This is a genomic window from Rhizobium sp. YJ-22, from assembly GCF_029601685.1.
Lineage (GTDB): Bacteria > Pseudomonadota > Alphaproteobacteria > Rhizobiales > Rhizobiaceae > Metarhizobium.
In genome coordinates this window covers 123,944-208,880 of sequence record NZ_JARRIR010000007.1, presented here as the reverse complement: position 1 = coordinate 208,880, position 84,937 = coordinate 123,944, and the positions used below count along the sequence as shown (strand labels likewise).

79 protein-coding genes and 2 pseudogenes are annotated in these 84,937 nt (G+C 65.1%); 53 read left to right on the top strand and 28 right to left on the bottom strand.

Annotation, left to right across the window (positions count from 1 at the left end; all coding sequences use genetic code 11):
• Both P7F60_RS17635 and P7F60_RS17630 read right to left on the bottom strand, forming a co-directional pair.
• Window positions 1-156: pseudogene (locus tag P7F60_RS17635) on the bottom strand (plasmid partitioning protein RepA); the annotation flags it as partial.
• Window positions 157-319: 163 nt separating this feature from the next.
• Window positions 320-1,192, bottom strand: a complete 873-nt coding sequence (locus P7F60_RS17630; RefSeq protein ID WP_277919053.1) for an AraC family transcriptional regulator — start codon at window positions 1,190-1,192, stop codon at window positions 320-322.
• Window positions 1,193-1,226: 34 nt separating this feature from the next.
• Between P7F60_RS17630 and P7F60_RS17625 the strand changes: the two genes are divergently transcribed.
• Window positions 1,227-1,634, top strand: coding sequence for a DUF2000 family protein (locus P7F60_RS17625; RefSeq protein WP_277919052.1), 408 nt, complete (start codon window positions 1,227-1,229; stop codon window positions 1,632-1,634).
• Window positions 1,635-1,811: 177 nt separating this feature from the next.
• Window positions 1,812-4,610 carry a DNA translocase FtsK gene (locus P7F60_RS17620; protein WP_277919051.1) on the top strand — a complete coding sequence of 933 codons (2,799 nt, stop codon included), beginning with the start codon at window positions 1,812-1,814 and terminating at the stop codon, window positions 4,608-4,610.
• A gap of 61 nt (window positions 4,611-4,671) precedes the next feature.
• Here the strand turns inward: P7F60_RS17620 and P7F60_RS17615 are convergent, their stop codons facing one another.
• The 3 genes from P7F60_RS17615 to P7F60_RS17605 all read right to left on the bottom strand — a co-directional run bounded on the left by P7F60_RS17615 (window position 4,672) and on the right by P7F60_RS17605 (window position 6,195).
• Window positions 4,672-4,848 carry a hypothetical protein gene (locus tag P7F60_RS17615; RefSeq protein WP_277919050.1) on the bottom strand — a complete coding sequence of 59 codons (177 nt, stop codon included), beginning with the start codon at window positions 4,846-4,848 and terminating at the stop codon, window positions 4,672-4,674.
• Window positions 4,849-4,953: 105 nt separating this feature from the next.
• Window positions 4,954-5,271, bottom strand: coding sequence for a chaperone modulator CbpM (locus P7F60_RS17610; RefSeq protein ID WP_277919049.1), 318 nt, complete (start codon window positions 5,269-5,271; stop codon window positions 4,954-4,956).
• A 3-nt stretch (window positions 5,272-5,274) separates the two neighbouring features.
• Window positions 5,275-6,195, bottom strand: coding sequence for a J domain-containing protein (locus P7F60_RS17605; protein WP_277919048.1), 921 nt, complete (start codon window positions 6,193-6,195; stop codon window positions 5,275-5,277).
• A 245-nt stretch (window positions 6,196-6,440) separates the two neighbouring features.
• Between P7F60_RS17605 and P7F60_RS17600 the strand changes: the two genes are divergently transcribed.
• Window positions 6,441-6,875 carry a DUF1810 domain-containing protein gene (locus P7F60_RS17600; protein ID WP_277919047.1) on the top strand — a complete coding sequence of 145 codons (435 nt, stop codon included), beginning with the start codon at window positions 6,441-6,443 and terminating at the stop codon, window positions 6,873-6,875.
• Between the two features lie 3 nt (window positions 6,876-6,878).
• On the opposite strand, the gene P7F60_RS17595 is transcribed toward P7F60_RS17600, so the two are convergent.
• From P7F60_RS17595 to P7F60_RS17580, 4 genes are all read right to left on the bottom strand, one after another.
• Complete coding sequence (locus tag P7F60_RS17595) at window positions 6,879-9,107, bottom strand: methyl-accepting chemotaxis protein (RefSeq protein ID WP_277919046.1); 2,229 nt, start codon at window positions 9,105-9,107, stop codon at window positions 6,879-6,881.
• A gap of 238 nt (window positions 9,108-9,345) precedes the next feature.
• Window positions 9,346-9,978: a TetR/AcrR family transcriptional regulator gene (locus P7F60_RS17590; protein ID WP_277919045.1), complete on the bottom strand. Its 633-nt coding sequence runs from the start codon at window positions 9,976-9,978 to the stop codon at window positions 9,346-9,348.
• Between the two features lie 47 nt (window positions 9,979-10,025).
• The gene (locus tag P7F60_RS17585) at window positions 10,026-11,000 is read right to left on the bottom strand and encodes a nitronate monooxygenase family protein (protein WP_277919044.1); all 975 of its coding nucleotides are present in this window, start codon (window positions 10,998-11,000) and stop codon (window positions 10,026-10,028) included.
• A 139-nt stretch (window positions 11,001-11,139) separates the two neighbouring features.
• A complete protein-coding gene (locus tag P7F60_RS17580; protein ID WP_277919043.1) occupies window positions 11,140-11,694 on the bottom strand; it encodes a threonine transporter in 555 nt (184 codons plus the stop codon).
• 307 nt (window positions 11,695-12,001) lie between these two features.
• Here P7F60_RS17580 and P7F60_RS17575 point away from each other — a divergent pair, with 307 nt between their 5' ends.
• Window positions 12,002-13,105, top strand: a complete 1,104-nt coding sequence (locus tag P7F60_RS17575; protein WP_277919042.1) for an ABC transporter substrate-binding protein — start codon at window positions 12,002-12,004, stop codon at window positions 13,103-13,105.
• 168 nt (window positions 13,106-13,273) lie between these two features.
• Here the strand turns inward: P7F60_RS17575 and P7F60_RS17570 are convergent, their stop codons facing one another.
• Window positions 13,274-13,960 (bottom strand): FCD domain-containing protein, encoded by a 687-nt coding sequence (locus P7F60_RS17570; protein ID WP_277919041.1) that lies wholly within the window; start codon window positions 13,958-13,960, stop codon window positions 13,274-13,276.
• 137 nt (window positions 13,961-14,097) lie between these two features.
• On the opposite strand from P7F60_RS17570, the gene P7F60_RS17565 reads away from it, so the two are divergent.
• The 10 genes from P7F60_RS17565 (at window position 14,098) to P7F60_RS17520 (ending at window position 24,944) form a co-directional block, all read left to right on the top strand.
• A complete protein-coding gene (locus tag P7F60_RS17565) occupies window positions 14,098-15,219 on the top strand; it encodes a cupin domain-containing protein (protein WP_277919040.1) in 1,122 nt (373 codons plus the stop codon).
• 12 nt (window positions 15,220-15,231) lie between these two features.
• Window positions 15,232-16,152, top strand: coding sequence for a fumarylacetoacetate hydrolase family protein (locus P7F60_RS17560; RefSeq protein ID WP_277919039.1), 921 nt, complete (start codon window positions 15,232-15,234; stop codon window positions 16,150-16,152).
• 91 nt (window positions 16,153-16,243) lie between these two features.
• Entirely contained in the window at window positions 16,244-16,882 is a 639-nt protein-coding gene (locus tag P7F60_RS17555; protein WP_277919038.1) for a flavin reductase family protein, read from the top strand.
• A gap of 233 nt (window positions 16,883-17,115) precedes the next feature.
• The gene (locus tag P7F60_RS17550; RefSeq protein ID WP_277919037.1) at window positions 17,116-18,168 is read left to right on the top strand and encodes a peptidase M29; all 1,053 of its coding nucleotides are present in this window, start codon (window positions 17,116-17,118) and stop codon (window positions 18,166-18,168) included.
• 24 nt (window positions 18,169-18,192) lie between these two features.
• On the top strand, window positions 18,193-19,503 hold the full coding sequence (locus tag P7F60_RS17545; protein ID WP_277919036.1) for an acyl-CoA dehydrogenase family protein: 1,311 nt from the start codon (window positions 18,193-18,195) through the stop codon (window positions 19,501-19,503).
• 34 nt (window positions 19,504-19,537) lie between these two features.
• Complete coding sequence (locus P7F60_RS17540; protein ID WP_277919035.1) at window positions 19,538-20,803, top strand: alpha/beta fold hydrolase; 1,266 nt, start codon at window positions 19,538-19,540, stop codon at window positions 20,801-20,803.
• Window positions 20,800-21,495: a TetR/AcrR family transcriptional regulator gene (locus tag P7F60_RS17535; protein ID WP_277919034.1), complete on the top strand. Its 696-nt coding sequence runs from the start codon at window positions 20,800-20,802 to the stop codon at window positions 21,493-21,495. The genes P7F60_RS17540 and P7F60_RS17535 overlap by 4 nt, the downstream gene beginning before the upstream one ends.
• On the top strand, window positions 21,492-22,832 hold the full coding sequence (locus P7F60_RS17530) for a glutamine synthetase family protein (RefSeq protein WP_277919033.1): 1,341 nt from the start codon (window positions 21,492-21,494) through the stop codon (window positions 22,830-22,832). Before P7F60_RS17535 ends, P7F60_RS17530 begins: the two co-directional genes overlap by 4 nt.
• A gap of 5 nt (window positions 22,833-22,837) precedes the next feature.
• On the top strand, window positions 22,838-23,359 hold the full coding sequence (locus tag P7F60_RS17525; protein WP_277919032.1) for a flavin reductase family protein: 522 nt from the start codon (window positions 22,838-22,840) through the stop codon (window positions 23,357-23,359).
• A gap of 142 nt (window positions 23,360-23,501) precedes the next feature.
• The gene (locus P7F60_RS17520; RefSeq protein ID WP_277919031.1) at window positions 23,502-24,944 is read left to right on the top strand and encodes an APC family permease; all 1,443 of its coding nucleotides are present in this window, start codon (window positions 23,502-23,504) and stop codon (window positions 24,942-24,944) included.
• Between the two features lie 64 nt (window positions 24,945-25,008).
• Here the strand turns inward: P7F60_RS17520 and P7F60_RS17515 are convergent, their stop codons facing one another.
• The 4 genes from P7F60_RS17515 to P7F60_RS17500 all read right to left on the bottom strand — a co-directional run bounded on the left by P7F60_RS17515 (window position 25,009) and on the right by P7F60_RS17500 (window position 30,098).
• Window positions 25,009-26,079, bottom strand: a complete 1,071-nt coding sequence (locus tag P7F60_RS17515; protein ID WP_277919030.1) for a porin — start codon at window positions 26,077-26,079, stop codon at window positions 25,009-25,011.
• A 326-nt stretch (window positions 26,080-26,405) separates the two neighbouring features.
• The gene (locus P7F60_RS17510) at window positions 26,406-27,185 is read right to left on the bottom strand and encodes a glycosyltransferase family 25 protein (RefSeq protein ID WP_277919029.1); all 780 of its coding nucleotides are present in this window, start codon (window positions 27,183-27,185) and stop codon (window positions 26,406-26,408) included.
• 78 nt (window positions 27,186-27,263) lie between these two features.
• Window positions 27,264-29,015, bottom strand: a complete 1,752-nt coding sequence (locus tag P7F60_RS17505) for an ABC transporter ATP-binding protein (RefSeq protein ID WP_277919028.1) — start codon at window positions 29,013-29,015, stop codon at window positions 27,264-27,266.
• Window positions 29,016-29,204: 189 nt separating this feature from the next.
• Entirely contained in the window at window positions 29,205-30,098 is an 894-nt protein-coding gene (locus P7F60_RS17500; protein WP_277919193.1) for a LysR substrate-binding domain-containing protein, read from the bottom strand.
• Window positions 30,099-30,198: 100 nt separating this feature from the next.
• On the opposite strand from P7F60_RS17500, the gene P7F60_RS17495 reads away from it, so the two are divergent.
• The 9 genes from P7F60_RS17495 to purU all read left to right on the top strand — a co-directional run bounded on the left by P7F60_RS17495 (window position 30,199) and on the right by purU (window position 40,038).
• On the top strand, window positions 30,199-31,650 hold the full coding sequence (locus P7F60_RS17495) for an aldehyde dehydrogenase family protein (protein WP_277919027.1): 1,452 nt from the start codon (window positions 30,199-30,201) through the stop codon (window positions 31,648-31,650).
• A gap of 5 nt (window positions 31,651-31,655) precedes the next feature.
• On the top strand, window positions 31,656-32,651 hold the full coding sequence (locus P7F60_RS17490; protein ID WP_277919026.1) for a membrane dipeptidase: 996 nt from the start codon (window positions 31,656-31,658) through the stop codon (window positions 32,649-32,651).
• Window positions 32,648-34,339, top strand: a complete 1,692-nt coding sequence (locus P7F60_RS17485) for a hypothetical protein (RefSeq protein ID WP_277919025.1) — start codon at window positions 32,648-32,650, stop codon at window positions 34,337-34,339. Before P7F60_RS17490 ends, P7F60_RS17485 begins: the two co-directional genes overlap by 4 nt.
• Entirely contained in the window at window positions 34,336-34,905 is a 570-nt protein-coding gene (locus P7F60_RS17480; protein WP_277919024.1) for a DUF3726 domain-containing protein, read from the top strand. Before P7F60_RS17485 ends, P7F60_RS17480 begins: the two co-directional genes overlap by 4 nt.
• 7 nt (window positions 34,906-34,912) lie before the next feature.
• Window positions 34,913-35,920: an Ldh family oxidoreductase gene (locus P7F60_RS17475; RefSeq protein ID WP_277919023.1), complete on the top strand. Its 1,008-nt coding sequence runs from the start codon at window positions 34,913-34,915 to the stop codon at window positions 35,918-35,920.
• Window positions 35,921-36,021: 101 nt separating this feature from the next.
• Window positions 36,022-37,029, top strand: a complete 1,008-nt coding sequence (locus tag P7F60_RS17470) for a glycine betaine ABC transporter substrate-binding protein (RefSeq protein WP_277919022.1) — start codon at window positions 36,022-36,024, stop codon at window positions 37,027-37,029.
• Between the two features lie 72 nt (window positions 37,030-37,101).
• On the top strand, window positions 37,102-37,974 hold the full coding sequence (locus P7F60_RS17465) for a proline/glycine betaine ABC transporter permease (protein ID WP_277919021.1): 873 nt from the start codon (window positions 37,102-37,104) through the stop codon (window positions 37,972-37,974).
• Window positions 37,975-37,978: 4 nt separating this feature from the next.
• Complete coding sequence (locus P7F60_RS17460) at window positions 37,979-39,124, top strand: betaine/proline/choline family ABC transporter ATP-binding protein (RefSeq protein ID WP_277919020.1); 1,146 nt, start codon at window positions 37,979-37,981, stop codon at window positions 39,122-39,124.
• 29 nt (window positions 39,125-39,153) lie between these two features.
• Window positions 39,154-40,038 (top strand): formyltetrahydrofolate deformylase, encoded by an 885-nt coding sequence (gene purU, locus P7F60_RS17455; RefSeq protein ID WP_277919019.1) that lies wholly within the window; start codon window positions 39,154-39,156, stop codon window positions 40,036-40,038.
• Window positions 40,039-40,072: 34 nt separating this feature from the next.
• Here purU and P7F60_RS17450 read toward each other — a convergent pair whose 3' ends face one another.
• Window positions 40,073-40,417 (bottom strand): DUF488 domain-containing protein, encoded by a 345-nt coding sequence (locus P7F60_RS17450; RefSeq protein ID WP_277919018.1) that lies wholly within the window; start codon window positions 40,415-40,417, stop codon window positions 40,073-40,075.
• A gap of 176 nt (window positions 40,418-40,593) precedes the next feature.
• On the opposite strand from P7F60_RS17450, the gene P7F60_RS17445 reads away from it, so the two are divergent.
• Both P7F60_RS17445 and P7F60_RS17440 read left to right on the top strand, forming a co-directional pair.
• On the top strand, window positions 40,594-41,571 hold the full coding sequence (locus P7F60_RS17445) for a sugar-binding transcriptional regulator (RefSeq protein WP_277919017.1): 978 nt from the start codon (window positions 40,594-40,596) through the stop codon (window positions 41,569-41,571).
• Window positions 41,572-41,632: 61 nt separating this feature from the next.
• A complete protein-coding gene (locus P7F60_RS17440) occupies window positions 41,633-43,687 on the top strand; it encodes a bifunctional aldolase/short-chain dehydrogenase (RefSeq protein WP_277919016.1) in 2,055 nt (684 codons plus the stop codon).
• 241 nt (window positions 43,688-43,928) lie between these two features.
• On the opposite strand, the gene P7F60_RS17435 is transcribed toward P7F60_RS17440, so the two are convergent.
• The 4 genes from P7F60_RS17435 to P7F60_RS17420 all read right to left on the bottom strand — a co-directional run bounded on the left by P7F60_RS17435 (window position 43,929) and on the right by P7F60_RS17420 (window position 47,922).
• The gene (locus P7F60_RS17435) at window positions 43,929-44,126 is read right to left on the bottom strand and encodes a hypothetical protein (RefSeq protein ID WP_277919198.1); all 198 of its coding nucleotides are present in this window, start codon (window positions 44,124-44,126) and stop codon (window positions 43,929-43,931) included.
• A 124-nt stretch (window positions 44,127-44,250) separates the two neighbouring features.
• The gene (locus tag P7F60_RS17430; RefSeq protein ID WP_277919015.1) at window positions 44,251-45,294 is read right to left on the bottom strand and encodes a substrate-binding domain-containing protein; all 1,044 of its coding nucleotides are present in this window, start codon (window positions 45,292-45,294) and stop codon (window positions 44,251-44,253) included.
• 55 nt (window positions 45,295-45,349) lie between these two features.
• Window positions 45,350-46,408: an ABC transporter permease gene (locus P7F60_RS17425; RefSeq protein ID WP_277919014.1), complete on the bottom strand. Its 1,059-nt coding sequence runs from the start codon at window positions 46,406-46,408 to the stop codon at window positions 45,350-45,352.
• On the bottom strand, window positions 46,405-47,922 hold the full coding sequence (locus tag P7F60_RS17420) for a sugar ABC transporter ATP-binding protein (RefSeq protein ID WP_277919013.1): 1,518 nt from the start codon (window positions 47,920-47,922) through the stop codon (window positions 46,405-46,407). The genes P7F60_RS17425 and P7F60_RS17420 overlap by 4 nt, the downstream gene beginning before the upstream one ends.
• A gap of 149 nt (window positions 47,923-48,071) precedes the next feature.
• Between P7F60_RS17420 and mtnK the strand changes: the two genes are divergently transcribed.
• The 10 genes from mtnK to P7F60_RS17370 all read left to right on the top strand — a co-directional run bounded on the left by mtnK (window position 48,072) and on the right by P7F60_RS17370 (window position 59,315).
• Entirely contained in the window at window positions 48,072-49,343 is a 1,272-nt protein-coding gene (mtnK, locus tag P7F60_RS17415) for an S-methyl-5-thioribose kinase (protein ID WP_277919012.1), read from the top strand.
• The gene (gene mtnA, locus P7F60_RS17410; protein ID WP_277919011.1) at window positions 49,340-50,434 is read left to right on the top strand and encodes an S-methyl-5-thioribose-1-phosphate isomerase; all 1,095 of its coding nucleotides are present in this window, start codon (window positions 49,340-49,342) and stop codon (window positions 50,432-50,434) included. Before mtnK ends, mtnA begins: the two co-directional genes overlap by 4 nt.
• Window positions 50,435-50,439: 5 nt before the next feature.
• On the top strand, window positions 50,440-51,378 hold the full coding sequence (locus P7F60_RS17405; RefSeq protein WP_277919010.1) for a 1-deoxy-D-xylulose-5-phosphate synthase N-terminal domain-containing protein: 939 nt from the start codon (window positions 50,440-50,442) through the stop codon (window positions 51,376-51,378).
• Between the two features lie 2 nt (window positions 51,379-51,380).
• A complete protein-coding gene (locus tag P7F60_RS17400; RefSeq protein WP_277919009.1) occupies window positions 51,381-52,382 on the top strand; it encodes a transketolase C-terminal domain-containing protein in 1,002 nt (333 codons plus the stop codon).
• Window positions 52,382-53,497: a RuBisCO large subunit C-terminal-like domain-containing protein gene (locus tag P7F60_RS17395; protein WP_277919008.1), complete on the top strand. Its 1,116-nt coding sequence runs from the start codon at window positions 52,382-52,384 to the stop codon at window positions 53,495-53,497. Before P7F60_RS17400 ends, P7F60_RS17395 begins: the two co-directional genes overlap by 1 nt.
• 133 nt (window positions 53,498-53,630) lie before the next feature.
• On the top strand, window positions 53,631-54,728 hold the full coding sequence (locus P7F60_RS17390; RefSeq protein WP_277919192.1) for a branched-chain amino acid aminotransferase: 1,098 nt from the start codon (window positions 53,631-53,633) through the stop codon (window positions 54,726-54,728).
• A 351-nt stretch (window positions 54,729-55,079) separates the two neighbouring features.
• Window positions 55,080-56,834, top strand: a complete 1,755-nt coding sequence (locus tag P7F60_RS17385) for an alkaline phosphatase (protein WP_277919007.1) — start codon at window positions 55,080-55,082, stop codon at window positions 56,832-56,834.
• A gap of 65 nt (window positions 56,835-56,899) precedes the next feature.
• Window positions 56,900-57,364: a hypothetical protein gene (locus P7F60_RS17380; protein WP_277919006.1), complete on the top strand. Its 465-nt coding sequence runs from the start codon at window positions 56,900-56,902 to the stop codon at window positions 57,362-57,364.
• Complete coding sequence (locus P7F60_RS17375) at window positions 57,364-58,050, top strand: ATP-binding cassette domain-containing protein (protein WP_277919005.1); 687 nt, start codon at window positions 57,364-57,366, stop codon at window positions 58,048-58,050. Before P7F60_RS17380 ends, P7F60_RS17375 begins: the two co-directional genes overlap by 1 nt.
• Entirely contained in the window at window positions 58,047-59,315 is a 1,269-nt protein-coding gene (locus P7F60_RS17370) for an FtsX-like permease family protein (RefSeq protein ID WP_277919004.1), read from the top strand. The genes P7F60_RS17375 and P7F60_RS17370 overlap by 4 nt, the downstream gene beginning before the upstream one ends.
• 14 nt (window positions 59,316-59,329) lie before the next feature.
• Here P7F60_RS17370 and P7F60_RS17365 read toward each other — a convergent pair whose 3' ends face one another.
• Window positions 59,330-60,214, bottom strand: a complete 885-nt coding sequence (locus P7F60_RS17365; protein ID WP_277919191.1) for a DMT family transporter — start codon at window positions 60,212-60,214, stop codon at window positions 59,330-59,332.
• A 376-nt stretch (window positions 60,215-60,590) separates the two neighbouring features.
• Here P7F60_RS17365 and P7F60_RS17360 point away from each other — a divergent pair, with 376 nt between their 5' ends.
• Window positions 60,591-60,887: a DUF6074 family protein gene (locus tag P7F60_RS17360; protein ID WP_277919003.1), complete on the top strand. Its 297-nt coding sequence runs from the start codon at window positions 60,591-60,593 to the stop codon at window positions 60,885-60,887.
• Here P7F60_RS17360 and P7F60_RS17355 read toward each other — a convergent pair.
• On the bottom strand, window positions 60,884-61,402 hold the full coding sequence (locus P7F60_RS17355; RefSeq protein ID WP_277919002.1) for a DUF4269 domain-containing protein: 519 nt from the start codon (window positions 61,400-61,402) through the stop codon (window positions 60,884-60,886). The genes P7F60_RS17360 and P7F60_RS17355 overlap by 4 nt on opposite strands.
• A 195-nt stretch (window positions 61,403-61,597) precedes the next feature.
• Between P7F60_RS17355 and P7F60_RS17350 the strand changes: the two genes are divergently transcribed.
• Window positions 61,598-61,768: a hypothetical protein gene (locus P7F60_RS17350; RefSeq protein WP_277919001.1), complete on the top strand. Its 171-nt coding sequence runs from the start codon at window positions 61,598-61,600 to the stop codon at window positions 61,766-61,768.
• A gap of 7 nt (window positions 61,769-61,775) precedes the next feature.
• Here the strand turns inward: P7F60_RS17350 and P7F60_RS17345 are convergent, their stop codons facing one another.
• Window positions 61,776-63,743: a response regulator gene (locus P7F60_RS17345; RefSeq protein ID WP_277919190.1), complete on the bottom strand. Its 1,968-nt coding sequence runs from the start codon at window positions 63,741-63,743 to the stop codon at window positions 61,776-61,778.
• A 6-nt stretch (window positions 63,744-63,749) separates the two neighbouring features.
• Window positions 63,750-65,462: pseudogene (locus P7F60_RS17340) on the bottom strand (PAS domain-containing protein); the annotation flags it as partial.
• Window positions 65,463-65,720: 258 nt separating this feature from the next.
• Between P7F60_RS17340 and P7F60_RS17335 the strand changes: the two are divergent.
• From P7F60_RS17335 to P7F60_RS17325, 3 genes are read left to right on the top strand one after another with little or no spacing between them, the layout of a single operon-like run.
• Complete coding sequence (locus P7F60_RS17335; protein ID WP_277919000.1) at window positions 65,721-65,918, top strand: hypothetical protein; 198 nt, start codon at window positions 65,721-65,723, stop codon at window positions 65,916-65,918.
• A 28-nt stretch (window positions 65,919-65,946) separates the two neighbouring features.
• Window positions 65,947-66,351 (top strand): CBS domain-containing protein, encoded by a 405-nt coding sequence (locus P7F60_RS17330; RefSeq protein ID WP_277918999.1) that lies wholly within the window; start codon window positions 65,947-65,949, stop codon window positions 66,349-66,351.
• Window positions 66,348-66,596: a DUF982 domain-containing protein gene (locus tag P7F60_RS17325; RefSeq protein WP_277918998.1), complete on the top strand. Its 249-nt coding sequence runs from the start codon at window positions 66,348-66,350 to the stop codon at window positions 66,594-66,596. Before P7F60_RS17330 ends, P7F60_RS17325 begins: the two co-directional genes overlap by 4 nt.
• A gap of 34 nt (window positions 66,597-66,630) precedes the next feature.
• On the opposite strand, the gene P7F60_RS17320 is transcribed toward P7F60_RS17325, so the two are convergent.
• Window positions 66,631-67,674 (bottom strand): DNA topoisomerase IB, encoded by a 1,044-nt coding sequence (locus P7F60_RS17320; RefSeq protein WP_277918997.1) that lies wholly within the window; start codon window positions 67,672-67,674, stop codon window positions 66,631-66,633.
• Between the two features lie 187 nt (window positions 67,675-67,861).
• Between P7F60_RS17320 and P7F60_RS17315 the strand changes: the two genes are divergently transcribed.
• Window positions 67,862-69,373 (top strand): phospholipase D-like domain-containing protein, encoded by a 1,512-nt coding sequence (locus P7F60_RS17315; protein ID WP_277918996.1) that lies wholly within the window; start codon window positions 67,862-67,864, stop codon window positions 69,371-69,373.
• Here the strand turns inward: P7F60_RS17315 and P7F60_RS17310 are convergent.
• On the bottom strand, window positions 69,304-70,263 hold the full coding sequence (locus tag P7F60_RS17310) for a lysylphosphatidylglycerol synthase domain-containing protein (RefSeq protein ID WP_277918995.1): 960 nt from the start codon (window positions 70,261-70,263) through the stop codon (window positions 69,304-69,306). The genes P7F60_RS17315 and P7F60_RS17310 overlap by 70 nt on opposite strands.
• Window positions 70,264-70,326: 63 nt before the next feature.
• Here P7F60_RS17310 and P7F60_RS17305 point away from each other — a divergent pair, with 63 nt between their 5' ends.
• The 3 genes from P7F60_RS17305 (at window position 70,327) to treY (ending at window position 74,201) form a co-directional block, all read left to right on the top strand.
• Window positions 70,327-71,112, top strand: a complete 786-nt coding sequence (locus tag P7F60_RS17305) for an endonuclease/exonuclease/phosphatase family protein (protein ID WP_277918994.1) — start codon at window positions 70,327-70,329, stop codon at window positions 71,110-71,112.
• 32 nt (window positions 71,113-71,144) lie between these two features.
• Window positions 71,145-71,465, top strand: a complete 321-nt coding sequence (locus P7F60_RS17300) for a hypothetical protein (protein ID WP_277918993.1) — start codon at window positions 71,145-71,147, stop codon at window positions 71,463-71,465.
• Between the two features lie 72 nt (window positions 71,466-71,537).
• The gene (treY, locus tag P7F60_RS17295; RefSeq protein ID WP_277918992.1) at window positions 71,538-74,201 is read left to right on the top strand and encodes a malto-oligosyltrehalose synthase; all 2,664 of its coding nucleotides are present in this window, start codon (window positions 71,538-71,540) and stop codon (window positions 74,199-74,201) included.
• A 7-nt stretch (window positions 74,202-74,208) separates the two neighbouring features.
• On the opposite strand, the gene aroQ is transcribed toward treY, so the two are convergent.
• Complete coding sequence (aroQ, locus tag P7F60_RS17290; RefSeq protein ID WP_277918991.1) at window positions 74,209-74,655, bottom strand: type II 3-dehydroquinate dehydratase; 447 nt, start codon at window positions 74,653-74,655, stop codon at window positions 74,209-74,211.
• Window positions 74,656-74,798: 143 nt separating this feature from the next.
• Between aroQ and P7F60_RS17285 the strand changes: the two genes are divergently transcribed.
• The 6 genes from P7F60_RS17285 (at window position 74,799) to P7F60_RS17260 (ending at window position 80,536) form a co-directional block, all read left to right on the top strand.
• Window positions 74,799-76,118: a glucoamylase family protein gene (locus tag P7F60_RS17285; RefSeq protein WP_277918990.1), complete on the top strand. Its 1,320-nt coding sequence runs from the start codon at window positions 74,799-74,801 to the stop codon at window positions 76,116-76,118.
• A 27-nt stretch (window positions 76,119-76,145) separates the two neighbouring features.
• The gene (locus P7F60_RS17280; RefSeq protein WP_277918989.1) at window positions 76,146-76,691 is read left to right on the top strand and encodes a glutathione peroxidase; all 546 of its coding nucleotides are present in this window, start codon (window positions 76,146-76,148) and stop codon (window positions 76,689-76,691) included.
• A gap of 142 nt (window positions 76,692-76,833) precedes the next feature.
• Window positions 76,834-77,634 (top strand): molybdate ABC transporter substrate-binding protein, encoded by an 801-nt coding sequence (gene modA, locus P7F60_RS17275; protein WP_277918988.1) that lies wholly within the window; start codon window positions 76,834-76,836, stop codon window positions 77,632-77,634.
• Window positions 77,635-77,702: 68 nt separating this feature from the next.
• On the top strand, window positions 77,703-78,410 hold the full coding sequence (gene modB / locus P7F60_RS17270) for a molybdate ABC transporter permease subunit (RefSeq protein WP_277918987.1): 708 nt from the start codon (window positions 77,703-77,705) through the stop codon (window positions 78,408-78,410).
• On the top strand, window positions 78,407-79,480 hold the full coding sequence (modC, locus tag P7F60_RS17265) for a molybdenum ABC transporter ATP-binding protein (protein ID WP_277918986.1): 1,074 nt from the start codon (window positions 78,407-78,409) through the stop codon (window positions 79,478-79,480). The genes modB and modC overlap by 4 nt, the downstream gene beginning before the upstream one ends.
• A gap of 327 nt (window positions 79,481-79,807) precedes the next feature.
• Window positions 79,808-80,536, top strand: a complete 729-nt coding sequence (locus tag P7F60_RS17260; protein WP_277918985.1) for an SIS domain-containing protein — start codon at window positions 79,808-79,810, stop codon at window positions 80,534-80,536.
• A 31-nt stretch (window positions 80,537-80,567) separates the two neighbouring features.
• Here the strand turns inward: P7F60_RS17260 and P7F60_RS17255 are convergent, their stop codons facing one another.
• Both P7F60_RS17255 and P7F60_RS17250 read right to left on the bottom strand, forming a co-directional pair.
• On the bottom strand, window positions 80,568-80,915 hold the full coding sequence (locus P7F60_RS17255; RefSeq protein WP_277918984.1) for a PepSY domain-containing protein: 348 nt from the start codon (window positions 80,913-80,915) through the stop codon (window positions 80,568-80,570).
• A 198-nt stretch (window positions 80,916-81,113) separates the two neighbouring features.
• Window positions 81,114-81,872, bottom strand: coding sequence for a sulfite exporter TauE/SafE family protein (locus P7F60_RS17250; protein ID WP_277918983.1), 759 nt, complete (start codon window positions 81,870-81,872; stop codon window positions 81,114-81,116).
• 128 nt (window positions 81,873-82,000) lie between these two features.
• On the opposite strand from P7F60_RS17250, the gene pepT reads away from it, so the two are divergent.
• The 3 genes from pepT (at window position 82,001) to P7F60_RS17235 (ending at window position 84,896) form a co-directional block, all read left to right on the top strand.
• Window positions 82,001-83,233 (top strand): peptidase T, encoded by a 1,233-nt coding sequence (gene pepT, locus P7F60_RS17245; RefSeq protein ID WP_277918982.1) that lies wholly within the window; start codon window positions 82,001-82,003, stop codon window positions 83,231-83,233.
• A gap of 91 nt (window positions 83,234-83,324) precedes the next feature.
• Window positions 83,325-83,720 (top strand): hypothetical protein, encoded by a 396-nt coding sequence (locus tag P7F60_RS17240; RefSeq protein WP_277918981.1) that lies wholly within the window; start codon window positions 83,325-83,327, stop codon window positions 83,718-83,720.
• A gap of 39 nt (window positions 83,721-83,759) precedes the next feature.
• On the top strand, window positions 83,760-84,896 hold the full coding sequence (locus P7F60_RS17235; RefSeq protein ID WP_277918980.1) for a DNA alkylation repair protein: 1,137 nt from the start codon (window positions 83,760-83,762) through the stop codon (window positions 84,894-84,896).
• Window positions 84,897-84,937 lie beyond the last annotated feature (41 nt).

The following is an 84,937-nucleotide window of genomic DNA, read 5'->3' as shown; positions in this document are numbered from 1 at the left end:
GGAAGGCTGGAAGGAGCGGATGGTCTTTTGCGCCGTCGGGGCGAAAATCTTGGTCTGGTGGATCTGAAGCTGCCGCGCCAGTTCATGGGCGTCGGCCGCCAGCATCGAGGGCAGATGCTCTTGTACCTCTTCCAGGATCGAACTCGGCTGTAGCATGTCTTTCACCCCGAACTGCGCAAATTTTGATAAATCGCTCTGAACTGCGCAGTTAGACTATGTCGGATTCGTTACCGTTTGACAAACGATTAACCGTAACGGCATCCGTTGTCCGCGGACAACCCGGGAGAAGAACAAGTTTCGTTGTCCGCGGACAACGGTCCTACTGACGACTGCGGGAAAGGAGCGCGTTCCATCGGCCGGGCGTCAGGCCATAGGCTTTCTTGAAATGGCGGGAGAAATGCGCCTGGTCGGCGAAGCCAGTTTCGGCGGCGGCTTCGGCGAGCGGCGTGCCGTCGCGAAGCAGCAACCGGGCACGATCCAGCCGCCGCATCAGGAAATAGCGGTGCGGCGAGGTATGCAGCACGGCCCGGAACGCCCGCGACAGGGCGAAACGGTCGATGCCGGTGATGGCTTCCAGTTCCGTCGAATGGATGTTGCGGGCGAGATGCGCCTCCATGAAGGCGCAGGCGGCCCTCACGTGTCGCAGCGGCTGGCTGCGCGGCGGCGGGAGGAGCCCCCCGGCATGCAACGCCAGGCCTTCGGCGACATCGACCAGCAGGTCGTCGAGAAGCAATCCGTCCGCATCCGGGCTCTCGATCTCTGAAAAGCAGGCACGGATTTTGCCGCGTAACGCCGGATCGTGGAAGACGGGATCGCGGACGAAGGGCAGGGCGCGGCCGCGGCCGGTCAATGCCGGGGCCAGCAGGTCGGGCGGGACATAGAGCATGCAGTAATGCAGCGCCGCCTCGTTGCCGGCGCCGCCGTCATGCTCCTCGTCGGGATGCAAAACGAGGATATCTCCGGGCAGGCTTTGCCGCTCTTCACCGCGATAACGAAAACGCTGGACGCCGCCGAGCGTCAGGCCGATGGCATAGGTGTCGTGGCGATGCGGCTCGAAGACATCGCCGAAGAAACGCGCCTCCATGAATTCGAAGCCCGGCCGGCCGGCGGCATGGATGCTGCGCACCCGCTCCTCGCCCTTGCACGAACGTTCAAGCCCTTCCGTCACCTGCTGTCCTATAGCTGCCTCCATGACACACGTCTTCGCGTCACAGATAGGAGCATTCATGTTCGATACCAAATTTGCAATCGTCGTGCGTGACGATCTCGCCGCCTGGCAGAAACTGAACGTTACCGCCTTCCTCGCCGGCGGCACCGTCGCCGCCAGTCCGAATCTCGTCGGCGAGCCCTATCGCGACGGGGCTGGCAATCTCTATCATCCCTTGCCGATCCAGCCCATCGTCGTGCTCGCCGCCGATCAGGACATGCTGCGCACCATCCACCGCCGCGCCCTGGAGCGCGGCGTCGAGACGGCGCTCTACATCGAGGAGATGTTTTCCACCGGCCATGACGCGGCCAACCGGGCGGTGTTTGCGCAGGTTTCGCCGGAAGCGGCGCGCGTCGTCGGCCTTGCCATGCGCGCCGAGAAGAAACTCGTGGACAAGGTGATGAAGGGCGCCAAGATGCATCCATGACATGAAGCTAATACATGAGACGGCATAATTGGTTATGGAAGGAAGACTTGCCGCGTCCATGTGCTGTGCGGCAAATTCGCCCGCAATTGCATGAGCCGGAAATAAGGGAATGTTAACCTTCTTTTTCTATGTGTTGGACGAAGCCCAATCGGCATTTCTCATCTGCTTGTAGGTCTCATGCGTATTTCGAGAAACAATTTCCATCCCGCGGATCATGCCGAGGGACACGACGTCGCTCGCCAGGAAAACCACTATCCATCGCCGGAAGAGGTTCCGTATGAAGAGTGGTATACGGTGGACGGCGGTATTTCGCGCCGTCCGCTGACGGAGGAGGCGGAAAACCCCGTCGTGCGCCAGGTTTTCGAGCAGCAGATACAGGCCAGCCGCGAATTGTCGCCGGCGCCGCCCGGAAGCTGGGAAAGCCATTTCTTCCTGGCGCCCAACGTGCGCTTCACTCGCACGCCGGACCGGCATGTTCCCGATCGCCAGCAGCAGATGATCGAGGCACGCGCAGCGCTCGCCGCCGTGCTGGGCGAGGAGGAGGGCCTGACCGCCGTCGAGGCCGAAGTCGAGGCGCTGATCCAGAACGCGCCGGTGGAAACACTTGCCGAGCCGGTCGCCGACCAGACGGTCGTTGCCGAGACGGCGGCCGCCGCTCAGGTCGAAGCCGTTGCCGAAGTGCCGGTCGAGGCGACCTCGCCGGCGCCGTTCCCGGTCGCCTTCCCGCTCGCGCCGACACCCGAGGCCGCCGCCTGGAAATCCTACCGCGAACAGTTCGATTCGAGCATCGCGCTGACCATGGGCCGGCTGACGATGGATGCGGTGGTGCGCACCATGCCGCCGGAACCTGCCGACGAGGCGGAAGCACGAGAGCCTGTGCTCATCGATCTGCTGCCGCTGGTGGCGCCGCTGCCGCCGATGGCGCATCTGTCCGACTTCGCCTTCTGGGAAACCATCTCGCTCGATCTCGACCTCGCCAACGACAACGTGCCGGCCATGGTCCAGGCCGTTGCCGCCGCCGGGCCCGCCTCGACGCCGACCGCGCCGCTGGCCGTCATGAGGGCCGAGGTCGTCCGGTTCACGCCGCCGGCGCCGCTGCCGGAGCCCGTGCCGCAGGTGGATACGGTCGCCAGCCTGTATCGCATCCATGAATGGACGCGCGCCGCCCATGTTCCCGCCGAAATCGCGGCCCCGGCCGTGGTGGTCGAGACGCCGGAAACCGTCGCCGCCGTCGAGCCAGAAGTCCCCGTCGTTGCCGAGGCGGCGCCCGTCGTCGAGCCGGCTCCTGTCGTGATCGAGCAACCCGCGCCGGCCGCCGAGCCGGTCGTGGCCGTCGAAATCACGCCCGTGCCCGTGGCCGCGCGCGAACCCTTTGCCCTGTCGCGCGCCCGGCCGTTCGAGGTCGACGAGCGGCCGAACGCCGCCCTGTTCGATTCCGACTACGAATTCCCGCCGCGCACGCTGTTGCAGCAGCCGCCGGCATCCGCCGGCTATGTGCTGGCGCAGGAAGTGCTGGAGCAGAATGCCGGCCTCCTCGAAAGCGTGCTTGAAGATTTTGGCGTGCGCGGCGAGATCATCCATGTGCGTCCCGGTCCGGTCGTCACGCTTTATGAATTCGAGCCGGCGCCGGGGGTCAAATCCTCGCGGGTCATCGGGCTTGCCGATGACATCGCCCGCTCGATGTCGGCGCTGTCGGCGCGTGTCGCGGTCGTGCCCGGCCGCAACGTCATCGGCATCGAACTGCCGAACGCCACCCGCGAAACCGTCTATTTCCGCGAGATGATCGATTCGCAGGATTTCGCCCGCACCAGCTTCAAGCTGCCGCTTTGCCTGGGCAAGACCATCGGCGGCGAGCCTGTCATCGCCGAACTCGCCAAGATGCCGCATCTTCTCGTCGCCGGCACCACCGGCTCGGGCAAGTCGGTCGCCATCAACACCATGATCCTGTCGCTGCTCTATCGCTTCCGTCCGGAAGAATGCCGCCTGATCATGGTCGATCCGAAGATGCTGGAGCTGTCGATCTATGACGGCATTCCGCACCTGCTGACCCCCGTCGTCACCGATCCCAAGAAGGCCGTGATGGCGCTGAAATGGGCGGTGCGCGAGATGGAGGAGCGCTACAAGAAGATGTCGCGCCTCGGCGTGCGCAACATCGACGGCTACAATGCCCGCGCGGCATCCGCCCGCGAGCGCGGCGAGGTGGTCAACGTCACCGTCCAGACCGGCTTCGACAAGAATACCGGCGAGCTTCTGCACGAGACGCAGGAGATGGAACTCGACGCCATGCCCTATATCGTCGTCATCGTCGACGAGATGGCCGACCTGATGATGGTCGCCGGCAAGGAGATCGAAGGCGCCATCCAGCGTCTCGCCCAGATGGCGCGCGCCGCCGGCATCCACCTGATCATGGCGACGCAACGTCCCTCGGTGGATGTTATCACCGGCACGATCAAGGCCAACTTCCCGACGCGCATCTCCTTCCAGGTGACCTCGAAGATCGACAGCCGCACCATTCTGGGCGAGCAGGGGGCCGAGCAGCTCCTCGGCCAGGGCGACATGCTGCACATGGCCGGCGGCGGGCGCATCATGCGTGTCCACGGGCCCTTCGTCTCCGACGAGGAAGTCGAGAAGGTGGTCCTGCACCTGAAGGCACAGGGGCGGCCGGAATATCTGGATACGGTCACCGCCGACGAGACCGAAGAAGAGGAGCCGGAAGAGGCGCCCGCCGTCTTCGACAAGACGGACATGGCCTCCGAGGACGGCAACGACCTCTACGACAAGGCGATCAAGATCGTCTTCCGCGACAAGAAATGCTCGACCTCCTACATCCAGCGCCGCCTCGCCATCGGCTACAACCGCGCCGCCTCACTGGTGGAACGGATGGAAAAGGAAGGTCTGGTCGGCCCCGCCAACCATGTCGGCAAGCGCGAACTGCTCTCGCAAACCGGCAGCGCCCCGGCGGCCGAAGCGGAATAGCGGGGCACCTGCTCATGGAATGACGGTTACCTCGGCACCCGTTCACCCTCGCCGTTCTGTCTCAAGACAGTAGAACGGCGAGGGTGAAACTGGTCGTAGCGGCCAGACCAACAAGCGCTGCGAAACGTCCCGCTGTAAGACGTGCAAGCCATGAAGACCGTGGTAAGTCTTCCACCAAGACCTTTAGCTTTCCCGGTGCCGCGTGCTTGACGCCGCGGAATTTCAGAATCTTCGCCATGGCCGCATCCTGCCGGCAATGTATTGACGGAAGTTTCCGAGATTATCTCCATTTTTCCTGATCTTCAGGATTCGAGAGCGCCGACGCGCCGGAAGCCTGACTGCCTTACCGCCGCCGACCCATCGAGCGCAGAATGCTGATCTGGATGGCTTCGTCCTGGTCGCCAAGCGCCCGGCGTAGATCGGAAAGCGTGCCGCGCAGCCCGTGGATCTGGTCGATCAGGTCCATGACCACGTCGACGCCAGCCTCGTTGACGCCCATACCGTCGATGAGATCGCCGATCAGTTCGGCGCGGGCAACGTCCATGTCGGTGAATTCGGCGCGGCCTTCCGCCTGGCGCGGCACCAGCCAGCCCTGCTCGATCCAGATTTTCACCACCGAAACATCGACGCGAAGGCGGCCGTAAAATTCCTGTTCGTCCATGGCTCAGGCTCCCAGGGTTTCGCGGGGGCTGTGGGCCTCGCCCGCCGTCCAGTCGCGCACGAAATCGGTCAGCGCCGCATCCGGCTTGTCCGGCAGCACGATCTTCAGAGTCACATAGGCGTCGCCATGGCCGCCGAAGCGGTTTGGCGCGCCCTTGCCCTTGAGGCGCAAAACCTTGCCGGTGTTGGAATTCGGCGCCAGCGTCACGCTTAGCGCCCCGCCGGGAACGGGCACGCGGATCTTTCCGCCGAGCACTGCCTCGCGCAGCGAGATCGGCACGTCGAAACGAATGTCATCGCCGTCGCGGGTATAGAGCGGGTGCGGCTTGACCTTGATATCGATCAGCGCGTCGCCGGCCGGGCCGCCATTGAGGCCGGGCTCGCCCTTGCCCTTCAGGCGCAGGGTCTGACCGTCCTTGCTGCCGGCGGGAATTTTGACCTCCAGCGTCGCGCCGTCGGGCAGCGAAACGGTGCGCGTCGCGCCGTTCAGCGCGTCGAGGAACTCGACATCCATGTTGAAATGCCGGTCGTGGCCCTGCATCTGCATGCCGCTGCCGCCACCCCGGGCGCGGCGCGAGAAGAAGCTGGAGAACAGGTCGTCGCCCTCGCCGAAATCGGCAAAGCCGCCGCCATTGTGATAGGCGCTGCCCTGGGCGCCGGCGCCGGCATAATCGCGATAGAAATTGCGCGGCGCCTGCTCGGCGCCGGTGGCGTCGATCTCGCCGCGATCGAAGCGGCCGCGCTTGTCCTCGTCGCCGACGATGCCATAGGCGGCGGAAATATCCTTGAACTTGCGCTCGGCATCCTTGTCTCCGGGATTAAGGTCCGGATGCAGTTTCTTGGCCAGCTTGCGATAGGCGCTCTGGATCTCTTTCTGGGTCGCATCCCGCTTGACGCCCAGCAGCTCGTATGGGTCTCGGCTCATATGGTCTCCGTTTGCGGACGGGACACGCGGGGACGTGCTTCGGATCGAAAGAGAATATCGGCTGCCGGCGTGTTCCGTCTGTTGGTTTTCCGCCTTTATGTAGGAAGTCGTTTGCCGATGTCATCCTCCGGTCACGGTGTTTGTGGCAGGAAATCGACAACCAAAGCGCGCCTCGGCCGTTTTCTGGGGGCGCGAATGCATTTCTCAAAGCGCGGCGGTCGCCGCAGACAGATGGAAACATGCCGATGGCCCAGATCGATCTCGACCGTTTTATCGTCGCCCAAGATGGCGGCGTCTATCGTCGCGCGTTGAAGGAACTGCAGGCGGGCGCCAAGGAAACCCATTGGATGTGGTTCATCTTTCCGCAGATGGACGGGCTTGGCTCCTCGCCGACGGCCAGGCGTTATGCGCTGCGCTCCCGTGCGGAGGCCGAAGCCTATCTGCGCCATGATATCCTCGGCCATCGCTTGCGCGAGGTGACGCAGGCGATGCTGTCGCATCGGCAGGGCAGCGCGCTCGATATTCTTGGCGCGCCTGACGACCTGAAGTTCCGCTCATCGATGACACTGTTTGCGGCAGTGAGCCCGCCGGGCTCGCTGTTCGAAAAGGCGCTGCAGCGTTTTTGCGGCGGCGAGACCGACCCGCGCACGCTGGCGCTGATCGGCCCGGAAAGGGCCTGATCGTCAGGCAGCAGCGCGGCGGCGCGGCGCTTCGCTCTGACGGCTGACCCTGAAGCGCATCACCATGTCGCGCAACGTATTGGCCTCGTCGTTCAACAGGTTGGCGGCGGCAGTGGTTTCCTCGACCATAGCGGCGTTCTGCTGTGTCACCTGGTCCATGTTGTTGACGGCGACGTTGATTTCCTGAAGGCCCGCCGACTGCTCGCGCGAGGAGGCGGAAATGTCCTGGATCAGTTTGTTGATCGACAGAACCTGCTCGGAAATGCGCGTCAGCGCGCTGCCGGTCTCGGCGACGAGGCTGACGCCTTCCTGAACCTGGGTGCTGGAGGCGGAAATCAGCGCCTTGATCTCCTTGGCCGCCTGCGCGGAGCGCTGCGCCAGTTCGCGCACTTCCTGCGCCACGACGGCAAACCCCTTGCCGGCTTCCCCGGCGCGCGCGGCCTCGACGCCGGCATTCAGCGCCAAGAGGTTGGTCTGGAAGGCGATTTCGTCGATGACTCCGATGATCTGTGTGACCTTTTCGGAGGAGTCTTCGATGCCTTCCATGGCGGCGATCGCCTTGCGCACCACCGTGTTGGAGCGGTCGGCATCGGTGCAGGCCTCGGTGACCTTGGCGGCGGCATTGCCGGCGTTTCGGGTGCTGGTGTGCATCTGCTCGGCGATCTCGTTCATCGCGGCGGCGGTTTCTTCCAGGCTTGCGGCCTGCTGCTCGGTGCGGCGCGACAGGTTGTCGGAACTGCGGCTGATCTCGCCGATGCCGGCATTCAGCGAATGGACGGTGTGGTTGAGCTGCATGATGGTGCCTTCGAGGCTGTCCATCGTCGCGTTGAAATTGTCGCGCAGCGCCAGATAGGAGGCCGGGAAGGCCTCGGTGATGCGACAGGTGAGGTCGCCCTTGGCCAGGTTGGCAAGCCCGTGGCCCAGCGCCTCGACCACCTTGCGCTGCTCTTCGGCGGCAAGGGCGCGCTCGGCCTCGGTCTGGCGGCGTTCGCTTTCGGAAAGCTGGCGCTGCTCGGCGCTGGCGGCCTCCAGCGCCCGGCCATCGGCGAGGCGATGGCGGAAGGCTTCGAGCGCCACCGCGACCTTGCCGATCTCGTCGCCACGCTCACGGCCGGCTACCGGCTGTTCCAGATGGCCGCCGGAAATGCGGTCGACATCGGACAGCAGCGAGGCCATGGGCCGCTGCACGAAGGTGCGCACCGCCAGCAGCAGCGAGCCGATCACCGCGGCAAGAATGAAGATGCCGCCGATCACCAGAATTTTCGTCTGCGCGTTGACGGCGGACGAAACCACCGCGGCGGGAACGTCGACCGCGACCGCCCAGCGGGCATTGAGGCCGGGCAGGTCGAAGGGATAGACGACGCGGTAGACCGTGCCGCCATCGACGCCGACGACGTTATCAAGGGTGACGGTCTGGCCATTGGCCAGCGCGGACTTCACCTCGTCGGCGCCTTCCGCCGCATACGCAGTCATCACCTGGTCCTTGGCCGGCGCCGCCAGCCATTTTCCCATTCCGGAAAGCAGATAGACGCGGCCTTCGCCGAACGGCCGTTCGGACTTCAGCGCATCCGCAAGCGCATTGAGGCCGATGTCGAGCCCGGCAACGCCCTTGAGCCGGCCGTCCACCACGATCGGCTGGGAAATGCTCATCATCAGTGCATTTTCGGCAGTTTCCTCGCCGTAAGGCTCGGTGCCCGCGCCCTTCAGCGTCGTCGCCGGCAGGCGGTAATAATCTTCGTTGCGATTGATCTCCGGCGGACGGAGCAATTGCAGGCCGTTTGCGCCCCTGATCCAGTAGGGCGTGAAGTCGCCTTTCACGTTCGTGCCTTCGGCGACACTGTCCAACGGGGCCTTGGAGTCGTCGATACCGGCCTCGACCCCGATCACCCAGGCGCCGAAGACGAGATCGAACTTTTCGACCATAGCCGGCAACATGGTGGTGATCGCGGCCCGGTCCAGCCGTTTTTCCCGCAATCCGTTCTCGATCGTGCCGGCAAAGCTCGCCGTCGCGCCCGAGAGGTTGTCGATCTTGCCGCTGATCGTACCGGCGGTCGCCTGAGCTTCCGCTTCGGCGCGCTTGAGGGTCAGCGCAACCGTGCTGTCGCGCACTTCGAAGATGACCACGACGAAGGTCAGCGCCAGAAAGCAGGCGATGGCAAGCGCGCTGACGGAGAGCAGCTTGACGGCCAGGGATATCGACGATTTTGGGCGCGCGGCGGACGTGGTGGCCATGGTTCGGTCCTGTTTCGCCGGGGCAGCGGCGACGGTTTCTGACGTGCGGAATGGAAATCCGGCACAACCGAGGCTGCGGCATTTGAATTAATATTTGATAAAATCCGCTGAAAGGCGGGGTCCCGGCGTCGGAACGAGCGGATTTCGGGCGCAAAATCGCGTTCTCGAAGCCTGGATCGCCAAAGCTTGCGCGGTGCCTGCGGTTGTCATCCGTGCAGCGGAAAAACCTGTCGCGGGATCATGCCGCGGGGGGAGGGGCCGCCGGCCTATCGCCGAAGAGATCGAGCAGCCAGTCGCGCAGGATGCCTTCGGCCTCGTCGAGCGTATAGGCCTCGGGGTCGAGCAGCCAGCCGATCCACAAGCCGTCGCCCATATGGACATAGGTGATCGCTGCCTTGCGGGCGTCGATGTCGAGATTGCGCTCAGTGGCGGCGGCGGCGATCATCTTTTCGATCCAGCCGCGATATTTGCGCCAGAGGGTGCGGGTCAGCTCGCCCATCGGCGCGTTCCACGGGGCGACGCCGAGGCAGGCCAGCGTCACCAGCGATTCCTCATGCTCCTCCTTGATGCGGCGGAAATACATGTGGGTGGCGGCCAGCAGCCGCTGCATCGGGTCCGATCCCGCGCCTTCGACGGAGCGGCGCGCATCCTCGTTCGCCTGGGCGACGAGATAGCGATAGGCCTCGATCAGCAGTTCGTCCTTGCCCTTGAAATAATAGCCGATCAGGCCGCGCGACAGGCCGGCGGCCTCGCAGATGGTGTTGATGGTGGCGTCGCTGTAGCCGATGGCCGCGATCGAGCGGATCGTGCCCTGGATCAGATCCTCGCGCCGCTCCATCTTGATGCGCGATTTCTTTTCAGGATTGCGCATGGGTCACCCTCGGTTTCGTCGCATTTGCGGGCCGCAGCCGAACGGCGTCACACCTCGAAGGCGGCGAGCCCCAGACGCATCGCCTCGCGGCATTCCGTAACGATGCGCTCGATGAGTTCGGCGCAGGTGGGAATGTCGTCGATCAAGCCGACCACCTGGCTTGCCCAGACGAGGCCGCCGTCGATATTGCCGTCCGTCAGCGTCGTGCGGCCGCGCGCGCCGGCGACCAGCGGGCGGATATCCTCGAATTCGCAGCCGCCCGGGCGGCGCTCGGTGGCGATCACCTCGTCGGAAATCGCGTTCTTCAGCACGCGGCCGGTGTTGCGCAGGGTGCGGAAGATCAGGTTGGTGTCGGTTTCCTTGGCCGCGACCAGCGCCTGCTTGATATTGTCGTGGATCGGCGCTTCCTGCGTGGCGCAGAAACGCGTGCCCATGTTGATGCCTTCGGCGCCGAGCATCATGGCGGCCGCCATGGCGCGGCCGCTGCCGATGCCGCCGGAGGCGATCAGCGGCACTTTCACGGCGCGGGCGGCGGCGGCGAACAGCACCAGGCCGCCGACATCGTCCTCGCCGGGATGGCCGGCCGCCTCGAAGCCGTCGATCGAGATTGCATCGACGCCGGCGCGTTCGGCCGACAGCGCATGGCGCACGGCGGTGCATTTATGCACGATCTTCGCGTCATGAGCTTTGGCCTTGGCGATGAATTCCTTGGGGCTGCGGCCCGCCGTCTCGATGATGCGGATGCCCGACTCCAGCGCCGCGTCGAGATATTCCTCGTAAGGCGGCGGCGCGGTGGAGGGCAGAATGGTCAGGTTGACGCCGAACGGCTTGTCGGTCATCCCCCGGCAGCGGCGGATTTCGTCGGCGAGCGCCTGCGGATCGGGCTGGGTCAGCGCCGTCAGGATGCCGAAGCCGCCGGCATTGGAAACCGCCGAGGCAAGCTCCGCCCGGCCCACCCATTGCATTCCCCCCTGGATGATGGGGTAGCGGGTGCCCAAGAGTTCGGTGATCCGGGTGTGCATTGTCTCTCCCTCAACATCGCAGACCGATAGCCTTTCCGCATGGAAAACGGCTTGCGCCTTCCTGGAAGGGCGCTGGCTCAGGAGTAGGAACAAGCGGGGCTTCTGTCAAGGTTTTTGCTGGACGTCCAACAAAATGGCATCAGCTTGCAACGGCGCTGGCCACGGCGGCCAGCGAAAAGCCGGTGAGCACGAGCGCCGCGCCTCTGTAGGAATGCCGTTGCAGCCGCCCGGGCAGCAGCGAGCCGAGAAACACCCAGCCGATACCGGCGAGAATGGAGAGGCCGGCATAGGCGCCGATCCAGGCGAGCGCGCCGGAAAACGGCTGTTGCGGGATGAAGACGACGCCGACCAGCAGCGCCTTGGGATTGACCAGCGTCGTCGCCAGCACCCGGCCGAAGGCGAGGCGAGGCGGATGCCCGCCGGCGTCCAGCCGCGTGCGCCACAATGTCACGGCGGCATAAACCAGCCAGGCCGCCGCCGCCAGCTTGACGGCGACAAAGGCTTCCGGCCGATCCTGCAATCCTCGCGCCATCAGGAAGAAACCGCTGACGGCGAGCCCATAGCCGAGCGCCTCGGCGAGCGGCAGCAGAAACGCCTTGCGCAGCGGCAACGTCGCGCCGCCGGCGGCCAGCAGCGTGTTGGTCGGACCGGGGGTCAGGAGAATGGCGGCGCTGGCGGCGATGAAGGCGAGCATGAATGTCCTCTCGGAAGGCGTATACGGTAAACCGTCTAGCATTCCACCCGGCGACAGGAATTGACTTCGATCATATTTCCCACCGGCAGCCGAAGCGGGTGCATCAGCGCGTCATTCCCGCCCGTATTTTAGGCATATGCATTATTTTGTTGCGCCGCCAGGCGCCATTTCGTAATCCGTCCTATGCCTGTCGGCCGCTTGCGCACGAAAGTGATCGAGCCCGGCGGGAGGAACCGATCGGGCCGCCCCGCTTCCGGCGACGGTCTTTGGATGGCGGTTCGCGATACGCTCATTTCAGGAGAACACCATGAAGAAGCAGATTTTCGCAGGCGCAACGCTTGCCGCCTCGCTCGTCTTCGCGCCGCTCGCCCATGCGGATATCGTCATCGGCCTCGTGGCGCCGCTGACCGGCCCGGTCGCCGCCTATGGCGACCAGGTCAAGAACGGCGCCCAGGCCGCCGTCGACGAGATCAACAAGAACGGCGGCATCAAGGGCGAGAAGATCGTGCTGAAGCTGGCCGACGATGCCGGCGAGCCGAAGCAGGGCGTCTCCGCCGCCAACCAGATCGTCGGTGAAGGCATCCATTTCGTCGTCGGCCCGGTGACCTCCGGCGTCGCCATCCCGGCGTCGGAAGTGTTTGCCGAAAATGGCGTGCTGATGGTCACCCCGACCGCCACCGCCCCGGAACTGACCGCGCGCGGCCTTGCCAACATCCTGCGCACCTGCGGCCGTGACGACCAGCAGGCCGAAGTCGCCGCCGCCTACGTGCTGTCGAAGGCGAAGGACAAGAAGGTCGCCGTCATCCATGACAAGGGCGCCTATGGCAAGGGCCTCGCCGATGCCTTCAAGGCGGCGCTGAACGCCGGCGGCGTCAACGAAGTGCTCTATGACACCGTCAATCCCGGCGACAAGGACTTCTCGGCGCTGATCACCCGCCTGAAGTCGCAAGGCGTCGAAGTCATCTATTTCGGCGGTTATCATCCGGAAGGCGGCCTGCTGGCCCGTCAGCTGAAGGATCTCTCGGTCAACGCCCAGATCATCGGCGGCGAAGGCCTGTCCAACACCGAATTCTGGGCGATCGGCAACGAAGCCGCTGCCGGCACGCTGTTCACCAACGCCTCCGACGCGCTGAAGAGCCCGGACTCCCAGGCCGCCGTCAAGGTCCTGGCCGAAAAGGGCATCCCGCCGGAAGCCTTCACGCTCAACGCCTATGCCGCCGTCGAAGTTCTCAAGGCCGGCATCGAAAAGGCGGGCGCGGAAGATTCGGCCGCCGTCGCCACGGCGCTGAAGTCCGGCGACGCCATCCCGACCGCTATCGGTAAGCTGACCTATGGCGAAAACGGCGACCTGACCTCGCAGAGCTTCTCGCTGTTCAAGTGGGAAAACGGCAAGATCGTCTCCGCCGAATAAGCGGATAGAGCATGTCGCATAAAAGTGCGCCGCGGTTTTGCGGCAACGACATGCGAAAAATCAACGATCAAAGAGCAAAAGCGAATCTGAAAGATCGCGACGCGCTTTAGAGCCAGTCGAAAGAAAACGCCGGAGCCAAAAGCTCCGGCGTTTTCGTTTCCGGACCTGTTACTTGGCCGCCCGCGCCCGCACGGCTTCCGTAGCTTCAGGACGCATGGCCGCGGTCAGCGCCTCGACTGTGTGCAGGTAATGCGCTTCCAGCAGTGCGGCAGCCTTGTCGGCGTCGCGGTCGAGCGTGGCGTCAGCCAGCGCACTGTGTTCGGCCTGCACGTCGCGTCCGGCCGCAAGACCGGCGTCCAGCAGCACCGGAATGCGGTAACGCTCGGTGGCGGCGTAGAGACGCTCGACGAATTCCAGTGTCCAGGGCGAATTGCAAGCCGCAAGCAGCGACAGGTGGAAGGCGTGATGGCGCGCCTCCAGCGCCCAGATATCCGCATCCGGCCCGCTTCGCCCCGCCTGCAGTTTCAAGGCATAGAGCGCCGAGACGATGCCGGCGGCCCAGGCGTCGTCGCCCTCGGCGATGGCGGCGCGCAGCGCCCTGGTCTCGATCAGGATGCGCAACGACACCGTGTCGTGCAGTTCGTCGAGCGACAGCGGCGCCACGCGAAAGCCGCGCAGCGATTCCGCCGTCACCAGCCGTTCCGCCTGCAGCCGGTTCAGCGCCTCGCGCAGCGGTGAGAAGCCCATGCCGTAACGCTCGCTGAGATCGGCGAGCCGCAGCGGCCGGCCGGGCGCCAGCACGCCGCGAATGATGTCATGGCGCAGGTCCACATAGGCTTTTTCCGCAAGTGTCATGAATGATCCCTTTCACGCGACCATTATCGCACGGAGATATCTTTCGGCAAATGCAAAAATTTTCGAAAATCCATATTGCTTTCGAAAGAAGGCTGCTCCATTCTGCCGCCACTCAAACGATGGACAGGGAGAGACCCATGGCAATTCAGCGTGAGAACCACCGCGAGGACGTCGCCGGGCGAGCCAATGTCGAGGATACGCCCGAGCTTCTGGCCTATTATGAAGATCTGGATCGCTACAAGGCCGGCGCCCTCTGGACGGTCGCCAACAAGATCGAGCCATGGCAGCCGAAATCGCAATCCGTGCCGGTGGTCTGGCGCTACAAGGAGCTGCGCGAGCATGTGCTGCGCTCCGTCGAGCTGGTGACGCCGGAAAAGGCGGGCCGCCGGGTGATCTATCTCAACAATCCCGGCCGCAGCGACGTCGCCGCCGCCGTCGGCTGGCTCTATGCCGGCCTGCAGGTGATGAACCCCGGCGAAGTGGCGGGGGCGCATCGCCATTCGGCCTCCGCCATCCGCTTCATCATGGAAGGCTCGGGCGCCTATACCGTGGTCGACGGCCACAAGATGACGCTCGGCGCCAACGACTTCGTGCTGACCCCGAACGGCACCTGGCACGAGCACGGCGTCGAGGCGAGCGGCGCCCCCTGCATCTGGCAGGACGGCCTCGACATTCCCTTCGTCAACGCGATGGAGGCGAATTTCTACGAGGTGCATCCGGACATGAGCCAGGCCGTCGGCTACGAAGTCGACGACATGACCAAGACCTGGGGCAACCCCGGCCTGAAGCCGATGGGCCAGAGCTGGAGCAAGGCCTACAGCCCGATGTTCAAATACGAATGGCTGCCGACCTACGAGTCGCTTCTCAAATATGCCAGTTGCACCGACGGCTCGCCCTATGACGGCGTGCTGATGGAATACGTCAATCCGGTGACCCAGGGCCCCGTGATGCAGACCATGGGCGCCAGCATGCAGATGCTGCGCCCCGGCGAGCACACCAAGGCGCATCGCCACACCGGCAGCGGCCTTTATCACGTCGCCAAGGGCAGCGGCTATTCGATCATCGACGGCAAGCGTTACGACTGGGCCGAGCACGATATCTTCTGCGTGCCCTCCTGGGCCTGGCACGAGCATGTCAACGGTTCCGACCGCGACGACGCGTGCCTGTTCTGCCTGTCGGATCTGCCGGTCATGCGGGCGCTCGGCCTGTATCGCGAACAGGCTTTCGGCGAAAACGACGGCCACCAGCCGATCTTGTAAAGGGAAATCTATATGAAACTGGTCACTTATCGGGAGTCGATCGAGGCTCCCGCCCGCCTCGGCGTTATCGTCGACGATCTGGTTGTCGACGTCGCGGCGCTCGGCGAAATCTATGGCGAGGAACTGCCCGATACCATGCTCGGCCTCATCGATGCCGGGCGTCCGGGGCTGGAGGCGCTGGCGGACTGTCTGGAAGAGGCCGAGGGACGCTTCCCCGCGGGCACGGCGATCGCCCTCGCCAATGCCAAGCTCCTGGCGCCGATCCCGCGCCCGCGCAAGAACATCTTCGGCATCGGGCTGAACTATGTCGAGCATGTCGCCGAAAGCGCCAAGTCGCTGGACACGTCGAAGGAACTGCCGAAGCAGCCGGTGATCTTCTCCAAGCCGCCGACCACGGTCATCGGCCCGGGCGAAGCCATCGAGCATAACCGCAAGATCACCCAGCAACTCGACTGGGAAGTGGAACTGGCGGTGATCATCGGCACGACGGCGCGCCGGGTGCGAAAGGAAGACGCGCTGAAGCACGTCTTCGGCTATTCGGTGATGATCGACGTCTCGGCCCGCGACAATCGCCGCGCCGGGCAATGGATCTTCTCCAAGGGCCAGGACACCTACGCGCCCTTCGGTCCCTGCATCGTCACCGCCGACGAGATCCCCGATCCGCAGGGGCTGGATCTGTGGCTGACGGTCAACGGCAAGGAAAAGCAGCGTTCGAATACGCGTCACATGCTGTTCAAGGTCGACGATCTCATCGCCGACATCTCCTCCGGCATCACGCTGGAGCCTGGCGACATCATCGCCAGCGGCACGCCGGAAGGCGTGGGCGCCGGCCGCACGCCGCAGGAATGGATGTGGCCGGGCGATGTCGTCGTCGCCTGCGTGGAGGGCATCGGCACGATCCGCCATCCCGTGGTCGACGCCACGCCCGAATAAGGTCTATGACCTCTTTGTAAATTCGTTCAACGAACCGTTGGCCCCGCGCTTATTGGCGCGGGCGTCGGCGGTTGAGCTACAGGTGCTTGCAATGCGTTTCGATCTGGAAGAGGTCGGCCCCCAGAATGCCTATAAGCTGCTGGCGGCGACCGTCATGCCGCGTCCCATCGCCTGGGTGGTGACGCAGGACAGGGAGGGCGGGCTGAACGCCGCGCCCTACAGCTTTTTTAACGTCATGGGCTCGGCCCCGCCGACCGTGGCGCTCGGCCTGCTCGCCGATCCCGTGCGCGGATTCAAGGATACGGCGAAAAACATTCTCGACACTGGCGAATTCGTCGTCAATCTCGTGCCGGAGCGGCTGGTGGCGGCGATGAACGTCACCGCCATCGATGCGCCGCGCGGTGTCGACGAACTGGCGCTGGCAGGGCTGGAGACGTTGCCATCGGCGCGCGTGAAGCCACCGCGCATCGCCGCAAGCCCCGTGTCGTTCGAATGCGTGTCGCTGTCTTCAGTCGTCACAGGGCCGAACCAGACGGTGGTGATCGGCCGGGTGCTGACCGTGCATGTCGCCGACGACTGCGTGCTGAACGCCGAGCGCGCCCATATCGACACGCCGAAACTCGATCTCGTCGCCCGCTCCTACGGCAGCGACTACGTGCGCAGCCACGATACTTTCAGCCTGGCGCGACCCGTCTGGGCGGAGTGGAACGCTCGAAAATCGGAAAAATAATCGAACGAGATATAATTTTCGAAAATCCTGTTGACAGCCGAAATGAAAACGCGCAAACCTTAACTCATCAGTTAAGAAATTGACCAGAGAAAAATCTGGCAAGGGAACGCATCGGTCACGGCATCGCCGGAACGGTATTCTTGAATTGAGTCTTTGTCGGCTGCCGCGAACGCATGTTGGCGGCGAAAGTCTGATCGGATCGCCTGCGCGGTCCGTCGAGGGAGGCGTTTGCAATGCTGCAGGAACGAATCGAGGGGAAATGGCTGGATTGCTTTCGGCGCGTTTTCGCGCTGAACGGCATTTCCAGGGGCACGAAGGTGGCGATCCTCTCGGAAACCCAGTCGCGTCCGGTGCTCGTCCAGCTTTCCGATCTGGCGCTGCATGATCTCGGCGCCGACTATTGCATGATCCAGATGCCGACGCCGCGCCAGACCGCGCCGGTGCCGGTCAAGTCCACCGGCACCTCCTGGGCGATCCAGGGCAACCGCGCCGTCATCGAGGCGCTGAAGGGCGTCGAGGTCATCGTCGATTGCACCGTCGAGGGCCTGATCCACGCGCCGGAATGGCCCGAAATCGAAGATGCCGGCATCGCCCGCCTGCTGGTGGTCTGCAACGAGCATCCCGAAATTCTCGAACGCACCGAGCCGACGGCGGACATCGCCGCCAAGGTCGAGCTCGGCATCCAGATGCTGCGCGACGCCAGGGAGATGCGTGTCACCTCGCCGGCCGGCACCGATCTGGTGATCAATATCGACGGCGCGCCCTGCGGCGGCACCCCGGGTTTCGGCACCCGTCCGGGCGCGGTCGCCCATTGGCCGGGCGGGCTCTGCCTTGCCTTTCCCGGCAAGAACAGCGTCAACGGCCGCATCGTCATGGACGTCGGCGACATGAACCTGACCTTCAAGACGGTGCTGACCAGCCGCATCGACTTCACCGTCGAGAACGATTTCGTCACCGCCATCAAGGGCGACGGCATCGATGCCCTGCATTTCCGTGAATATATGGAAGCCTGGGAAGACCGCAACGCCTTCGGCATGAGCCATGTCGGCTGGGGCATGCACCCGCGCGCCAAATGGGTTTCGGCTGTTATGTACGACAAGCGCGACATGCAGGCGGTGGAATTCAGGGCACTTGCCGGCTCCTTCCTGTGGTCCACGGGGGCGAACCAGTATGCCGGCCGCTACACGCTCGGCCATTTCGACCTGCCGATGCGCAACTGCACCATCACATTGGACGGAAGAACCGTCGTCAAGGACGGCGTTCTGCAAGGGGAACTGGCAGTTTAATTTCACTGCCTCTGGAGAACAAGCATGAGCGATATTGCCGATTACTACGACCTCTCGCGCATCCGGCCTGAGGTCCAGGCGGTGCTGCGCCGCGTCAACGAGCTGGGCCGCGAAAAATTCGCCCCCCGCGCCAAGGGCATCGACGACGACGCCTCCTTCCCGGTCGAGAATTACCGGGATCTGGCCGAGGAAGGCTTTTTGGGCCTCTGCATTCCCGAAGAGTTCGGCGGCTGGGGCTTTTCGATGTTCGAATATGCCATGGTCGGGGCCGAGATAGGCAAATATTGCGGCGCCACCGCGCTGACCTTCAACATGCACAATTCCTCCATGGCCTGGTCGCGTTTCATGTTCGAGATGCCGAACCTGACGCCGGAGGAAAAGGCCGAATTCGCCCCCTTGCGCGAACGCCAGTTCCGCCGCGCCATCGCCGAGAAGGCGATCTACTCGCAGCCGATCTCGGAAGGCGGCCAGAACTGGACCTCCAAGCCGAACCAGACCCAGTGCCGCAAGGTCGACGGCGGCTGGGTGATCAACGGCTTCAAGAAATTCGCCTCGCTGGCCGGCTATTGCGATTACTACACCATCGTCTGCACCGAGGTGTTCGAGGGCCAGGAGCCGCGCCATGAGGACACGATGCTGTTCGTGGTCCACAAGGACACGCCCGGCCTGTCGGTCAAGGGCGACTGGGATCCGCTCGGCATGCGCGGCACCAATTCGCGCGACCTGATCCTCAAGGACGTCTTCGTCGCCCATGACGATCTCCTGATGCCGCGCGGCATCTTCGGCAAGACCCTGCCGAACTTCCCGCACATGATGGCGACGCTGTCGCCGACCTATATGGGCGTGGCGCAAGGGGCCTTCGACTTCATGGTCGATTACCTCAAGGGCAAGGTGCCCGGCCAGCCGCCGATCGACCGGCGCATGTACGCCACCAAGCGCGTCGCCGTCGGCAAGATGTACGCCCGTCTCGCCAATATGCGCGCCTTGTGGTGGCAGGCTTTCAGCGAGGCCAAGGGTTTCCCGACCAAGGGCGAGGTGCTGCGCATGTATGCTGCGCAATACAACGTCATGGAGGGTGCCGCCGAAATGACCTCGATGGCGATCCGCACCTGCGGCGGCCAGTCGATGCTGAAGACGCTGCCCTTGGAGCGCATGTACCGCGACAGCCGCTGCGGCGCGCTGATGCTGCCCTTCACCTCCGAGATCATGGAGGATTACCTCGCCGTTCTCGCCCTCTACGACATGGACGAGATCGACAACGCCCCCGGCGACGAGGGCGGAGCCCGCAACTCCCTGTGGCGCGGTGAACACGCCACCGGCCGCGCGGTGCGCTGATCCGATGGCGCGCGACCGGGTCGAGGTTCTGGGAGTGAGCACCGCCTCTCCGGAGGCGGTCTGGGCGATCGCCCGCGATTTCTGCGGCGCCTGGCATCCCGCCATCGCTACGATCCGGGCCGAGCGCGATGCGGCCGGCCATCTTGTGCGCGCCTTCACCGTCCATGGCGAGGGCACCCTCTATCGCGAGCGCCGCACCTTCTTCAGCGACAGCGAAAGAACGCTCGCCTATACCCATCTGCAGGGCATCGCCGGTGTCGATGCCTATGATGGCCGTGTGACGGTCACGGCAGGCGAGGGCGGCGGCAGCACGATCCTCTGGACCGCGCAGGCCGAAGCGTCGGACCCCGTCCGGCTGGCGGCGATCTGCGAAGGCACCAAATATATCTTCGAAATGGGCATCGCCGCGCTTTCCGAAGCGGCGATACGCAGCGGGGAGGCCCCTGCCGGGCAGGCCCTTCCCGCGCCCGTCGCCCTGAACTCCATGACGGTCGGCGAGACGCCGCGTCTGGCCCTGACGCTATCGCCGCCCATGGACGGCCCGCTCTGCCTGTTCCTGCACGGCATCGGCGGGGCGCGCTGGAATTGGGAGGCGCAGGTCTCCGTCGTTGGCTCGACGATGCGCGCGGCAGCGCTCGACCTGCGCGGCTACGGCGATAGCCAACTCGGGCCCGAGCAATCCACCGTCGAGGATTACTGCGACGACATTCTATCGGTCATGACTGCGCTCGGAGCCGAAAAGCTGGTGCTGGTGGGCCTGTCCTATGGCTCATGGATCGCCACCTCCTTCGCCATGCGCCATCCCGGCCGCCTTGCCGGCCTCGTGCTTTCGGGCGGTTGCACCGGCATGTCGGAAGCCGGCGTCGAGGAACGTGAGGCGTTCCGTACGAGCCGCCAGGTGCCGCTGGATGCAGGCCAGACGCCAGCCGATTTCGCGCCGGCCGTGGTCAAGGTTCTCGCCGGGCCGGAGGCATCCGAGGCAGTCAAGGACCAGCTTTTCAGGTCGATGGCGGCGATCCCCTCCGCCACCTATCGCGATGCGCTGACCTGCTTCACCAACCCGCCGGAGCGTTTCGATTTTTCACGGCTCACCATGCCGGTGCTGATGATGACGGGCGAATTCGACCGGCTGGCCTCGCCGAAGGAAATCCGCGGCGTTGCCGGGCTTATCCATGCCGAGGCGTCCGCCGCGGATGTGCGCTACGAAACCATCGCGAATGCCGGGCATGTCTGTAACGTGGAGCAGCCTTCGGTCTATAATCGCATCCTTCTCGAATTCCTGGAGGGATTGCCGCGATGACCGCCCTTTCACGCCGCCAGCAGAACCGGATCGAACGCGAGCGCCGCGTGCTCGACGCCGCCCTGAAAGTCTTTGCCGAGGCCGGTTATTCCGGCACGACCATGGATGCGGTCGCCATCGAATCCGGGCTGTCCAAACCGACGCTCTACCAGTATTTCGAATCCAAGGAGGCGTTGTTTTCGGCCATGCTGCATGGCGAGCGCGACCAGATGCTGGAATTCTTCCAGCATCCCTCCGGCAAGGGCATGGTCGCCGATCTCCACGGCTTCGCCTGGGATTACGCCGATGCCGTGCTGCGCCCCGATCTCCTGTCGCTGGCGCGACTGATCATCGGCGAAGTGCAGCGCTTTCCCGAAATCGGCCGCGCCTACCAGCAATCCGGCCCCGATCGGCTGCTTTCCGGCATCATGGATTACCTCTCCGGCCGGCGCGCCGCCGGCGAGCTGGACTTCGACGATGCCGAACTCGCCGCCCAGGATCTGTGGGGCCTCATCCTTTCGGCGCCGCGCACGCAGGCGCTCTACATGCCCGACGCGCCGCCCTCGCGGGCCGAGATCGCGCGTTACGTGAACAACGGTTTGCGGGTTTTCCTCAAGGCTTATTCGACAAGGCCGAAGGACGATCTCGCCACACTAGAAGCGCTCATAAGCGCCCAACCCCTTCAACGGGCCCTTCAGCAGGTGGAACCATGACAGTTGATGAATATCTGGCCGATCCGGAAAGCCGCTTCGCCACGGTGGCGATGACGGATACCAACGGCCTTTTGCGCGGGCAGATGGTCTCGGCCCGCAGCCTCAAGGGCATCGCCAAAAACGGCATGGGCATGTCGCCGGTAACGCTGGCGCTCGACCCGACCGACGTCGTCCTGACCATTCCCGGCGTCTCCGACGGCAGCTCGGATTTCCACGACGATCCGCTGGTGATCGATCCCGCGACGGCGCGCCGCCTGCCCTGGTCGAAGCCGGGCCACGACATGCTGGTTCTCGCCAATTATTCCGGCGCGACCGCCGAATTCTGCCCGCGCTCGCTGCTGAAACGCGTGCTGTCGCGCGTCAACGAGGCCGGATTCAATCTCTGCTACGGGATGGAGCTGGAATATACCCTGTTCGACGAAACGCCGGAAAGCGCGCGCGAAAAGGGCTATCGCAACCTCAAGACCGCGACCCAGCACGGCAGCCACGATCTCGTGCTCTATCAGGTGCAGCAGACCGAATGGTACGAGGCGGTCGCCGCCATGTGCGAGCCGCTGGGCATCGAGCTTGCCAAGATGCATGAGGAGATCGGCGGCGGCTTCCTCGAAGCCTGCATCGCCGCAGGCGAAGGCCTGGAGCCTGCCGACCAACTCGTCCTGCTCAAGAATTTTTTGCGCGCTCTGGCGCAGCGGCAGGGGAAATGCGTGACCTTCATGCCGCGCTGGACGGAACATGCCGACAGCCAGTCAATCCATGTGCATGTGTCGCTGAAGGACCATGAGGGCCGTTCGGTTTTCCACGATCCCTCGCAGAAGAACGGCGTGTCGCAGACCTTCCGCCATTTCATCGGCGGGTTGCAGAAATATATCGGCGACATGACGCTGATCTTCCAGCCGACGGTCAATTCCTACCGCCGCTTTGCGCCGGGCACGTTTGCGCCGCCCGGCCTCACCTGGGGCTACGAGAACCGCACGACCTGCTTCCGCATCGTCGGCCACGATGCCGGCTCGCTGCGCGTTGAAAACCGCCTGCCCGGCGCCGATACCAATCCCTACCTGACGGTCGCAGCGACAGTCGCGGCCGGCGTCGCCGGCATCCTTGAAAAGATCGAGCCGGATGCGGAGACCATCGGCAACGGCTACAGCCAGGAAACGCCACGCGATTTCGCCCGCTCCATGCCGGAAGCGATCGAGCGCCTGCGCGGCTCGGCCTTTGCCGCCGACTGGCTGTCGCCGCGCTTCGTCGAGGCGTTCACCGCCACGCGCGAAAGCCAGCACAATGAATTCCGCCGCAAGATTCCCGATGTGGAGCTGGAACGCTTCTTCGACCTGGGGTGAAGACCATGATCATCGATACCGATCTGCGCAGTCGATTTCTGGAAGGCATGAGCCGCGCCGCGACCTTCGTCGCGGTCGCCACCACCGATGGCGAGGCGGGGCGTTACGGGGTGACGATCAGTTCGCTCACTTCCGTCTCGGCCGATGGCGATCATCCCTCGCTGCTCGCCTGCATCCATCACCTGAGCCCGGTGGCCCCGGCGATCCTCAGGAATCGCGCCTTCTGCGCCAACCTGTTGCAGGAAGACCAGCAGCAGCTCTCCGACCTCTTCGCCGGCCGGGCGGGCGCGGGCGAACATGCCGCCCGTTTCGAGCGCGCCGACTGGATCGCCGGCGAGCTCGGCCAGCCGATGCTGACAGGGGCGACGGCCGCCTTCGAATGCCGCGTGGCCACCTCCGTGTTGTGGGAAACGCATCACATCATCGTCGGGCGGGTGATGGGAGTGAAACTCTCGGAAAGCCCGGCGGCGCTGCTCTACGGCCAGCGCGCCTATCGCCGCGCCGTGCATCTTCCGGCGCCTGAATGACGAATTCCCCGGCGGTTTTCCCGCCGGATCTGGAATGGAAAGCCGGCGGAAAGACCGGCGCCTGACATAAACCCGTTTTCAGGGGAGGCGCGCCGCGTCTCTCCCGAACGTGCGAACACCGACAAAAAGATCGAGAGGAACAATGGCTGAGATATCGGGAGTCGGAGCGAACCAGCTTCGGAAAAATTCTCTGGGCCTGCTTGCCGTCACCTTCATGGTGATTTCGGCGGCAGCGCCTTTGACAGGGGTGGCCGGCGCCATGCCGATCGCCTTCCTGCTCGGAAACGGCGCGGGCATCCCCGCCACCTTCGTGTTCGTGACGCTGGTGATGCTGGCCTTCGCCGTCGGCTATGTCGCCATGTCGCGCCACGTCACCAATGCGGGGGCCTTCTACGCCTATGCGGCGCGCGGGCTCGGCGGGCGCACGGCCGGCGCCATCGCCATCGTGGCGCTGGTCGCCTATAACGCCATGCAGTTCGGCCTGATCGGCCTGCTCGGCGGCATCGCCGCCGGCGTCTTCGGTGAGCATGGGCTGGTCCTGCCCTGGTGGGGCTGGAGCCTGATCGCCATCGCGCTGGTCGGCATCCTCGGCTATCGCCAGGTGGATCTGTCGGCCAAGGTGCTGGTCTTCGTCGTGGCGCTCGAATATCTCGTCGTGCTGGTCGTCGATTTCGCCATCATCGGCAAGGGCGGCGAAAGCGGTCTTGCCCTCAATATCTTCGACACGAATGTGATGTTTTCCGGCTCGCTGACGGCGGCGGTGCTGTTCTGCATGGGCTGCTTCATCGGCTTCGAGGCGACGACCATCTATGCCGAAGAGGCCCGCGACCCGGAAAAGACCATTCCGCGCGCCACCTATCTCTCGGTGCTGATGATCGGCGTCTTCTTCGTCTTCACCACCTGGCTGATGATCGTCGGCGTCGGCGCCGACAAGCTGATGCCGACGCTGCAGGGACTTTCGGACCCCTCCGCCTTCTTCTTCATCCTCGCCGACCAGTATGTCGGCGGCCCGGTTCCGGCGATTGCCGGCCTGCTGCTGGTGTCGAGCCTGTTTGCGGCGCTGTCGGCCTTCCACAACTACATCGCCCGCTACAGCTATGTCGCCGGGCGCGAGGGCCTGCTGCCGGCCGCCTTCGGCCGCACCCATGACGCACACCAGAGCCCGCATGTCGGCTCGGTCACGCAGACGGCCGGCGCGCTGATCGTGCTGGCGCTGTTCGCCGGCCTCGGCCTCGATCCGGTGCTCAACATGTTCACCTGGATCAGCCAGATCGGCACGCTCGGCGTGCTCGCGATGATGACCGTGACGTCGCTGTCGGTGATCGTCTTCTTCCGCCGGCAGGGGATCAGTGGCCAGCCGCTGGCGACTTTCGTGCTGCCGCTGGTCTCCGGCCTCGTCATGGCTGGCCTGTTCGTCTACATCTTCCTGCATTTCGGCGATCTCACCGGCACCACCGGCGGCATCCTCGGCATCATCCTGCCGGCGCTGATCCCGCTCGCCGCCGTCATCGGCTACCTGCTGGCGGTAAGGCTGGAAAAGACCGAGCCGGCGCGCTTTGCCCGCATGGGCCACAACGCAGGCTGATCGTCGCACGGAAAAGCCCGGCGGGATGACCGCCGGGCTCCATTTTCCGCGAAAAACGGATCGATCAGAAGGTACGCTGGAAACGGATCATGCCGTTCCACTGGTCTTCGTCGATCGTTTTCCACTTGGTGTAGGTGATTTCCGGCTGGATCAGCAGGCCCGAAACCGGGTTCCACTTCAGGTTTGCAGCGGCAGCGAGGGTCTCGTTGTCGGTGTAGGCAACCTGCAGGTTGGCGGCCAGCGTGTCGGAAAGCTTGGCGCCGACGCCGGTCCACAAGGCCCAGTCACCCCAGCTCTGGCCGATGGAATCGCCCGGCGCGAAGACGTGGACGACGTCGCCGTCGGAATTCCATGCGCCCATGATGAAGGCGTTGATCTTGCCGAAGGTGCCGTCGAGGCGGGCTTTGACGGCGCCTTCCTCGGCGCTTTCGTCATAACCGCCGACGATGCGGAACTGGAAGGCGTCGGTCTTGAAGCCGAGGCCGGCCACGACGTCGACGGCGTAGTCGTCGCCGCTGGCATAGAGCGTGTTGCCGAAGGCATCCTTGCCGACGATCGCGCCGCGGTCGTCCTGGACCGAGATCATGGCGCTGAAGCCGTTGTCGCCCTTGTAGACGTAGCTGATCTGGTTGACTTCGTACTGGCCGTAGGCAACGACGTCGTCGTTGATGACGTCGCCGGCGCTGCCGGTGAAGCTGGTGAACTGCGAATCGGCCAGACCGACGAGGAAGCCGGCGAGCTGGATGTTGGCCGCCATCAGCTTGGTGGTGGTGTGCGTGCCGTCGTTATAGGTGCCGTCGAAGTCGAAGCGGGTGACGATCTTGGTCTTCAGCGGGCCGTATTCGGTGTCGCTGGCCGAGTCGAGGTAGATTTCGGCGCGCGACTTGGTGGACCAGCCGAGATCGCTGTGCGGACGATACGAGCTTGCAGCCTGGACGTCGAAGCGGACGCGGCCGCCGACCTTCAGGCAGGTCTCGGTGCCGGGAATGTAGAAGTAGCCGGTGCCGTAGGCGTCGCAGACGCGGACATATTCCATGGGTTCCGGTTCAGCGGCGACGATCGCGTCTGCAGCCTGGGCGCCGGAAACGAAAGCAAGCGCCGCCGCGGAGCCGATGAGAAGGCTCTTGATGTTCATGTCTATCTCCAATGTAAGACGGAAAGCAGGAACTGCTTTCCGCGGCGGGCAAATAAATGGCCCCACCCCCAAATCGATGGTCACGTTTCCCTTGAGGTCCGTGTCCGCGGGGAAAATTGGCGATCGGCTTCGCAAATGCAAAAGACAATTCTGTCACAATTCCCGCAAGCGATGTTGCGGCCGAAACAGCGTTGCCAAGTTGCAACGCTTTTGCCCTTTCATGACAGTTTCATGACAGTCATGTAACAAAAACAAAGGGTTGAGTCTCGGTGCGGTTGTTTTTTCATAAAACTTCTCCGCCATTTGCGTGCAGGAGATTCGCCTGTTCAGGCAAGTCCCAGCCTATAGCCCAGCAGCCGCAGGCCGCGCAGCAGCACGCGGCTCGTTTCGAGATAGATGCGATAGGGCAGCACGGTGACATAGCGCCAGCGCGGCAGGCGGTAGCGGCGCAGGTCGTTCTGGATCTGGCTTTCATAGCCGGTATCCTGGTCGGCGGGCAACGGATCGACGAAGGTCGCCTTCAGCCCGGACAGGAATTCGAGATCGAAGGCGATGTCGTAGGCGAGCCGCATCGGCACCAGCTTTTTCGTGATCCACGACGCGGCCTTGCGGTTGATCAGGTAGGCGCCCGAGCCCTTTTCGCGCGTCAGGGCGACAGCCAGGGCGCGCTCGCCGTTCAGGGGGCGGAAACGAAATTTCCGGCCGTTGCTCACCGTGGTCAGGCGCAGCAGATCCCAGTCGCCGGGATGGCTGGCGGCGGCATCCAGCGTCTGCATGAAATCATCCTTGAAGGCGACGTCGTCTTCGAGGATGAGGGCGAAATCGGCGCCGCTCTCCAGGAATTTGCGCGCACACACCACATGGCTGAGGTAACAGCCGATTTCCGGCGGCGTGCGGCGGCGGCCATGCAGCAGCTTGTAGGAGAGTTCGCTGAATTCGGCGATCGGATAATCGAGCTTGCGGCCGTCGACGCCGGCGACACGCTCGACGGAGGTCAGGCCGACCGCGGACGTCTTTTCCATCATCGCCGCCAGGCGATCGGTCGCGCCGTCCATATTGATCAGATAGACAGCCAGGATACGCTTGCTGTCCGGTAGCAGCTGCAACTTTCTCTCCCGCTCTGAACGCCAAGCCTCTCTGTAGTTGTCGTTCCTGCGCTTGGCAAGGGCCGGACGCAACCTCCGTCAGGACGCCTTGACGCGGTCGCGCTCGTCGGCCAGCGTATGCAGCCGGCCGTAGCGGCTGCCCTTGCGGGCAATGAGATCGCCATGGCTGCCCTGCTCGACCACGCGGCCGTTCTCGACGACGACGATGCGATCGGCATTGGCGATGGTGGCGAGGCGATGGGCGATGACCAGCGTCGTGCGGCCTTTCGATAGTTCGGCCAAAGATTGCTGGATCGCCCGTTCCGTTTCGGTGTCGAGCGCCGAGGTCGCCTCGTCGAGGATGAGGATCGGCGGATTGCGCAGGAACATGCGGGCGATCGCCAGCCGCTGCTTCTGGCCGCCGGAGAGCTTGACCCCGCGCTCGCCGATGATGGTGTCGAAGCCGTCCGGCAGGGCGGCGATGACGCCGTCGAGCCGGGCGCGCCGCGCCGCCTCGACGATCTCGGCCTCGCCCGCCTCCAGCCGTCCATAGGCGATGTTCTCGCGGATCGTGCCGGCGAACAGGAAAACATCCTGCTGCACGATGCCGATGTTGGAGCGCAGCGATTTCAGCGTCATGTCCCTGATATCGATGCCATCGATGGTGATCGCGCCATCGGCGACGTCGTAGAAGCGCGGCAGCAGCGAGCAGATCGTCGTCTTGCCGGCACCGGACGAGCCGACGAAGGCAACCGTCTCGCCCGCCTTGATCGAAATGTTGAAGCCGTCAAGCAGCGGGCTCTCCGGCCGATAGCCGAAACGCACGTCGCGATAGGCGATGTCGCCGTCAAGCCGCGCGACTTCGCGCGCGCCGTCTCGGTCGACGATATCGGGCCGCGTGTCGAGGAAGGCGACGTAGCGCTGGAAGCCCGCCACGCCCTTGGGATAGGTCTCGATCACCGAATTGATCTTGTCGAGCGGCCGGAAGAAGACGTTGACCAGCAGCAGGAAACCGACGAAACCGCCGGCGGTGAGATTGCCGTGGACCACATACCAGGCGCCCGCCAGCATCACCACCACCTGCACGAAGCGCATCGACAGGTAGGAGAGCGAGGTCGAGGCGGCCATCACCTTGTAGGCGGCGAGCTTGGTGCGCAGGTAGTTCTGGTTGCTTTCGGCAAACAGTTTTCGCTCGTGGTCCTCGTTGGTAAAGGCCTGCACGACGCGGATGCCGCCGACATTTTCCTCGATGCGGGCGTTGAATTCGGCCACACGGCCGTAAAGCGCCCGCCAGGTGCCGGTCATGCGCGCGCCGTAGCGGCCGGTAACCCAGGCCGTCAGCGGCACGATCAGCGCTGTCAGCAGAGCCAAGGGAACATGCACCTGCAGCATCAGCAGGAAGGCGCCGACCAGGGTCATCAGGGCGATGAACAGATCCTCGGGGCCATGATGGGCGACCTCGCCGATCTCCTCCAGATCCTTGGTCAGCCGCGCGACGAGATGGCCGGTCTTCTGGTTGTCGAAGAAGCCGAAGGAGAGTTTCTGCAGATGGTCGAAGGCCTTGCGGCGCATCTCGGTCTCGATGCGGATGCCGAGCATGTGGCCCCAATAGGTGACGATCACCTGCAGCCCGGCATTGACGAGATAGATGGCGAGCAGGCCGGCCGCGGCGAGCCCGATGAGCCCGAGTTGGCCGGTCGGCAGCAGCCGGTCGATGAACAGCGTCACCGCTACCGGAAAGGCCAGTTCCAGCACGCCGGCCGCGACGGCGCTGGTGAAATCGAGCACGAACAGGCCCCGATAGGGGCGATAATAGCGCGCAAAACGCTTGAGAAGGGCAAGAGTATTCATTCGCAGCCGTACTTTCGCATCGATCGTCGCCGGCCCTGTCACCGGCTACACAGGCATTTCCGGGAAAAGGCAGAGGCCGATTTTCCGTTCGGAAATGCGATAAAACAAGAGATCGAAGCGGTGCATAGCAAAGTTTCTTCTTTTTCCCAAGTTTTTGCCGCTGGCTTCGCGTCAAAGTGATGGGGGCTTTCAAGTCTCCAGGCGCGCGGCGACCAGCGCCGGGATTTCCTTGACCGCGAAGGCGCGGAAGGCGGCGGCGACCGGGGAGGGGGGAACGTCGCGGCGCTCGACGAGCCCGACCTGCCGGCTGGCCGCCGCATCGGCCAATTCCAGCACCGCCACGCCCTCATGTGGGCCGTGCATGGTCAGCGACGGCAGGATGGTGAGGCCGAGCCCGGCCTTGACCATCGCCACCAGCGAGGTGACGTTGTAGACGGTGATGAGCGATTGGCTCGCAAGCTGCCGGTAGGCCTCGGCCTCGATCCGGTCGGAGGCGCCGTTGCGGATCAGCGTCGCGCCCTGCAGGTCGCTCCACGCGACCGGACGGTCGAGGCGGCAGAGGTCGTGGTCCTGGCGGCAGAGCAGCTTGAAGCGGTCGCTGAACAGCGGCGTGAATTCCACCCCGCCGCCGCCGCGGCTTTCGCCGGCAATCCCGATATCGGCGACGCCGCTTTCCACCATGCGCCGCACCTGCGCCGTGTCGATGTCGAACAGCTCCACCTGCACCTGCGGCCGTGTCTCGAGGAAGCGTTGCAGGATCGGCGGCAGCAGGTTGGTGGCGACCGACGGCACCGAGGCGATCGACAGGCTGCCGATGCGGCTATGCGCGAAGGCGCGCATGATGCTGACCGACTTGTCGAAACTCCTGATCTGCTCGCGGCCGAGATCGAGCATCAGATTGCCGAGCGCCGTCAGGCTGTTCTTGCGGTCGGTCTGGAACAGCGGCCCGCCGATCTCGTCTTCGAGCTGTTTCAAGGTCATCGACACGGCCGACGCCGTGCGGCCCACCGCATCGGCCGCATCCTTGATGTTCCCGCTCTCCGCCACGGTGACGAAGACCCGCAATGCTTCCAGCTTGATCATGGCGCTCACTTCAATTCTTCTGAAATTTATAACAGAAATATCTGCTTGATTGAAGCGGCCCGCTGGCGGATTTTTCATCCGAACAGAATGGAGACCGCACATGGCAGAACGCTACGCCAACCTGATCGGCGGCCAATGGAGGCAGGGTGAACGCTTCCACGAAAACCGCAATCCCTCCGATGTCGGCGACCTGATCGGCCTCTATGCGCAGGCGAATGCCGCCGATGTCGAGGAGGCGGTCGCCGCCGGCCGCGCCGCCATGCCCGCCTGGCGGGCGACCGGGCTGGAGCAGCGCCAGGCGATCCTGCACCGCATCGGCACCGAGCTGATGGAGCGCTCCGCCGAGCTTGGCGAACTCCTGTCGCGCGAAGAGGGCAAGCCGCTGGCGGAAGGCCGTGGCGAGGTGTTTCGCGCCGGGCAGTTCTTCACCTATTATGCGGCGGAAGTGCTGCGCCAGCTCGGCGAAAACGCCGACTCGGTGCGTCCCGGCATCGAGATCGACATGCGCCGCGAGCCGATGGGGCTCGTCGCCGTCGTCTCGCCGTGGAATTTCCCGACCGCGACGGCAAGTTGGAAGACCGCGCCGGCGCTGGCCTATGGCAATGCCGTCATCTGGAAGCCGGCCAACGAGACCCCGGCCTCCGCCTGGGCGCTGGCCGAGATCATCCACCGCGCCGGCCTGCCGGAAGGCACGTTCCAGCTCTTGATGGGGCCGGGCGCCGTCGTCGGCAACGGGCTGGCCGGCCATCGCGGCGTCGATGCCATCACCTTCACCGGCTCCTATGAGGTCGGCCGCGAGGTGGCGATGGCGGCGGCTGCCAATCTCACCAAGTTCCAGCTCGAACTTGGCTCCAAGAACGCGCTGCTGGTGATGGACGACGCCGATCTCGACCTCGCCGTCGCGGCCGCCATCGGCGGCGGCTATTCCGGAACGGGGCAGAAATGCACCGCCTCCTCGCGCCTCGTAGTGCATGACAAGATCCATGACGCCTTCGTCGACAAGCTCGCCAAGGCGGTCGGTGCCCTCAAGGTCGGCCATGCGCTGGCCGAGGGCACGCAGGTCGGCCCCGTGGTCAGCGCCCGCCAGCTCGATGCCAACCTCGGCTGGATGGAGCGGGCACGCGCCGCTGGCGCGGAGGTCGCGGTCGGCGGCGAGCGCCTGACGCTGGCGCAGGACGGTTTTTACATGCGCCCGGCGCTGTTGACCGGCACCACCAACGCCATGGATTTTAACCGCGAGGAAATGTTCGCGCCCATCGCGGCCGTGCAGAAGGTCGGTTCGTATGAAGAGGGGTTGAAGGTCGTCAACGACACCCGCTTCGGGCTGGTCGCCGGCATCTTCACCCGCTCCCTTGCCCGCGCCACGCATTTCAGGCGACATGTCGAGACCGGCTGTGTCACGATCAACCTGCCGACGGCCGGCACCGACTATCATGTGCCCTTTGGCGGGCGCAAGGATTCAAGCTTCGGCTCGCGCGAGCAGGGCCGTTCGGCCGCCGAATTCTACACCCAGGTCAAGACCGCCTATATCCGGGCGGGAGAGCCGGAGTAAGACCCATGGATGCGCAGTTTCCAACTCCCCTCGTCGACTGCCTGCAATATGCCAACTGGAGCCGCAGCGTCTTCGAGGAGATGCGCGCCGGCGGCGTCCATGCCGTGCATGCGACCATCGCCTATCACGAGAATTTCCGCGAGACGGTCGCCAATATCATTGCCTGGAACCGCCATTTCGAGCGTCATCCCGAGCTGGTCTTCGCCGGCCGCACCGGCGGCGATATCGAGCGGGCGATGCGCGAGGGCCGCACGGCGATCTTCTTCGGCCTGCAGAACCCGTCGCCCATCGAGGACGATATCGGCCTGGTCGAGGTGTTGCAGACGCTCGGCGTCCGCTTCATGCAGCTCAGCTACAACAACCAGTCGCTGCTGGCGACCGGCTGCTATGAGGGCGAGGATCCCGGTATCACCCGCTTCGGCCGCCAGGTCATCGCCGAGATGAACCGCGTCGGCATGGTCGTCGACATGAGCCATTCCGCCGAGCGCTCGACGCTGGAAGCCATCGACATTTCAACGCGGCCCATCGCCATCACCCATGCCAATCCGCACTGGTGGCACAAGGCGCTGCGCAACAAGTCCGACACCGTCCTGAGGGCGCTGACCCGATCGGGCGGCATGCTCGGCCTGTCGCTCTATCCGCACCACCTTAAGGATGGCTCGAACTGCACGCTGCAAAGCTTTTGCGAGATGGTGGCGGAGACCGCCTCGCGTTACGGCGTCGAAAATATCGGCATCGGCAGCGATCTCTGCCAGGACCAGCCGGATTCGGTGGTTACCTGGATGCGCAACGGCCGCTGGTCGAAGGTGACGGATTACGGCGAGGGCACGGCATCCGCCGCCGGTTTCCCCAGCCAGCCGCAGTGGTTCACCAACAATGCCGATCTTCCCAACCTGCGCGAGGGCCTGCGCCGCGCCGGCTTCTCCTCGGAAGACGTCGCCGCCGTCATGGGCGGCAACTGGCTGCGCTTCTACACGCAATCCTTCGAGCCGAAGCCATGACCGCCGCCGCTGTTAACCGCACCGACGAGCGGAACCCGGCGCTGCGCGCGCCCGACACCGTCATGCGCCTTGCCCGCATGGGCGCCTCCTTTCCGACGCGGATCAGCTTTTTGCGCACGCTGCTCCGCCGGCTCGCAGAAAGCGGCACGGATGTGCGCCGGCCCGTGTGGGATATGGATATCAAAGGCTTTGGCGATGCCGTCTATACCGTGCGGCTCGGCGGGCATGATTACAGCCTCGTCGCCTTTTCCTGCCCGTTGGCGGACGAGCAGCGTTCCGACCGGGTGATCGCCGAGGCCTGGGATACCAGCTATGTGCTTTATGACGGCGTTCCCGATGCAGCCGAAATCGACCGGCTGCGCGCCAATGCGCCGCGGCAGGAGGCGGGACGTTTCGGCCCGCGCGACCTGGTGCTCAGCCGCGCCAACAAGTCGGTGCGTTTCTTCGAGCATGTCGCCGAAAGCCTGAGCCAGGGCCGCCAGCCCGACCGGGAGCGCCTCGGCGAGGTGGGTTACCTGCTGCGCACCACGGCGGTCTATGGCAACGGCAAGTTCGGCATCGCCGACCGTTTCGTGCTGGCGGAGCGCGCGGGGCTGGACGGGCCGTTCCAGGCGGAAATGCTGACCGTCTGGCTGATCCGCGAATTCTCCCACGATCTGGTCGAACACGTCGCCCGCCACCGCGCGCCGGAAACATTCGTGCCGCTGTCGCCGGAATTGCGCCGCCATATCGGCGTCGGCAATTCCACCGGCCTTGGCATGGCGCCCTTCCTCGTCAACCATCCGGTGCTGCTCAACAATTGGGCGCTGGCCCGCGAGACCGCGCTGGCGCGTGTTCGCGCCAAGCCGCGCCTCGATGCGGAGCAGGTGCAACGCCTCGCCGCTCTTTGGCAACAGGCGGCGCGGCATCTCGACCAGTGGTCGGTCGAGGACCAGACGCTGATGCCGCGCATCCTGCGCCTGCGCGGCGAATGGGCCGAGGCGGAAGGCTGGATCGAGCCGGCGCGGCTTGGCCTGCCGTTCCCGGTCGCCAGCCTTCTCGACCGGTCGTTGTCCCTGTCGGTCGATTTCCAGGAATTGCTGGCCGCGACGCTCATCGAGATGGCGGGTGCTGAAAACGACGATCTCGCCGCCGGCATGGCGGCGGCGCGGGAAGGGGCGCTGCAGCCGGCCATGCGGCTTGCGGCGCTCGGGCAATTGATCCGCGAGCACTACGGCTGGGCCTTATCCATCCCCTTTGCCGAAGCGGCGGAGACCGCGCAGTTCTGGTATGTGTCGGAGGAGAAGCTGGAGCCGCGCCTCGGCCGCCGCTTAACCGAGCCCGGCGAGGAGCTGGAACTGCCGCTGGATATCGCCCGGCAGGTGCAGCGGCTCGCCGCCGATCTGGAGGGAGAGCCGGAGACGCTGTCCGTCGCCGCCTTCCTCGCCCGTTTCCCGCAGCACCGTCATGTCGTGCGCCGCATCCAGACGACGGCGGGCGCGCCTTACGCGGAAATCCGCGACAATCTCCTGTCGGAGCGCTGCCTGCCCATCGACATGCTGCGCTGCAAGCTCGCCTTTTTCGGCGCGTCTAAATTCGATCCGCGCTCGGATCGCTGGACCCGGATCACCCTGTTCCAGGGCGCGCCTGTCGCGGGCGAGATCGCGGCCGGCGAAACTGATAATTGCTGGCTTCCGGTGCTGCCATGACCGATATCCTTCTGTCCTACAACGAAGTGTCCTCGACGGCCCGCAAGGCGGCCAGCGGCGCCGGCCTACCGCAAGGGGTCGCCGAGGAGATCGGCCAGGCTGCCGCCTGGCTGTCGGCGCGCGGCCTCGATGCGATCGCTGTCGTCGTCCGGGCGCTGTCCGGAAATGGACCGCAAGTAATCCTCGCTGGCCTCCCCGCCATCGACACCCTGTGCTGCGGCGAGGAGCCGGAAGAGGCGGCTTTGGAGAGCATGGATTGTTCCTTGCTGCTGCTGGCGCTGGCCGGTGTTGCCGCTGGCAATGCGGGCCTGTCGCTTGCGGCCCAGCGTGAGGATAAAACCCTCCTGCCGCTCGATGCCGCCTGCCGGGAGCCGGCGACCGATCGCTTGCGCCTCGTCCGGCACGGACAAGGCAATGCGTCCGAAGCGACACTCTCGTCGAGGCCGGCGGCGACATCGGAGGCGGCATATACCGCCGCCCTCCAGCTTGCCGCAAAAACCTATGTGCCGGCCTCGGACCTGTCGCGGGCAATGGGGGCGGGCGCCGGAACCACCGACAACGATTGAGGACATCATGACCGAACCGACGACGATGCCGCTTGCAGCGGTCGAGCACCTGTGCCTGCGCGCCCTGATGGCAGCGGGAGCCCTGGAGGAAAATGCCGCCGCCGTCGCCCGCTCGACCATGCTGGCCGAGCGTGACGGCATCCGCAGCCACGGCCTGCTTTACGTGCCGATCTATGCCGAGCATGTCCGCTGCGGCAAGGTCGACGGCCAGGCGCAACCGGTCGTGTCGCAGCCGCGCCCCGGCGCGGTCACCGTCGATGCCGCCACCGGCTTTGCCCATCCGGCCATCGATGCCGGCTGGGAGCGTTTCATCGCGGCGGCGCGTCAAAACGGCGTTGCGGCAATGACGGTGTTCAACTCCTATAATTGCGGCGTGCTCGGCCATCATGCCGAACGCATCGCGGAAGCCGGCCTGCTCGGGCTCTGCACCACCCATGCGCCGGCCTCCATCGCCCCGCCCGGCGGCGCCCGCGCGGTCATCGGCACCAATCCCTTCGCGCTCGGCGTGCCGGATGGCGCGGGCGGGGCCGCACTCGTGCTCGACCAGTCGGCCAGCGTCGTGGCGAAATCGGAAATCCTGCTGCGCGCCCGCGAAAACCGGCCGATCGAACCCGGCTGGGCCATCGATGCCGAGGGCCGGCCGACGCTCGATGCGGCGGAGGCGCTGAAGGGCGCGATGCTGCCCGCCGCCAGCCACAAGGGTTTTGGCGCAGGACTTTTGGTGGAAATCCTTGCCTCCTGCCTGTCGGGCGCGGCGCTCAGCAAGGATGCCAGCCCGTTTTCCGGCACGGCCGGCGGGCCGCCGAGGACGGGGCAATGCTTCATCGCCTTCGATCCCTCGGCCTTTTCGGACGGTTTTGGACAGCAGGTTGAAAACCTCATCGCCGCCATTGCCGGGCAGGAGGGCACGCATGTGCCCGGCACCCGCCGCAAGGCGGCGCGCGCCCGCACCGAACGCGACGGCGTTGCCGTCGATCCGGCGCTGGTCGAGCGGATCGAGGCGCTCTGCCGCTAAAGTTTTTCTGAAATGCGGATCAGTTATTTCGGTTTGATAAAAGTGACCGCTTTCGACATCGTAAATGCCACGCGCATCACAATCACAAAAAGGGAACTGACATGAAGACCAAGGCGTCGATTCTGGCAGGGGTCTGCCTCTCCACCTCGTTTCTGTTCGGCGGCTCCGCCGCGCAGGCGACGGAATGCGGAACCAAGGATCCGATCACCGTTGCCGAGATGACCTGGCTTTCGGCCGGCACGTTGGCCTACGTCACCAAGACCATCCTCGGCGAAGGCTATGGCTGCAACGTCCAGATCGTTCCCGGCGACACCGTGCCGACCGCGACCTCGATGCTGACCAAGGGCGAGCCGGATATCGCGCCGGAACTCTGGGTCTCGACCGTCAAGTCGACCTGGGACCAGATGCTGGCCAAGGGCACGATCTACAAGGCCGGCGACATTTTTGCCAGCGGCGGCCAGGAAGGCTGGTGGATCCCCGATTACGTTGCCGAGGCGCATCCGGAAATCCGCTCCGTCAGCGATCTCAAGGATCACTGGCAGGTGTTCGAGGATGCCTCCGCCCCCGGCAAGGGCCGCTTCTATGCCTGCCCGCCCGGCTGGGGCTGCGAGATCATCACCAACAACCTCATCAAGGCGCTCGGCCTCGACGCCACCTATGAAATCTACCCGACCGGCTCCGGCGCCAATCTGAAGGCGACCATCGCCCGCCAGGTGTCGCGCAAGAAGCCGTTCATCGGCTGGTACTGGGGCCCGACCGAAGTCATCAGCAAATACAAGCTGAAGGTTCTGGACATGCCGGCTTACGACGCCGCCAAATTCACCTGCCTGACCGACGCCAAATGCGAGAAGCCGGAACTAACCGGCTGGGCCGTCGGCGAAGTCGCCGTCGCAGCCACCACCAAGCTCAAGGACAAGTCTCCGGCCGTCGCCGAGTTCCTGGCGAAGATGCAGGTGCCGAATGCCGAGATCAGCGACGTGCTGGCCTGGGGCGACGACAACAAGGCCTCGCCGGAAGAAGTCGCCAAGCATTTCCTGAAAGATTACGAGGCGATCTGGACCAAGTGGGTTCCGGCCGATGTCGCCGAGAAGGTGAAGGCCTCGCTCTAAACCAGAGCCCGTCGGCGGGGCGATCCCGTGCCGCCGGCTTTCCATCGTGCCGATATCGAAGAGGGCCGCGTCATGGCAGACAATTTTCCCGAGCTTGTCGATACGCGCGGCCTGCGCTTCGCCATCGACGACGGTTTCAGCTGGATCGTCGCCAATTACGGCGATGCCTTCGAGCGCTTGCTGATGCCGCTTTTGAAACTGCTGAGCGGCATGGAAACCTTCCTGCAATGGCTGCCCTGGTACGTGACCATCGCCGTCATCGCCGCGCTCACCTGGTCGGCGGCGCGCAGCGTCAAGGCGACGGCCGGCGCGGTGGTCATGCTGCTGCTCATCGGCTCGCTCGGCCTCTGGAACGACGCCATGGCGACCGTCGCGCTGATGCTGGCCGCGACCGTGGTCGCCGTCGTCATCGGCATTCCGCTCGGCATTCTCATGGCCCGTTCCGACGGCCTTCGCGCCCTGGCGCTGCCGCTGCTCGACATCATGCAGACGTTGCCGATCTTCGTCTATCTCATCCCCTTCGTCATGCTGTTCGGCCCCGGAAAAATCCCGGCGATCCTCGCCACCGTGTTCTTCGCTATTCCGCCGGTCATCCGCCTCACCGATCTCGGCATCCGCCAGGTCGATGGCGAGGTGGTCGAGGCCATCGTCGCCTTCGGCGCGACGCCGGGGCAGAAGCTGGTGAAGGTGCAGATCCCGCTGGCTTTGCCGACGATCATGGCCGGCATCAACCAGACGACGATGATGGCGCTGTCGATGGTGGTCATCGCCTCGATGATCGGCGCCGGCGGCCTCGGCTATCAGGTGCTGCAGGGCATCCAGCGGCTGGAGGTCAGCCGCGGCCTGCTCTCCGGCATCGCCATCGTCTTCCTGGCGGTGATCTTCGACCGCATCGCCCAGTCCTACGGACGGCGCGCCCAGAAACATCTTGCGACCGGGGAGTGAGACGGTGACCGCTTCAAACGTGAAAATCCAGGTCGACAAGGTCTACAAGATCTTCGGACCGCGTGCCGATGCCGCCCTGATCGCGCTCAGCGAAGGCGCCGGCAAGGCCGAGGTGCTGCAGAAGACCGGCTGCGTCGTCGGCCTCAACAATATCGATTTCTCGATCCGCAACGGCGAGACCTTCGTCATCATGGGCCTGTCCGGCTCCGGCAAATCGACGCTGATCCGCCATTTCAACCGGCTGATCGAGCCGACTGCCGGCCGCATCCTCGTCGACGGACGCAACATCATGGAGATGGATGCGAAGGCGCTGCTCGCCTTCCGCCGCAACGGCATGTCCATGGTGTTCCAGCGCTTCGGCCTGCTGCCGCACCAGACGGTGCTGGAAAACACCATTTGCGGGCCGATCCTGCAGGGCGTGAACCGCCGCGAGGCGGTGGCGCGCGGCATGGAGCAGCTGGAACTCGTCGGCCTCAAGGGTTTTGAAAACCGCTTTCCGCGCCAGCTTTCGGGCGGGATGCAGCAGCGCGTAGGCTTGGCCCGAGCCTTGGCGACGCAGGCCGATGTGCTCCTCATGGACGAGGCTTTCAGCGCCCTCGATCCGCTGATCAAGAGCGACATGCAGGAACAGCTGAAGGACATTCAGGCGCGGCTGAAGAAGACGATCATCTTCATCACCCACGATCTCGACGAGGCGCTGCATCTCGGCGACCGCATCGCCATCCTCAAGGACGGCGAGTTGCGCCAGGTCGGCACCGGCGAGGAAATCCTCTTCCGCCCGGCCGACGATTATGTCGAGCGGTTCGTGCGCAAGGTCGATCTGTCGCGGGCGCTCTATGCCCATGAGGCGGTGACCAAGGTGCCGGTGCTGTCGCGGGCCGAGGCGACGCCGGAACGCTTCGCCGTGCTGCTCAAGGAGCATCCGGGCGTCGTGGTCGTCGATGGCGAGGCCTCGCATGTGCTGACGCGCGGGCGCGGCGGCGATGCGGTGCCGGCCGCCTCCATCGATGCCGGCTCGGCCATCGGCCAGTGCTTCCCGCTGCTCGCCGCCCATGATGCGCTTGTTGTCACCCAGGGCGGCGCGGTCGCCGGCATCCTGACGCGCGAAATGGCCTTCAAGGCGCTGGCCCGCTCGGCGCGCGCCGCCTGATCGTCTTCCTCCCTCCCGAGGCTTTTTCCATGACCACCTATATCCTCACCGTCTCCTGCAAATCGACGCGCGGCATCGTCGCGGCGATATCAGGATATCTGGCCGAGCAGGGCTGCTACATCTCCGACTCGTCGCAGTTCGACGACCTGGAAACCGGCCTGTTCTTCATGCGCCTGACCTTCGAAAGCCAGGAAGGCGTGTCGCTGGCAGCGCTCAAGGATGGTTTCGAGCCGGTGAAGACGCGCTTCGACATGAATGCCGAGATCCATGACGGCGCCCATCGCATGAAGGTGCTCTTGATGGTGTCGCGCTTCGGCCATTGCCTCAACGACCTGCTCTATCGCTGGAAGATCGGCGCGCTGCCGATCGACATCGTCGGCGTCGTCTCCAACCATTTCGATTACCAGAAGGTCATCGTCAACCACGACATCCCCTTCCACCACATCAAGGTGACCAAGGAGAACAAGCCGCAGGCCGAGGCGCGGCTGATGGACGTGGTCGAGCAATCGGGTGCCGAACTCATCGTTCTCGCCCGCTACATGCAGGTACTGTCCGATGCCGTCTGCCAGAAGATGTCGGGCCGGGTCATCAACATCCACCATTCCTTCCTGCCGAGCTTCAAGGGCGCCAATCCCTACAAGCAGGCGTTCGAGCGTGGCGTGAAGCTGATCGGGGCGACGGCGCATTACGTCACCGCCGATCTCGACGAAGGCCCGATCATCGAGCAGGACGTGGCGCGCATCACCCATGCGCAAAGCCCGGAGGATTACGTGTCGATCGGCCGCGATGTCGAAAGCCAGGTTCTGGCGCGCGCTGTGCATGCGCATATCCATTACCGCACCTTCATCAACGGCAACCGCACCGTCGTCTTCCCGGCCAGCCCCGGCTCCTATGCCTCGGAGCGCATGGGCTGAGGAACCCTTCCGAGCACCTGCCGGCAAGAGACCGTCAGCGATCCCTCAGCATATCCTGCAGCACCAGCGCGTGGTTATGCGTCTGGTCCTTCGCCGCGTATAGCAGAGTCACCATGCCCTGCTGCGCCATTGCCCGCAATTCCTCCAGGGCCGGATTCTGGCGCAGCTCGGCGCGGTAGCGTTTCTGGAATTCTTCCCAACGCTCCGGCTTGTGGCCGAACCAGTTGCGCAGTTCGGCGCTGGGCGCGATTTCCTTCATCCAGCGATCCACCCCGGCCGAGGCCTTCGACATGCCGCGCGGCCACAGACGGTCGACGAGGATACGCTGGCCGTCCGACAGGCTTTTCTCGTCGTAAATCCGCTTCAGCTGTACCGGCATGGCCCCCTCCCTCCGGCCGGATATGACCCGGCGCTGTCGGAAATATCCTAGCGTGAAGCGGCCTCAGGCGTCCATGATCCGGCGCGGGCAATCGCTGGAAAAGACGGGGCGGGAAGGATTTGACTTTTGTCACAGCGCATGAATAATGTCAAAGCCTGCCCATCGAGACCCCTTCCATGCCTCTTCGCGCCGCTGACCAGATCATGCACAAAGCCGCCTGGCTCTACTACAGCCACGGCCTGCGGCAGGACGAAGTGGCGCAGAAACTGGAGATATCGCGCGCCTCCGTCGCCATGTATCTGCGCCGGGCGCGCGAGACGGGCATCGTCAACATTACCACGTCGACGGAGCTTTTCACCGATGACGTTCTTGCCCGTGAGCTGGAGGATGCGACCGGGCTGAAGGCGGTGTGGATCGTGCCGGAGGACCGGCAGGCGATGGATCCGGCCGCCGAAATGCCGGTCGTCGCCGCCTCCGTCTTTCTGGAGCTGATCAACAAGGGCGACCGCGTCGGCGTCGCCTGGGGCCGCACGGTCTATCACATCGCCGACGTCATGCCGTTTGCCGATCTGCGCGGCGTAACCGTCGTGCAGCTCTGCGGCAATCTCGGCGCACCCTATTCCTATCGCCCCGACCAGTGCACCACCGAAATCGCCCGCCGGCTGAATGCCGAGGGCATCAATTTCTATGCGCCGCTGGTCCTGTCCTCCGAGCGCCTTGCCGAGGAACTGCGCGGCGAGCCGGTCATCCGCGAGCAGCTCGACACCATCGCCGACTGTCATCTGGCGCTCTATTCGGTCGGCGGCATCGAGGACGACAGCCATCTGGTGAAGTGCGGTGCGCTGAGCGCGGCCGAGATGCATCGCCTCGGCGAGGAGGGCGCCGCCGGCGTCATCGCCGGGCAACTCATCGATCATGACGGGCAATGGCTGAATTGCGCCCATAACCGCCGCTGCATTTCCGCCGACCTGGAGTCCATGCGCGCCATTCGCAAGCGCATGATGGTCGTGCAGGAGGAGGCGAAGTTCGAGCCGCTGGTCGCGGCATTGAAGGGGGGATTCGCCTCGCATCTGATCGTCACCACCTCGATGGCGCGCCGCGTCCTCGAACGCTGGGGCCGGGAAGGACTGGGCAGGATTCCGTCGACGGATTGAAACAGCATCATACGCCCTGCCGCAGCCGGCCGGGCCGGTTTTTCGGGAGGATGAGACGGCAATGGACAATCTCTGGCGCGACGAAGACGCCGAACATGTGGTCGAGGCCTATGCGCTAAAGGGCGTGAACCGCGATCTTGCGCTACGCACCTACACCACCCGCCTGCTTGGCGGCGAGCCGCGCCTGGTTCTGCATGGCGGCGGCAATACCTCCGTGAAGACCCAGATGCAGGATCTGCTCGGCGATACCTACGAGGTACTCTGCGTCAAGGGCAGCGGCTGGGATATGGGCACCATCGAGCCCGCCGGCCTGCCGGCGGTCAAGATCGCGCCGCTTCTCAAAAGCCGCAAATTCGAAAAACTCTCCGACGAGGACATGGTGACGCTGCTGCGCGCCAATCTCATCGACATTTCCGCGCCCAACCCTTCCGTCGAGGCGCTGCTGCACGCCTTCCTGCCGCATAAATTCGTCGACCACACCCATTCGACCGCCATCCTCGCCATCGCCGACCAGGCGGAGAGCCGGGCGATGAGCGAAAAACTCTTCGGCAAAAAGATGGGTTTCGTGCCCTATATCATGCCCGGCTTCGCGCTCGCCAAGGCGGCGGCGGAGGTTTTCGAGCAGGATCCGAGCGTGGAAGGCCTGATCCTCGACAAGCACGGCATCTTCACTTTTGGCGAAACGGCGAAGCAAGCCTATGACCGCATGATCCATTACGTCACGCTGGCGGAGGATCATGTGCGGCGCAACGGCCGCCCTCCCTTCACACCGGCAGCACTTCCGAAAACGCTGGCAACACCGGCCGAGATCGCGCCGATGCTGCGCGGCGCCGTCGCCTTCGACCGGGGGGAGGGGCGTTACGACCGTATGGTCAGCGTCTTCCGCACCTCGCCCGCGATCCTCGATTTCGTCAATGCGGCTGAGGTGGAAGACATGGCGGCGCGCGGCGTGTCGACGCCGGATCTGTCGATCCGCATCAAGACCGGGCCGATGGTGCTGCCGGCCCCGGCGGCGGACGATCTCGCTTCCTACCGCGCCGTGATCGACGCCCGAGTCGCCGCCTTCGTCAATGACTACACCCGCTATTTCCAGGAGAACGACGCCCGCGACGACCTCAAGCGCATCATGCTCGATCCGATGCCGCGCCTGACGCTGGTGCCGGGGCTCGGCATGTTCGGCCATGGCCGGACGCTGAAGGATGCCGACATCGCCGCCGATGTCGGCGAGATGTGGATCGAGGCGGCGCGCGATGCCGAATCCGTCGGCCGCTTCCAGCCGGTCAGCCGGCCCGATCTCTTCGATCTCGAATACTGGTCGCTGGAACAGGCCAAGCTCGCCGGCGCCAGGCCGAAACCGTTTACCGGCCAGGTGGCGCTGGTCACCGGCGGGGCAGGGGCCATCGGCGCCGCCGTCGCAAAAGCCTTCGCGGCGGAGGGGGCGCATGTGGTGGTGCTCGATCTCGACGGCGAGAGGGCTGCCGCTGTGGCGAAAACGGTCGGCAACCAATCCATCGGCCTGGCTTGCGATGTCACCGATCCGATGAGCGTCCGCGCCGCCTTCGAGAAGACGGTCGAGACCTATGGCGGCGTCGATATCGTCGTCTCCAATGCCGGTGCGGCCTGGGAAAGCCCCATCGCCACCATGGACGACGCCCTGCTGCGAAAGAGCTTCGAATTGAACTTCTTCGCCCACCAGAGCGTGGCGCAGAATGCCGTGCGCATCATGAAAGAGCAGAAGACCGGCGGGGTGCTGCTGTTCAACGCCTCCAAGCAGGCGGTCAATCCCGGCGCGAAATTCGGCGCCTACGGCCTGCCGAAGGCGGCCACCCTGTTCCTGTCGCGCCAATACGCGCTGGAACACGGCGCCGACCATATCCGCGTCAACGCCGTCAATGCCGACCGCATCCGCTCCGGCCTGCTCAACGACGCCATGATCGAAAACCGCGCCGCCGCGCGCGGCCTGTCGGTCAAGGACTACATGGGCGGCAACCTGCTCGGCCTCGAAGTCACCGCAGACGACGTCGCCCGGGCCTTCGTGCATCAGGCATTGGCCGAACGCACCACCGCCGACGTGACGACGGTGGATGGCGGCAATATCGCGGCGGCGATGCGCTGAGTTTGGTGCGGGGCGGCCGGGAGCAAGGAAGCCTCGCACGCAAAGCAAGGCCGAATATAAGGCGCGGCGGTGCCACAAAACCCCTTCGCCCCCACGGGGAGAAGGTGGCCCGAAGGGCCGGATGAGGGGGACGGCGCAGCCGAACTCTTGCGTCGATGATGTGCCTTCGACATCCCCCTCATCCGGCTGCCGCCACCTTCTCCCCCGAGGGGAGAAGGTGTTTTGGGGTAATCGTTTCATTTCAAAAGTAGGGATTTGCCCGTGACGGCGGGAGCAGGCGTCTGCGAATCTCAGCGAATGCCTCGGCAGCGGGCCGAACCTTGCCAGCGGCAACCTGCCGGTCGGTCAGCGCCAGCACCTTGAGAAGCAGCGACACTTCCTCATCAGAGACAGCATCCTGCGGATCGCCGGCGGATGCGCTCTGCTCGGGAAGTTTCATCGCAGCAACTCCTTTTGAGCCAGCATAATCCACCGAACAATCTTCGACAACGCCGCCATCCCACTCAAACGAAAAGGGCGGCCCTCACAGGCCGCCCCTCATCAATCAAACACTCAAACCCCCATCAGGGCTTCGGCATCCAAGCCGGCATCGCCACGTCCGCATGGGCGAATTGCGGCAGCTTGGTGCCGAGTTCTTCCATGTTCTTGATGTCCTGGTCGTTCAGATCCTTCTGGGTGATCAGGGTCGGGGGGACGATGACGTTGTGGCCGGGGTCTTCGCCGGCGAGCAGCATGGCGAGCGTGCGCACCGAGACCTGACCGACGACGGCCGGGTTGGTGGCGGCGGTGGCAGCCCAGGCGGAGCCGGATTCGCGCATGGCGGCGATATCAGAGGTCGAGATGTCGGCCGAGTAGATCTTGACGGAGGAAGACAAGCCGGCCTCGTCGACGGCGATCTTTACGCCCTTGGCGAATTCGTCGTAGGGGGCAAACATCACGGTGATGTCGGGGTTGGCCGAAATCACCGAGCGCGCCTGGTTGGCGACGGAATTGGCGATGGGGTTGTCCATCGTGCCGAACTGGGCGGCCTCGTTGATGCCCGGATACTTCTTCTTGAATTCCTTCCAGGTCTCGTCGCGGCGGTCGAGGGGCGCGATGCCGGCGACATAGACATAGCCGGCCTTGAAGCTGTCGCCATTGTCCTTGATCGCCTGTTCCAGCGCCAGACGGGCGAGGTCGCGGTCGGACTGCTCGACCTGCGGGATCTTGTCGTTCTCGACATTGACGTCGAAGGCGACGACCTTGATGCCGGCGTCGACGGCGCGCTTGGCGGCTTCCTTCATCGATTCCGTCAAGCCGTGCTGGATGATGATGCCCTGCACGCCGAGCGCGATGGCCTGGTCGACCATGTCGGCCTGAAGGGCGGCGTCCTGGCGGCTGTCGAGCACCTGAAGCTGGACGCCGAGCGCCTTCGCCTGGGCTTCGACGCCGGCGAGATAGGACTGGAAGAAGTCGCCGGTTGAGAGATAGCGCACCAGCGCGATCTTGACGTCGCCCGGCTTGTCGAACGGTTTCGGCATGTCGGCGGCCAAAGCACCGGTGGCGAAGGCCACGGTGCTGGCGAGGCCGAGCGTCAGCGCACCGAATGCTCTGCGTGTAAAGTTCATGTCAGTCTCCTCCACTGGTGAACGGTAGTCTCTTGGCGGCAGCGGGATTTTCCCGTCAGCGTTTGCCTCTTTTCGAGAGCGCAAAGGTGAAGATCAGGGCGACGACGAGCACCGCGCCCTTGACGAAATCCTGGGTGTAATAGGGCGCGTTCATCATCGTCAGGCCCTGCAAAAGGATGCCGACGAACAGCGCGCCGATGGCGGTGCCGAAGGCATTCGGCTTGGCGGCGCCCAGCACGGCGAAGCCGATGAGCGCAGCAGCCACCGCATCGAGCAGCAGGTTGTTGCCCGAGGCGATATCGCCGCGCCCGAGACGGGCGGCGAGCAGGATGCCGCCGATCGAGGCGAAGACGCCGGAGATGACATAGGCCGAGATCTTGTAGGCATTGACCGGCGCGCCGGCAAGGCTCGCCGCACGCTCGTTGGAGCCGACCGCATACATCATCCGCCCGAAACGGGTATATTCGAGGAAAAACCAGATCAGGATCGCCAGCACGACCAGCACCACGACCGAGACCGGCACGAGGTTCGGCAGGATGAGATCGAAGCGATGGCGGCCGAGCGCCAGGAAGGCGGGGCTGAAGGCGCCGGTCGCCACCGAACCGTCCGGCATGGTCATGCCGGTGGCAATCGAGCGGCCCTCGGTCGGAATGCGTTGCAGGCCGAGCAGCAGGAACATCATGCCGAGCGTCGCCAGCAGATCGGGCACGCGCATATAGACGATGATGACGCCGTTGATCAGGCCGACGAGCACGCCGATGGCCAGGCATACCAGAGTGGCCGTCAGCGCATCGCCGCCCATGACCACCATGACGTAGGACGAGGCCATCATCGCCGTGGTCGCGACCGAGCCGATGGACAGGTCGAAGCCACCGACAACCAACGTCGCGGTAACACCGAGCGCCAGGATGCCGGTGATCGACACCGATTGCAGGATGAAGACAGCGCTCTGCGGCGACGAAAAGCCCGAGGTCACCAGCGAGAAATAGACCACGAGGCCGAGCAGCAGAACGATGAAGCCGTATTTGATCGCCAGTTCGCGAAGGCCCATCGGCGCACGGACCGATGTGGCCGGCAGGGAGGGAGAGGCGGGCTTGCTGTGTTGACTGCTCATGATGCGGATACCTGCTTGGAAGGATGACCGGCGATCTCCGACAGGAGCCGCTCGACATCGACAGCCGCATTGCGGTGCTCGCCGACGATGGTGTGCTCCGACATGACGAGGATGCGGTCGGCCACCTCGAAGGCTTCGTCGAGTTCGGTCAGGAAAACGATGGTGGCGCGGCCGGTGGCCGAAGCGCGCAGCTTGGCGCCGATATCGCGCCGGGCGGCGATATCCACGCCCTGGAAAGGTTCGTCGAGGATCAGCAGCCGCGACGGTTCGGAAAGCCAGCGCCCGACCATGACCTTCTGCTGGTTGCCGCCCGACAGCGTCTGCATCTCGTCGCGCTCGCTGCGGCAGACGATGCCGAGCGCCTCGATCTGGCCGCGCGCCTTGGATTTTTCGCGGGCGCGGCTGGAAATGCCGAGCCGCGACAGGCGCTTGAGGAAGGGCAGGCCGATGTTTTCGGCGATGTTGAAATCCGGCACGATGCCGTTTTCAGCGCGATCCTTGGCGACCAGGAAGACGCCGCGCATGATCGCCTGCGCCGTGCTGGTCGGCCGGTAGGCCGTGCCGTCGAGCGTCATCGCCCCGCCGACCGGCGCCCGGGCGCCAAACAGGGTTTCGGCCAGCGCCGTCTTGCCGACGCCGACAAGGCCAGTGACGGCGACGATTTCGCCGTCGCCGAGATCGAAATCGAAGGGGCGGGAGGACGGTTGCAGCGTCAGCCCGCGCACCGAAAACACCGGCGCGCCGGCCTCGCGCACGCTGACGCTGCCGGCCGACACCTTCTGGCCGAGCATGGCGTTAACAGCGCCTTCGTAATCCAGCTCCGGCCCTTCGAAACGGCCGGCGATGCGGCCGTCGCGCAGCGAGACGATGCTGTCTGCAAGGCGGCGGATATCCGACATGCGGTGCGAAATATAGAGAATGGCGACGCCGCGCGCCCGCAGCCGGTCGACGAGATCGAACAGCCGGTCGGCCTCAGCGCTGGAGAGAGACGAGGTCGGCTCATCGAGGATCAGCACCTGCGGCTCATGCGCCATGGCCCGCGCAATGGCGACCATCTGCCGGTCGGCCAGCGTCAGGTCGTTGATATTGGCGGCGAGGTCGATGGCGAGACCCATGCGGGCCGCAACGGCGGCAGCCTCGCGCCGCACCCGGCGCGGATTGAAGAACAGGCGCGCGCCGCGGCCGTTCAAGCGGTCGAGTGTCAGATTGGTGGCGACGTCGAGATCGGCGACCACGCCGTCATTGATGTTCTGGTGAACGGTGACCACGCCAGCGCGGATCGCCTCGGCGGGCGTTGCCGGCTCGAAGCTTTCGCCGGATAGCGTCATCGCCCCGGCATCGCGGCCGTAGACGCCGCTAAGGATGCGCACCAGCGTCGATTTGCCCGCGCCATTGGCGCCCATCAGCACCGTGACGGCGCCGGGACGCAGATCGAGGTCAACACCCTTCAGAACCGGGATGGTCCCAAAGGATTTGCGCACGCCTTCGATGCGGAACACTGCCGGTTCGCTCATGATCTCCTCCCCATGGCCGGCACGTTAGGCCGGGCTCCCATCAAATGTCAAGGCCATTGACAATTGACAGAATGACGCCTTACCTGTGCGCCAAGGAGGCCGGGACGGCGCGTGGCGAAGCGCCAGGCGACGGCAATCGGGAGGAGTTTATGAACGAGCAAGTTTTCGAAGCGCTGGGCATCGAAACGCTGCCGGCGCGGCTGGGCGGCAACGCGGCCTTGCAGGCGCGCATCGGCGCGGATTCGAGCCGCTGGAGCGTGCGCGAGGTCGGCGACGGCAACCTCAACCTCGTCTTCATTGTCACCGGGGAGACGGGCAGCGCCATCGTCAAGCAGGCGCTGCCCTATGTACGCCTTGTCGGCGAAAGCTGGCCGCTGCCGCTGAAACGCTCCTTCTTCGAATATCATGCGCTGAAGCGCCAGGCGGCGCGCGATCCGGGCATGGTGCCGGAGATCGATTTCTTCGACGAGGCCCAGGCGATTATTGTCATGGAGTACCTGACGCCGCACGTCATCCTGCGCCGCGCCCTGATCGAGGGACGGCAATTGCCCAGGATCGGCCGCGACCTCGGCTTGTTTTGCGCCCGCACCCTGTTTCGCGGCTCCGATCTTGCGATGCCGACGCGCGAGAAGAAGGCGGATGTGGCGCTGTTCGCCGACAATGTCGAACTCTGCGACATCACCGAAAACCTCGTCTTTTCCGATCCCTATTTCGAGGCGACGCTCAACCGCCACACCACGCCGCAGCTCGACGGGCTGGTCGAGGAGCTGCGCCGCGACCGCGACCTGAAGGTCGAGGCGCAGCGGCTGAAACACCTGTTTTCCGCCAAGGCCGAAACCCTCTGCCATGGCGACCTGCACACCGGCTCGGTGATGGTCACCGACGAGGACACCCGCGTCATCGATCCCGAATTCGCCTTTTACGGCCCTGTCGGCTTCGATGTCGGCATGCTGCTCGCCAATTTCTGGATGAGCTATTTTTCGCAGGAAGGCCATGAGGCCGAAGCCGGCAGGCGCGATGCGATGCGCGCCTATCTGATGGACACCGTCGAGACGATCTGGGACACCTTCCGCGCGGAATTTTCGGCGCTGTGGCGCAGCGAGCGCAAGGGCATCCTCTATCAGGCGAGCCTGTTCGAAAATCGCGGCGATCCGCTGGGCGCCGAGCAGGCGCTGACCATCGTTCTTGACGATATCTGGCGCGAGATGCTCGGCTTTGCCGGCGTCGAGATGCATCGCCGCATCCTCGGCCTTGCCCACAATGCCGATTTCGAAACCATCGCCGATCCGGATCGCCGCGCCGTTTGCGAAAGCAAGGCGCTGAAGCTCGGGCGTCATCTTGCCGTCAACCGGGAGCGCATTTCGAGCCTTGCCGATATCCGCGCCACCGCCGAACGGCTCTACAGGGAGACATTGTCGTGAAAGTCGCAGACCGTCATTACCACACGATCTGGCTCAATGCGGACGGCCGCGCGGTCGACATCATCGACCAGCGCTGGCTGCCGCATGAATTCCGTGTGGTCACCCTGAAGACGGTGGCCGATGTCGCCACCGCCATCCGCGACATGTGGGTGCGCGGCGCGCCGCTGATCGGCGTCACCGCCGCCTATGGCGTCGCAATCGCCATGGCCGACGACCCATCGGACGCCCATCTCGATGCCGTCTGGGAAGAGCTGCACGAAACGCGGCCGACCGCCATCAACCTGCGCTGGGCGCTGGAGGCGATGCGCACGTTCCTGCGCCCGCTTCCCCCCCACGAGCGTGCCGAAGCCGCCTATCGCAAGGCCGGCGAGATCGCCGAGGAGGACGTGCAGCTCAACCGCGCCATCGGCGCCAACGGCCTCGCCGTCATCCGCGAGATCGCCAGGCAGAAAAAGCCGGGCGAGCCGGTCAATATCCTCACCCATTGCAATGCCGGCTGGCTTGCCACCGTCGATTACGGCACGGCGACCGCGCCGATCTACATGGCGGCCGAGGAAGGCATTCCGGTGCATGTCTATGTCGACGAGACCCGGCCGCGCAACCAGGGCGCCCAGCTCACCGCCTGGGAGCTGAACGGCCACGGCGTGCCGCACACGCTGATCGTCGACAATGCCGGCGGCCATCTTATGCAACACGGCGACATCGACATGGTGATCGTCGGCACCGACCGCACCACCGCCAATGGCGACGTCTGCAACAAGATCGGCACCTATCTGAAGGCGCTGGCCGCCCGCGACAACGACGTGCCTTTCTACGTGGCGCTGCCTTCCCCGACCATCGACTGGACGGTGCATGACGGCGTCAAGGAGATCCCGATCGAGGAGCGGGCCGGCGACGAGGTCAGTTTCGTGCAGGGCCGTGGCGCCGATGGCGCCATCACCACCGTGCGCGTCTCCCCCGAAGGCAGCCCCACCGCCAATCCGGCCTTCGACGTGACGCCGGCGCGCCTCATCACCGGCCTGATCACCGAACGCGGCATCGCCACGCCCTCGCCGGAGGGGCTGAAGGCGATGTTCCCCGAACGGAGCTGAGAGCGATGAACTTGCAGAACCAGAAGACCACGGAAGACATCGCGCTCGGCATCCGCCGCCGCGTCTTCTTCCACACGATGAAGAACAATGGCGGCTATCTGAGCCAAGCCTGCTCGGCCGCCGAAAGCCTGGCGCTTCTCTACAACGAATTGCTGACGCTCGGCGAACCCACCCTTCCCAAGGTGCCGCTGCCCTTTGCCGGCGTGCCCTCGGCGCACAATCCGGATGCCTTCACCGGCGCCGGCTATCACGGACCGGCCGGCCCGGAATACGATCGCTTCATCATCTCGCCGGCCCATTATGCCCTGGTGATCTATTCGGCGCTGATCGAGACCGGCCGCATGGACGAGCAGGCGCTCGATCTGTTCAACAAGGACGGCGGTTCGGTCGAAATGATCGGCGCCGAGCACAGCCCCGGCATGGAAGTGACCACCGGCTCGCTGGCGCAGGGCCTGTCCATGGCCTCCGGCATCGCCTGGGCACGGGCGCGGAACAAGGAGCCCGGCAAGGTCTGGGTCTATATGTCGGACGGCGAATTCCAGGAGGGCCAAACCTGGGAATGCCTGGCGGCGATGAGCTACCACAAGATCGACAACATCCGCGTTATCGTCGACGTCAACCGCCAGCAATGCGATGGCGCCATGTCCTCGGTGCTCGATCTCGGCGATCTCGCCGCGCGCGTCTCCGCCTTCGGCGTTACCTGCCGCTCGGTCGACGGTCATGATCTGAACGTGCTGCGCGATGCCGCCGCCAGTGCGGAAGCCGGAAAACCGCTCGTCATCCTCGCCAATACCTCGCCCTATCAGGGCATGGATTTTCTCAAGAAACGTTTCCCCCGGCTGCACTACGTCCGTTTCAAGAGCGCCGACGAACGGCTGGAGATGCAGGCAGCGCTTGCGGCCGAACTCGGCATCGACGCCGCAGACTTGCAGGAAAGGGCCTGACCATGGTCGAAATCGTCAATCGCCCCTACGCCAAGGCCTTCGAAACCTTCGCTACCGCCCGTCCCGAGGTCCTCTGCCTCTCGGCGGATCTGACATCCTCGTGTGAGGTCGATGGTTTTCGCGACCGGCATCCGGACCAATTCCTGTCGCTCGGCATGGCCGAGCAGAACATGCTGTCCTTTGCCGGCGGGCTGGCCATGCAGGGCTACCGGCCGTTCATCCACACCTTCTCGGTGTTCCTCTACCGCCGGCCCTATGACCAGCTGATCAATTCCATCGCCTATTCCAACCGCAAGGTGCGGCTGATGGGGTTTTTGCCCGGCATCACCACGCCCGGCGGCATCACCCATCAGGCGATCGAGGATATCGCGGTGCTGCGCGCCGTGCCGAACATGACCATTCTGGAAACCGGCGATGCCACCGAAGTCGAGACCGTGCTGGAGGTCGCCGACGCCATCGATGGGCCGGTCTATGTGCGCATCCTGCGCGGCGAGGTGCCGCGGCTGTTTTCGACGCCGTTCGAATTCAACCGGCTGCGCACGCTTTCGGAAGGCGACGACATCCTCGTCGTCAGCTCCGGCGTCTGCACCGAGGAAGCCCTGCGCGCCACGCAGGCGCTCACCGCGCGTGGCATCGGCATCCACCACCTGCATGCCTCGACCCTCAAACCCTTCGACCGCGACACGCTGCTGAAGGCCGCGCGTGGCAAGAAGGGCATCGTCACGCTGGAAAACCACACCATCGTCGGCGGCCTCGGCTCGCTGGTGGCGGAGATCGTCGCGGAGGAAGGGCTCGGCATCCGCCTGAAGCGCCTCGGCCTCGACGACACTTTCGCCCATGGGGCGTCGAAACCTTACCTCATGAAGAAATACGGCCTCGATGCCGGGGCGCTGGTGCGTGCCATCGAGGCGCTGACCGGCAAGGCGCTCGGCATCGGCGAGGAGGAACTGGCCGAAGTGCGCCTCGACCATGTCCATTCGGCGCAGAAGGCGGAGGCGCTCTGATGGGCCGCTTCCACGTCGATTACTACATCCGCGCCGTCGATGAGGCCGAGGCAAAGGCCCGCGCACTCGACATCGCGCTGGAGCAGACGGTGGAGATACCCCGCGACGTCGTGCCCTCGGGTTATGTCGAGGACGAAATCCTCGGCCGGCTGGAGGCGCTTCGCCCGGACGCGCAAGGCCGCCCCGGCTTCGTCGCCACGATCTCCTACAGCGACGACGATGTCGGCGGCGATTTCCTGCAATTGCTCAATATCGTCTTCGGCAACAGCTCGATCAAGCCGGGCCTCAAGGTCGAGGATATCGATCTTTCGCCGGCTATCCTTTCGCTTTGCCCCGGCCCGCGCCACGGCATCGAAGGCCTGCGCGCCCGCGCCGGCATCGGCCGCCAGCCTTTGCTGATGTCGGCGATCAAGCCGGTCGGTCTGCCGGTTTCGGAACTTGCGCGCCGCGCCCATGATTTCGCGCTGGGCGGCATGCATTACGTCAAGGACGATCACGGGCTGGTCGACCAGCACACCTCGCCCTTCGCCGAGCGGCTGGCGGCTTGCGTCAACGCCGTCGGCGAGGCCAATGCCGAAAGTGGCGGCAAGGCGAGCTTCGTGCCGAACATCACGGCGTCCGCCGGCGAGATGGTCGAGCGCGCCCTGATGGCCGAGGAGGCGGGGGCAGGAGCGGTGATGATCGCCCCGGCGCTGACCGGCTATGACGCCGCCCGCAGCCTCGCCGCCCATCCGGATTTCTCGCTGCCCATCGTCTCGCATCCGGCCTTTTCCGGCGCCAATGTCGTCTCGCCGGAGTGCGGCTTCGCGCACCGGGTCTATTTCGGCACGCTGCAGCGGCTGATGGGCGTCGATGCCGTCGTCTATCCCAATTTCGGCGGCCGCTTCGGTTTTACCCGCGCGGAATGCCGCTCGATTGCCGATGCCTGCGCCAATGATCTCGGCGGGCCGAAAACAATCGTGCCCGCCCCCGGCGGCGGCATGACCTTTGCCCGCATCCCCGAGATGCGCGAGGCCTATGGCGCCGATGTCATGTATCTCGTCGGCGGGGCGCTGTTGCAGGAGGACGATCTGGTTTCGGCCTGCCGTCGGCTGGTTGAGGCCGTCAACGGCTGACGGACCCCTTGCAGGTCGGTCACGATTGGCGTACCGCTTCGCGGATACGTGTTTCGAAACCGATGCAAATCCGGTTGCAAATTGCTGCACGAGGCGGCAATTTGCGCGCCATCCGAGTTGAAAGATGATCCCCATGCAAGCCGAGCGCCTGACCTTCGACATCAAGCCCAATGCCAACCCCATGCCGGAAGCCGACCGCCTCAAGGCGTTCGAAAACCTCGGCTTCGGAACCCTGTTTTCCGACCATATGGCCGTGATCCGCTGGAGCGCGGACAAGGGCTGGCATTCGCCCGAAGTTTTGGCACGCGGTCCCTTTGCCATCGATCCGGCCAGCAGCGTGCTGCATTACGCCCAGGAAATCTTCGAGGGCATGAAGGCCTATCGCCGCGCCGATGGCCGCGCCGTTCTCTTCCGCCCGGAAGAAAACGCCCGCCGCTTCAACGAATCCGCCCGCCGCATGGCGATGCCGGAACTGCCGGAAGCCGATTTCCTCGATGCCGTCGAGCAGCTGGTGCGCATCGACGCCAAGTGGATCCCGCAGGGCGAGGGCAGCCTCTATCTGCGCCCCTTCATGTTCGCCAGCGAGACCTTTCTCGGCGTGCGCCCGTCGAAGGAATATATCTTCTGCGTCATCGCCTCGCCGGTCGGCCCTTATTTCAAGGGCGGCGCCAAGGCGGTCAAAATCTGGGTGTCCGAGAATTATACCCGCGCTGCTGCGGGTGGCACCGGTGCGGCCAAATGCGGCGGCAATTATGCCGCCAGCCTCATCGCCCAGGCCGAGGCTTCGGCGCAGGGCTGCGACCAGGTTGTCTTCCTCGATGCCGCCGAGCATCGCTGGGTCGAGGAACTCGGCGGCATGAACGTCTTCTTCGTCATGAATGACGGCTCGATCACCACCCCGCCGCTCGGCGGCACCATCCTGCCCGGCATCACCCGCAATTCGCTGATCGCGCTGGCGCGCGAAGAAGGCCTCACCGTCAACGAGCAGCCCTATTCCTTCGAGCAGTGGAAGGCGGATGCGACAAGCGGCAAGCTGGTGGAAGCCTTCGCCTGCGGCACGGCCGCCGTCGTCGCCGGCATCGGCACCGTCAAGTTCAACGGCGGCGAATTCAAGATCGGCAATGGCGAGACGGGTGCGGCGACGTCCAAGCTGCGCGAAGCCCTCGTCGGCATCCAGCGCGGCGTCAGCAACGACCGCCACGGCTGGGTCCGCGTCATCGACGGCGTCTGAGGCCAAGGTTTAACGCAAGGGCATTTCCGAACGGAAAATCGCCAAGCACTTTTCCTGGAAATGAACTATCCGGCGGCTCTTGCGCGCCGCCGGATAGCGCTGACACGGAAGCCAGGCCACGTCTTCGCAAAGGCCATTGCCGCCAGCCAGACAAGCGACGCAATCTCGTCGGCAAACACGTAATGCAGGGATTTTCGACCAAGGCGCGGCAGCGCGCCGGGATGTCCCGTTCCGGCCCGGCCTGCCGACAAATCGCGTTCCTCAAGACGTGTTTTTGTCGAGCGTAATATGCATGTCACATGCGGTTTCTATGGGAGTGGCGAACCCACGAGCAACGACGAGGCCTCCCGCATGCGCAAACTCCTTCTCGCCCTGGTATCCGCCACCATGCTGTCCGGCATGGCGCAGGCCGCCGCCATCTATCCGCTCGACCGCGCCACGGTCCTTGCCGGCTCGCCCTTCGACTTCAAGGTCGAGTTCGACGGCGTGGTCAAGCCGGAAGACGTCAAGGTCACCGTCAACGGCCAGGATTATGAAACCGTGTTCGGCAAAAAGGCCGAATTCGTCGCCGAGGAAAAGGGCAAGGAGGACAAGGTTCTCGGTTCCGCCCTCATCCTGCGCGGCCTGACGATTGCGCAAGCCGGCCATTACAAGATCGAAGCCACCGCCGGCGACCAGCACAAGCAGGTCGACTGGGAAGTCTATACCACCGCCGCGACGCCCAAGGCGAAGAACATCATCTTCCTGCTCGGCGACGGCCTGTCGGTCGCCCACCGCACCGGCGCGCGCATCATGTCCAAGGGCATGGCCGACGGCAAGGCCAACGGCCGCCTGAACATGGACGACGTGCCGCCGGTCGCCTTCATCGGCACCTCCTCGACGCATTCGATCGCCACCGACAGCGCCAACACCATGTCGGCCTACATGACCGGCCACAAGGCACGCGTCAACGCGCTCGGCGTCTATGCCGACCGCACCCCCGACAGCCTCGACGACCCCAAGGTCGAGACCATGGGCGAGGCGCTGCGCCGCCAAACCAAGAAGTCGATCGGTATCGTCACCACGGCCGAGGTCGAGGACGCCACGCCGGCCGCCGTCGTTTCGCACACCCGCAAGCGCGGCGACAAGGCCCAGATCGTCGGCATGCTCTATGACGTCAAGCCCGACGTGCTGCTCGGCGGCGGGTCGGCCTATTTCCTCGGCAAGGACGTTCCCGGCTCCAAGCGCAAGGATGACAAGGACTACATCGCCCTGTTCAAGGATGCCGGCTATGCGCTGGCCACCGACAAGGCTGAACTGGACGCCGCCGCCGGCTCCAACCAGGACAAGCTGCTCGGCCTGTTCCACACCGGCAACATGGACGTGACGCTCGACCGCGCGTTCCTCAAGAAGGGCACGGTCGACAAGTTCCCGAACCAGCCCGGCCTCGTCGACATGACCAGGACCGCCCTCGACAAGCTGTCGAAGAACCCGGAAGGCTTCTTCCTGGTGGTCGAAGGCGCCTCGATCGACAAGATGAGCCATCCGCTCGACTGGGATCGCGCCCTCGTCGAAACCATCGAATTCGACAAGGCCGTCGGCGTCGCCCGCGAATTCGCCGCCAGGAACCCCGACACGCTGATCGTCGTCACCGGCGACCATACGCATGGCGTCGCCATCATCGGCACCGTCGACGACGACAAGCCGGGCACCGAGATGCGCGAAAAGGTCGGCACCTATGACAATGCCGGTTTCCCGAACTACGAGGACAAGGACGGCGACGGCTATCCGGATCGCGTCGATGTCTCGCGCCGCCTGTTCATGGCCGCCAACAACGGCCCGGACCACTACGAAACCTTCCGTCCGAAGCTCGATGGCGTGTTCGTTCCGGCCATTCAGAACGAAAAGAAGGAATACGTCGCCAACGAAGCCTATAAGGATGTTCCCGGCGCCGTCTTCGTCGAAGGCAACATTCCGCGCGACGAGGATACGGGCGTCCATGCCGTCGACGACATCGTGCTGCAGGCCGCCGGCCCCGGCGTCGAAGGCCTGACCGGCTACATGGAACAGAGCGACGTCTATCGCGCCCTCGCCGATGCCTTCGCGCTCGGCGCGCCGAAGAAGTAAGCGTTCCCCACACCTCGCGAACAGGCGCTGAATCCGCCTGTTCGCAGCCGTTTGGAGGTTTTGCCATGATCGCAGGAAAGATCCCGCCTCTCTCACGCCGCCGCGCCCTGCAGGCGATGGCCGGGCTGCCGCTGCTGCTCGCCGCCGGCGGCACGCGCGCGAAAGAAACCCTTGGGTTCGACGAGCTCTATAAAAGCTTCGGCGTGCTCGGGCTGCAATTCTCCGACAAGGTGAAGCGGCTGAGCGGGCAAAGCGTTTCCATCGGCGGCTTCATGGCGCCGCCCCTGAAGGCCGAGGCGGCTTTCTTCGTGCTCACCGAAATCCCGATGTCGCTCTGCCCCTTCTGCTCCTCGGATGCGGACTGGCCGGACAATATCGTCGTCGTCTATCTCGGGGCCAAGCAGACCTTCGTGCAATACAACGCACCAATCGCCGCCCAGGGCACCCTCGAATTCGGCCCATGGACCGATCCCGAAACCGGTTTCGTCAGCCAGCTTCGCCTGCGTGACGCCTCTTTCGATACCGTCTGATGCTGTCGCTTTCGATCCGCGATCTCGAAATGCGCTTTCCCGGCCTGGAAACGCCGGCGCTGGCGATCGGCAATTTTGCGCTGGCGGCCGGCGGGCGGCTGGCGGTCACCGGCGCGTCCGGCTCCGGCAAGAGCACGCTGGTCAATGCCATCACCGGCCTCGAACGGGTGAAAAGCGGCGTCATCCGCTGGGACGAGACCGATATCGCCGGCCTGCCGTCAGGTCGCCGCGATGCCTTCCGCGCCCGGCATATCGGGCTGGTGATGCAGGATTTCCATCTGTTTCCCGGGCTGTCCGCCTTCGAGAACGTCGTTCTGCCGGTGCGCCTGGCGCGTCGCCTGGCGCGGCCGGAGGCGGAGCGCGCCGCCATGCTGCTCGACACCATCGGCATCCGCCGGCCGCAACAAGCCATCGAAACCCTGTCGCGCGGCGAAATGCAGCGCGTGGCGGTGGCTCGCGCCCTGCTGTCGCGCCCCGGCGTGCTCGTCGCCGACGAGCCGACCGCCAATCTCGACCGTCGCACCGGCGACGAGGTCGCCGACCTCATCATCCGCCTTGCCGCCGAGGAAAAGGCGACGCTGATCGTCGTCACCCACGATCCGCAGGTGATGGAACGGCTCGACCGCCGCATCCGCCTTTCGGGCGGCCGCATCGACGAGGACAGCGCCGGGACGCCACAGACATGATCCGATTCATCCTTGCCGATATCAGGCGTTTTCGCGCCGGCGCGCTCGCCGTCGTCGTGCTGATCGCGCTCTCCGTGGCGCTGTGCACCGTCGTGACCCTGCAGGAGCGCGCGGTGCGGCTCGGCAGCGCGCGGGCGGCGGAAAAATTCGATCTCGTGGTCGGCGCCGCCGGCAGCGAGACGCAGTTGACGCTTTCTGCCGTCTTCCTGCAGCCGGCGCCCCTGCCGCTGATGCCGGGTGCGGTGCTGGCGAAGCTCGCAGCCGATCCGCGCGTCGCCTTTGCCGCCCCGGTCGGCTTTGGCGATTCCGCCTCCGGTTTCCCGGTCGTCGGGACCACGACGACGCTGATCGCCAGTCTCTCGCCGCAGCTTGCCGAGGGCCGCGCCTTCGCCCGGCTTGGCGAGGCGGTGCTCGGCGCCGAAGTTCCGATGCCCGGGGGAGCCGAGATCAAGCCGATGCACGGCACGGCCGAGACCGGCGGCCACACCCATACCGAACTCGCCTATACCGTAACGGGACGCATGGCCCCCACCGGCACCGCCTGGGACCGGGCGATCCTCGTGCCGATCCGCGCCGTCTGGCAGTTGCACGGCATGGAAAGCGGCCATGACGAGCATGATGAGCACGATCACGGCGACCATGCTTCCGAAGCCGGCGAAAGCGAGGCGCATCACGAGCACGGCCATGTCGATCCCGCGGCGCCCATCGACGAACGTTTCGACGCCGACATGCCCGGCCTGCCGGCCGTTCTGGTCAAACCGAAGACCATCGCCGATGCCTACCGGCTGCGGCAGGAATATCGCGGCGAGACGACGCTGGCCGTCTTTCCCGGCGAAGTCCTGACCCGCCTCTATGCGACGCTCGGCGACATGCGCAGCCTGCTGCTGGCGATTGCGGTCGGCACGCAGGCCATCGTCGTCGCCGCCATCCTGCTGGTGACGATCATGCATGTCGGCGCGCGCCGGCGGCAGATCGGGGCGCTGCGGGCGCTCGGCATCCCCAAGCGCTCGATCGTGGTCATCGTCTGGGGCGAATTGTTCCTGCTGTTTGCCGCCGGTGCGGCGCTTGGCATATCCGGCGGTTATGCCGCCGCGCGGGTGATCTCGGCGCTGCTGACGGCGCGCACCGCCGTGCGCCTGCCGGTGGAGTTCTCCGGCGCCGACCTGCCATTGGCCCTCGGCATCGGGCTTGGCGCCGCCCTCGTCTCGCTGGTGCCGGCGCTGGTCGCCTTGCGCTCCAGCCCCTCCGAGGCCCTACGGGCCTAAATGTTCCGGCGCGCTCAGCCGCGCCGCGCCACCATGATGCCGGCGAGCACGATGATGCCGCCGATGGCCTGCAGCAGTCCGACCGGCTCGCTCAGCACCATCCAGGCGAGCAGGGCGGCGACGACCGGCTGCGACAGCAACGTCAGCGACGAGAAGGCGGGCGGCAGGAAGGCGAGCGCATAGGCGATCAGCCCCTGGCCGGCGGCATGGCTGAAGAAGGCGAGGCCGAGCAGGATCGCCCAGCCGAACAGCGTCACCGGGATAAAGCCCTGCTCGAAGACCAGGGCGATCGGCAACATGCAGACGGCGGCCGACGACGTGCTCCACAGCATGATCGTCATCGTCGAGAAACGGCTGCGCAGCCTTCCGATGGTGAGGATATAGCCGGCGTAGAAGATAGCGGCGAGGATCGCCAGAAGGTCGCCGCCGACATCGCCGTTGCCGAGCGCCATCGGCCCGCCTTTCAGCGTGACGATGCCGATAAAGGCAAGCCCCAGCCCGGCCAGGAAGAGGCGGCTGACATGCGCCCGGAACAGCACCCAGGAGCCCAGCGTCACGAAGATCGGCGCCATGTTGGCGATCAGGGTCGCATTGGCGACCGACGTCACATGCAAGGCGACGTGCCAGGCGGCGAGATCGCCGGCGAGGAAGACGCCGGGCAGCGCCAGCAGGAAACGGTCGCGGAACGTCTGTGGACGCACGGGATCGGCCGGCGGCGTCATCCGCGTCCATACGATAAGCGGCAGCAGCGCCAGCGCCACCCGCCAGAAAGCCGTGGTCATCGGGCCGACTTCCGACAGGCGCACGAAAATCGGCGAACCGCTGATGCAGACGCTGCCGAACAACAAGGCGGCAAGCGCCATGCGGCTGCGGCTGGCGACGGTCGAAGTATCGGTCATGGTCACGAAACGGTCTCGCTGGGCTGAACCGGCCGGAGGGGCGGCCGAATCCGGCTTAACAGAAAGCCGGAGGTGACTGAAATGACAATTGCTGAAGAACCGATCGCTTCGGCTGATGGCCGTGCGCGACTTTTCGACTGCAGCGAATCAGGACAGCACGTCCGGCACCGAAACGCGGTTAGCCGCGGCAAACACGACCGCAGGTAGCAGTTTTCGGTCCGGAAGTCGCGTCTCTGGCAATATCCACAAGCCGAACTTACCTAAGGGGAGGGCGAAGCGGTGATGAAAGTATCCCTTTGCGACGGCTCTTGATACAAAACGTTAATCATCATCTTTGTAAAAGTTGAGTCGTCGAAGGTGAGTGGAGAATGTATCGATGGCCTCTGAACGGATGAACATGTCTAGCGTATCTGCCGCGGGCCGTCTGGTTCCATTCCCGCTTGCCGGACGCACCGCTTTCGTTCGCCGATGCGCGGCCGAGCTGGAAAACACCCATGGCGACGACGCTGTTCAATATTGGCGCAGCAAATGCCGTTCGCTTGCCGACCAGCTACTGTCGCTCGGCTGTTCCGAGGACCAGATGCGCCAGCAGGTCGCCGAATTTCAGAACCAGGTTCAGGCCGAGTTGATGCGCCGCCACTGGCAGGACGACGTCGCCGGTTCGCACGCCTAAAAGATAAGGGCGGCCTCCGCCAACCGCTCGAGGCACGCGTCGTCGAGATCGGCGATGTCGAGCATGGCGCGATAGGCATCGCCCTCGATCCCGAGAACGGCCGCGAAGGCCGGCTCGGTCTTCAGCCCGCTTTCACGCGCGGCCATGACGCGTGCGCGAAACTGTTCGCCGCCGAGCCGCAAGAGGCGCCGTTCGACCTCGAAATGCCGCCAGCCCGCCTGTTCGTTCAGGCGGCGAGGCTCGCCGAAAATCTCGAACGGCCAGCCGGCATGGCGAAATCCGGCGATCACCGCCCGCGAGCCGCCGCTCCATTGCCGCAGCGAGAAACCCTCGAAACCGCGAAAGGCCCGCCACAGCCGCCCGGCGAACGCCGCGCCGTCGAAGGCGGCGCAGACGATGTCGATATCGCTGCCCTCAAGGTCGAGGCCGAGCGGCGGCGTGCCGGCAATCGCCCAATCGAGTCCGTCGAGCGCCGCTGCGATGCCGGCCGCTTCGACGGCCTGGCGATAGGTCATGCGTTTTCTCGACACAATCCGGCCTCCTCCCGGCCACCGCAGGAACAAACTTGCAAACAGAACGTTAGATTGCCAGCCCCACCACATCCGACACGAGGAGCAGGCCGATGACCGACGAATATCTCCAGCCCCTAATGATCATGATCGTCGCCATGGGTTGCTATTTCATGATCGTTCCAGTGTGAGGAAAGGGCCATGGTCCTTGTTGTCTCAGCCCTCGTTTACCTGGCCATCTCGATAGCCGCCGTGCTGGCGATCGATTTCGCCATCAGCCACAAATACCGGCCGCGGCGCGAGATGAAAAGCGGAGTCGCGCCCGCCTATGCACGCACCACTTCGAAGGCAGCCACGCGCATCCGCTTCTGATCCCGCGTCAGGCGGATTGCATGTCCTTCAAGGCTCGCTCGATCGCAGAAGCGTTGTAGGGCTTGTTGAGCACGACGGGCACGGCATTGCCGGGCACCGAGGGCGCGCAGGCCTTGCCGGTCGCGAAAATCACGCGCTTGCCCGGATCGGCGTCGCGCACCCGGCGCGCCAGTTCGTCGCCGGACATGCCCGGCAGTCCGATATCGGTGAACAACACGTCGAAATCCTGATCCTCGATGATCTTCAGCGCCTGCTCGGCGCTTTCCGCCTCCAGCACGCGGTGGCCGAGGCCGGAGAGAAGCTCGACGGTATCCAGCCGGATCAGCGTATCGTCCTCGACAAGCAGAATTGTCAATGCGTCCCCGCCGGGCTTGCTGCGGAGGCCGGCCGGCCGGCGGCATGCCAGCACATGGCGGATCTTGCGCGCCAGCTGATCGCGCGTATAGGGCTTCGACAGGAGCTCGACGCCGGCGTCCAGCCTTCCGTCATGCACGATCGAATTTTCCGTATAGCCGGAGGTGAACAGCACGGCGAGATCGGGCCGCAACCGGCGCGCCCGGCGCACCATCTCAGTGCTTTTCATCGCGCCGGGCATGACGACGTCGGTAAACAGCAGGTCGATTTCCGCCTCGCCTTCGATGATCTCCAAGGCGCCCGCCGCATCCTTCGCGGTCAGCACGCCATAGCCGAGATCGGCCAGCATTTCCACGACGATGGCGCGCACCGCCTCGTCGTCCTCGGCGACCAGAATGGTCTCGGTGCCGCCGGTCATCTCGATGCCGCCTTCGTCGGAAAGCCGGTCCTCGTCGGCCTCGGCGCGCGGCAGGGTGAGGCGCACCGTGGTGCCGCTGCCCATCTCGGTCTCGATGCGCACATGCCCGCCGGATTGGCGCACGAAACCATAGACCATCGACAGGCCGAGCCCGGTGCCCTTGCCGAGCGGCTTGGTGGAGAAGAACGGCTCGAACACCTGCGGCAATATCTCGGGCGGAATGCCACCGCCGGTATCGGCGACCGACAGCTCGACATAATCACCAGGGGCGAGTTCGGGAAAGCGCCGGTCGCCGCCCGGCGGGCAGGTGACGTTGGCGGCGGCGATCACCAGCCGCCCGCCGCCATTCATGGCGTCGCGGGCGTTGATCGCCAGGTTGAGGAGGGCGTTCTCGATCTGGGCCGGATCGACCAGCGTGTTCCACGATCCGTCCGGCGCGACCGTTTCGATCTCCATCGCCTCGCCCAGCGTCCGCCGCAGCATCTCGCCCGTGGAGGCGACGAGGCGGCCGACGTTCAGCACCTTCGGTTCCAGCGGCTGGCGGCGGCCGAAGGCAAGGAGCTGGCTGGCGAGCTTGGCGCCGCGCTCGACGCCGGTCGCGGCCTGCGCCACCCGGCGCTCGGCCCGGGCATTGCCGGCGACATCGCGGCGCAGCAGTTGCAGATTGCCGGAGATCACCTGCAGCAGATTGTTGAAGTCATGGGCGACACCGCCGGTCAATTGCCCCAGCGTCTCCATCTTCTGCGCCTGGCGCAGCTGCTCCTCGGCCTGGCGAAGCGCCTCCTTCTGCGCCTTCTCCTCGGTGACGTCGCGCCCATAGGCAAAGACGAGATCGCCTTCGGTGGAGGTGTGCCAGGAAATCCAGCGCGGCGTGCCGTCGGCATGGCAAAAGCGATTCTCGAAGCTGGAGACTTTCAGCCAGGATTGCGCCTGCTCCAACGCCGCGCGGGTGCGGTCGATGTCCTCGGACCAGACGAATTCGAGATAGTTGCGGCCGATCGCCGCCTCCGGTTCGAGGCCGAGGATCGCCGACCAGGCGGGATTGACGGCACGCAGCAGGCCATCGTTGCCGGCGACCAGCAGGATGTCGCGGGAATTGCGCCACACCCGGTCGCGCTCGGCGGTGCGGGCCTCGACCTTGTCCTCCAGCGCCGCCGCCAGCGCCAGCAGATCCTGCTCGGCCCGGCGGCGCTCGACCGCCATGCGCGTGCGCTCGGCCACCTCGCGCACGAAGGCCAGCTCTTCGGCCATCCATTCGCGCGCCGTGGCGTGATGGATAAACAGCAGCGCCGCCATGCGGCCGTTTTCCATGACGGGAACATTGACCAGCGAACGCACGCCGATCGCCTCCAGCGCCGCGCGCTTGAAGTTGGCGCGTGGATCCTCGGCGGCGTCGGAAAAATGCACCAGACGGCCTTGCTTCAGGTCGTCGATGAAGCTGCCGAAATCGCGGAACCGGTAGATGCCGGAAAGCGGCGTGCTACCGGCGGCGGTCCAGCCGGGATCGAGCTCGACCGTTTCGAGGTCGCTGTCGACGGCACCGTAACCGGCGCGGCTGGCGCCGAGGGCCTGTCCCAGGACCTCGACCGCCGCATAGGCGATGTCGCGCGGTTCACGCGCCTCGCGGAACCGGTCGGCAAGCGCCAGCAGCGCCTGGCGGCGCTCCTGCTCGGCGATCTGGTCGGTGACGTCGACATTGACGCCGATCATGCCGATGAAAGCGCCGAAACCGTCGAAGCGCGGCCGGGCATCGGTGCGCAGCACCCGGTAGCGCCCGTCATGGCGGCGGAAACGGGCCATGGTCGAAAAGCCGATCTCGGCTTCCAGCGACTCACCGGCCTCCGCAAACAGCCGCTCGCGATCCTCGGGATGGACGACCGGCACCCAGTCGAAGCCTTCGACCGCCTCCTGGCGCAGGCCGAGGAACAGCCGCTGCGCCTCGTTGAGATAGATGCAATTGCCCTGGCGGTCGGTCATCCACAGCATGACCGGCGCTGTCTCGGCCACAAGCCGGAAGCGCTGCTCGCTTTCGCGCAAGGAACGCTCTGCACGGTTCTGCTCGGTGACGTCCTGGCCCTGGACGAAGACGCCGGTGCAATTGCCGTCGTCGTCGAGGATCGGCTGGTAGACGAAATCGACGAAGCGCTCCTGCGGCTCGGCGCGCGACGCCGCCTGCAGCATGATCCGGACATTGCGGCCGACGAAAGGCCGTTTCGTCGCCACCACCGTATCGAGGAGCGCGACGAAGCCCTGCTCGACCACCTCGGGCAGCGCCTCGCGCAGCGGCTTGCCGACGATGTCGCGGTCGCCGATGAGCGCCTGATAGGCGAGGTTGGTCATCGAGAAGACGTGGTCGGGGCCGCTGAGAATGGCGACGAAGCCGGGGGCCTGCACGAACAGCGCCCGAAGACGCCGACCTTCCTCTTCCAGCCTTTCGTTGAGACGCTGCACGGCCTCGGCCCGGCGCAACACGCCGCTTTCGACCGCCGCGCCACGCTCGTAGAACAGCGCGCCATGGGCAAGCGAGCGCAGCCGCTGCAGTTCGGTCACGTCGACGGTATGCTGAAGGATATAGGCGACCGCGCCGTCGGCCCTGAGGATCGGCGTGTGGCTGGCGCTCCAATAGCGCTCCTCGAAGCCGCGCCCGTCCGGCAGCGGGATATTGTACTGGATGAGCGGGATATGGTCGGCAAGCCCGGTCTCCACCACCCGCTCCAGCGAGCCGCGCAACTGCCGGTACTCGGCCGAGCCGGGATCGCTGGGAAAGGCGGCGAACATATTGCGCCCGATGAGATCGGCGCGCTCGCGCAGGGTAACGCGCAGATAGGCGTCGTTCATGGCGACGAGATCGAAAGCGGGATCGAGAAGAACGTAAGGGTTGGGGGAGGCGGCGAACAAAGCTTCGAAATCGAGTTCAGTCATTGGTATCCGCCCGATGCCGGCGGTGCCTTTCCGTCCGGTTCCCTCATTGCCGAAATCGACGGCGCCCGCCCCGCTTTTTCGATCTTTCCCAGATATGAAGCGGCGCGCGCGAAAGGCAAGGGCGGTTGCGGACAGATTCGCGAGCCGCCGCCATGGAACCAAAGGGGGCATCCTGCCGTTAGACCCTGATGTAGGCCCGGCCGCCGCAAGGTCCGTCTTTGCGTGCGCAGGGTTCGAAACAATCGAAAGGTTGTCAAGATGAAAGGATTTTTCAGACGATTTCGCGACCGGCAGCGCCGGGCGGCACCCGCGCCGCCGCCGCGCAAGCGCAACAGCCGCGCAATACAGGTGATGTCGCCGCATACGGTGGATCTGCCGCATCCGGCCGATCGGGCCAGGGAAATTCGAGTGCCCGCCTCCATCAATGGCGTCGATCTGTCGAGCGGACGCCTTTGAGCGTGGCAAAGCTTTGGGAGAGTGAGGGATGAAGGTTCGCGATGTGATGACGAGGCAGGTGGTGACCGCCGCGCCCAACGATTCTGTGCAGGCGATCGCGCGGCTGATGGCCGATATCGATACCGGCGCCATTCCCATCGAGGTGCCGGGGGTCGGAAACCTGGTCGGCGTCATCACCGATCGCGATATCGTGCTGCGTGTCGTCGCCGAGGGGCTTGCCTCGACGACCGCGGTTTCCGAAATCATGACCGTCGGCATCGAGAACTGCCAGGAAGACGACGACATCGACGATGTCGCGCGGCGGATGACCGAACTCAGCATGCGCCGTCTCGTCGTCTACGACGCCAATCGCGAACTGTCCGGCATCGTCACCCTGCACGATATCGTCGCCGAACAGCAGCGCAACTCCCCGCACGGAGGAGAAACGACATGAACGATCGCTTGTGGAGCGAAGCCGTCATTCTCGAAGCCCCGGGCCGTCAATTGCGCGTCGAAAGCACCCGCGACGCCGACATCTGCCTGCGCCGCTACTGGCCGGTGGATGAGGGCCGCGCCTGGGAAGTCGCCCGCGACGCCTGCCAGAAGGCCCTCTCCGGCGTGACCTCGCCCGACAGCGCGCGGCGCGCCTTCATCGAGGCCGCCCGCGAGGCCGCCTTCGAGATCCGCTCCTGGTCCTGATCGGCCCCGGAACCATCGACGAAAAGGCCTGCCCTCACGGGCGGGCCTTTTTGCTGCCGGCGGCGGAGAGATAGGCAAGCAGCCGGTTCTCGTCGGCGCGCAGACCCCGCAACCGCGCGGCCGGCGGACGCGCAATGGCGTCGATGCCGGCGGGACTGTCCTCCAGCGCCAGATCCAGCACGTCCGGGTGGACATAGCTGGAGCGGCAGACGGCCGGCGTGTTGTGCAGCGCCGCCGCCGCCGCCTCGCACAGCGCCTTGACGCTCGGCCGCTGGCCGCGCCTGATGTGCTCGACGGCGGCGTTGAAGGCCGCCAGCGTGCCGCCCCAGGTGCGGAAGGTTTTTGCGGTGACGCCGGTGCCGGCGATACCGGCGAGATAGGCATTGAGCTGGCCGGAATCGATCGAATGGCAGGAGCCGTCGGTATCGCGCCAGGCAAACAGCGCCCGGCCCGGCAGGTCGGCGATTTCCTCCAGGATGCGCTGCAGGCGCGGATGACGCAGGCTGCGGCGCACGCGTTTTCCGCCTTTGGCGACGAAGCGCAGCTCGATGCCGTCCTCGCCGAAGCGGATATGGCGCTTGAGCAGCGTCGTCGCCCCATAGGTGCCGTTGTCGCGGGTATAGCTGCGGTTGCCGACACGCAGATGCGCCGCATCGAGGAGCACGACGAGGGCCGCGAGCACCGCCTCGGCATGTTCGGCGCCGGCGCCGAGATCGCGGTCGACGCGGCGGCGGATGCGCGGCAGGGCGCGCGCGAACTCGACGAGTTGGTGGAACTTGTCGCCGGACCGCAGCGCAGCCCAGGCGGCATGATAGCGATATTGCTTGCGCCCGCGCGCATCGTAACCGGTGGCCTGCAGATGGCCGTCGGGTTTCAGACAGATCCAGACGTCTTCATAAGCCGGCGGCAGGCCGAGCGAACGGATGCGCAGCCGCACCTCGTCGTCGGTCACCAGCGCCCCGTCCGGCTGGCGATACGCAAAACCCTTGCCGCGTCGCAGGCGGCGGATGCCGGGCTCGGCATCCGAGACATAGGTAAGCCCGATTGCCTTCAACACGTCCGCCTGTTCGTCCGTCATGCCCGCACCCATGTGTTTTCGATGCGACATCAACGGCGCGACGCCGCTTCCGGTTCCTGCGGTCGGGGGCAGGACAGGGCAAGGCTAGGTCAGGGAACAAGCGGCGCCGTCACGCGTTTATTCGACGCCATCGGCGTCGCCTGCGGGGCCGATGGCTGTGTTCTTTCGGGGCGAGAGAGAGTTTCCCGTGTTTCTTGCAGACCAACAACCGGACGGTCGCGTTTCCCAGAAGCGCGAAACCGTGATTCGTGTCGGGGTGAACGCCGCCGACGCCGCCACCGCCGACCGGGCGGCCTTCCTGATCGACGGCAAAAGCTATTTCGAGCGGCTGGAAGAGGTTCTGCCGCGCGCGAAAAGAACCATCTGGATCGTCGGCTGGGATTTCAATCCGGAGATACGCCTGCATCCGGGTTCGCCGCTGCAGCTTGGCGAATTGCTGCGCCGCTGCGTCGATGCCAATCCCGATCTCGACGTGCGCATCCTCGTCTGGGCGATGGGGCCGATCTATTCCGGCAAGACGCTGCGCTTCTTCCGCAGGATGCCGTGGAGCGACCATCCGCGCATCACCCTGAAATTCGACCTGCGCCATCCTTTGCGCGCCTGCCATCACCAGAAGCTGGTGGCCATCGACGACCGCATCGCCTTTCTCGGCGGCATGGACCTGACCGCCCGCCGCTGGGACGAACCGAGCCACGATCCCGTCAACGCCGAACGCGTCTCGCCAGAGGGCAAGCCCTACGGTCCGGTCCACGACATCCAGGCGATGGTCGAAGGGGAGGCGGCGCGCATGGTCGCCGACATCGCCCGACATCGCTGGAAGCGCGCCACCGGCGAGGCCCATTCCCCGACCGAAGACAGCGATCTCGCCTGGCCCGCCGATTTCGAGGCGCCGCTGACCGCCTGCCGCACCGCGGTCGCCCTGACCGAGCCCTGGACCTGGAGCCGTAAGGGCCGGCGCGAAGCCATCCGCCTCACCCATGACGCCCTGATGGCGGCCCGCAAGACCATCTATATCGAGACGCAATATCTCGCCTCCTTCGGCGTGGCCCGCACGCTGGCGCGGCGCCTGCGCGATCCGGAGGGCCCGGAGATCATCGCCATCGTCACCCGCAGCTCGCACGGCTTTCTCGAAAAGATCATGATGGGCAACAATCGCGACCGGCTGATCCGCCGCCTCAAGCGCGCCGACCGCTACGGCCGCCTGCGCGTGCTCTATCCGGCGATCCCGAGGGCGGACGGCGCGGACCAGGAAATCATCATCCATTCCAAGCTGATCATCGTCGACGACCGGTTCGTGCGCATCGGTTCCTCAAACCTCAATTACCGTTCGGAGGGGCTGGATACCGAATGCGATCTCGCCATCGAGGCGGGCGACGCCGCGCACGCCGCGGCGCTGACCCGGCTGCGCCACACACTGATGGCCGAGCATGTCGATGCCGATCCGGCCGAGGTCGCGCGCCTCGAAAGCGAGGGCGGTTCGATGGTCGGGACGCTCGACCGGCTGAACGTGCGCCCGCGGGGCCTGCGCCCCTTCGATATCGATGTCGCCAAGGGAGAGACGACCTCGATCCCCGGCACCGGCCTCATCGACCCCAAGGAGCCGTTCTGGCCGCTGCAGACCATGCCGCGTCAGCTCGGCATCGTCGCCTCGCGCCTGTTCGGCGCCTTGTCGCTCTCCGGCTCGCGCCCGCGAAAATAGATCTCGCTTCCGAGGAAGGTCGGCAGGCCGATGGCCAGCGGAATGAGGAAATAGATCACCCGGAAGGCGATCAGCGCTCCGATCGCCTTCTGCTCGCCGACGAGATGCATCACCGTCGCCTCGAGCACGCCGATGCCGCCCGGCACATGGGTGATCAGCGTCGCGACATTGCCGGTGACATAGGCGGTGGTGACGTCGAGAAAGCCGATGGCGCCATAGGCGCGCATCAATTGGTGCAGGCAGGCGGCCACACAGACGAAATTGATCGTGCCGACCAGCAATTGCCCGAGCGCCAGCCGGAAACCCGGCATTTCCACCCGCCAGCGCCATAGCTTGATCGAACCACGCAGGAAAACCGACGCGACGAGATAGGCGGCCGAACAGGCAAGGCAGGCAATCCCCAGCGCCAGCGCCGCGCCCTCGCCCATGCCGAGCGGCGCGGTGGCCTGCGGGCGCAGCACCAGCGCGATGCCGGCCAGCGCCGCCAGCCCCAGGCCCACCGTCACGCCGCAGAAACCGATGACCTTGGCGATCTCCTCGGTGGTCAGGCCCCAGCGGGAATAGAAGCGATAGCGCACCGCGCCGCTGCTCAGCGCCGCCAGCCCGATCGTATGGCCGATCGACAGGCCGCAGAAGGAGGCGAGTGCGGTGCGCCGCAACGCCAGCGGCTTGCCGGCATAGCGCACCGCCAGCGCATCGAACAGGCCGAGGCTGAGATAGGAGCCGGCGCAGAACAGGACAGCCAGCCCGAGATTGCTCCACGGCAGCGCCTGGAGAGATTCGACGATATCGTCGCGGCTATACTGGCGCAGGCTGCGATAGAGAAGGGCAAGGGCGCCGAGCGTGGCAAGGGCCGTCAGGGCATGGAGAAGGAGCTGCTTCTTTTTCATGATCGTCGCAAGAAAGGTTTCGATGGTTTGGAACGAAACCGGACGCCGAACTGTTCCAGCCCCATGATGAAAGCGGAGCGCCCGTCCTCTCCGAAAACGGTGAGAATCCTGACTTACAACGTCCATAGCTGTATCGGCACCGACCGCAGGCTGGACATCGACCGCATCGCCGCGGCCATCGCCGAAACCGGCGCCGATATCATCGGACTGCAGGAGCTGGATGTCGGGCGGGCGCGCACCGGCGGCGTCGACCAGGCCCATGCCATCGCCTCGAAGCTGCGCATGGACGCGCATTTCCACCCCGCTTTGCACGTGCGCGAGGAACGTTATGGCGACGCCGTGCTGACCGCCCTGCCGATGAAGCTCATCCGCGCCGCAGCCCTTCCCTCGATCGGCGAGCCGCGCGGCGCGCTCTGGGTGGAAATCGACGCGCATGGCACGCCGCTGCAACTCATCAACACGCATCTGGGCCTGCGCCGCGGCGAAAGGCTCGCCCAGGTCGAGGCGCTGCTCGGCCCGGACTGGCTCTCCCATCCCGACTACAGCAGCGCCCACCGGCTGCTGATCGGCGATTTCAATTCCATCCCGTCCTCGCCCGCCTATCGGCGGCTGGCGGCCGAGATTGCCGACGTGCAGCCACCGGTGCTGCGCCACCGCGCCACCTTTCCCTCGCGCTTTCCGGTCTTCCGCCTCGACCATATTTTTGCGTCGCGCGGCCTGGCCTGCACGCAGGCGCAGGTGATCGAGACACCGCTGGCGCGCCGCGCCTCCGACCATCTGCCGCTCGTCGCCAGCTTCGCCCTGCCGGATGCCCGGGCAGCGGAACAAAAAGAGGAGACGCGGGGTTAAGCCGGCATGTCTCAGGACGGAAGGAATGTCTCATGCATCTCGAACAGGCGGACGGCACAGGCACACTCGATATCGGCGGCAAGCGCTCCGACACCCCCTATCACCTGACCACCCGTCAGGACGGTGACGGCTTCCGCGTGGAAATCACGGTCAGCGCCCCGCGCGACTGGCTGCTGCAACGCGGGTTCTCGCAGCAGGCGACCCTGCACCGTGAGAACGGCGAGGCCGTGACGCTGCAGGCCGAGAAGCGGCTCGATACCGATGGCCCGATTTCGGTCGTCCTGACTTCAAGCGAGGCGATCTGCGGCTCGAAGGACGAGATGCTGGGCAAGTTCCCCGAACTGAAGAATTGAAACCTGTCGCGGCGGAGGGGCGGAGATTTCGCCCTTTTCGCTGCCCAACCCGTCTGCAGGGCCTGAACTGGAATGACCATTCCGACCGCCACCTACCGTCTGCAATTCCGCAACGGCATGACCTTTCGTCGTGCCATGACCCTCGTTCCTTATCTGAAGCGCCTCGGCATCAGCCATCTCTACGCCTCGCCGGTCTTCGCCGCCGCCGCCGGCTCGACGCATGGCTATGACATCACCGACGCCAACCGCTTCGACCCGGCGCTCGGAACGGCCGAGGATTTCGACGCGCTTGCGGCGACGCTGACGGAAAACGGCCTCGGCCTGATCCTCGACATCGTGCCGAACCATATGGCAGCCTCGCTCGACAATCCCTGGTGGCGCTCGGTGATCGAGCGCGGGCAGGCGAGCCCGCATGCGCATGCCTTCGACATCGACTGGAACCGCCGCCTGACCCTGCCATGGCTGGCCAAGCCCTTCGCCGAAGCGGTCGCCGATGGCGACATCGCGCTGTCGGCCGATGCGGAGGCCGGATGCCTGGCGCTTTCGCTGCCAGGGCTTGCGGTTCCGCTCGATCCGGAAAGCTATGATGCCGCCCTTGAGGGCGACGACGGCGTGAACGGCCGGCTACTTTCGCTTGCCGACATCGCGCGGCGCGAGGGCGAGGACAGGTTTCACACGCGCCTGCGCGCCCTGCTGGCCGACGAGGCCGACCGGGCGCGGCTGGAGGCCCGGCTTGCGGCGCTGTCGCAGGATGCCTCTCATCTCGAAGACGTGCACGAACGCCAGCATTTCGAGCTCATTCACTGGCGCGAAGCGCCGAAACGCCTGAGCTATCGCCGCTTTTTCGAGGTGACGGAGCTGGTCGGCGTCAATGTCGAGGATGACAAGGTTTTCGAGGACAGCCACCGGCTGATCCTCGAGCTGGTGCGCGATGGCAAGGTGCAGGGACTGCGCGTCGACCATATCGACGGACTTGCCGATCCCGCCGCCTATCTCACCCGGCTGCGCCGGGACATCGGCGACGAGACCTATCTGATCGTCGAAAAAATCCTGGAAGATGGCGAGGATCTGCCGGCCGACTGGCCGGTCTCCGGCACCACCGGCTACGAATTCATCGACCGGATGACCCATCTGCTGGTCGAGCGTAAGGGCGCGGAGCGGCTGCGCCGCCAATATGCGGCGCTGGGCGGCCTCACCGATGTCGCCGCCGGCCTGCACGGCGCCCGTCAATCGATGATCGCGCGCAATTTCGCCGGCGAGGTTTCCGGCCTGAAACGGCTGGCGATCCAGTTGGCACTGTCGGAGGAAACCCATGTCGATGTCGGCGAGGCGGCGATCGCCGCCGCGCTGAAGGCGCTGCTCGGCGTCTTCCCGGTCTATCGCACCTACGGCACCAAAGGCGCGCTTTCCGAAAACGACGCCCGGCTGGTCTTCGAGGCGGCGGCAAAAATCGAACCGACGCTCGATCCCGAGGAAAAGAAGGCCCTCGATTTCATCGTGACGCTGTTGACCGGCGAATGCGCCCCGCGCCAGACGACCCGCGCGGAAAAATTCCGCCGCCGCTTCCAGCAGCTGACCGGGCCGCTGATGGCGAAATCGCTCGAGGATACGCTTTTCTACCGGCAGATGCCGGTGCTCGGCCTCAACGAGGTCGGCGGCAATGCCGGGCGCGAGGAATTCCTGCCACGCCATTTCCATGCGGCGATGGCCGAGCGCGCCGCCCGCTGGCCGCTGGCGCTGTCGGCCACCTCCACCCACGACACCAAGCGCGGCGAGGACGCCCGCGCCCGCCTCTATGCGCTGACCGCCGAGCCGCAGCCCTGGATCGACGGCGTCACCCGCTGGCGGGCGACCAACAGCCGCCATGTCACCCGCCATCCCGATGGCCCCGCGCCGGAACCCGAGCTGGAATGGGCGCTCTATCAAGCGCTGCTCGGCGCCTGGCCGCATGATCTCGACCCTCAGGACGACGAGGCCGTCGAGGCGCTGCTCGAGCGTCTGTTCCCCTATATCGAAAAGGCATTGCGCGAGGCCAAGCTGCGCAGCGACTGGACCGATCCGCAAGAGGATTACGAAACCGCCGTCAAGGATTATATCGCGGCGCTGCTGTCGCCGGACAATCGCCTGTTCCTGCGCGATTTCCACCGTACCATCCGCCCCTATCTGCGCGCCGGCGCCTGGAACGGCATCACCCAGGCTTTTCTCAAGATGACCGCGCCCGGCATTCCCGACATCTACCAGGGATCGGAGCGGCTCGACCTCAGCCTCGTCGATCCCGACAACCGGCGCGAACCGGATTATGCGTCCTTGCAGGCGTCGCTCGATGCGGCCTCGGACTGGCCGCAGGGCGAGGAGACGCTGCTCGACGGACGGCTGAAACAGGCGCTGATCGCCCGCACCCTGGCCTTGCGCGCCACCCATCGCGATCTCTTCGAAAACGGCGATTACCGCCCGCTCGGCGCGCGCGGCGCGATGAAGGAACATGTCGTCGCCTTCCAGCGCCGCCATGGCGACGGACGGATAATCGTCGTCGCGCCACGCCTGCCCAACAGCCTGATGGCCGAACCCGACGGCATGATCCCGGCCGAACGCTGGATGGACACCGCCATCGACCTGCCGGACGACATCAAGAGCCTCACCAACGCCTTTACCGGCGAGCCGGTCGAGCCGCAGGCGCATCTGCGCATTGCCGGCTTTCTCTCGGATGTGCCGGTGGCGCTCCTCCTGTCCGACTGACTACGCCCTACTTGACGCCGGTCCTGATGAGGTGCGCCAGCCGCTGGATCGCGAGCTGGTAGCCTTGCGTGCCGAAACCGGCGATGACGCCGGAGGCGACGCCGGAGACGTAGGAATGGTGGCGAAACGCCTCGCGGCGGTGGACATTGGAGATATGCACCTCGATGATCGGCGCATCGAAGGCATTGAGCGCATCGAGGATGGCGACCGAGGTATGGGTGAAGGCGGCCGGGTTGATGACGATGCCGGACGCCGTCTCCCGCGCCTCGTGGATCCAGTCGATGATCTCGTATTCGCGGTTGCTCTGGTGGAAACGGATGTCGAGCCCATGCTCGGCGGCGACGCGGCGGCAATCGCGCTCGACGTCTTCCAGCGTCTCGCTGCCATAGATCTCCGGCTGGCGCTTGCCGAGCAGGTTGAGGTTCGGACCGTTGAGAATATAGATCAGGCTCATGAAAACCTCCTGCGATGCACGGTATGGGCCTGCAGGTAGATCGCTTCCCGGTCCCGGCTGTCAAGGCCGGTTTCACCGAGCTGTGACTTGCGGTCCGCCCCTGCCTGTGCTCTGCAAGAGGAGGACGACAGACAGGATGCCCCATGCCGCCAAGCCCCGATGCCAGCAGCGCCGCGCTCGTCAACCGGCTGCACCACTCGGCCTTCGATTATTTCCGCCTCCATACCCATCCCGAGACCGGCCTCGTCGCCGATACCTCGCTGCCCGGCAGCCCCTCCAGCATCGCCACCACCGGTTTCGGCCTGTCGAGCTATCCGGTCGCTATCGAGCGCGGCTGGATGAGCCGTGCCGAGGCTGCCGCCATCGTCTTGAAGACGCTGCGCTTCTTCGAGGGCTGCGACACCGGCTCGCATCCCGACGCCACCGGCCATCGCGGCTTCTATTACCATTTTCTCGCCATGCATGACGGCCGCCGGGTCTGGCACAGCGAACTCTCGACCATCGACACCGCGCTGCTGATCGCCGGCGTGCTGACGGCGGGCGCCTATTTCGACGGTTCCGATCCGGCCGAGACGGAAATCCGCGATACCGCCCGGGAGCTTTACGCCCGCGTCGACTGGCGCTGGGCGATGAACAAGGGCGACACGCTGACCATGGGCTGGAAGACGAATCGTTTCATCCGCCATCGCTGGCGCGGCTATAACGAGGCGCTGCTGCTCTATATCCTGGCGCTGGCCTCGCCGACCCATCCGATCCCGCCGGAGAGTTTCGCGGCTTATACAGCCAGCTATCAATGGCTGCGTTACGGAGAGATCGACTATCTCCATGCCGGGCCGCTGTTCATCCATCTCTTCTCGCATGCCTGGATCGATTTCGACGGCATCCATGACGCCTATATGCGTGAGAAGGGCATCGATTATGTCGAAAACACCCGCCGCGCGATCCGGATCCAGCGCGCCTATGCCCGCGACAATCCGCATGGCTATATCGGCTATTCCGACACCGTCTGGGGATTGACGGCCTGCGATGGACCTTCGGCGCGGCGTCGCCTGCGCGGCGGCCATCGCCAGCATTTCATCGGTTATTCAGCCCGCGGCGCGCCCTTTGGGCCGGATGACGGCACGCTCGCCCCCTGGGCGGCGCTCTCCTGCCTGCCCTTCGACCGCGAGGCGGCGATGGAGGGGCTCGACGCCGTTCTCGCCACCTATCCCAATCTCCTCAGCGACGGGCGTTTTCCCGGCAGCTTCAATCCGACGATCATCGGCCCGACCGCCGAGGGCTGGATCGACGAACGCTGCGTCGGGCTCGACCAGGGGCTGCTGGTGATGATGATCGAGAATGCCCGCTCCGGCCTGATCTGGCGGCTGATGCGCGACAGTCCGCCGATCTGCGAGGGCTTGCGCCGCGCCGGGTTTTCCGGCGGCTGGCTGAGCGCCGAACAGCCCGCTTCCTCCGCCGCATGAATTTTCAGCACCAACAGGACAGAAACGATGACCCTTCTCGATATCCCCCTGACGCTGGCCGATGGCCGCAAGACGACGCTTTCCGAATTTTCCGGCAAGGTGATGCTGGTCGTCAACGTCGCCTCCAAATGCGGCCTGACCAAGCAATACGAAGCCTTGGAAAAGCTCTATGAAGACCGCCGCGACGACGGCCTCGTGATCCTCGGCTTCCCCGCCAACAATTTCAACGAGCAGGAGCCCGGCACCGACGCGGAGATCGTCACCTTCTGCTCCAGCACCTATGACGTGCAGTTCCCGATCTTTTCCAAGATCTCGGTCGTCGGCCCCGACAAGCATCCGCTTTACAAGGCGCTGATCGAGGGCGCGCCGGAAACCGTCAATGACGGCCCGTTCCGCGAACGCCTCAAGGGTTATGGCATCGAGCCCAATCCGCCGGGCGAAGTGCTCTGGAATTTCGAGAAATTCCTGATCGGCCGCGACGGCCGCATCGCCGGCCGCTTTTCGCCCGACACCACGCCGGATGCACCGGCGCTCACCACCGCCATCGATACGGAACTCGGCCGCACGGCCTGAAACCCGATCCGGATCGCCTGACATCGACGCGCCGGGGCATGCCCCCGGCGCGTTTGTTTTGTTGCGCCCGCGGCTCTGGTCTTTCGTGAAAATTCGATATATTCAGCCATATACATTGATCGTCCGCAAAGGAGGGGACCGCATGAATTTCCATCGTCGCGACTGGCTGAAACGGATCACGGGCGCCGCTGTCGCCACCGCATTCGTCATCGGCATGGGCCTCCCGGCGGCGCCGGCCATGGCCGGCGAAAAGATCACGGTCTTCGCCGCCGCCAGCCTCAAGAATGCGCTGGACGCCGCCAATGCCGCCTGGTCGAAGGAAAAGGGCTTGGAGGTCACCGCCTCCTATGCCGCAAGCTCGGCGCTGGCCAAGCAGATCGAGGAAGGCGCGCCCGCCGATCTCTTCATCTCCGCCGACCTCGCCTGGATGGACCACGTCGCCGAAAAGAAGCTGATCAGGCAAGACACCCGCTCCAACCTGCTCGGCAACCGTATCGTGCTGGTCGCGCCGAAAGGCGAGGCCAAGGATGTCGACATCAAGCAGGGCTTCGATCTTGCCGGCCTTCTCGGCGACGGCAAGCTCGCCATGGGCGAAGTGAAATCCGTGCCGGCCGGCAAATACGGCAAGGCGGCGCTGGAAAAGCTCGGCGTCTGGTCCTCGGTCGAGGGCAAGGTCGCCGGCGCGGAAAGCGTGCGCGCGGCGCTCGCCCTGGTCTCGCGCGGCGAGGCACCCTACGGCATCGTCTACCAGACCGACGCCGCAGCCGACAAGAACGTCGCCATCGTCGGCACTTTTCCGGAAGACAGCCATCCGCCGATCATCTATCCGGTGGCCATCCTTTCCGAAAGCAAGAACGCGGATGCGGCCGCCTATCTCGATTTCCTCAAATCGGATAAGGCTGCGCCCTTCTTCACCGAGCAGGGTTTCACGATCCTCAAGTAAGCGCCGGCATTTTAGGAAAAGTGAATACCGGCTTTCCGTCCGGAAATGCGTCAAACGTCAAGGATCCGATGCCGTTCGATCTCTTTTCCCTCAGCGACGAGGAACGCACGGCCATCGGCCTCAGCCTCAAGGTTGCGGGCATCGCCATGCTGGCGAGCCTGCCGCCGGGGCTGCTGATCGCCATGCTGCTCGCGCGCGGGCGGTTCTGGGGGAAATCGCTGCTGAACGGCATCGTGCACCTGCCGCTGATCCTGCCGCCCGTGGTCACCGGCTATCTGCTCTTGATCCTGTTCGGGCGGCGCGGCGTCATCGGCGCCTTCCTTGCCGAAACCTTCGGGATCGTCTTTTCCTTCCGCTGGACGGGGGCGGCACTCGCCTGCGCCGTCATGGGCTTTCCGCTGCTGGTGCGCAGCATCCGCCTGTCGATCGAGGCGGTCGACACCAAGCTGGAGGAGGCCGCCGGCACGCTCGGCGCCGCAAGACCCTTCGTCTTCCTCACCGTGACCTTGCCGCTGATCCTGCCCGGCATCATCGCCGGCATGATCCTCTCCTTCGCCAAGGCGATGGGGGAATTCGGCGCGACCATCACCTTCGTCTCCAACATTCCCGGCGAAACCCAGACGCTGTCGGCGGCGATCTACACCTTCACGCAGGTGCCGGGCGGCGATGAAGGCGCGATGCGGCTGGTGCTGATCTCGATTGTCATCTCCATGGCGGCGCTGATGGCCTCGGAAGGCCTTGCCCATCTCATCGGCCGGAGGATTTCGGCGCAATGACGCTTATCGTCGATGTCGAAGACCGGCGCGGCGCCTTCAGCCTCAACGCGCAATTCACCGCCGAGGCCGGCGTCACCGCTCTGTTCGGCCGCTCCGGCTCGGGCAAGACGACACTGATGCGCATGATCGCCGGCCTCGACCGCCCGGCGCGCGGCCACATCCAGCTCGACGGCGAAACCCTGCTGGATACCGAACGCGGCCGGTGCGTACCGGTCCACAAGCGCCGCTTCGGGTATGTCTTCCAGGAACCGCGCCTGTTTCCGCATCTGAGCGTCGCCCGCAATCTCGACTACGGCGCCTGGTTCCAGCGCGGCCGATCGGGGAGGGGGACACGAAAAACCATCCTGGACCTGCTCGGCATCGAGCATCTGCTCAATCGCCAGCCGGCAACCTTGTCAGGCGGCGAAAAGCAGCGGGTGGCGATCGGCCGGGCGCTGCTCTCTTCGCCGCGCCTGCTGCTGATGGACGAGCCGCTCGCCGCCCTCGACGAGGCCCGCAAGCAGGAAATCCTGCCTTATATCGAGCGGCTGCGCGACGAGATGGGCATTCCCATCGTCTATGTCAGCCATTCCGTGGCCGAGGTGGCGCGACTTGCCGACCGTGTCGTGGTGGTCGATCAGGGCCGCATCGCCGCCATCGGCCCCGCCGCCGATATTCTCTCGCGGGCCGAAATCGCCGTCGCGCATGACCGCCGCGAGGCCGGCGCCCTGCTGGAGGGCGTGGTGCGCGCCTATGACGGCAAGCAGGGGCTGGCAACCGTCGGCTTCGGCTCGGCCGAACTGCTGGTGCCGGGCATCGATTTCGAGATCGGCAAGCCGGTGCGCCTGCATGTACCGGCCCGCGACGTCATGCTGGCGACGCGCCCGCCCGAGGGCATCAGCGCCCTCAACATCGTCGCCGGCGACATCCGCGCCATCACACGCGGCCCGGACGGGATGCTGGATGTGGATCTCGCCTGCGGCGACGCCCATCTCGTCGCCCGCATCACCGCACTCTCGGGGGAAAGATTGTCGCTTGCGCCCGGCCAGTCCGTCTTCGCCATCCTGAAGACCGTCGCGCTTCAGCGCTAGACTATTTTGTTTTGCCGCATCGCCCGACGCCGAAGCGACGGCGCTGCGGCTTGATCGTTAGGTGCCAAGCATCAGACCGGCGATTGCAGCAACAGAATCGAAAGCAGCGAACCGATCATGACTGCCAGAATGATCAGCATGGTCGTGCGCATATCGGTTCACCTTTCGAAACGTCCAATCAGGTCCTGGGATTAACGGGCCGGAGGCAGGCCGGTTCCGGCCTTTGCCCCTCAGCAGGGAAAACCCGTGCATTTCCCTGTCACAATCTCTTCAAGAGCTGCCAACTCCATGTATGATCACCCGAAAGACAGGGAGGGCATCGGCAGAATGACATCGCTGGTGGAGGCATATTTCGACGCGATCATCGACCGCCTGGCGCAGGCGCGCAGCGCTCTTGCCGGCGACATGACACGGGCGGTCGAGGCGATCGTCACCGCAGCGCGCGCCGATCGCTGCGTCTTTGTCTTCGGCACCGGCCACTCGCACATGCTGGCCGAGGAAACCCATTACCGCGCCGGCGGCCTCGCCTTCGTCGTGCCGGTTCTCGCCACCGCCACCATGCTGCACGAGGGCTCGGTCGCCAGCACCGCCTATGAACGCATGGAGGGCGTCGCGACGCAGATCCTGTCGCGTTACGCCATCGGCCCCGGCGACGTGCTGGTCGTGGTGTCCAATTCCGGCGTCAATGCCGCGCCCCTCGAAGCAGCGCAGCTGGGGCGGGAGCGCGGCGCGACCGTCATTGCGCTCACCTCCGTCGCCTATTCCACCAGCACCGCCAAGGGCCGCACCCGGCTGATCGACCTTGCCGACATCGTCCTCGACAACGGCGCGCCGGCCGGAGACGCCATGCTCGACGTGAACGGCAGCGCGCTCAAGGTCGGGCCGGCCTCGACAGTGGTCGGCGCCTCGATCCTCAACGCCGTTCTTGCCGAAGTCGCCGGCCGGCTGGCAGGGAAGGGGGAGGCGCCGATCTATCTCAGCGCCAACATGCCCGGCGCGAAAGAGATCAACGAAAAACTCATCGCACGCTATCGATCACGCAATCCGCACCTGTAAACAGGGCGTTCGGTCAGCTGTCGATCGGATATCAATGCGCGACGATCTTGCCGCGCCGGTCGAGCGCGACCGTCACCTTCTGCGCGTCCTTGCGCGCCGTGCCGCGCCAGATGCCTTGCGCGTCCTGCATCAATGCCGTGATATCGCTGTAGCCGGCGCGGGTCAGCCGGTCGCGTGCCGCGTCCTCATCGAAGGCGGTTTCGCCTGTCGCCAAGCCATCGGGATTGCCGGGGGAGGGGGCAACCGGCGACGAGGGCGCCGCCTGTTCGTTCGGCCGGATCGAGCCTGTCGTCTGCGCCAGTGCCTGGCCGCCGCTGACAAGGGCAGCGAACAGGCAGGCGGGAAGCATGGCGCGGTGGAGGGCAAAGTGGAATGTCATAGGCCTTCTCTTCGTTTCCGTCCGGGTCACCTTCGGGAAACAGAAGCCGGCCGTTTCGGTTCCATCCGAAATTGCATCGGGCGCGGGAACCAAAGCCGTGTGCGTGCGTTATGAATGTGCCGCTGCCCGCGGCAAGTTTCATTATGCTCCCATTCCCCTCGCTCGACACCCCTTTTCAGGGGTGTCTTTTTGTCTGCGTCAGGCAAAAAGGGTCAGGGCGTAATCGCCGATCAGCTTCAGCGACAGCAAAAGCAGGGTGATCTGGATCAGCCGGAAGAACAGACCGTCCGGCAGCATCTGCGTCAGCTTCCGGCCCGCCACCGTGCCGATGATCGCCGCCGGCGCCAGACTTACCACCAGCCGCGTATCGAAATGCGAAAACTGCTGCAGTTCCCAATAGGGAATCACCTTGGCGGCATTGACGATGGCGAAGAGAATCGTCGACGTGCCGGCAAACACCATCTTTTCCAGCCGCTGCGGCAGCACGTACATCTGGAAGGGAGGCGCGCCGGAATGGGAGACGAAGCTGGTAAGCCCCGTCAGGATGCCCCAGAACAGGCCACGCGGCACATCCGCCGGCCGTGCCGCCTGCCGCAACCTCGCTCCGAACCAGGTATTGAGGCAGAACATCACCCCGACCAGCCCGACCAGCGCCCCGATCACCACGCTCGACAGATGCGCGCTGAACGCCCAGCCGGCGCCAACGCCGATCAGCGAGGCCGGCACCAGGATCGCCAGGTTGCGCGACGAAAATTCGCGCCGGTAGAGATAGAGCCCGACCATATCGCTGGCGATATAGATCGGCAGCAGCAGCGCGGCCGCCGTGACCGGCGAGATCACCAACGCCATCAGCGGCACGGCCAGCGTGCCGACCGAGGGCAGGCCGCCCTTCGACAGGCCGACGAGAAAGGCGGCGATCACGGCGACCGTCACGATCAGCGGGGTATGCTCGATCATCTGAGGAAGAATCCAGGGCAGGTTTCGTTCGTCTGGCTTACGATGCCGCCTGCCTGGCCGCAAGCGCTCAAAGAGATTCCCGTAAGGCGCCCGCCACGCTATAGACGGTAAAAAGACAGGAGCCTCAGATGACCGATACCGTGACCGACCGCTTCCTTCGTTATGCCGTGATCGACACCCAGTCCGATCCGCGCTCGGCCAGCCAGCCCTCGACCGACAAGCAGAAGACGCTCGGCCGCCTGCTGGTCGAGGAATTGCTGGCCATCGGCCTTGAGGATGCGCATCTGGACGAGCACGGCTATGTCTACGCCACCATTCCCGCGACCGTCGACAAGCCGGTTCCGGTCATCTGCTTCTGCTCGCATATGGATACGGCGCCCGATTTCACCGGCACTGGCGTCAGGCCGCAGATCCTGCGCAATTACCAGGGCGGCGACATCGTGCTGCCAGGCGATACAAGCCAGGTCATCCGCGTCGCCGAAAACCGGGCGCTGGCCGACCAGATCGGCAATGATATCGTCACCAGCGACGGCACGACGCTGCTCGGCGCCGACGACAAGGCCGGCCTTGCTGAAATCGTCACCGCCACCGCCCGGCTGATGGCCGATCCTTCCATTCCCCATGGCGTCATCAAGCTTCTGTTCACGCCGGACGAGGAGATCGGCCGTGGTGTCGACAAGGTCGACCTGAAAAAGCTCGGCGCCGAATTCGCCTATACCGTCGATGGCGAGACCGCCGGCCATCTGGAGGACGAGACCTTTTCGGCCGATGGCGTCGAGATCGAGATCCAGGGCGTCGCCATTCATCCGGGTTTCGCCAAGGGGCGCATGGAAAACGCCATCCGCATCGCCGGCGAGATCGTCGCCCGCCTGCCGCACCGGCTTGCGCCGGAAACCACCGCCGGCCGCGCCGGTTTCATCCATCCGACCGATCTTTCCGGTGCGATGGAAAAGGCGAGGATCAGCCTGATCATCCGCGATTTCGAGGAGCATGGCCTCGTCGAGAAGGAAGAATTGCTGGAGAGTATCGTCAAGACGGTGATGGCCGACTATCCCGGCTCGACCTACAGTTTCAGGGTCCAGCGCCAGTATCGCAACATGAAGGTCGTGCTCGACCGGCATCCGGAGATCGTCGAAAACGCGCTGGAAGCGATTCGCCGCGCCGGCATGACCCCGGTGCGCGGCAGCATTCGCGGCGGCACGGACGGGTCGCGCCTGTCCTTCATGGGCCTGCCGACCGCCAACCTGTTTGCCGGCGGCCATGCCTTCCATTCGCCGACGGAATGGGTAAGCGTCCAGGACATGGAACGGGCGGTTCAGACGCTGGTGGAGCTGGCCCGCATATGGGCCGAGCGCGCCTGAGCCGCTTGCGGCATTTTGGCGCTGGCCTTTCGGGAACTTTCATCGACCCTTGCGTGTTGCTCCGCCAGTCAAACCGCAAAGGAGAATTCCCATGGCCGGAACCACCGAGCTTGGAAATGGCAATGTTCGCAACACCGTCGAGTCGTTTGCGGACAAGACAGGGCTCGACCGCAAGGCACTTGAAGATCAGCTCAACGCCCTGCAGGAACAGGTGGCGGCCTTGCGCCAGTCGCTCTCCGAGAAGGGCAAGGAAGTGGCGGCACAGGTGAGCGACACCGCCAAGGTGGCAAGCGAGCGCACCAGCTCCACGATCCGCGACTATCCGCTGGCCGCCGTTCTCGGCGCCGCCGCCATCGGCGCGGCGCTTGCCCTTTTGAGCCGCGAAGCCTTCACGCCGTCGCCGCGCCGCGTCTCCTCCTATATTCCGGAGGATCTGATCTCCGATCTCGGCCATCGCCTCGCCTCGCTGAAATCACGCGTCATGTAACCTGCCTGCCTCCTTGCCCTTTGCATCGCCCCATGGCTTATGGCCGGGGAGATCAAGGGGCCAGGGAGGCACAGCGTGAGCCAAGCGGAAACATCCAGTCCGGCGCTGAAGGAAATTTTTGATCGTTCCCGCCTGGATTTCTTCGCCACGACGCTGAAATCCATCGAGCCGCGTTTCGACGACGCGCGTTTTCTCGACCACTGCACCCGGGATCTGGAAACCCTCGGCATCATGCAGCGCCTGCGTCGCATCGCCGAAGGGTTCGGGCTTGCCTTGCCGGGTGGCTACGCCGATCAGCTCGGCCCCTTGCGTGAACTCGCACCCCATATTCAGCATGGCTTCGCCGCCATCACGCTGGCGGAATTCGTTGCACTCCACGGCCTCGACCAGCCGGATCTGTCGCTGGAGGCCTTGCGGCATTTCACCCGGTTCGGCTCCTCGGAATTCGCCATTCGCCATTTCCTGCATCGGGATCTCGCGGGCACGCTCAAAATCATGGAAAGCTGGGCCGAGGACGAGAATTACCACGTCCGCCGTCTCGCCAGCGAAGGCAGCCGGCCGCGCCTGCCCTGGTCCTTCCGGTTGAAGCCGATCATCGCCGACCCGTCGCTGACGTCCGGCATTCTCGCTCGCCTCAATCGCGATCCGCATCTCTATGTGCGAAAATCCGTCGCCAATCATTTGAACGACATCACCAAGGACAACGCCGCCTATGCGCTGGAAACGCTGGGACGTTGGGATCGCGAGCCGCCGCACACCGCCTGGATCGTCAATCATGCCTTGCGTAGCTTGATCAAGAAAGGCGATCCCCAAGCCCTGGCGCTGGTCGGCGTGCGCAGCAGCACGCCGGTGCGGCTTGCCGATTTTCGCGTGACGCCGGAAGCGCTGTCGCTCGGCGATACGCTGCAGCTCACGGCCCGCATCGTCTCGGAGGCCCAAGCGCGCGAACGCATGGTGGTCGATTATGCCATCCATTACGTCCGCAAGACCGGCGAAGCCTCGCGCAAGGTGTTCAAGCTCAAGTCCTTCCACCTCGCGCCCGGCGAAAGCGCGGAACTTTCAATCGCGCAGACCATCCGCGATTTCAGCACCCGCAAGCATTATCCCGGCCCCCACAAGGTCGAGCTGCTGGTCAATGGCGCGACGCTCGGCGAGACTGTCTTCCTGTTGCGCTGATCAGCCGGTCTCGCGCCCGGACGTCGCATGGCCGCGCCATT

Bases quoted from the DNA above. Each gene is read 5' to 3' on its own strand.
- P7F60_RS17285 (WP_277918990.1), top strand. From the start codon at position 74,799: ATGCCGCCAAGCCCCGATGCCAGCAGCGCCGCGCTCGTCAACCGGCTG.
- P7F60_RS17390 (WP_277919192.1), top strand. From the start codon at position 53,631: ATGCAAGCCGAGCGCCTGACCTTCGACATCAAGCCCAATGCCAACCCC.
- treY (WP_277918992.1), top strand. From the start codon at position 71,538: ATGACCATTCCGACCGCCACCTACCGTCTGCAATTCCGCAACGGCATG.
- P7F60_RS17395 (WP_277919008.1), top strand. From the start codon at position 52,382: ATGGGCCGCTTCCACGTCGATTACTACATCCGCGCCGTCGATGAGGCC.
- P7F60_RS17520 (WP_277919031.1), top strand. From the start codon at position 23,502: ATGGCTGAGATATCGGGAGTCGGAGCGAACCAGCTTCGGAAAAATTCT.
- P7F60_RS17515 (WP_277919030.1), bottom strand. From the start codon at position 26,079: ATGAACATCAAGAGCCTTCTCATCGGCTCCGCGGCGGCGCTTGCTTTC.
- mtnK (WP_277919012.1), top strand. From the start codon at position 48,072: ATGAACGAGCAAGTTTTCGAAGCGCTGGGCATCGAAACGCTGCCGGCG.
- P7F60_RS17595 (WP_277919046.1), bottom strand. From the start codon at position 9,107: ATGGCCACCACGTCCGCCGCGCGCCCAAAATCGTCGATATCCCTGGCC.
- P7F60_RS17250 (WP_277918983.1), bottom strand. From the start codon at position 81,872: ATGATCGAGCATACCCCGCTGATCGTGACGGTCGCCGTGATCGCCGCC.
- P7F60_RS17555 (WP_277919038.1), top strand. From the start codon at position 16,244: ATGCGTTTCGATCTGGAAGAGGTCGGCCCCCAGAATGCCTATAAGCTG.
- modB (WP_277918987.1), top strand. From the start codon at position 77,703: ATGCCGTTCGATCTCTTTTCCCTCAGCGACGAGGAACGCACGGCCATC.
- P7F60_RS17630 (WP_277919053.1), bottom strand. From the start codon at position 1,192: ATGGAGGCAGCTATAGGACAGCAGGTGACGGAAGGGCTTGAACGTTCG.
- P7F60_RS17345 (WP_277919190.1), bottom strand. From the start codon at position 63,743: ATGGCGGTCGAGCGCCGCCGGGCCGAGCAGGATCTGCTGGCGCTGGCG.
- P7F60_RS17465 (WP_277919021.1), top strand. From the start codon at position 37,102: ATGGCAGACAATTTTCCCGAGCTTGTCGATACGCGCGGCCTGCGCTTC.
- P7F60_RS17235 (WP_277918980.1), top strand. From the start codon at position 83,760: ATGGCCGGGGAGATCAAGGGGCCAGGGAGGCACAGCGTGAGCCAAGCG.
- P7F60_RS17575 (WP_277919042.1), top strand. From the start codon at position 12,002: ATGAAGAAGCAGATTTTCGCAGGCGCAACGCTTGCCGCCTCGCTCGTC.
- aroQ (WP_277918991.1), bottom strand. From the start codon at position 74,655: ATGAGCCTGATCTATATTCTCAACGGTCCGAACCTCAACCTGCTCGGC.
- P7F60_RS17490 (WP_277919026.1), top strand. From the start codon at position 31,656: ATGGATGCGCAGTTTCCAACTCCCCTCGTCGACTGCCTGCAATATGCC.
- P7F60_RS17550 (WP_277919037.1), top strand. From the start codon at position 17,116: ATGCTGCAGGAACGAATCGAGGGGAAATGGCTGGATTGCTTTCGGCGC.
- P7F60_RS17355 (WP_277919002.1), bottom strand. From the start codon at position 61,402: ATGACCTATCGCCAGGCCGTCGAAGCGGCCGGCATCGCAGCGGCGCTC.
- P7F60_RS17385 (WP_277919007.1), top strand. From the start codon at position 55,080: ATGCGCAAACTCCTTCTCGCCCTGGTATCCGCCACCATGCTGTCCGGC.
- P7F60_RS17435 (WP_277919198.1), bottom strand. From the start codon at position 44,126: ATGAAACTTCCCGAGCAGAGCGCATCCGCCGGCGATCCGCAGGATGCT.
- P7F60_RS17620 (WP_277919051.1), top strand. From the start codon at position 1,812: ATGCGTATTTCGAGAAACAATTTCCATCCCGCGGATCATGCCGAGGGA.
- P7F60_RS17610 (WP_277919049.1), bottom strand. From the start codon at position 5,271: ATGGACGAACAGGAATTTTACGGCCGCCTTCGCGTCGATGTTTCGGTG.
- P7F60_RS17375 (WP_277919005.1), top strand. From the start codon at position 57,364: ATGCTGTCGCTTTCGATCCGCGATCTCGAAATGCGCTTTCCCGGCCTG.
- P7F60_RS17440 (WP_277919016.1), top strand. From the start codon at position 41,633: ATGGACAATCTCTGGCGCGACGAAGACGCCGAACATGTGGTCGAGGCC.
- P7F60_RS17350 (WP_277919001.1), top strand. From the start codon at position 61,598: ATGGTCCTTGTTGTCTCAGCCCTCGTTTACCTGGCCATCTCGATAGCC.
- P7F60_RS17430 (WP_277919015.1), bottom strand. From the start codon at position 45,294: ATGAACTTTACACGCAGAGCATTCGGTGCGCTGACGCTCGGCCTCGCC.
- P7F60_RS17525 (WP_277919032.1), top strand. From the start codon at position 22,838: ATGATCATCGATACCGATCTGCGCAGTCGATTTCTGGAAGGCATGAGC.
- P7F60_RS17565 (WP_277919040.1), top strand. From the start codon at position 14,098: ATGGCAATTCAGCGTGAGAACCACCGCGAGGACGTCGCCGGGCGAGCC.
- P7F60_RS17400 (WP_277919009.1), top strand. From the start codon at position 51,381: ATGGTCGAAATCGTCAATCGCCCCTACGCCAAGGCCTTCGAAACCTTC.
- P7F60_RS17330 (WP_277918999.1), top strand. From the start codon at position 65,947: ATGAAGGTTCGCGATGTGATGACGAGGCAGGTGGTGACCGCCGCGCCC.
- P7F60_RS17605 (WP_277919048.1), bottom strand. From the start codon at position 6,195: ATGAGCCGAGACCCATACGAGCTGCTGGGCGTCAAGCGGGATGCGACC.
- P7F60_RS17365 (WP_277919191.1), bottom strand. From the start codon at position 60,214: ATGACCGATACTTCGACCGTCGCCAGCCGCAGCCGCATGGCGCTTGCC.
- P7F60_RS17325 (WP_277918998.1), top strand. From the start codon at position 66,348: ATGAACGATCGCTTGTGGAGCGAAGCCGTCATTCTCGAAGCCCCGGGC.
- P7F60_RS17380 (WP_277919006.1), top strand. From the start codon at position 56,900: ATGATCGCAGGAAAGATCCCGCCTCTCTCACGCCGCCGCGCCCTGCAG.
- pepT (WP_277918982.1), top strand. From the start codon at position 82,001: ATGACCGATACCGTGACCGACCGCTTCCTTCGTTATGCCGTGATCGAC.
- P7F60_RS17480 (WP_277919024.1), top strand. From the start codon at position 34,336: ATGACCGATATCCTTCTGTCCTACAACGAAGTGTCCTCGACGGCCCGC.
- P7F60_RS17260 (WP_277918985.1), top strand. From the start codon at position 79,808: ATGACATCGCTGGTGGAGGCATATTTCGACGCGATCATCGACCGCCTG.
- P7F60_RS17370 (WP_277919004.1), top strand. From the start codon at position 58,047: ATGATCCGATTCATCCTTGCCGATATCAGGCGTTTTCGCGCCGGCGCG.
- P7F60_RS17240 (WP_277918981.1), top strand. From the start codon at position 83,325: ATGGCCGGAACCACCGAGCTTGGAAATGGCAATGTTCGCAACACCGTC.
- P7F60_RS17470 (WP_277919022.1), top strand. From the start codon at position 36,022: ATGAAGACCAAGGCGTCGATTCTGGCAGGGGTCTGCCTCTCCACCTCG.
- modC (WP_277918986.1), top strand. From the start codon at position 78,407: ATGACGCTTATCGTCGATGTCGAAGACCGGCGCGGCGCCTTCAGCCTC.
- P7F60_RS17505 (WP_277919028.1), bottom strand. From the start codon at position 29,015: ATGAATACTCTTGCCCTTCTCAAGCGTTTTGCGCGCTATTATCGCCCC.
- P7F60_RS17495 (WP_277919027.1), top strand. From the start codon at position 30,199: ATGGCAGAACGCTACGCCAACCTGATCGGCGGCCAATGGAGGCAGGGT.
- P7F60_RS17280 (WP_277918989.1), top strand. From the start codon at position 76,146: ATGACCCTTCTCGATATCCCCCTGACGCTGGCCGATGGCCGCAAGACG.
- P7F60_RS17570 (WP_277919041.1), bottom strand. From the start codon at position 13,960: ATGACACTTGCGGAAAAAGCCTATGTGGACCTGCGCCATGACATCATT.
- P7F60_RS17590 (WP_277919045.1), bottom strand. From the start codon at position 9,978: ATGCGCAATCCTGAAAAGAAATCGCGCATCAAGATGGAGCGGCGCGAG.
- P7F60_RS17305 (WP_277918994.1), top strand. From the start codon at position 70,327: ATGATGAAAGCGGAGCGCCCGTCCTCTCCGAAAACGGTGAGAATCCTG.
- P7F60_RS17445 (WP_277919017.1), top strand. From the start codon at position 40,594: ATGCCTCTTCGCGCCGCTGACCAGATCATGCACAAAGCCGCCTGGCTC.
- P7F60_RS17485 (WP_277919025.1), top strand. From the start codon at position 32,648: ATGACCGCCGCCGCTGTTAACCGCACCGACGAGCGGAACCCGGCGCTG.
- P7F60_RS17545 (WP_277919036.1), top strand. From the start codon at position 18,193: ATGAGCGATATTGCCGATTACTACGACCTCTCGCGCATCCGGCCTGAG.
- P7F60_RS17360 (WP_277919003.1), top strand. From the start codon at position 60,591: ATGGCCTCTGAACGGATGAACATGTCTAGCGTATCTGCCGCGGGCCGT.
- P7F60_RS17580 (WP_277919043.1), bottom strand. From the start codon at position 11,694: ATGCTCGCCTTCATCGCCGCCAGCGCCGCCATTCTCCTGACCCCCGGT.
- P7F60_RS17600 (WP_277919047.1), top strand. From the start codon at position 6,441: ATGGCCCAGATCGATCTCGACCGTTTTATCGTCGCCCAAGATGGCGGC.
- P7F60_RS17500 (WP_277919193.1), bottom strand. From the start codon at position 30,098: ATGATCAAGCTGGAAGCATTGCGGGTCTTCGTCACCGTGGCGGAGAGC.
- P7F60_RS17320 (WP_277918997.1), bottom strand. From the start codon at position 67,674: ATGACGGACGAACAGGCGGACGTGTTGAAGGCAATCGGGCTTACCTAT.
- P7F60_RS17405 (WP_277919010.1), top strand. From the start codon at position 50,440: ATGAACTTGCAGAACCAGAAGACCACGGAAGACATCGCGCTCGGCATC.
- P7F60_RS17300 (WP_277918993.1), top strand. From the start codon at position 71,145: ATGCATCTCGAACAGGCGGACGGCACAGGCACACTCGATATCGGCGGC.
- P7F60_RS17420 (WP_277919013.1), bottom strand. From the start codon at position 47,922: ATGAGCGAACCGGCAGTGTTCCGCATCGAAGGCGTGCGCAAATCCTTT.
- P7F60_RS17535 (WP_277919034.1), top strand. From the start codon at position 20,800: ATGACCGCCCTTTCACGCCGCCAGCAGAACCGGATCGAACGCGAGCGC.
- P7F60_RS17255 (WP_277918984.1), bottom strand. From the start codon at position 80,915: ATGACATTCCACTTTGCCCTCCACCGCGCCATGCTTCCCGCCTGCCTG.
- P7F60_RS17560 (WP_277919039.1), top strand. From the start codon at position 15,232: ATGAAACTGGTCACTTATCGGGAGTCGATCGAGGCTCCCGCCCGCCTC.
- P7F60_RS17335 (WP_277919000.1), top strand. From the start codon at position 65,721: ATGAAAGGATTTTTCAGACGATTTCGCGACCGGCAGCGCCGGGCGGCA.
- P7F60_RS17615 (WP_277919050.1), bottom strand. From the start codon at position 4,848: ATGGCGAAGATTCTGAAATTCCGCGGCGTCAAGCACGCGGCACCGGGA.
- P7F60_RS17530 (WP_277919033.1), top strand. From the start codon at position 21,492: ATGACAGTTGATGAATATCTGGCCGATCCGGAAAGCCGCTTCGCCACG.
- P7F60_RS17625 (WP_277919052.1), top strand. From the start codon at position 1,227: ATGTTCGATACCAAATTTGCAATCGTCGTGCGTGACGATCTCGCCGCC.
- P7F60_RS17475 (WP_277919023.1), top strand. From the start codon at position 34,913: ATGACCGAACCGACGACGATGCCGCTTGCAGCGGTCGAGCACCTGTGC.
- modA (WP_277918988.1), top strand. From the start codon at position 76,834: ATGAATTTCCATCGTCGCGACTGGCTGAAACGGATCACGGGCGCCGCT.
- P7F60_RS17310 (WP_277918995.1), bottom strand. From the start codon at position 70,263: ATGAAAAAGAAGCAGCTCCTTCTCCATGCCCTGACGGCCCTTGCCACG.
- purU (WP_277919019.1), top strand. From the start codon at position 39,154: ATGACCACCTATATCCTCACCGTCTCCTGCAAATCGACGCGCGGCATC.
- P7F60_RS17585 (WP_277919044.1), bottom strand. From the start codon at position 11,000: ATGCACACCCGGATCACCGAACTCTTGGGCACCCGCTACCCCATCATC.
- P7F60_RS17425 (WP_277919014.1), bottom strand. From the start codon at position 46,408: ATGAGCAGTCAACACAGCAAGCCCGCCTCTCCCTCCCTGCCGGCCACA.
- P7F60_RS17450 (WP_277919018.1), bottom strand. From the start codon at position 40,417: ATGCCGGTACAGCTGAAGCGGATTTACGACGAGAAAAGCCTGTCGGAC.